The 111356-nt window shown below is 73.4% G+C and carries 109 protein-coding genes, 1 tRNA gene and 4 pseudogenes (2 of these 114 only partly in view); 78 read left to right on the top strand and 36 right to left on the bottom strand.

Annotation, left to right across the window (positions count from 1 at the left end; all coding sequences use genetic code 11):
• The 4 genes from FB476_RS09140 to FB476_RS09125 all read right to left on the bottom strand — a co-directional run.
• Nucleotides 1-178 carry the 5' end (the start) of an SDR family oxidoreductase gene (locus tag FB476_RS09140; RefSeq protein WP_141818485.1) on the bottom strand. It extends 590 nt beyond the left edge of the window, so only the first 178 of its 768 coding nucleotides appear in the window; its start codon is at nt 176-178; its stop codon lies off the left edge, out of view.
• A gap of 61 nt (nt 179-239) precedes the next feature.
• A complete protein-coding gene (locus FB476_RS09135; RefSeq protein ID WP_238329638.1) occupies nt 240-1022 on the bottom strand; it encodes an SURF1 family cytochrome oxidase biogenesis protein in 783 nt (260 codons plus the stop codon).
• A gap of 1 nt (nt 1023) precedes the next feature.
• On the bottom strand, nt 1024-1257 hold the full coding sequence (locus FB476_RS09130) for a hypothetical protein (protein ID WP_141818484.1): 234 nt from the start codon (nt 1255-1257) through the stop codon (nt 1024-1026).
• Nucleotides 1254-1697 (bottom strand): DUF3099 domain-containing protein, encoded by a 444-nt coding sequence (locus tag FB476_RS09125; protein ID WP_141818483.1) that lies wholly within the window; start codon nt 1695-1697, stop codon nt 1254-1256. Before FB476_RS09125 ends, FB476_RS09130 begins: the two co-directional genes overlap by 4 nt.
• Before the next feature lie 28 nt (nt 1698-1725).
• Between FB476_RS09125 and fabG the strand changes: the two genes are divergently transcribed.
• The 3 genes from fabG to FB476_RS09110 all read left to right on the top strand — a co-directional run bounded on the left by fabG (nt 1726) and on the right by FB476_RS09110 (nt 3899).
• Nucleotides 1726-2460 carry a beta-ketoacyl-ACP reductase gene (gene fabG / locus FB476_RS09120; protein WP_141818482.1) on the top strand — a complete coding sequence of 245 codons (735 nt, stop codon included), beginning with the start codon at nt 1726-1728 and terminating at the stop codon, nt 2458-2460.
• Between the two features lie 63 nt (nt 2461-2523).
• Nucleotides 2524-3279, top strand: a complete 756-nt coding sequence (fabI, locus tag FB476_RS09115) for an enoyl-ACP reductase FabI (protein ID WP_141818481.1) — start codon at nt 2524-2526, stop codon at nt 3277-3279.
• A gap of 110 nt (nt 3280-3389) precedes the next feature.
• Nucleotides 3390-3899, top strand: a complete 510-nt coding sequence (locus FB476_RS09110) for a DoxX family protein (RefSeq protein WP_141818480.1) — start codon at nt 3390-3392, stop codon at nt 3897-3899.
• A 60-nt stretch (nt 3900-3959) separates the two neighbouring features.
• Here FB476_RS09110 and FB476_RS09105 read toward each other — a convergent pair whose 3' ends face one another.
• Nucleotides 3960-4484, bottom strand: a complete 525-nt coding sequence (locus tag FB476_RS09105; RefSeq protein ID WP_141818479.1) for a cupin domain-containing protein — start codon at nt 4482-4484, stop codon at nt 3960-3962.
• A 198-nt stretch (nt 4485-4682) separates the two neighbouring features.
• Between FB476_RS09105 and FB476_RS09100 the strand changes: the two genes are divergently transcribed.
• Nucleotides 4683-6068 carry a short-chain fatty acid transporter gene (locus FB476_RS09100; protein WP_238329637.1) on the top strand — a complete coding sequence of 462 codons (1386 nt, stop codon included), beginning with the start codon at nt 4683-4685 and terminating at the stop codon, nt 6066-6068.
• A 104-nt stretch (nt 6069-6172) separates the two neighbouring features.
• Nucleotides 6173-6724 carry a P-loop NTPase family protein gene (locus tag FB476_RS09095; RefSeq protein WP_141818478.1) on the top strand — a complete coding sequence of 184 codons (552 nt, stop codon included), beginning with the start codon at nt 6173-6175 and terminating at the stop codon, nt 6722-6724.
• On the opposite strand, the gene glgC is transcribed toward FB476_RS09095, so the two are convergent.
• Nucleotides 6711-7961, bottom strand: coding sequence for a glucose-1-phosphate adenylyltransferase (gene glgC, locus FB476_RS09090; protein ID WP_141818477.1), 1251 nt, complete (start codon nt 7959-7961; stop codon nt 6711-6713). The genes FB476_RS09095 and glgC overlap by 14 nt on opposite strands.
• Before the next feature lie 66 nt (nt 7962-8027).
• Between glgC and glgA the strand changes: the two genes are divergently transcribed.
• Genes glgA through FB476_RS09070 form a run of 4 tightly spaced genes read left to right on the top strand, consistent with a single transcriptional unit; the run spans nt 8028 to nt 12712 of the window.
• Nucleotides 8028-9263, top strand: coding sequence for a glycogen synthase (glgA, locus tag FB476_RS09085; protein ID WP_141818476.1), 1236 nt, complete (start codon nt 8028-8030; stop codon nt 9261-9263).
• A 38-nt stretch (nt 9264-9301) separates the two neighbouring features.
• Nucleotides 9302-10849 carry a Re/Si-specific NAD(P)(+) transhydrogenase subunit alpha gene (locus FB476_RS09080; RefSeq protein WP_141818475.1) on the top strand — a complete coding sequence of 516 codons (1548 nt, stop codon included), beginning with the start codon at nt 9302-9304 and terminating at the stop codon, nt 10847-10849.
• Nucleotides 10846-12267: a Re/Si-specific NAD(P)(+) transhydrogenase subunit beta gene (gene pntB / locus FB476_RS09075; RefSeq protein ID WP_141818474.1), complete on the top strand. Its 1422-nt coding sequence runs from the start codon at nt 10846-10848 to the stop codon at nt 12265-12267. The genes FB476_RS09080 and pntB overlap by 4 nt, the downstream gene beginning before the upstream one ends.
• Before the next feature lie 10 nt (nt 12268-12277).
• Nucleotides 12278-12712 carry a VOC family protein gene (locus FB476_RS09070; RefSeq protein ID WP_141818473.1) on the top strand — a complete coding sequence of 145 codons (435 nt, stop codon included), beginning with the start codon at nt 12278-12280 and terminating at the stop codon, nt 12710-12712.
• 25 nt (nt 12713-12737) lie between these two features.
• Here the strand turns inward: FB476_RS09070 and FB476_RS09065 are convergent, their stop codons facing one another.
• A complete protein-coding gene (locus FB476_RS09065; protein ID WP_141818472.1) occupies nt 12738-13505 on the bottom strand; it encodes a hypothetical protein in 768 nt (255 codons plus the stop codon).
• 45 nt (nt 13506-13550) lie between these two features.
• Between FB476_RS09065 and FB476_RS09060 the strand changes: the two genes are divergently transcribed.
• From FB476_RS09060 to FB476_RS09050, 3 genes are read left to right on the top strand one after another with little or no spacing between them, the layout of a single operon-like run.
• Nucleotides 13551-14375 (top strand): ABC transporter ATP-binding protein, encoded by an 825-nt coding sequence (locus tag FB476_RS09060; RefSeq protein ID WP_141818471.1) that lies wholly within the window; start codon nt 13551-13553, stop codon nt 14373-14375.
• Nucleotides 14372-15139: a sulfite exporter TauE/SafE family protein gene (locus tag FB476_RS09055; protein WP_141818470.1), complete on the top strand. Its 768-nt coding sequence runs from the start codon at nt 14372-14374 to the stop codon at nt 15137-15139. Before FB476_RS09060 ends, FB476_RS09055 begins: the two co-directional genes overlap by 4 nt.
• The gene (locus FB476_RS09050) at nt 15136-15987 is read left to right on the top strand and encodes a TrmH family RNA methyltransferase (RefSeq protein WP_141818469.1); all 852 of its coding nucleotides are present in this window, start codon (nt 15136-15138) and stop codon (nt 15985-15987) included. Before FB476_RS09055 ends, FB476_RS09050 begins: the two co-directional genes overlap by 4 nt.
• On the opposite strand, the gene FB476_RS09045 is transcribed toward FB476_RS09050, so the two are convergent.
• Genes FB476_RS09045 through FB476_RS09035 form a run of 3 tightly spaced genes read right to left on the bottom strand, consistent with a single transcriptional unit; the run spans nt 15920 to nt 17971 of the window.
• The gene (locus FB476_RS09045; protein ID WP_141818468.1) at nt 15920-16840 is read right to left on the bottom strand and encodes a hypothetical protein; all 921 of its coding nucleotides are present in this window, start codon (nt 16838-16840) and stop codon (nt 15920-15922) included. The genes FB476_RS09050 and FB476_RS09045 overlap by 68 nt on opposite strands.
• Before the next feature lie 58 nt (nt 16841-16898).
• Nucleotides 16899-17444, bottom strand: coding sequence for a YbaK/EbsC family protein (locus FB476_RS09040; RefSeq protein WP_141818467.1), 546 nt, complete (start codon nt 17442-17444; stop codon nt 16899-16901).
• The gene (locus FB476_RS09035) at nt 17441-17971 is read right to left on the bottom strand and encodes a YbhB/YbcL family Raf kinase inhibitor-like protein (RefSeq protein WP_141818466.1); all 531 of its coding nucleotides are present in this window, start codon (nt 17969-17971) and stop codon (nt 17441-17443) included. Before FB476_RS09035 ends, FB476_RS09040 begins: the two co-directional genes overlap by 4 nt.
• Nucleotides 17972-18116: 145 nt before the next feature.
• Between FB476_RS09035 and FB476_RS09030 the strand changes: the two genes are divergently transcribed.
• Complete coding sequence (locus FB476_RS09030; RefSeq protein ID WP_141818465.1) at nt 18117-19502, top strand: DNA polymerase IV; 1386 nt, start codon at nt 18117-18119, stop codon at nt 19500-19502.
• A gap of 83 nt (nt 19503-19585) precedes the next feature.
• Nucleotides 19586-19669 (top strand) — tRNA-Leu (locus FB476_RS09025).
• A 74-nt stretch (nt 19670-19743) separates the two neighbouring features.
• Here the strand turns inward: FB476_RS09025 and FB476_RS09020 are convergent.
• The gene (locus FB476_RS09020; protein ID WP_420359356.1) at nt 19744-21039 is read right to left on the bottom strand and encodes an Nramp family divalent metal transporter; all 1296 of its coding nucleotides are present in this window, start codon (nt 21037-21039) and stop codon (nt 19744-19746) included.
• Between the two features lie 249 nt (nt 21040-21288).
• Here FB476_RS09020 and FB476_RS09015 point away from each other — a divergent pair, with 249 nt between their 5' ends.
• From FB476_RS09015 to FB476_RS08995, 5 genes are read left to right on the top strand one after another with little or no spacing between them, the layout of a single operon-like run.
• Nucleotides 21289-22836 carry a hypothetical protein gene (locus FB476_RS09015; protein ID WP_141818464.1) on the top strand — a complete coding sequence of 516 codons (1548 nt, stop codon included), beginning with the start codon at nt 21289-21291 and terminating at the stop codon, nt 22834-22836.
• Between the two features lie 2 nt (nt 22837-22838).
• On the top strand, nt 22839-26099 hold the full coding sequence (locus FB476_RS09010; protein ID WP_141818463.1) for an ATP-binding protein: 3261 nt from the start codon (nt 22839-22841) through the stop codon (nt 26097-26099).
• Between the two features lies 1 nt (nt 26100).
• Nucleotides 26101-28167, top strand: a complete 2067-nt coding sequence (locus FB476_RS09005; protein ID WP_202876943.1) for an FAD-dependent oxidoreductase — start codon at nt 26101-26103, stop codon at nt 28165-28167.
• Nucleotides 28164-28724, top strand: a complete 561-nt coding sequence (locus tag FB476_RS09000; RefSeq protein ID WP_141818461.1) for a hypothetical protein — start codon at nt 28164-28166, stop codon at nt 28722-28724. The genes FB476_RS09005 and FB476_RS09000 overlap by 4 nt, the downstream gene beginning before the upstream one ends.
• Nucleotides 28721-29752, top strand: coding sequence for a polyprenyl synthetase family protein (locus FB476_RS08995; protein ID WP_141818460.1), 1032 nt, complete (start codon nt 28721-28723; stop codon nt 29750-29752). Before FB476_RS09000 ends, FB476_RS08995 begins: the two co-directional genes overlap by 4 nt.
• Nucleotides 29753-29756: 4 nt before the next feature.
• Here the strand turns inward: FB476_RS08995 and FB476_RS08990 are convergent, their stop codons facing one another.
• Nucleotides 29757-30365, bottom strand: a complete 609-nt coding sequence (locus tag FB476_RS08990; RefSeq protein WP_141818459.1) for a CueP family metal-binding protein — start codon at nt 30363-30365, stop codon at nt 29757-29759.
• Between the two features lie 152 nt (nt 30366-30517).
• Here FB476_RS08990 and FB476_RS08985 point away from each other — a divergent pair, with 152 nt between their 5' ends.
• Nucleotides 30518-30730, top strand: coding sequence for a hypothetical protein (locus tag FB476_RS08985; RefSeq protein ID WP_141818458.1), 213 nt, complete (start codon nt 30518-30520; stop codon nt 30728-30730).
• A gap of 13 nt (nt 30731-30743) precedes the next feature.
• Here FB476_RS08985 and FB476_RS08980 read toward each other — a convergent pair whose 3' ends face one another.
• A complete protein-coding gene (locus tag FB476_RS08980; RefSeq protein WP_141818457.1) occupies nt 30744-31070 on the bottom strand; it encodes a pyridoxamine 5'-phosphate oxidase family protein in 327 nt (108 codons plus the stop codon).
• Between the two features lie 29 nt (nt 31071-31099).
• Here FB476_RS08980 and FB476_RS08975 point away from each other — a divergent pair, with 29 nt between their 5' ends.
• The 10 genes from FB476_RS08975 to FB476_RS08930 all read left to right on the top strand — a co-directional run bounded on the left by FB476_RS08975 (nt 31100) and on the right by FB476_RS08930 (nt 41081).
• Nucleotides 31100-31690, top strand: coding sequence for a nucleotidyltransferase family protein (locus tag FB476_RS08975; RefSeq protein ID WP_141818456.1), 591 nt, complete (start codon nt 31100-31102; stop codon nt 31688-31690).
• Nucleotides 31691-31734: 44 nt separating this feature from the next.
• Entirely contained in the window at nt 31735-32640 is a 906-nt protein-coding gene (locus FB476_RS08970; RefSeq protein WP_141818455.1) for an AAA family ATPase, read from the top strand.
• Between the two features lie 10 nt (nt 32641-32650).
• Nucleotides 32651-33820: a vWA domain-containing protein gene (locus FB476_RS08965; RefSeq protein ID WP_141818454.1), complete on the top strand. Its 1170-nt coding sequence runs from the start codon at nt 32651-32653 to the stop codon at nt 33818-33820.
• Nucleotides 33813-34949, top strand: coding sequence for an XdhC family protein (locus tag FB476_RS08960; protein ID WP_141818453.1), 1137 nt, complete (start codon nt 33813-33815; stop codon nt 34947-34949). The genes FB476_RS08965 and FB476_RS08960 overlap by 8 nt, the downstream gene beginning before the upstream one ends.
• 100 nt (nt 34950-35049) lie before the next feature.
• Entirely contained in the window at nt 35050-35529 is a 480-nt protein-coding gene (locus tag FB476_RS08955) for a (2Fe-2S)-binding protein (RefSeq protein WP_141818452.1), read from the top strand.
• Nucleotides 35526-38024, top strand: coding sequence for a xanthine dehydrogenase family protein molybdopterin-binding subunit (locus FB476_RS08950; RefSeq protein WP_141818451.1), 2499 nt, complete (start codon nt 35526-35528; stop codon nt 38022-38024). The genes FB476_RS08955 and FB476_RS08950 overlap by 4 nt, the downstream gene beginning before the upstream one ends.
• Nucleotides 38025-38885, top strand: coding sequence for an FAD binding domain-containing protein (locus FB476_RS08945; RefSeq protein WP_141818450.1), 861 nt, complete (start codon nt 38025-38027; stop codon nt 38883-38885).
• Nucleotides 38885-39346 carry an SRPBCC family protein gene (locus FB476_RS08940; RefSeq protein ID WP_238329636.1) on the top strand — a complete coding sequence of 154 codons (462 nt, stop codon included), beginning with the start codon at nt 38885-38887 and terminating at the stop codon, nt 39344-39346. Before FB476_RS08945 ends, FB476_RS08940 begins: the two co-directional genes overlap by 1 nt.
• The gene (locus FB476_RS16670) at nt 39343-39669 is read left to right on the top strand and encodes a hypothetical protein (RefSeq protein ID WP_202876942.1); all 327 of its coding nucleotides are present in this window, start codon (nt 39343-39345) and stop codon (nt 39667-39669) included. Before FB476_RS08940 ends, FB476_RS16670 begins: the two co-directional genes overlap by 4 nt.
• A 68-nt stretch (nt 39670-39737) precedes the next feature.
• Nucleotides 39738-41081, top strand: a complete 1344-nt coding sequence (locus tag FB476_RS08930) for a M20/M25/M40 family metallo-hydrolase (RefSeq protein ID WP_141818449.1) — start codon at nt 39738-39740, stop codon at nt 41079-41081.
• Nucleotides 41082-41107: 26 nt separating this feature from the next.
• Here the strand turns inward: FB476_RS08930 and FB476_RS08925 are convergent, their stop codons facing one another.
• Entirely contained in the window at nt 41108-41308 is a 201-nt protein-coding gene (locus FB476_RS08925; RefSeq protein ID WP_238329635.1) for a DUF5703 family protein, read from the bottom strand.
• A gap of 68 nt (nt 41309-41376) precedes the next feature.
• On the opposite strand from FB476_RS08925, the gene FB476_RS16665 reads away from it, so the two are divergent.
• From FB476_RS16665 to mshC, 6 genes are read left to right on the top strand one after another with little or no spacing between them, the layout of a single operon-like run.
• A complete protein-coding gene (locus FB476_RS16665; protein ID WP_202876941.1) occupies nt 41377-41790 on the top strand; it encodes a hypothetical protein in 414 nt (137 codons plus the stop codon).
• 3 nt (nt 41791-41793) lie between these two features.
• Nucleotides 41794-42867, top strand: coding sequence for an LLM class F420-dependent oxidoreductase (locus tag FB476_RS08915; RefSeq protein WP_141818448.1), 1074 nt, complete (start codon nt 41794-41796; stop codon nt 42865-42867).
• Nucleotides 42867-43616 carry an MSMEG_4193 family putative phosphomutase gene (locus FB476_RS08910; RefSeq protein ID WP_141818447.1) on the top strand — a complete coding sequence of 250 codons (750 nt, stop codon included), beginning with the start codon at nt 42867-42869 and terminating at the stop codon, nt 43614-43616. The genes FB476_RS08915 and FB476_RS08910 overlap by 1 nt, the downstream gene beginning before the upstream one ends.
• A 9-nt stretch (nt 43617-43625) precedes the next feature.
• The gene (locus tag FB476_RS08905) at nt 43626-44177 is read left to right on the top strand and encodes a DUF3090 family protein (protein WP_141818446.1); all 552 of its coding nucleotides are present in this window, start codon (nt 43626-43628) and stop codon (nt 44175-44177) included.
• A 13-nt stretch (nt 44178-44190) separates the two neighbouring features.
• The gene (locus tag FB476_RS08900; protein ID WP_141818445.1) at nt 44191-45036 is read left to right on the top strand and encodes an SCO1664 family protein; all 846 of its coding nucleotides are present in this window, start codon (nt 44191-44193) and stop codon (nt 45034-45036) included.
• Nucleotides 45037-45085: 49 nt separating this feature from the next.
• Entirely contained in the window at nt 45086-46363 is a 1278-nt protein-coding gene (gene mshC, locus FB476_RS08895; RefSeq protein ID WP_141818444.1) for a cysteine--1-D-myo-inosityl 2-amino-2-deoxy-alpha-D-glucopyranoside ligase, read from the top strand.
• On the opposite strand, the gene FB476_RS08890 is transcribed toward mshC, so the two are convergent.
• Nucleotides 46353-47057, bottom strand: coding sequence for an HAD family hydrolase (locus FB476_RS08890; RefSeq protein WP_272949395.1), 705 nt, complete (start codon nt 47055-47057; stop codon nt 46353-46355). The two genes, mshC and FB476_RS08890, sit on opposite strands and share 11 nt — an antisense overlap.
• 82 nt (nt 47058-47139) lie before the next feature.
• Between FB476_RS08890 and FB476_RS08885 the strand changes: the two genes are divergently transcribed.
• Entirely contained in the window at nt 47140-47997 is an 858-nt protein-coding gene (locus tag FB476_RS08885) for a PAC2 family protein (RefSeq protein WP_141818442.1), read from the top strand.
• 53 nt (nt 47998-48050) lie between these two features.
• Here the strand turns inward: FB476_RS08885 and FB476_RS08880 are convergent, their stop codons facing one another.
• Nucleotides 48051-48911, bottom strand: coding sequence for a RecB family exonuclease (locus FB476_RS08880; RefSeq protein ID WP_141818441.1), 861 nt, complete (start codon nt 48909-48911; stop codon nt 48051-48053).
• 58 nt (nt 48912-48969) lie between these two features.
• On the opposite strand from FB476_RS08880, the gene FB476_RS08875 reads away from it, so the two are divergent.
• The 3 genes from FB476_RS08875 to FB476_RS08865 all read left to right on the top strand — a co-directional run bounded on the left by FB476_RS08875 (nt 48970) and on the right by FB476_RS08865 (nt 54229).
• The gene (locus FB476_RS08875) at nt 48970-50082 is read left to right on the top strand and encodes a site-2 protease family protein (RefSeq protein ID WP_141818440.1); all 1113 of its coding nucleotides are present in this window, start codon (nt 48970-48972) and stop codon (nt 50080-50082) included.
• 9 nt (nt 50083-50091) lie between these two features.
• The gene (locus FB476_RS08870) at nt 50092-51120 is read left to right on the top strand and encodes a tRNA (adenine-N1)-methyltransferase (RefSeq protein ID WP_238329634.1); all 1029 of its coding nucleotides are present in this window, start codon (nt 50092-50094) and stop codon (nt 51118-51120) included.
• Between the two features lie 319 nt (nt 51121-51439).
• Nucleotides 51440-54229 (top strand): M36 family metallopeptidase, encoded by a 2790-nt coding sequence (locus FB476_RS08865; protein ID WP_141818439.1) that lies wholly within the window; start codon nt 51440-51442, stop codon nt 54227-54229.
• A 79-nt stretch (nt 54230-54308) separates the two neighbouring features.
• On the opposite strand, the gene FB476_RS08860 is transcribed toward FB476_RS08865, so the two are convergent.
• The gene (locus FB476_RS08860) at nt 54309-54824 is read right to left on the bottom strand and encodes a hypothetical protein (RefSeq protein ID WP_141818438.1); all 516 of its coding nucleotides are present in this window, start codon (nt 54822-54824) and stop codon (nt 54309-54311) included.
• A gap of 38 nt (nt 54825-54862) precedes the next feature.
• On the opposite strand from FB476_RS08860, the gene arc reads away from it, so the two are divergent.
• Nucleotides 54863-56536: a proteasome ATPase gene (gene arc, locus FB476_RS08855; RefSeq protein ID WP_420359355.1), complete on the top strand. Its 1674-nt coding sequence runs from the start codon at nt 54863-54865 to the stop codon at nt 56534-56536.
• Here arc and FB476_RS08850 read toward each other — a convergent pair.
• Both FB476_RS08850 and FB476_RS08845 read right to left on the bottom strand, forming a co-directional pair.
• Nucleotides 56527-56835, bottom strand: a complete 309-nt coding sequence (locus tag FB476_RS08850) for a hypothetical protein (protein ID WP_141818436.1) — start codon at nt 56833-56835, stop codon at nt 56527-56529. The two genes, arc and FB476_RS08850, sit on opposite strands and share 10 nt — an antisense overlap.
• Entirely contained in the window at nt 56832-58679 is a 1848-nt protein-coding gene (locus FB476_RS08845) for an MFS transporter (RefSeq protein WP_202876939.1), read from the bottom strand. The genes FB476_RS08850 and FB476_RS08845 overlap by 4 nt, the downstream gene beginning before the upstream one ends.
• A gap of 153 nt (nt 58680-58832) precedes the next feature.
• Between FB476_RS08845 and FB476_RS08840 the strand changes: the two genes are divergently transcribed.
• Nucleotides 58833-59513 carry a TetR/AcrR family transcriptional regulator gene (locus tag FB476_RS08840; protein WP_202876938.1) on the top strand — a complete coding sequence of 227 codons (681 nt, stop codon included), beginning with the start codon at nt 58833-58835 and terminating at the stop codon, nt 59511-59513.
• On the opposite strand, the gene FB476_RS08835 is transcribed toward FB476_RS08840, so the two are convergent.
• Nucleotides 59488-59850 (bottom strand): DUF3054 domain-containing protein, encoded by a 363-nt coding sequence (locus FB476_RS08835; protein ID WP_141818433.1) that lies wholly within the window; start codon nt 59848-59850, stop codon nt 59488-59490. The two genes, FB476_RS08840 and FB476_RS08835, sit on opposite strands and share 26 nt — an antisense overlap.
• A gap of 33 nt (nt 59851-59883) precedes the next feature.
• On the opposite strand from FB476_RS08835, the gene FB476_RS08830 reads away from it, so the two are divergent.
• The 9 genes from FB476_RS08830 (at nt 59884) to FB476_RS08790 (ending at nt 68767) form a co-directional block, all read left to right on the top strand.
• On the top strand, nt 59884-61917 hold the full coding sequence (locus tag FB476_RS08830; RefSeq protein WP_141818432.1) for an MFS transporter: 2034 nt from the start codon (nt 59884-59886) through the stop codon (nt 61915-61917).
• Nucleotides 61914-62483, top strand: coding sequence for a TetR/AcrR family transcriptional regulator (locus FB476_RS08825; protein ID WP_141818431.1), 570 nt, complete (start codon nt 61914-61916; stop codon nt 62481-62483). Before FB476_RS08830 ends, FB476_RS08825 begins: the two co-directional genes overlap by 4 nt.
• Before the next feature lie 4 nt (nt 62484-62487).
• A complete protein-coding gene (gene dop, locus FB476_RS08820) occupies nt 62488-64029 on the top strand; it encodes a depupylase/deamidase Dop (RefSeq protein WP_141818430.1) in 1542 nt (513 codons plus the stop codon).
• A 12-nt stretch (nt 64030-64041) separates the two neighbouring features.
• Nucleotides 64042-64248 carry a ubiquitin-like protein Pup gene (locus FB476_RS08815; RefSeq protein WP_141818429.1) on the top strand — a complete coding sequence of 69 codons (207 nt, stop codon included), beginning with the start codon at nt 64042-64044 and terminating at the stop codon, nt 64246-64248.
• Between the two features lie 26 nt (nt 64249-64274).
• Entirely contained in the window at nt 64275-65090 is an 816-nt protein-coding gene (gene prcB / locus FB476_RS08810) for a proteasome subunit beta (RefSeq protein WP_141820088.1), read from the top strand.
• Nucleotides 65087-65809 carry a proteasome subunit alpha gene (gene prcA, locus FB476_RS08805; protein ID WP_141818428.1) on the top strand — a complete coding sequence of 241 codons (723 nt, stop codon included), beginning with the start codon at nt 65087-65089 and terminating at the stop codon, nt 65807-65809. The genes prcB and prcA overlap by 4 nt, the downstream gene beginning before the upstream one ends.
• 4 nt (nt 65810-65813) lie before the next feature.
• The gene (gene pafA, locus FB476_RS08800) at nt 65814-67193 is read left to right on the top strand and encodes a Pup--protein ligase (protein WP_141818427.1); all 1380 of its coding nucleotides are present in this window, start codon (nt 65814-65816) and stop codon (nt 67191-67193) included.
• A gap of 109 nt (nt 67194-67302) precedes the next feature.
• Nucleotides 67303-68340, top strand: coding sequence for an FKBP-type peptidyl-prolyl cis-trans isomerase (locus FB476_RS08795; RefSeq protein WP_141818426.1), 1038 nt, complete (start codon nt 67303-67305; stop codon nt 68338-68340).
• Nucleotides 68341-68368: 28 nt separating this feature from the next.
• Entirely contained in the window at nt 68369-68767 is a 399-nt protein-coding gene (locus tag FB476_RS08790; protein WP_141818425.1) for an FKBP-type peptidyl-prolyl cis-trans isomerase, read from the top strand.
• A 33-nt stretch (nt 68768-68800) separates the two neighbouring features.
• On the opposite strand, the gene glsA is transcribed toward FB476_RS08790, so the two are convergent.
• Together glsA and FB476_RS08780 are read right to left on the bottom strand one after the other, a co-directional pair.
• On the bottom strand, nt 68801-69745 hold the full coding sequence (gene glsA / locus FB476_RS08785) for a glutaminase A (RefSeq protein WP_141818424.1): 945 nt from the start codon (nt 69743-69745) through the stop codon (nt 68801-68803).
• 62 nt (nt 69746-69807) lie between these two features.
• Nucleotides 69808-70917, bottom strand: coding sequence for a DUF3866 family protein (locus FB476_RS08780; RefSeq protein WP_238329633.1), 1110 nt, complete (start codon nt 70915-70917; stop codon nt 69808-69810).
• 79 nt (nt 70918-70996) lie between these two features.
• Between FB476_RS08780 and FB476_RS08775 the strand changes: the two genes are divergently transcribed.
• The 6 genes from FB476_RS08775 to FB476_RS08750 all read left to right on the top strand — a co-directional run bounded on the left by FB476_RS08775 (nt 70997) and on the right by FB476_RS08750 (nt 77989).
• Nucleotides 70997-72010, top strand: a complete 1014-nt coding sequence (locus FB476_RS08775) for a helix-turn-helix transcriptional regulator (RefSeq protein ID WP_141818422.1) — start codon at nt 70997-70999, stop codon at nt 72008-72010.
• Nucleotides 72007-72993 (top strand): helix-turn-helix transcriptional regulator, encoded by a 987-nt coding sequence (locus FB476_RS08770; protein WP_141818421.1) that lies wholly within the window; start codon nt 72007-72009, stop codon nt 72991-72993. Before FB476_RS08775 ends, FB476_RS08770 begins: the two co-directional genes overlap by 4 nt.
• A gap of 65 nt (nt 72994-73058) precedes the next feature.
• Nucleotides 73059-73334 (top strand): Sec-independent protein translocase subunit TatA, encoded by a 276-nt coding sequence (gene tatA / locus FB476_RS08765; RefSeq protein ID WP_141818420.1) that lies wholly within the window; start codon nt 73059-73061, stop codon nt 73332-73334.
• 18 nt (nt 73335-73352) lie between these two features.
• Nucleotides 73353-74177, top strand: a complete 825-nt coding sequence (tatC, locus tag FB476_RS08760) for a twin-arginine translocase subunit TatC (protein WP_238329632.1) — start codon at nt 73353-73355, stop codon at nt 74175-74177.
• Nucleotides 74174-75067 carry a diacylglycerol/lipid kinase family protein gene (locus FB476_RS08755; protein ID WP_141818419.1) on the top strand — a complete coding sequence of 298 codons (894 nt, stop codon included), beginning with the start codon at nt 74174-74176 and terminating at the stop codon, nt 75065-75067. Before tatC ends, FB476_RS08755 begins: the two co-directional genes overlap by 4 nt.
• Nucleotides 75068-75076: 9 nt before the next feature.
• Nucleotides 75077-77989, top strand: coding sequence for a DEAD/DEAH box helicase (locus tag FB476_RS08750; protein WP_141818418.1), 2913 nt, complete (start codon nt 75077-75079; stop codon nt 77987-77989).
• A gap of 7 nt (nt 77990-77996) precedes the next feature.
• Here FB476_RS08750 and FB476_RS08745 read toward each other — a convergent pair whose 3' ends face one another.
• Nucleotides 77997-80357, bottom strand: a complete 2361-nt coding sequence (locus FB476_RS08745) for a cell wall-binding repeat-containing protein (RefSeq protein WP_170233583.1) — start codon at nt 80355-80357, stop codon at nt 77997-77999.
• 179 nt (nt 80358-80536) lie between these two features.
• Here FB476_RS08745 and FB476_RS08740 point away from each other — a divergent pair, with 179 nt between their 5' ends.
• The gene (locus FB476_RS08740; RefSeq protein ID WP_141818416.1) at nt 80537-81742 is read left to right on the top strand and encodes an acetyl-CoA C-acetyltransferase; all 1206 of its coding nucleotides are present in this window, start codon (nt 80537-80539) and stop codon (nt 81740-81742) included.
• A 4-nt stretch (nt 81743-81746) separates the two neighbouring features.
• Nucleotides 81747-82289 (top strand): PH domain-containing protein, encoded by a 543-nt coding sequence (locus FB476_RS08735; RefSeq protein WP_141818415.1) that lies wholly within the window; start codon nt 81747-81749, stop codon nt 82287-82289.
• Nucleotides 82290-82296: 7 nt separating this feature from the next.
• Here the strand turns inward: FB476_RS08735 and FB476_RS08730 are convergent, their stop codons facing one another.
• Nucleotides 82297-82845, bottom strand: coding sequence for an SdpI family protein (locus FB476_RS08730; RefSeq protein ID WP_141818414.1), 549 nt, complete (start codon nt 82843-82845; stop codon nt 82297-82299).
• A complete protein-coding gene (locus FB476_RS08725; protein WP_141818413.1) occupies nt 82842-83798 on the bottom strand; it encodes a 5'-3' exonuclease in 957 nt (318 codons plus the stop codon). The genes FB476_RS08730 and FB476_RS08725 overlap by 4 nt, the downstream gene beginning before the upstream one ends.
• Before the next feature lie 34 nt (nt 83799-83832).
• Here FB476_RS08725 and FB476_RS08720 point away from each other — a divergent pair, with 34 nt between their 5' ends.
• The 3 genes from FB476_RS08720 to ybaK are packed head-to-tail and all read left to right on the top strand — an operon-like array spanning nt 83833 to nt 85259.
• On the top strand, nt 83833-84225 hold the full coding sequence (locus FB476_RS08720; protein ID WP_141818412.1) for a hypothetical protein: 393 nt from the start codon (nt 83833-83835) through the stop codon (nt 84223-84225).
• A gap of 40 nt (nt 84226-84265) precedes the next feature.
• Nucleotides 84266-84727 (top strand): Lrp/AsnC family transcriptional regulator, encoded by a 462-nt coding sequence (locus FB476_RS08715; RefSeq protein ID WP_141818411.1) that lies wholly within the window; start codon nt 84266-84268, stop codon nt 84725-84727.
• 37 nt (nt 84728-84764) lie between these two features.
• Nucleotides 84765-85259 (top strand): Cys-tRNA(Pro) deacylase, encoded by a 495-nt coding sequence (gene ybaK, locus FB476_RS08710; protein WP_141818410.1) that lies wholly within the window; start codon nt 84765-84767, stop codon nt 85257-85259.
• A gap of 17 nt (nt 85260-85276) precedes the next feature.
• Here ybaK and FB476_RS08705 read toward each other — a convergent pair.
• A pseudogene (locus tag FB476_RS08705) lies at nt 85277-87653 on the bottom strand (ATP-binding cassette domain-containing protein).
• 116 nt (nt 87654-87769) lie between these two features.
• Nucleotides 87770-89230 (bottom strand): KamA family radical SAM protein, encoded by a 1461-nt coding sequence (locus FB476_RS08700; RefSeq protein ID WP_141818409.1) that lies wholly within the window; start codon nt 89228-89230, stop codon nt 87770-87772.
• Nucleotides 89231-89312: 82 nt separating this feature from the next.
• Here FB476_RS08700 and kdd point away from each other — a divergent pair, with 82 nt between their 5' ends.
• The 9 genes from kdd to FB476_RS08655 all read left to right on the top strand — a co-directional run bounded on the left by kdd (nt 89313) and on the right by FB476_RS08655 (nt 98704).
• Nucleotides 89313-90404, top strand: coding sequence for an L-erythro-3,5-diaminohexanoate dehydrogenase (kdd, locus tag FB476_RS08695; protein ID WP_141818408.1), 1092 nt, complete (start codon nt 89313-89315; stop codon nt 90402-90404).
• Nucleotides 90401-91993, top strand: coding sequence for an amidohydrolase (locus FB476_RS08690; RefSeq protein ID WP_202876937.1), 1593 nt, complete (start codon nt 90401-90403; stop codon nt 91991-91993). The genes kdd and FB476_RS08690 overlap by 4 nt, the downstream gene beginning before the upstream one ends.
• Nucleotides 91994-93601 (top strand): lysine 5,6-aminomutase subunit alpha, encoded by a 1608-nt coding sequence (kamD, locus tag FB476_RS08685; RefSeq protein ID WP_141818407.1) that lies wholly within the window; start codon nt 91994-91996, stop codon nt 93599-93601. It abuts the gene before it with no gap.
• Nucleotides 93598-94362 (top strand): lysine 5,6-aminomutase subunit beta, encoded by a 765-nt coding sequence (kamE, locus tag FB476_RS08680; RefSeq protein WP_141818406.1) that lies wholly within the window; start codon nt 93598-93600, stop codon nt 94360-94362. The genes kamD and kamE overlap by 4 nt, the downstream gene beginning before the upstream one ends.
• Nucleotides 94359-94805 (top strand): 3-aminobutyryl-CoA ammonia lyase, encoded by a 447-nt coding sequence (kal, locus tag FB476_RS08675; RefSeq protein ID WP_238329631.1) that lies wholly within the window; start codon nt 94359-94361, stop codon nt 94803-94805. Before kamE ends, kal begins: the two co-directional genes overlap by 4 nt.
• Before the next feature lie 380 nt (nt 94806-95185).
• Entirely contained in the window at nt 95186-96715 is a 1530-nt protein-coding gene (gene lnt / locus FB476_RS08670; protein ID WP_238329630.1) for an apolipoprotein N-acyltransferase, read from the top strand.
• Nucleotides 96712-97509 (top strand): polyprenol monophosphomannose synthase, encoded by a 798-nt coding sequence (locus FB476_RS08665; protein WP_238329629.1) that lies wholly within the window; start codon nt 96712-96714, stop codon nt 97507-97509. Before lnt ends, FB476_RS08665 begins: the two co-directional genes overlap by 4 nt.
• Entirely contained in the window at nt 97506-98048 is a 543-nt protein-coding gene (locus tag FB476_RS08660) for an FxsA family protein (RefSeq protein WP_238329628.1), read from the top strand. Before FB476_RS08665 ends, FB476_RS08660 begins: the two co-directional genes overlap by 4 nt.
• 296 nt (nt 98049-98344) lie before the next feature.
• Nucleotides 98345-98704, top strand: a complete 360-nt coding sequence (locus FB476_RS08655; protein ID WP_141818405.1) for an RNA polymerase-binding protein RbpA — start codon at nt 98345-98347, stop codon at nt 98702-98704.
• Between the two features lie 83 nt (nt 98705-98787).
• On the opposite strand, the gene FB476_RS08650 is transcribed toward FB476_RS08655, so the two are convergent.
• Nucleotides 98788-100179: an MFS transporter gene (locus FB476_RS08650; RefSeq protein WP_141818404.1), complete on the bottom strand. Its 1392-nt coding sequence runs from the start codon at nt 100177-100179 to the stop codon at nt 98788-98790.
• Between the two features lie 95 nt (nt 100180-100274).
• Between FB476_RS08650 and FB476_RS08645 the strand changes: the two genes are divergently transcribed.
• Nucleotides 100275-100460, top strand: coding sequence for a CsbD family protein (locus tag FB476_RS08645; protein WP_141818403.1), 186 nt, complete (start codon nt 100275-100277; stop codon nt 100458-100460).
• 104 nt (nt 100461-100564) lie between these two features.
• On the opposite strand, the gene FB476_RS08640 is transcribed toward FB476_RS08645, so the two are convergent.
• Both FB476_RS08640 and FB476_RS08635 read right to left on the bottom strand, forming a co-directional pair.
• On the bottom strand, nt 100565-102058 hold the full coding sequence (locus FB476_RS08640) for an AI-2E family transporter (protein ID WP_238329627.1): 1494 nt from the start codon (nt 102056-102058) through the stop codon (nt 100565-100567).
• A 13-nt stretch (nt 102059-102071) separates the two neighbouring features.
• A complete protein-coding gene (locus FB476_RS08635; RefSeq protein WP_141818402.1) occupies nt 102072-102938 on the bottom strand; it encodes a D-hexose-6-phosphate mutarotase in 867 nt (288 codons plus the stop codon).
• Nucleotides 102939-102975: 37 nt separating this feature from the next.
• On the opposite strand from FB476_RS08635, the gene FB476_RS08630 reads away from it, so the two are divergent.
• A complete protein-coding gene (locus FB476_RS08630; RefSeq protein WP_141818401.1) occupies nt 102976-104040 on the top strand; it encodes an acyltransferase in 1065 nt (354 codons plus the stop codon).
• A gap of 4 nt (nt 104041-104044) precedes the next feature.
• Here FB476_RS08630 and FB476_RS08625 read toward each other — a convergent pair whose 3' ends face one another.
• Nucleotides 104045-104386 carry a single-stranded DNA-binding protein gene (locus tag FB476_RS08625; protein ID WP_141818400.1) on the bottom strand — a complete coding sequence of 114 codons (342 nt, stop codon included), beginning with the start codon at nt 104384-104386 and terminating at the stop codon, nt 104045-104047.
• Between the two features lie 335 nt (nt 104387-104721).
• Between FB476_RS08625 and FB476_RS16455 the strand changes: the two are divergent.
• From FB476_RS16455 to FB476_RS08605, 4 genes and pseudogenes are all read left to right on the top strand, one after another.
• Nucleotides 104722-105048 (top strand): annotated as a pseudogene (locus FB476_RS16455) (DNA glycosylase AlkZ-like family protein); the annotation flags it as partial.
• Between the two features lie 34 nt (nt 105049-105082).
• Nucleotides 105083-105331: pseudogene (locus FB476_RS08615) on the top strand (LLM class flavin-dependent oxidoreductase); the annotation flags it as partial.
• A 755-nt stretch (nt 105332-106086) separates the two neighbouring features.
• Nucleotides 106087-106866: pseudogene (locus tag FB476_RS08610) on the top strand (LLM class flavin-dependent oxidoreductase); the annotation flags it as partial.
• A gap of 37 nt (nt 106867-106903) precedes the next feature.
• Nucleotides 106904-107296, top strand: coding sequence for an MmcQ/YjbR family DNA-binding protein (locus tag FB476_RS08605; protein ID WP_141818399.1), 393 nt, complete (start codon nt 106904-106906; stop codon nt 107294-107296).
• 172 nt (nt 107297-107468) lie between these two features.
• Here the strand turns inward: FB476_RS08605 and FB476_RS08600 are convergent, their stop codons facing one another.
• The 3 genes from FB476_RS08600 to FB476_RS08590 form a co-directional block, all read right to left on the bottom strand.
• Complete coding sequence (locus tag FB476_RS08600; RefSeq protein ID WP_202876936.1) at nt 107469-107900, bottom strand: GNAT family N-acetyltransferase; 432 nt, start codon at nt 107898-107900, stop codon at nt 107469-107471.
• A 120-nt stretch (nt 107901-108020) separates the two neighbouring features.
• Nucleotides 108021-108617 (bottom strand): SH3 domain-containing protein, encoded by a 597-nt coding sequence (locus FB476_RS08595; RefSeq protein WP_141818398.1) that lies wholly within the window; start codon nt 108615-108617, stop codon nt 108021-108023.
• Nucleotides 108618-108748: 131 nt separating this feature from the next.
• The gene (locus tag FB476_RS08590; RefSeq protein WP_202876935.1) at nt 108749-109510 is read right to left on the bottom strand and encodes an alpha/beta fold hydrolase; all 762 of its coding nucleotides are present in this window, start codon (nt 109508-109510) and stop codon (nt 108749-108751) included.
• 99 nt (nt 109511-109609) lie between these two features.
• Between FB476_RS08590 and FB476_RS08585 the strand changes: the two genes are divergently transcribed.
• Nucleotides 109610-109879, top strand: a complete 270-nt coding sequence (locus FB476_RS08585; RefSeq protein ID WP_141818396.1) for a hypothetical protein — start codon at nt 109610-109612, stop codon at nt 109877-109879.
• A gap of 30 nt (nt 109880-109909) precedes the next feature.
• Here FB476_RS08585 and FB476_RS08580 read toward each other — a convergent pair whose 3' ends face one another.
• On the bottom strand, nt 109910-111220 hold the full coding sequence (locus FB476_RS08580) for a biliverdin-producing heme oxygenase (protein WP_141818395.1): 1311 nt from the start codon (nt 111218-111220) through the stop codon (nt 109910-109912).
• Nucleotides 111221-111343: 123 nt separating this feature from the next.
• Nucleotides 111344-111356, bottom strand: the final stretch of a protein-coding gene (locus tag FB476_RS08575; protein WP_141818394.1) for a DUF6226 family protein. It continues 671 nt past the right edge of the window; only the last 13 of its 684 coding nucleotides appear in the window; its start codon lies beyond the right edge, outside the window — the gene reads right to left on this strand; its stop codon occupies nt 111344-111346.

Raw genomic sequence — 111356 nt, 5'->3', positions numbered from 1 at the left:
CGGCCGTCCCCGGGCCGATCTCGCCCAGCTCGCGCGACGCCGCCTCGACGTCCTCAGCCGAGCGGGCGGCCAGGAGCACGTCGGCGCCGTCGCGCACGAGGGCCTCGGCGGTGGCCCGGCCCAGCCCGCGGGAGGCTCCGGTGACGAGATAGGCGCGTCCTGCGAGTCCGAGGTCCATGGGCCCATCGTGCCAGCAGCGGTCAGGGCGCCCGCAGGCCCCCGCACGGCGGAGCAGGTGCCTACTCGTCCTCCTCGTCCCAGATGCGCACCTTGCGCGGGCGGGGTTCCCGGCGCGGCTTCCCGGCGTCGTCGAGGGCCTGCTGACGGGCCATGACGAGGACGAGGACCACGCCGGCCGGGACGGTGAGCCACCACTGGATGGCGTAGGCGAAGTGGGACCCGAGCCGCACGTCGGGCTCCGGCAGCGGCTCCGGGCGCGGCACCTCCGGGTCCTCGCCCTGCAGCAGGACGTAGGCCCCGACGAGGTCGAGGCCGGTCGCCGCACCCAGGGCGGGCAGGTCGATGGACGCCAGCTGCCCGGCGGGCAGGTCGCGGCCCAGGTCGGGCTCGGAGGGGCGCAGCCATCCGGTCACCGTCACCTCGCCGGTCGGCGGGGGCGGCACCTCGGGGCGCGTCGCGGCGGTGCGTCCGGAGGGCACCCACCCGCGGTCGACCGTGACCGCGCTGCCGTCGGCGAGCACCAGGGGTACGAGCACCTCGTAGCCGAAGACGCCCTCGCGCGGACGGTTGCGGACGAGGTGCTCGGCGCCGGCGGCGTAGGTGCCGGTGACCTCGATCCTGCGCCACTGGTCGTCGTGGGCCAGCGGGGCCCCAGGACCGGTCAGGACGTCCGACAGGGGCACCGGCGGGGCGGAGTAGTTGGTCGCGATCAGGTGCCGGCGCTCGGCCTTCTCCTGGTAGCGGCCGTACTGCCACAGACCGAGCCCGGCCGTGATCGTGCCGAACAGCACGGCGAGCAGCAGGTAGGCGATCCAGCGCGGACGCCTCAGGACCCCCAGCACCTCAGCCGTCAGCCTCCGTCAGGTCCCCCGCGGGGATCACCTCGAGGAGGAAGCCCCGGGCGCGGACGAAGCTGCTCAGGGAGTCGCGGTGCTCGTCGCAGGCGAGCCAGACCTTGCGCCGCCCGGGAGCGTGCAGGGTGGGGTTGCGCCAGACGACCGCGTGCGGGGCCTCCGCCCGGCACGCCTTGGCGCTGCAGACCAGCCGCCGGTCGGCCGGCGGCGTCGCACCGGTCACGAGCCCTCCCGTCCTGCCTCGTCGTCGGTGTCCGGGGCGGGCCGGGTCGAGCTCGACACCACGGTGCCGACGATCGGCGCCGCGGGGACCGGCGCCGAGGGCTCGGCCGGCGCGGGGTCGGCCGCCGCGAGCCCGCGCACCGGCGAGGCGGGGGTGGAGTCCTGGACCGTCGCCCCGCGCCGGTCGACGGCGTTGGCGACGACGACGGCGATGGAGGGCACGACGGTGGCGAAGACCGCCAGGGACACGCCGAGCACGAGGTGGCCGTGCAGGAGCAGCCAGACGGACGTGGGGAAACCGGCGATGCGCAGGCCCATGGCGACCAGGTAGGTGCGCATCCGGCGCCGCCGGTCGTCCTCGACCCCCACCCGCGCCGTCGTCACGGCCTGGACCGGACGACGGCCCGGCCCGCTGGTCCGACGCGATGCGGTGGTGGGCACCTGTCCACGATACGACTACGGTGTTCCCGTGAACGACTCGACCAGCACCACGTCCTCGCCCTCGGCCGTCCTGGTCACCGGCGGCAACCGCGGCATCGGCCTGGCCATCGCCCGCTCCTTCGCCGAGGCCGGCCACGACGTCGTCGTCACCCACCGCAGCGGGGAGCCCCCGGAGGGCCTGCGCGGGGTGCTGTGCGACGTGACGGACACCGAGGCCGTCGACCGCGCGTTCACAGAGGCCGAGGAGATCCTGGGCCGCCCGATCGACGTGCTGGTCGCCAACGCGGGCATCACCAAGGACGGCCTGCTCATGCGGATGAGCGACGAGGACTTCGACGCGGTCCTCGACACCAACCTCACCGGGGCCTTCCGCTGCGCCCGACGGGCCGTCAAGGGCATGATCCGGGCCCGGCACGGGCGGATCATCCTCATCTCCTCGGTGGTGGGCCTGTTCGGCGGGGCCGGCCAGACCAACTACTCCGCGTCCAAGGCGGGCCTGGTCGGTCTCGCCCGTTCCATCACGCGTGAGCTGGGCGGACGCGGCATCACCGCCAACGTCGTCGCGCCGGGCTTCATCGAGACCGAGATGACCGAGCAGCTGCCCGAGGACCGGCAGAAGGCCTACCTGGCCAGCATCCCCGCCGGGCGCTTCGCCTCCGCCGACGAGGTCGCGCGCGTCGTCCGCTGGCTGGCCGGCCCGGACGCGGGCTACATCTCCGGCGCCGTCATCCCGGTCGACGGCGGCCTCGGCATGGGGCACTGACACGTCGCTGACGCGCCCGCGGGGGTGCCCGTCGCCCTGCCCGGGACGGGCTAGAGTCTGCCCATGCTCATGGACGGCAAGAAGCTGCTGATCACCGGTGTCCTCATGGACAGCTCCATCGCGTTCCACGTCGCGAGGCTCGCGCAGGAGCAGGGCGCGGAGGTGGTGCTGACCTCCTTCGGCCGCACCTTCAGGATCACCCAGACCATCGCCAAGCGGCTGCCGCGCCCGGCGCCGGTCATCGAGCTCGACGTCACCGACCAGGAGCACCTGGACACCCTCGCGGAGCGGCTCGGCGAGCACGTCGACTCCCTCGACGGGGTGCTGCACTCGATCGGCTACGCCCCGCAGGGCGCCTTCGACTTCATGAACGCCAGGTGGGAGGACGTCGCCACCGCGATGCAGGTCAGCGCCTACTCGTTGAAGTCGCTGACGACCGCCTGCCTGCCGCGCATGGGCGCCGGCGGCAGCGTCGTCGGCCTGACCTTCGACGCGCAGTACGCCTGGCCGGTCTACGACTGGATGGGCGTGGCCAAGGCCGCCTTCGAGGCCACCAGCCGTTACCTGGCGCGCGACCTCGGCCCGATGGGCATCCGCTCCAACCTGGTCTCGGCAGGGCCCATCGCCACCACCGCAGCCAAGTCGATCCCGGACTTCGACCAGTTCGCGAAGTGGGGCGAGCACGCGCCGCTGGGCTGGGACGTCAAGGACCCGGTGCCGGCCGCCCAGGCCTGCCTCGCGCTGCTGTCCGACTGGTTCCCGGCGACCACCGGCGAGATCGTGCACGTCGACGGCGGCTACCACGCCACCGGCTTCTAGCGCCGCCGGGCCGACGTCCTAGGACGTCTCGCCGTGCCGGCGGTGTATCCCGGGTGCCCCCTGCGCGCTCCACATCCCGTCAGGATCGTTGCCACGCAGGGGGAGGCACCATGTCCAGCACCGTCTACCGTCCGACCGCCAGCGCAGCAGGGGTGCGCGCTGCGGTCCACACCGGCCTCGAGAGACTCACGGAGGTGCTCGCGGCGCACAGCGTCGACGCCCTCCGGGTCAGCCTGGGGCTGGTCTTCCTGGCGTTCGCCTCGGTGAAGTACGTCGCGGGGCTCAGCCCCGCGGAGGACCTCGCCGTGGCGACCGTCTCCCAGCTCACGTTCGGGGTCGTCACCGGCTCGTCCGCGCTGCTCCTCACCGCGGTGACCGAGACCGTCATCGGGCTGACGCTGCTCACCGGGCGCCTGGTCCGGCTGGGCCTGGTCGTCATGGCCGGGGCGATGGTCGGCATCATGTCGCCGCTCGTCCTCTTTCCGGACCAGATGTGGGTCGACGGTGGGCCGACCCTCGTCGGCCAGTACGTCTTCAAGGACGTCGTGCTCGTGGCGGGGGCGCTGGTCGTCGCCGCGCACGCACTCGGCGCCCGGATGCGCACCGACGCCGAGGACTGAGCCGTCGGAGCGGGGCGCGGGCCGGTCACCGGTCCGCGCCCCTGCCGTGCCCGGGCCACCTCAGCCGTCGCAGAGCGCGAGGTCGGTCTGGGCGAGCGGCATACCCTCCTCGATGACGTAGGTGACGAGCAGCACGACGTCCTCGTCGCCCTCGTTGACGCCCTCGTGCACGTAGCCGGCCCCTTCGACGAGGCTGTCGCCGGCGGAGTAGACGTGCATGCCGCCGGGGTAGACCGGGGCGTGGTGGGTCAGCTCACCCTGCTCGACGATGGCCAGCAGCTGGCCGTGGTGGCAGTGCAGGCCGGTCCCAGCGCCGGGCGGGATGGTGATCCGCCGGTAGGTCATCGTGACCGGGCCGTCCACGTCGACCTCGACGGCCTCGCCGCGCTCGCCGGCGCCGAGCTCCTCGACCGAGACGGCCGCGGCGGTCTCCGTGGCCGGTTCCTCCTCCGGTGCGACCGGGCCGGCCGCCGCCTCCTCCGTGGAGGGCAGGACGACGCAGCCGGCGAGCAGCGCGCAGGGGAGCAGCCCCAGGGCGACGGCGCGGCGGGCACGGCGTGACGGGGACCGGTGCGCACGGCTCATGGGCCGACTGTAGGGGTTCCGGGGTGCATCTGGACAGGGCTCGAGACGACCGTGATGCCCACGCCCGACCCGACGTCCGTCGAGCCTCCCGCACGCGGTGCACCGCGACCGGTATCTTTCCCGGCGACCCGCGGCCCGGCGGGCGGCGAGGCAGCCGACCCGACCCGGCACCGCTCGCTCGTGACAAGGAGGACTCGCATGTCCGCTGCAGTACCTGATACCAAGGGGAAGAAGACCGCCCCGCTCGCCCGGGTGATGCGCCCGGTCAACTCCCTGGTGGAGCGCTTCATCCCCAGCGCCTTCGTCTTCGCCGTCGTCCTGACGTTCGTCGTGGCCCTCGCAGCCCTGGTGCTCACCGAGTCCGGCCCGGTCGAGGTCCTCGAGGGCTGGGGCCAGGGGCTGTCCGGGCTGCTGGCCTTCATGACCCAGATGGCGCTCATCCTGCTGCTCGGCCACACCCTGGCCAACACCGGCCCGGTCCGTCGCCTGCTCGCGCGCCTCGGCGGCGTGCCGAAGACCGTCCTGCAGGCCTACCTCTTCGTCTTCGTCATCGCCTCCCTGGCCTCGCTCATCACCTGGGGTCTGGGCCTGGTGGTCGGTGTGCTGCTGGCCAAGGAGGTCGCCGCCCAGGGCCGCGAGCGCGGTCTGCGCCTGCACTTCCCGATGCTCGTGGCCGCGGGCTACTCCGGCTACGTCATCTGGCACATGGGCTACTCGGCCTCGGGCCCGCTGACCGCGGCCACCGAGGGGTCCTTCATCGCCGAGCAGCTGGGCCGCACCATCCCCGTGGGCGAGACCATCTTCACGTGGTGGAACATCGCCGCGGCGATCGCGACGATCGTCGTCGTCGGCATCGCGCTGGCGCTCGTCGCCCCGCGCGAGGGCGAGGACGTCATCGAGCTGGGCTTCGACGCCCGCGACATGGACGACGTGGACCTGGACGACGAGGTCGTCACCCCGGCCGACCGGGTCGACGCCAGCCGCATCGTCACCCTGCTCGTCGGCCTCGCGCTGGCGGGCTACCTCGTCCTGCACTTCAGCAACGGTGGGACGCTGACCCTCGACGTCGTCAACTGGACCTTCCTGGCGCTGATCCTGCTGCTCGTCCGCAACACCTTCGAACTCATCGCGCTCGTGAAGAACGCCGCCTCCAACGTCGGCGAGATCCTGCTCCAGTTCCCGCTCTACGCCGGGATCATGGGGATCATGACCGCGACCGGTCTGATCAAGGTGTTCTCCGACTGGGTGGTCGGCATCGCCACCCCGACGACCTTCGGCCTGCTCGCCTTCCTCTCGGCGGGCGTGGTGAACTTCTTCGTCCCCTCCGGAGGCGGGCAGTTCGCCGTGCAGGGCCCGGTCATGCTGGACGCCGCGGAGCGCCTCGGTGTCGACCCGTCGGTCGCGATCATGGCGATCGCCTACGGCGACCAGTGGACCAACATGATCCAGCCGTTCTGGGCGTTGCCGGTCCTCGCCATCGCCTCGCTCAAGATGCGCGACCTGCTCGGCTACACCACGGTCACGCTCATCGCGTCGGGGCTGGTCTTCGGCGCCACGATGCTGCTCGTGGGGTTCGTCCTGTAGCCGCTCGTCGCCATCGGTGAGCCGGCCCGAGGGGCCCGTGCGGGTGCCGCACGGGCCCCTCGGCACGTCATACCCCCGGTGAGTCCGCAGGATAGGTTGACGCGGTGGAACCCGTCCGCCGCGTCCTGATCCACGGCGTCACCGGCTCCGGCAAGACCACCCTGGCGCGGGAACTCGCCGGGGCAGCCGGGCTGCCGTGGCACTCGGCCGACGACGAGATCGGCTGGCTCCCGGGATGGCAAGAACGCCCAGTCGAGGAGCAGCGCGAGCTGGCTCGGGGCGTCGCCGAGCGGCCCGACTGGATCCTCGACACCGCCTACGGGAAGTGGCGTGACGTCGTCCTGCCGCGCGCGCAGCTGGTCGTGGCCCTGGACTACCCGCGCCGGGTGTCGCTCGCCCGGCTGCTGCGACGCACCGCGACCCGCATGGTGACGCGGGAGCCGGTCTGCAACGGCAACGTCGAGTCGCTCCGCGCCGTCCTGTCCCGCGACTCGATCATCTGGTGGCACGTGCGGTCGTTCGCGCGCAAGCGCGCCCAGATCGAGGCCTTCGTCGCGGATCCCGACGGCCCGCCCGTGGTGCGGCTGACGTCGCCCGCGCTGACCGCGGCCTGGCTCGAGGAGGTCCGCCGCGCCGGGCTGCTCAGCCCTGGATGATCGTGCCCTTGCCGACGACCGTGATGCCCGAGTCGGTCACCGTGAAGCCGCGGGCGAGGTCCTCGTCGCGGTCGAGCCCGATGTGCACGCCCGCGGGCACGAAGACGCCCTTGTCGATGATGGCCCGGTGGATCTGGCAGGAGCGGCCGATCTCCACCTTGTCCATGAGCACCGAGCGCGTCACGTGGCTGAAGCTGTGCACCTTGACGCGCGGGGAGAGCACGGAGTCGCTGACGGTCGACCCGGAGATGACGCAGCCGGGGGAGATCGCCGAGCTCACGGCGTGGCCCACGCGGTCGCGGGAGCCGTGCACGAACTTCGCCGGCGGCTGGGGACCGTAGTTGGTGTAGATCGGCCAGGCCTCGTTGTAGAGGTTGAAGACCGGGTGGACCGAGATGAGGTCCATGTGGGCGTCGTAGTAGGAGTCGATCGTCCCGACGTCGCGCCAGTAGGCGTGGTCGCGCTCGGTCGAGCCGGGGATGTCGTTGTCCTTGAAGTCGTAGACCCACGCGTCGCCGTGCTGGACGAACGCGGGCACGATGTTGCCGCCCATGTCGTGCTTGGAGTCCTCGTCGAGCGCGTCGGCTCGGACGGCCGCCTCGAGCGCGTCGGCGGTGAAGACGTAGTTGCCCATCGAGGCGAAGACCTCTTCGGGGCTGTCCGGCAGGCCCTGGGGCGACTCGGGCTTCTCCAGGAACTCGCGGATGCGGCGCGGGTCCTGCGGGTCGACGTCGATGACGCCGAACTGGTTGGCCAGCCCGATCGGCTGGCGGATGCCGGCGACCGTGCACGCCGCGCCGGTCTCCAGGTGCTGCTGCACCATCTGGGAGAAGTCCATCCGGTAGACGTGGTCGGCCCCGACGACCACGACGATGTCGGGTCGCTCGTCGTGGATGAGGTTGAGGCTCTGGTAGATGGCGTCGGCCGACCCGGAGAACCAGTGCTTGCCGACCCGCTGCTGCGCGGGGACGGGGGCCACGTAGTTGCCGAGCAGCGTCGACATGCGCCAGGTCTTGGTGATGTGCGCGTCGAGGGAGTGCGACTTGTACTGCGTCAGCACGACGATCTTGAGGTAGCCGGAGTTGGCGATGTTGGACAGCGCGAAGTCGATGAGCCGGTAGATGCCGCCGAAGGGCACCGCGGGCTTGGCGCGGTCCGCGGTCAGCGGCATCAGGCGCTTCCCCTCCCCACCCGCGAGGACGATCGCCAGGACCTTCTGCCGAGGTTGGAGAGCCATGGCCCCAACCTAGAGGCATTCTTCCCGCTGTGGCGAGGGGGGATGCCACGTGACTAGGTTGGGGCCGTGCGCATCGACATCCTCAGCCGCGAGTACCCGCCGAACGTCTACGGAGGCGCCGGCGTGCACGTCGCCGAGCTGACGCGCGCCCTGCGAGAGCTCGACGGCGTCGAGGTGCGCGTGCGCGCCTTCGACGACCCGGTCGAGGAGCCCGGCACCCGGGGGTATGCCGTGCCCGCGGGCCTGGAGGAGGCCAACGGGGCGCTGCGCACCCTGGGGGTCGACCTGCTCATGGCCCGCGACGTCGCGGCCGAGGGCGCCGACCTCGTGCACAGCCACACCTGGTACGCCAACCTCGGCGGCCACCTCGGCTCGCTGCTCGCCGGCGTGCCCCACGTCATCAGCGCCCACTCCCTGGAGCCGCTGCGCCCGTGGAAGGCCGAGCAGCTGGGCGGCGGCTACGCGATCTCCTCGATGGCCGAGAAGGTGTCCTACGAGGGTGCGGCCGCGATCATCGCGGTCTCGGCCGGCATGCGCCGGGACATCCTCGCGGCGTATCCGTCCGTGGACCCGGACACGGTCCACGTCGTGCACAACGGCATCGACTCCGAGCGCTGGCGGCGTGACACCTCCGAGGCGGCACGGGAGACGGTCCGCGGCCACGGCCTGGACCCGGACGCCCCCACCGTGGTCTTCCTCGGCCGCATCACCCGCCAGAAGGGCCTGCCCTACCTGCTGCGCGCGCTACGCCGGCTCGACGACGACGTGCAGGTCGTCCTCCTCGCCGGGGCCCCGGACACCCCGGAGATCGAGCGCGAGGTCATCGGCCTCGTCGACACCCTCCGCACCGACCGCGGCCGCGACGCCGCCCCCGTCGTCTGGATCGGCGAGATGCTCCCGCGCGACCAGGTGATCGCGGTGCTCTCGCACTCCAGCGTCTTCGTCTGCCCCTCCGTCTACGAGCCGCTCGGCATCGTCAACCTCGAGGCGATGGCCTGCGGCCTGCCCGTGGTCGCGACGGCCACCGGGGGCATCCCCGAGGTGGTCGTCGACGGCGAGACCGGGTGGCTGGTCCCGATCGAGCAGGTCGGCGACGGCACCGGCACGCCCGTCGACGAGGAACGCTTCGTCGACGACCTCGGCGCGGCCCTGGTGGCCGCCCTGGGCGACCTCGACGAGGCACGCCGCCGGGGCGAGGCCGGCCGCCGCCGTGCCGTCGAGTCCTTCTCCTGGACCTCCATCGCCGAGCGGACGCTGGAGGTCTACCGCTCCACCCTGGAGGGGCGCACGCCACCTCCCTGACCCGTCCCCTCCGCGAACACGCAGGCAAAGGAGCCCACGTGCTGATCGGTGTACCCACGGAGACCCTCCCGGGCGAGACCCGGGTGGCGGCCACGCCCGAGACCGTCGGGCGCCTGGTCGCGCTCGGCCACGACGTCGTCGTCCAGGCCGGCGCCGGCGAGAGTGCCAGCTTTCCCGACGAGAGCTACGTGGCCGCCGGTGCCGCGGTCGGCACCCGCGAGCAGGTGTGGGCCGCCGACGTGGTGGTCCGCGTCGACGCCCCCACCGTCGAGGAGGTCGAGCTGCTGCGGCCCGGCGCCCTGCTCGCCTCGCAGCTGAGCCCCGGCCAGCGGCCCGAGCTGCTGGCCTCCCTGGCCGAGCGCAGCGTCACCGCGCTCGCCCTCGACGCGGTGCCCCGCATCTCCCGGGCGCAGTCCCTCGACGTGCTGTCCTCGATGACCAACATCGGCGGCTACCGGGCCGTGGTCGAGGCGGCCTACGAGTACGGCTCGGTCTTCACCGGCCAGGTCACCGCGGCCGGGACCGTGCCGCCGGCCACGGTGTTCGTCCTCGGGGCCGGGGTGGCGGGGCTGGCGGCGGTCGGCACCGCCGCGAGCCTGGGAGCCGTCGTGCGCGCCTCCGACATCCGGCCCGAGGTGGGCGAGCAGGTGGAGTCGCTGGGGGCGGAGTTCGTCCCGGTGGGGGTGTCCGGGGGCGGGGCCGACGGCTACGCCCGCGAGCTGGGCGAGGACCTGCAGGCCCGCGCGATGGAGGTCTACGCCCGCGAGTGCGCCGACGCCGACATCGTCATCACCACCGCGCTCATCCCCGGGCGGCCCGCGCCGGTCCTGCTGACCGCCGAGACCGTGGCGCGGATGCGGCCCGGCAGCGTCGTCGTCGACATGGCGGCCCGCAACGGCGGCAACTGCGAGCTGACCCGCCCCGGCGAGGTGACCACCACCTCCAACGGCGTGCGGATCGTGGGCTACACCGACCTGCCGGCCCGGCTGCCGACCCAGGCCTCGCAGCTCTACGGCACCAACGTCGCCAACCTGCTGGCCCTCCTGACGCCCGGGCGCGACGGCACCCTGGTCCTCGACCTTGACGACGAGGTGCAGCGGGGCATGACGGTGGCCCACGGCGGCCGGGTGACGTGGCCGCCCCCGCCGGTGAGCGTGACCGCAGCCCCGGCCCCCGCCGAGGCCGCGTCGTCCGAGACGACCCCGGATCCCGCACCGCCACCACGGCCGGCCCGCCCCGACCGCGTCCCGGTGCTGCTCGGGGCCGGCGGCCTGCTGCTCGCGCTCGTCGCCGCGACCTCCCCGCCGGCCTTCGTCGCGCACCTGACGATCTTCGTGCTCGCCGTCGTCGTGGGCTTCTACGTCATCCGCAGCGTCACCCACGCCCTGCACACCCCGCTGCTCGCGGAGACCAACGCCATCAGCGGGATCATCCTCGTCGGGGCCCTCCTCCAGGTGGGCAGCGAGAACGTGCTGGTCCGCAGCCTGGCGCTCGGCGCCACCGTCGTCGCGAGCATCAACGTCTTCGGCGGCTTCGCCGTCACCGGGCGCATGCTGCGCATGTTCCGAAAGGAGGAGCCGACATGAGCCTCGACCCGGTCCAGGGCGCCTACCTCGTCGCCGCCGTCCTGTTCATCCTCTCCCTGGCGGGGCTGTCCCGGCACGAGACGGCCCGGCGCGGCAACGCGCTGGGCATCGTCGGCATGACCGCGGCGCTCGCCGCCACGATCTGGCTCGCCGCCGAGCGTGCCGCCCGCCCCGGCCTGACCCTGGTGCTCATCGCGGCAGCCATGGCGGTCGGCGCCGTGATCGGCCTGTGGCGGGCCAGGGTCGTCGAGATGACAGCGATGCCCCAGCTCATCGCCAGCCTGCACAGCTTCGTCGGCGTGGCCGCCGTGCTCATCGGCTACAACGCCTTCCTCGACGCGCCGGTCGCGAGCGGGGCCGAGGAGGTCGTCCACCGGGTCGAGATCTTCCTCGGGGTCCTCATCGGCGCGGTGACCTTCACCGGCTCGGTGGTCGCCGCCCTCAAGCTCAGCGCGCGCATCTCCGCCAACCCGCTCGTACTGCCCCGCCGGCACCTGCTCAACCTCCTGGCGCTGGTCGCCTCGACGGTGCTGCTCGGCTGGTTCGTCGCCTCCGGGTCCCTGGTTCCCCTGGTCGCCATGACCGCGATCGCGCTCGCCCTCGGCTGGCACCTCGTCGCGGCCATCGGCGGCGGCGACATGCCGATCGTCGTCTCGATGCTCAACAGCTACTCCGGGTGGGCGGCCGCGGCCGCGGGGTTCATGCTCGGCAACGACCTGCTCATCATCACCGGCGCGCTGGTCGGCTCCTCGGGCGCCATCCTCAGCTACCTGATGTGCAAGGGCATGAACCGCTCGTTCGTCTCGGTCATCGCCGGCGGCTTCGGCACCGAAGGCGTGGTGCCCGCACCCGGTGGCGAGGAGGGCGAGCACCGCGAGAGCAGCGCCGAGGAGGTGGCCGCCCTGCTGCAGGGGGCCGGGACGGTGGTGATCGTCCCGGGCTTCGGCATGGCCGTGGCCCGGGCGCAGTACTCCGTCGCCGAGCTGACCGCGCGCCTGCGCGCGGCGGGCACCGACGTCCGCTTCGGCATCCACCCGGTGGCCGGCCGGCTCCCCGGCCACATGAACGTCCTGCTCGCCGAGGCCCGGGTGCCCTACGACCTGGTCCTCGACCTGGAGCAGACCAACGCGATGCTGCCCGGCACCGACGTTGTGCTGGTCATCGGGGCCAACGACACCGTCAACCCCGCCGCCGTGGACGAGCCGGGCTCGCCCATCGCGGGTATGCCGGTGCTCCAGGTCTGGGAGGCCCGCGAGGTCGTGGTGCTCAAGCGGTCGATGGCCAGCGGCTACGCCGGGGTGCAGAACCCGCTCTTCTTCCGGCCCAACACCCGGATGCTCTTCGGCGACGCCAAGGACGCCGTCGACGCCGTGGCCCGCTCCCTCGCGACGGAGGCGGACCGGGCGGGACGGCGCTAGGGTCGGGACCGTGATCACCGCCGTCCACAGCATGATCTACAGCGACGACCCGACGGCGACGCGGGCCTTCCTCAAGGACGTCCTGCGCTGGCCCTCCGTCTCCGAGGGCGAGCGCGGTGACGCGGGGACCGGCACGGGCACCGGCGGGACCGACCCGGCCGAGTGGCTCATCTTCCGCACCGGGCCGGGGGCGCTGGGCGTGCACCCCACGTGGTGGGAGCGCGACGGTCGGCGCGAGGTCACGCCGACGCACCACTCCCTGGCACTCATGTGCGACGACCTCGAGGCCACGACCGCCGAGCTGGCGTCCCGGGGCGCGCAGTTCCGGGACGAGCCTCGGGAGATGGGCTTCGGCCGCGGCGTGCTGCTCGTCGTGCCGGGGGCCGACGACCTGCTGCTCTACCAGCCGCACCACGCCACGGCCTACGACCTCGAGACCTCCTGAGGCCTTGCCGGGCCGAAGCCGTGGCTCAGCTGCGGTAGGCCAGGTGGAGGGCCGCGGCGTTGGTCGCGTCGGCCAGGGCCCGGGCCGCGGTCGACTGCAGCTGCCGCAGCACGGTGCCGCGGCGGGTGACGGAGGTGGCGTCCACGGACGCGGTCGCGGTGTCGAGCCCCGCGTCGGCGATCGCGAGCACGGTGCCGGCCAGCTGCAGCACCCGCAGCGCCCGGGGCGGCAGGCCGTCCGGCAGGCCCCACAGGCCCGCGGTGCCGGCGGCCGCGCGGGCACGGGCCGCACCGCGCTCGGCGACGTCCCCGAAGGGCGGCGCGCCGGCGCGGTCGAGCTCCTCGGTGAGGGCGGCCAGCTGCTGGCGCAGGGCGAGCTCGGTGTGGCCCAGGTCGAGCGCCTCGAGCCGGTGGGTGGCGACCGGCTCGGCGTCGTAGCGGGTCCACCGTGACAACCAGCCCTGGTCGCCGACCGGGCCGAAGACCTCCAGGTCCGGCACGAGGGCCCCGCCGAGAGCGGGCACGAAGACGCACTCCTCCGACCGCGTGGCGTGCGCGACGAGATCGGCCGAGCCCCGCGGCATACCGGTCACGTCGCCGGGGCGGGGGAGGGCGACGAGGACCGTGCGCTCGCCCAGCTCGCCCCAGACGCGCACGGTCTCGACGAGGCCCAGGCACTCGTCGATGTCGGGCAGCGCGCGGCGGGGGAGGTCCGGCAGGGGCAGCCGGCCGGTCAGCGCGGCGGTGCCCCACAGAGCGACGCGGACGCCGGCGGGCAGCTCCTGGTGTGGCATGTCGACGATGGTAGGCAACGGCGCCGTGACTAGAGTGGGCCCATCATGAGCGACGTCCTGGAATTCGCCGGAGTCGGCGTGCGCCGCGGCAGCGCCGACCTCCTGCGCGACATCACCTGGTCGGTCGAGGAGGGGGAGCGCTGGGTCGTGATCGGCCCCAACGGCGCCGGCAAGACCACGCTGCTCCAGCTCGCGGCCGCCCGGATGCACCCCACCACCGGCGTCGCCGGCGTGCTCGGCGAGGTGCTGGGCGCCGTCGACGTCTTCGACCTGCGTCCCCGCATCGGCGTCTCGAGCGCGGCCGTGGCCGACCGGATCCCCGACGAGGAGCGCGTCAGCGACGTGGTCGTCACCGCCGCCTACGGCGTGCTCGGCCGCTGGCGGGAGCAGTACGACGAGACCGACGAGCGCCGGGCCGCCGAGCTGCTCGAGGCGCTCGGCGTGGCCCACCTGGCCCAGCGCCGCTTCGGCACGCTGTCGGAGGGGGAGCGCAAGAGGGTGCAGATCGCGCGCGCCCTGATGACCGACCCCGAGCTGATGCTGCTCGACGAGCCGGCCGCCGGGCTCGACCTGCGCGGTCGCGAGGACCTCGTGTCCCGGCTGAGCCTGCTCGCGCAGGACCTGGAGGCCCCGGCCATGGTGCTGGTGACCCACCACGTCGAGGAGATCCCGCCGGGCTTCACCGACATCCTCATGCTGCGCGACGGCCAGGTCGTCGCCGCCGGGCCCATCGAGGTCACGCTGACGGCGGAGAACCTCTCGCGCACCTTCGGCATACCCCTCGTGGTCGACCGCCACGGCGACCGCTACGCGGCGCGGGCCGTGCAGCCCACCGACCCGGAGTCGAGCACCGGCGACGTGACCGGGTGAGCGCCTGGGAGTTCGGCGCCATCGCGCTCGCCGGGCTGTGGGCAGGCATGATCAACACAATCGTCGGCTCCGGCACCCTCGTCACCTTCCCGACGCTGCTCTTCTTCGGCTACCCGGCCGTGACGGCCAACGTCTCCAACTCCCTGGGTCTGGTCGCCGGCGGCGTCACCGGCGCGTGGGGCTACCGCCGCGAGATCCGCGGCCTCGGCGGCATGCTGGCGCGCCTGGCGCCCGTGTCGCTGCTCGGCTCGGTCATCGGGGCGCTGCTGCTGCTCGTGCTGCCGCCCGAGGCCTTCGAGGCGATCGTGCCCGCGCTCATCCTCGTCGGCATCCTGCTGGTCATCTTCGGCCCGCGCATCAACGTCTGGGCCCGGAGGCACTCCACCAGCCACGTCCTCACCCCCGGCCGCTGGATCGCCCTCGTGGCCGGCATCCTGGCCGCCGGCGTCTACGGCGGCTACTTCGGTGCCGCCCAGGGCGTCATCCTCGTCGGGGCCATGAGCGTGCTCCTGCCGCTGCACGTCCAGTCCATCAACGGCATCAAGAACGTGCTCGGCCTCGTCGTCAACCTCGTCGCGGCCGTCGTCTTCCTCATCGTCGAGCCGTCCGTCATCGACTGGTGGGTGGTCCTCGCCGTCGGCCTCGGGGCGCTGGTGGGCGGCTCGCTGGGGGCCCGCATCGGGCGGGCCCTGCCCCCCTGGCTGCTGCGCACCGTCATCGTCGTCATCGGCCTCGTCGCCATGGCCTTCCTGCTGCTGACATGACCCGGCCCGCCGACCTGCCCCCGTCCTGCACCTGGGTCGAGGATGCGCGCGACGAGCGCCTGCGCGACTACTTCTCCCTCACCGACGTCGCGCTCCGCCGCGTCGTCGAGCCCGAGCGCGGCCTCTACATGGCCGAGTCCGAGAAGGTCATCCGTCGTGCCCTCGCGGCCGGGCACCGGTTCCGCTCGCTCCTGATGACGCCGCGCTGGGTGGACGAGTGGCCCGACCTGCTCCGCACGGCCGAGGAGCAGGACGCCCCCGTCTACGTCGCCGCCCCGGCGGTGGCGCAGGAGATGACGGGCTTCCACCTGCACCGCGGCGTGCTCGCGGCGATGCACCGGCCCGAGCTGCCGGAGCTGGTCGAGGTGCTGCGCGGGGCCCGACGGGTCGCGGTCTTGGAGGACGTCGTCGACCACACCAACGTCGGTGCGGCCTTCCGGTCCGCCGCAGCCCTGGGCGTCGACGCCGTCCTCGTCACCCCGCGGTGCGCCGACCCGCTCTACCGGCGCAGCGTCCGCGTCTCGATGGGCACGGTCTTCCAGGTGCCGTGGACCCGGATCGACCCCTGGCCGGAGGGCGTGGACAGCCTGCGCGAGCTGGGCTTCACCGTGGCGGCGCTGGCCCTCTCGGACGACTCCGTCAGCCTGGACGATCTCGAGCGCGACCCGCCGAGGCGGCTCGCGCTGGTCCTCGGCACCGAGGGCGACGGGCTCTCGCCGCGCACCGTGGCGGCGGCCGACCTGGTCGTGCGCATCCCCATGGGTGGCGGGGTCGACTCGCTCAACGTGGCCGCGGCCTCCGCCGTCGCGTTCTGGGCCGTGCGGCCGCGCGGGGACGGCTCAGCCTGAGGCGTCGCCCGATCCGGCGGAGTGGGCCTCGGCGAGGGCACGCAGGGCGTCGGTGTCGAGCTCCTCGACGGGCACCCGCACGACCCTCCTCGCCCTGCGTCACCAGCCGGGCGCCCTCCGGGACCCGCTCGACCTCCGAGCGGGCACCACTGCGCATGATCGTCATCGACAGCGCCCGCTCCGCCCCGGACTCGGCCGCCACGGTGAGGGCGGGGGAGTCCTGGTCGCCCCACGGGGTGCGGGGCCCGAAGCTCTCGTCGAGCAACTCCTTGAGCCGGGTGAGCGCCGACTTGAGCACGAGCCGGCCGTCGCTGTCGTAGACCCAGTGGCGCGGGAAGGCCGAGGCGCCCGCGAGCTCCACCGCCCGCTCCCCGTCGCGCGTCAGCGTGAGGCGGAGCGTGGTCCACACGATCGGCGCGTGGTAGCGGACGAACGGCGGTCGGGACACCGGCCGGGGGAGCGGGACGCCGGTCCGCCCGCCCACCGTCTGCACGAGGACGACCCGGTCGTGCTCGACGACCGGGTCGGCGCGCAGCACCGGCAGCGAGTAGCCGAGGAAGGTGGCCGTGCCGGCGACCAGCCGCACCCGGGTGCTGCCCATGACGAGGTCGGAGTCGGGGCCGTAGCCGCCCGTGGCCCCGTCGGGCCCGAACTCCGCCCACCCGCTGAGGTGGTTGGCGAAGCGGAACCGGTCGTCGTCGCGGAGGGCGACCAGATCGTCCAGCCCCCGGACCTCGTCGCGGGGCGGCTCGTCGTAGTGGGACAGGCCCAGGTCGAACCCGCCCTTGAGCCACCCCTCCACCGAGTCCGAGGGGATCCAGGACACCGACGTCGCACGGCCCTCAACACGCATGGTCCAGTGAAGCACCGGCGCGACCCCGCCGACACGGAGTGTCGGCGCGCCCGGGGTCCTAGACGGGCAGCCCGAGCCCCGGGACGACCTCGGCACCGGGCAGCCTCGCCGCCACCGTGCCGGCCAGGCGCAGCTTGGAGCGACGCAGACCCGAGCCGACGATGATCGACCCTCGGGCGGGGACGGCCTCGTCGACCAGGACCCGCCAGCCCGCGGGCAGGCCGAGCGGGGTGATGCCGCCGTACTCCATACCCGTGCGGCCGACGGCCTCGTCCATGGCGAGGAAGGAGCACTTGCGCACGTCCAGCGCCTTGCGGACGGTCCGGTTGACGTCGGCCCGGGTCGTGCCCAGCACCAGGGCGGCGCAGACCCGCTCCTCACCGCCACGCTGCCCGGCGATCACGATGCAGTTGGCCATGTCGTCCATCGGCAGGCCGCTGGCCTCGACCAGCTCCGCGGTGTCGGCCAGGTCGGGGTCGATCTCGGCGACCTCGACGTCGGGGGGCTCCAGGACGCCCTCGGCGAGCAGCCGCTCGAGGGCGACGCGCACGGGTTCGGCCAGCAGGTCGGGGCGGTCTGTCGCGGGGACCCAGTCGAGCCTCACAGCTGGTAGCTCCCGGTGATCGAGCCGCGGGCCAGCACGTTGCCGAGCGTCGTGAACTGCATCGCCGCCACCGAGGCCGACCCGTCGAGGCCGGTGCTGTCCGTGTCGAGGGCCCACACCGTGAAGACGTAGCGGTGCGGCCGGTCGCCCGCGGGCGGGGCGGCGCCGCCGAAGTCGCGGGTGCCGTAGTCGTTGATCAGCGTGACGGCACCGTCGGCCACCTGCGCGTCGGCCGCCCCCGCGCCTCGCGGGAGCGAGGTCACGTCGGCGGGGATGTCGAGGACGGCCCAGTGCGAGAAGCCGCCGATGACGGGGGCGTCGGGGTCGTGGCAGAGCAGCAGGTAGGAGCGGGTGCCCTCGGGGGCGCCGCTCCACGACAGCTGCGGCGAGGTGTTGCCGGCCTCGAGGCCGGCCCACTCCGGGAGCGGGCCGCCGTCCTCGAAGTCCTCGCTGGAGACCGTGAGCTCGGCCGGCGCGGCGGGCAGGTGCTCGTGCGGGTGCGGTGCGACAGGTCGGTCGAGATCCATGCGCCCGACCCTAACCAGCGGTCCTCGAGGACGCGCACCGGGGCGGTCGTCCCGCGTCCGTCCCGGGGACACGCCCGGCAGGACCGGCTCCAGCGAGCACGTGCGCGCTCGGGCCGACGGGGGCGGGCGTGGCACAGTGGAGGGTATGGCGTCTGACCCGGGGCGGTGCATCCTCCACCTCGACCTCGACGCCTTCTTCGCCGCGGTCGAGCAGCGCGACAAGCCCTCGCTGCGCGGTCGTCCGGTGGTGGTGGGCGGCCTGGGCGCCCGCGGCGTGGTCTCGACCGCCTCCTACGAGGCACGTGTCTTCGGGGCCCGCTCCGCGATGCCGATGTCCGAGGCCCGCCGCCGCTGCCCGGCCGGCACCGCCTTCCTCTCCGGTCGCTACGAGGCCTACCGGACCACCTCCCGGGTGGTCATGGAGATCCTGCGCTCCCGCTCGCCGCTGGTCGAGCAGGTCTCCGTGGACGAGGCCTACGTCGACCTGGCGGCGGCGGAGGACCCGCCCGGCTGGGAGGAGGGCCGCCTGGAGGCCTGGTGCTCCGACCTGCTCGCGCAGATCCAGGACGCCACGGGCGGCCTGACGGCCTCGGTGGGCGTGGCCACCTCCAAGATGATGGCCAAGCTCGCCAGCGAGATGGACAAGCCCGCCGGGACCACCGTCGTGCGCCCGGGGGAGGAGCTGGGGGTCCTGCACCCGCTCCCGGTGCGGGCCGTGGCCGGTGTCGGTCCGGCCACCGCGGCCCGGCTGCGCACCTTCGGGGTGGAGACCGTGGGTGACCTCGCCCGGGTGAGCGAGAGCGACCTCGTCGCGATCTTCGGCACCGCCCAGGGCACGTCCCTGCACCGCCTGGCGCGGGCGCAGGACGAGCGTCCGGTCGTCGTCGAGCGGGAGGCCAAGAGCATCTCCTCGGAGGAGACCTTCGAGACCGACGTCACCGACCGTGCGGTGCTGGAGTCCGAGCTGGCCCGGTTGGCCGAGGGGCTCTCGCGCCGCCTGACGGGTGCCTCCCTCTTCGCGCGGACGATCACGGTCAAGGCGCGCCACCACGACTTCAGCACGGTCACCCGGTCGGCGTCCCTGCCCTTCGCCACCGGCGACCCCGCCGTCATCCTCCGCGAGGGTCTGCACCTGCTGGGCGGTCTCGACGTCAGCCAGGGGCTGCGTCTCCTGGGCCTGGGCGTCTCCGGCCTCACCGCGCACGCCCAGGAGGAGCTCGCCCTCGACGGTGTCCTGCTCCACCCCGAGGTGCTGCCCGAGCTGCCGGACGTCGTCTCCGTCGGCCCCGGGACGGGCTCGGTGCCGGGTCTCCTCGAGCGCCGGGAACCGGCGCTCGCGGGTCGCCGGCCCGGCGGCTGGTCGACCGGCCAGGACGTCGCGCACGAGCAGCACGGGGCGGGCTGGGTCTGGGGCAGCGGCCGGGGCCGGGTGACCGTCCGCTTCGAGGGGCCGGGCACGCCGCCGGGACCGGTGCGCACCTTCGCGGCCGACGACCCCGAGCTCTCGCCCGCGCCCCCGCCGGCCTGGTGAGGGGGGTGTCAGGAACACCCCTCCTGGGGTGGTAACGTATTCCGTCGTTGCCCCCGCTCGCACGGAGCGAGGCAGCACCACCTGTCCGGGTGGCGGAATGGCAGACGCGCTAGCTTGAGGTGCTAGTGCCCGTATAGGGCGTGGGGGTTCAAGTCCCCCTCCGGACACAGAGAAGGAGCCCCGCGGCCGAGAGGCCGCGGGGCTCCTTTCGTCGTTCAGGGGTGCGGGGGCCGGGCGAGGGTCAGAGGACCTTCGCCACGGCCTCCCACAGCTGGTTGGCGCCGAGCACCACGAAGATCAGCGTGGTGATCCCGAGGGCGGCGTTGAGGTACCACTTGTTGGCCCACTCCCGGGGGATCCGGCGCCCGTTGTTGAGCCCGATGAGCGTGAGGGCCAGGAACGGCATGAAGAGCGAGCCGAGGACGCCGTAGGCGAGGATCAGCCCGATCGGGCGGCCGAGCAGGAGCAGCAGCATCGGCGGGAAGGTGAGCCAGATCAGGTAGAACTTGAAGTACTTCCCACCGACGCGGGTGTCCGGATGGCCCGAGCCCACACCGCGCATGTTGCCCCAGAAGTCGGCGAACATCAGCGAGACGCCGTTCCACACGCCGATGATCGAGGAGAAGGCGGCGGCCCAGAAACCGACGAGGAACCAGGTGCCGATGACGTCGCCGTAGCGCGCCTTGAGCACGTCGTAGAGATCGAGAAGGCCCTCGTCGCCCGCGCTGACGGCCGCACCCGCGGCGCGCACGACCTCCGCGCCCACGACGAGCATCGAGATGACGAAGACCCCGGTGAGGACGTAGGCCATGGTGTTGTCGATGCGCATGACGCGCATCCACTTGGGGGTGTACCAGCCCTTCTCCCGCAGCCAGTAGCCGTAGGCGGCCAGGGTGATGGTGCCGCCCACGCCACCGGCGAGGGCCATCGTGTAGATCAGGCCGCCCTCCGGGATGCGGGGGACCAGGCCGGTGAGCATCTCCGGCACGTTGGGCAGCGCGATGACCGCGAGCCCCACGACGGTGAAGAACATGATGCCGACCAGGGCGGCCGTGATCTTCTCGAAGACGGCGTAGCGGTTGAACCAGACCATGACGAAGCCGAGCAGACCCATGACGATCGCCCAGACGGTCAGCGGGACCTGGGGGAAGATGGCCGCGAGCGGCAAGGCCGTCGAGGACATGGCCGAGGCGCCGTAGACGAAGCCCCAGATCATGATGTAGGGCCCGAAGTACCAGGTCGTCCACCGACCGAGGCTCTTCCAGCCCTCGAAGATCGTGTAGCCGGTGGCCAGCGTGTAGCGGCCGGCCCCCTCGACGAGCACGATCTTGAGGATCACGCCGACGATCACCGCCCAGAGCAGGGTGTAGCCGTAGCGGGAGCCCGCCGCCAGCGTGGCGACCATGTCGGCCGCCCCCACGCCGGTGGCGGCGACCACGAGTCCGGGCCCCACCACCTTCCAGCGGGCCCGTGCCCCCTGGTCGTCGTCCACCAGATCTGCGTGTCCGTGCTTGCGCCCCGAGTCGTCGCTGGTCACAAGGGTCCTTCCGGGGTTGGGTCCGTGCGGTCCGTGGTGCGCGGGGGAGTCTACGCAGCGATCCGTCCATGGGCCCGCCGAAAACTCTCGACGCGGCGGCCCCGGCGTCGCTACTCTGCGAGAGATCGGCATGATCCTGTGCAGGGGACCAAGCCTCGTCGGCGTGAGGACAAGGTGGGTTCAACGATGACCGAGCACCCTGTGGGCGATTCCGGCTGGGCGGACGTGGAGCCGCACCAGAACGCCCTGATGAGTCTGCATGCGCGCGAGGAGGACGGCGCGGGTTTCGTGCCCGGCGTGCGGCGCATGGGCACCGGTCAGGCCCTGCATACGCTGGCCGAGGCCTCGCTCGACGACGTGCCCGTGTCGGCCCGCATCGGCACCCTCGGGGAGCTGGCCCGTGCCGGCTTCCCGGAGCTGGAGACGGCGGAGGCGCAGTACGTCGCCCTGGCCGAGTCGGTCGCGCAGGCGCGGACGGGCATCGACGCCCAGCAGCTGCTCGACGACGTCAAGGAGGCCGCGGGCGACGGCGTCCCCTTCTCCGCGCTGACCTCGGGCCGCTCGCTCGAGCACCACGAGGCCGCCTTCGTCGGCCAGGACGTCTGCAGCGTGCGCCGCGTGGTGACCGGCGGCCTGGCGGCGACGTGGGTGTTCTCGGAGTTCGAGACGAACGCGCCCTTCGAGAAGGTCGCCGACTGGGTCGACCCGCGCAGCTGGCCCCGGCGCGGTCCGATGCTGTTCAGGGGGATGGACCTCGTCGGCAGCGGGCGACCGGTCAGCCTGCCGGGGCCGCCGCGCTCGGAGGAGCACTGGCACGGGATCTTCCACGAGAAGGTGCAGATCGTGGGGCCGGTGAACACGCTGCTCCACTGCGACTTCTGGCGGGACGCCCGCGCCGCCGGCATGACCTACGACCTGGCCCTGAGTCTCGACGACCTGATCGAGGTCGATCGTGGCTTCCTCACGGTCAACGACCTGGGGCCGGTGCGCCGGGTCAAGGCCCTGAAGATCGTCGGCTTCCGGCAGAAGATCTGGGACCAGGTCACCACGCTGGTGCGCCCGTTCTGGACCGAATGGGTCCGGCGGGCGGTCGAGGGCGGCTCGAGCAGCCGCCCCGTGGAGACCCCCGGCCCGGGGCCGGCCGGGCCCGACCTGGACCCGGGCCGAGCCCCCGGCCACGACCGGCCCTCCGGCGGCCGCAACCTGTCCTGGCTGGAGCCGGCCGAGGACTGGATCCAGTTCGCCGCGGAGTCGAGCCGCACCTACGTGGACCTGCTGGACGACATGGCCGGCGCGGCCATGCAGCCCGACGTCCGCCCCGCCGACCTCCTCGGCCACCAGCGACGCATCTTCAACCAGCTGGCGCGCGACTGGTCCCAGGCCTGGGTGCACGGGATGGGCCTGCTCGGGCAGATCGCCGACGAGGGTCTGGAGCACGGCGTCGCCCCGCCCGACCGGTCCGGCGCGACCTTCACCGCCGCGGCGAGCGGCGTCCCCGGCCGGACGGTGCCCGCGGACCAGGCTGGGGCGGAGGGGACCACCGTGCCGCTGCTGGACCTGCGCCCGGACGACGCCCCCGCCGTCTCCGACCTGGTCTCGATCGAGGCGGGAGGCGCCCGCATCCCGGCCGCGAGCATCGCCGCCACGGTGACGCCGCTGGGGGAGGGGCACGCCGTGCGCCTGCGCGTCGACGGCACGTCCTGGTCGCCCGGGCTCTACGTCGGTGAGGTCGTGGCGCGGCCCGGTGCCGCGCCGGCCCCCGTGCAGCTCTACATCTCCCGGACCACCGAGGTCTGAGCGTGGTCGAGCTCGGCACGTCTGCGGAGTCCAGGCTGGACAGCCTGCTCGACCGCCTGCTCGGCTGGGCCGAGGTGTCCCTGCGCGCCGGCGACCTGGAGCAGGCGAGGGCCACCGCCGAGGAGGTGCGCGCCGTCGACCCCGGCAACGAGCGTGCCGTCGCGATCCTCCAACGGATCGCCGCGCGCCAGAGCGGACCGTGGGGGGAACGGGCCCTGATGACCCTGCTCTTCTCGGACCTCGTCGGCTCCACCCAGCTCTCCGAGCAGGTCGAGCCGGAGCAGTTGCGCGACCTGTTCGCGTTCTACCGGTCCGCCGTCGGAGACGCCGTCACCCGCTACGGCGGCTCGCTGGTGCAGTTCTACGGCGACGGCGTGCTGGCCGGATTCGGTTATCCCGAGGTGCACGAGGACGACGCCCGCCGGGCGGTCCTGGCCGGCCTCGACATGATCACGGCGATGCGTGATGCCCGGAGCGAGCTGGAGCGCCGGGTCGGGGCCTCGGCGGAGCTGCGTGTGGGCATCCACACCGGACGGGTCGTCATCACCGGCACCGGGGCGGACACCGACCTGCTCTCCCGCGACTCCATCCTCGGGGTCACACCCAACCTCGCGGCGCGGGTCCAGGGCGAGGGAGAGCCCGGGATGGTCGTGGTCAGCGACGTCACGCTCCAGCTCGTGGACGCCGACTTCTTCACCCGATCCCTCGGCGTGCGGCGGCTCAAGGGCATCACCCGCCCCGTGGAGATCTTCGCCGTCGAGCGTCCGCGCTACGCCGCGGCCCGGTTCACGGCCGACCGCTACCGGCAGTCGGGGCTCGTCGGCCGGGACGAGCCCGCCGCCCGGCTGCTGGTGGCCTGGGACGCCGTCCTCGCCCGCCCCGAGGACCAGGGTCGGGTGCTGGTCGTCGCGGGGGAGGCCGGGATCGGCAAGTCGCGGCTCGTCGTCGAGCTGCTCGACAAGGTCCAGACGACCGGAGGCACCGTGCTCGGCGCCGGCTGCCTGCCCTACTACTCCAACGTGCCGCTCTGGCCGGTGGCGCGCATGCTCGCCCGCACCGTCGCCGCGGAGCAGGGGACCTCGGACACCGCGCTGACGATCGAGGCGCTGGAGCGCCACCTCGGAGCGGCCGGGCTGGAGCCTGCAGCCTTCGTGCCCGTCCTCGGCCCGCTCCTCCAGCTGCCGCCGACGGCGTCCTACCCCGCCCTGGAGCTGGAGCCCAGCGCCCTGCTGGCTCTGACCCTGGAGCGTCTCGGCGACTGGTTGTCCGCGCTGGCCGGCCGGGCACCGTCCCTGCTCGTCGTCGAGGACCTGCACTGGGCCGACCCCTCCACGCTGGAGCTGCTGCACCTGCTCACCACCCGAGCGCCCGCCTCCCTGCTCACCGTCGCCACCACCCGCGACAGCGCCGTCGTGCCCGACCCCGAAGGGGCGGACCTGATCGAGCTCGGGCGGCTCGACGACGAGGCGGCCCTCCGCATCGTGGACAACCTCACCAGCGGTCAGGAGCTGCCGGCCGAGAGCCGCGAGGAGATCGTCGAGCAGGCCCAGGGCAACCCCCTCTTCGTCGAGGAGCTCACCCGTGCCTGCGTCACCGAGAACCGCACCGAGCCGATGCCGCTGCGCCTGCAGGAGCTCTTCACCTGGCGTCTCAAGGCCCCCGGCGTCGACCAGCGCGTCGTGCAGGTGGCCGCCACCGTCGGCCCGCTCTTCCGCGCCTCGGTCGTGTCGGCGGTGATCGGCGACGAGCAGGCCGTCGACGAGCAGCTCGGCTTCCTCGTGGACCAGGGGATCCTGGAGCCGACCCCGGCCGCGGGCGCCTACCGGTTCCGGCACGCCCTCATGCGCGACGCCGCCTACGAGATGCAGGTCCTGGACGTGCGCCAGCAGACGCACGCCGCCGTGGCAGACGTGATGGCCGGGATGGGCACCGAGCCAGCCATCGTCGCGACCCACCTCGACCTCGCGGGTCAGGAGGCGCGGGCGGCCCAGCTCTACATGGTCGCCGCCCAGGGCTCGCAGGCCGGCGGTGCCCACCAGGAGGCCACCCGCCTGGCCACCCGGGCGCTGGAGCTCTACGACCAGATGGAGCCCTCGGCCGAGCGGGACCTCGGCGAGCTCGGGGCCCGGATGCTGCGCATCCTCAGCGTCACCTCCCTGCGCGGCTACGCCGCTCCGGAGGTGCGCGCCGACCACGACCGGGCCGAGCTGCTGGCCTCCGAGCTCGGCGAGCGCCCCGAGGTGCTCGCCTCGATGTTCGCCATGTTCTCCTACCGGCTGACCAACGGGGACGCACGCACCGCCCTGGCCCTGGCGGACCGGATGCAGACGATGATCCGGTCGGCGGCGCTGGCCCCGATGTGGCCGGAGGTGGACGGCTGCTCGGGCTTCGCGCACCTCTACCTGGGGCACCTCGAGGACGCGAAGCGCTACTTCGTCCGGTCCGTGGACGGGCTGCGCGGCCGGCCTCCGGAGGAGGCGCTCGCCGCCGCCCTGTGGCCGCTGCCGAACGACCCGCTGGCGGCGGCCGAGGTCGGCCTCGCCTGCGTCGCGGCGCTGCAGGGCGACACCGCGGCGGTGGCGCGGCACGCCCGGCTCGCCGTCGACCACGCGGAGTCGCTGGGCTTCCCGCGCGGCCCCTTCACGGAGGGCTTCGTCAAGACCTACGTCGCGTGGACCCACCAGTTCCTGGGCGACCAGGAGGGCGCGGGCGCGGTGGCCCTCGAGGTGGTCGAGGTCGGCCGTCGGCACGGCTCGGCCTACTGGCAGGTCCTCGGCTCGGCCTACCTCCAGGGGCCGGCCGGCAGCGCCCCCGACCCCTCGCTGCTCACCGGGGTGGTCGAGAACCTGCGCCTGATGGGTCACGAGGCGTTCCTGGCGTCCATGCTCTCCTCGCTCGCCCGCACGGTGGCACGCAGCGGCGACGAGGCCGCGGCGTGCGAGCACCTCACGGAGGCGCTGCGCGTGGCCCACCGCACCGGCGAGCTCATCCACGTGCCCGAGCTGCTGAGGCACCGGGCCGCGCTGCTCGTCCGCGCCGGCGACCACGCAGCCGCCGCCGACGACCTGCGCGAGGCGCTGGCGCTCGCGTCCGAGCAGGCGGCCTGGGTGTCCCGGCTGCGCGCGGCGGTCGACCTCGCGGGGCTGCCCGAGCAGCACCGGCCCCCGGAGTGGCGCAGCCTGCTGGCCGATGCCAGGGCCGGCGTCCCGTCCACCTACGCGGCGCCCGAGACCGAGGGCGCGGACGAGCTGCTCGGCAGGTGACATGGGCCTGCCGCGTGTCGTCGTCCTCGGTGGCGGGATGGCGGGACTCACCACCGCCTGGGAGCTGAGCGCGGGCGACTGGCGCGAGCGCTACGCCTCGATCACCGTGCACCAGCGCGGCTGGCGCCTGGGCGGCAAGGGAGCGAGCAGCCGGGGCGAGCACGGGCGGATCGAGGAGCACGGGCTGCACGTCCTGCTCGGCTACTACGACGCGACCTTCCGCGTGCTGCGCGAGGTCTACGCCGAGCTGGACCGCGCCCGCACCGACCCCGGGTGCCCCCTCCTCGACTGGACGGACGCCCTCGTCCCCTCCGGGGACGTCGGCCTGGTGGACGTCTCCGGGCCCACGGCGCCCGAGCCCTTCGTCACCCGCTTCAGCCGCGACGGTCGGCTCCCCGGCGAGCCGGGCTCCGAGGACCGCCCGTTGCGCCCCGTCGACGTCGTGGTGCGCGGCCTGCGGCTGCTGGCGGACTTCCACGGGGCCGGGGTCGCCGACGGTCCCGTGGAGGTCTACCTCAGCACCTCGCCGCGGCCCCGGCCCGCCGGCGGTGCCGACCCCGCCGCCGCCCTGCGTGCGGGGCTGCTGACCACCCTGGCCGGGGCCGCGGTCACCCTGGAGCGCGTCACCGACGCCCTCGGGGCTCTGCCGTCCGCCTCCCTGCTCGGACCGGTGCGGGAGGTGCTCGAACTGGTGCGCGAGCAGCTGCGGGCCGCGACCCGTTCGAGCCCCGAGGCCTGGCGCACCACCGAGCTCGTCGACCTGGTCGCCACCGTCGTGCTGGGGCTGATCACCGACGGCCTGGTCGCGGAGGCCGACCTGTCGCGCATCGACCACCTGGACATGCGGGAGTGGCTGGCCCGGCACGGCGCGGCGGCAGCGACGCTGGACTCCCCGGTCGTGCGCGGAATGTACGACCTGGCGCTCGCCTACGAGGACGGCGACCGGACCCGTCCGCGCTTCGCCGCCGGGCTCGGCCTGCAGCTGGCGGCGCGGATGCTCCTGGACGCCAAGGGCGGGATCTTCTGGCGCATGCAGGCCGGGATGGGGGAGGTGGTCTTCGCCCCGCTCTACCAGGCGCTGGTCCGTCGGGGTGTGAGCTTCCGCTTCTTCTCCCGGCTCGACGAGGTCGCCCTCGACCCGGGCGGGCGCCGGATCGGCGAGATCCGCCTGACCCGGCAGGCGGACCTGGCGCCCGGCGTGGGGGACTACCAGCCGCTGGAGCGGCACGGCGGCCTGCCGTGCTGGCCCGCCCGTCCGCTCCTCGAGCAGCTCGACGGGGACCCCGGCCCCGATCTCGAGACGCTCCCGCTCTCCGGGCCGCCCCCGCCGGGGCGTGGCGTCACGGTCCTGCGCGACGGGGTTGACTTCGACGTGGCGGTCCTCGCCGTCTCGCTGGGCATGGTGCCGCACGTGGCGCCGGAGCTGGTCGAGCGCCTGCCCGCGTGGGGCCGGATGTGCCGCGAGGTGCGAACCGTGGCCACGATGTCGGCCCAGCTGTGGCTGGACGTCCCGGAGAGGGAGCTGGGCTGGCGCGGCCCGGACGGGGTGACCCTGAGCGGCTTCGGGGACACCTTCGACACCTGGGCCTCGATGAACCACCTGCTGCCCCGCGAGGAGTGGGCCGCCCCGGCGCCCCGCTCCCTGGCCTACCTGTGCGGCACCCTGCCCGACCAGCCCGACCACGAGACCGGGCTGCGGACCGTCCGGGAGACGCTCACCGGCTTCCTCGACAACGACGTGGGCACCCTGTGGCCGGCCGCGACGGGCCCGGACGGCTTCCGGTGGGACCTGCTGCACGACGACCTGGGACGGACCGGCCCGGACCGGATGGCGGCGCAGTACGTCCGCGCCAACCTCGATCCTTCCGACCGCTACGTCCTCTCCGTCCCGGGCAGCGGCGCCGCCCGCCTCGCTCCGGGCGGCACGGGCGTCGACAACCTCGTCGTCGCCGGCGACTGGACGGCCTGCGGGCTGGACGCCGGGTGCCTCGAGGCAGCGGTGCGCTCGGGAGTGCTGGCGGCGCGGGCCGTCGCGGAGCGCCCGGTCGGCCGAGGAGGAGACCGGTGAACGGGACCGCGGCCGACGTCTCCCGGCTGGCCCGGTCGGCGCTCGGCATGGCCGGGCAGGTCCAGGCCCTCGGTCTCGCCACGGCGGCCGCGGTCGCCGACCGCTGGCTCGGCGCGCTCGACCCGGCCCCCGGTCCGACCACCCACGCGGGACCGGCCGACCGCTGGGGAGACCTCCTCGGCGCGGTCGCCACCACCCCGACCGCCGACCGCCTCGTCCTCCCCGCCGCGGCCCCGGGGAACATCACCGGCGCCGAGCTCTGGGTGCACAACCCGACCGCCCGCCCCGTCGAGGTCGAGGTGCACGTGGGCCCGCTGACCTCGTCCACCGGAGGGACGCTGCCCACCGGGGCGGCCCGGGCGATGCCCGTCGGGGTCGCGCCCCGTGCCCCCCTCGTCGTGGCACCGGGCGGTGCCGCCCGGGTGCGTCTCGAGGTGGCGGTCCCCGAGGGCACGCCCGCGGGTCACCTGCACGGTGTGGTCACCTGCTCCGCCACGCCCCGGCAGGCCCTGCCCGTCGTGCTCGAGGTGCGTGCCGCGGGGGAGGCCGGCCCATGACCGCGACGACCGACCCGACCCCGCGCCTCGCCGCCTACGGCGAGACCGCCCGCCGCGCCGCCGCGGACTACCTGGCGCGCACGGACGCCAGCCCCTACCTGCTCGAACCCGCCGGCGACTACCTCGCCCGCAGCGGCAAGGGGCTCCGGCCGGCCCTGTGCCTGGCCACGAGCGAGGCCTTCGGCGGGTCGTCGACCGCGGCGCTGCCGTCCGCCGCGGCGATCGAGCTGCTCCACACCGCGATGCTCGTCCACGACGACGTGGAGGACGAGAGCGAGCTGCGCCGGGGATCGCCCACGCTGCACCTGCGCTACGGGCGCGCGAGCGCCATCAACGCCGGGGACGGTCTGGCCGTCGTCGCCCTGGGGGCCCTGCGCGACAACCAGGCGCTGTTCGGCAGCGACCTCGCGGGCCGGGTCTGGTCCGAGTTCGAGCTCATGGGACGCCGCACCGTGGAGGGCCAGGCCCGCGAGCTCGGGTGGCAGCGCGACAACGTCGTCGACCTGGGCCCGGAGGACTACCTCGACCTGATCCTGCAGAAGACCTGCTGGTACACCACCCTGCTGCCGCTCCGGGTGGGGGCCCTCGTCGGGTCCCAGGGCCGCGCCGACCTGTCGGCGCTCACCCGCTTCGGCTTCTACCTCGGCGCGGCCTTCCAGATCCGCGACGACGTCCTCAACCTCGTGGGGTCGACCGAGCACTACGGCAAGGAGGTCGCGGGGGACCTGCGCGAGGGCAAGCGCACGCTGATGCTCCTCCACCTGCTGGCCGCGGCGGCCCCCGCCGAGCGCGACCGGGTGGTCGGCCTCCTCGCCCTGCCGCAGGCCCGGCGCACGTCGGATCAGGTGGCCGACGTCCTGGACCTGATGCGCCGGCACGGGAGCATCGAGTTCGCGGAGGAGTTCGGACGGGGGATCGCACGGGCGGCGGCGGCCAGCTTCGAGGAGGCCTTCGGCCGCCTGCCTGACAGCTCCGCCAAGGACTTCGTGCGCGACCTCGTGCCCTACATGGTGCGACGCGACCGCTGAGCGGTCAGTCGCCCGCCGGGCCCAGCTGGAGCGTGGTGACGCAGGTGGGGCTTCCCGCCGTCGTGGACAGCGGCACCTCGCCGGTGCGCCCGTCCGTCGTGACCGCGAGCGTACCGCCGGCGATGCCGCGGGGCAGCCACAGCCCGGCGAAGCCGTTCGCCCCCGTGGCGCGCACGTCCTCCAGGACCACCTGCCCCGAGGCGTCCGTCACGGTGATCTCGAGCTCGTGGTCGACCAGCTCGCCCCGGCAGGTCGCCAGCGAGTGGTGGAAGCAGTCGTGCGTCCGCTCGGCGTAGGGCGCGACCGAGACGTAGAAGAGGTCCTCGGGCAACGGCACCGCCGTCTCACCGGTGTCGTCGCCGACCAGCACGACGTCCTCGCGCACGGAGGCCGTCATGGGCAGGGGCCGCTCGTCGGGGCGTGCCTCCAGCAGGTCGACGATCTCCCGGCCGCTCAGGCCGTCGAGGCCCAGCCCCTCGAGCAGCTCGTGGTCGACGCCGTTCTCCGCAGCGGCGGTCTGGGTCGCGGCCGGAGCGGGTGGGTCGGTCACCGCGCAGCCGGCACCCGGCATCACGAGGAGCAGGGACAGGACGGCTGCGGTGCGCGCGTGCACGGGGACGACCCTTCGTCGGCGGGGCGGACCCGTCCATACTACGCATCGTAGGAATAAGAGGTGGGCCCGCCCTCCCACGTGCCCCCGGGCGCCGGACGGGCCACACTGGGGGAGCAGGACACCGAGCACGCCAGCGAGAGGAGAGGGATCCCATGACCGGATCGCCGCAGCAGGACGGGTATGACGTGGTCGACCCCCGGGAGCTCGTCCCGGAGGACGACCGCGCGGACGAGCTCGAGGCGCCGCACGAGGTCCTTCCCGACGACGAGCGCGACGTCGACGACGCGGTGGAGAGCGAGGACGAGCGCCTCCTGCCCGACGACGAGCGCCCCGTGCCGGGCGGACCGGCGGACGACGCGGTCTGAGGCGAAGGCCCCGTCAGCGGCCCACGAAGGCCGCGCGGTGCAGCACCGCGTGCGAGGGCGTGATCCGCAGCGCGCCGTCGTCGTCGAGCTCGCCCGTGCCGTCGACCAGGAGGGTGTGACCGTCCGGCTCGCGGGGCGGCAGCAGCAGCGTGACCGCGGGCCGCTCGCCGACGACCCGACGGGCCGTGCGTCCGGGCTCGGCGACCACGACCGCGCCGGCGTCGAGGTGGAGCTCCACCTGGGCGACGTGGGGGCGCACGTCGCCCGACGTCAGCAGGTAGGCCACGTCGTGGCGCCCGAGCGCCTCCCCGAGGGCGGCCAGGTCGACCGGGATGCTCATGAGGCCATTCTGCCCGGCAGACTGGCCCCATGACCGCTGCCACCACCGGCCTGCTCCTCGCCGCCGGCGCCGGCCGCCGCTACGGCACGCCCAAGGCGCTCGTCGACACCGGTGACGGCCCGTGGGTGCTGCGGGCCGTCGAGACCCTGCTCGCGGGGGGCTGCACCGACGTCCTGGTCGTGACCGGGGCCGAGGCCGATCGGGTGGAGACGCTTCTGACGGACGGGGTCGACGACCGCGTCGCCGCCGTGCGGTGCGGCACGTGGGAGCAGGGGATGGGTGAGTCGCTGCGGTCCGGGCTGACCGCCCTCGCCACCCGGGGCCGCACGGTGCCGCACCGGGTGCTGGTCCACCTCGTGGACCTCCCGGACGTCGGGCCCGAGGTCGTGGCGCGCCTCCTGGCCGAGGCACCCGGGGCCGGGAGCGCGTTGGCACGGGCCGCCTACGAGGGGCGTCCCGGCCACCCGGTCCTGCTCGGCCGCGACCACTGGCAGGGTGTCCTGGACGCGTCGCGCGGGGACGCGGGGGCGCGTGCCTACCTGCGCCGTGCCACCCCGCTCCTCGTCGAGTGCGGCGACCTGGCCACCGGCGCCGACGTCGACGTGCCCGTCCGACCCTGACCCACCCTGCGCCGACCACGGGGCGGGGTGCCTAGACTCCGAGCATGAGCGCCGCCGACGTCCTCGCCGATCCCGCGTCCCTGAGCGCCGGGCTGGCCTCGACCGGCTACCTGGCCGACGAGGGCCTGGCCACGGTGGCGTGGCTGGCGCACGCGCTGCAGCGCCCGTTGCTCCTGGAGGGCGAGCCGGGCACGGGCAAGACCGCCCTGGCCGAGTCGCTGGCCTCGCTGCTCGACGTGCCGCTGGTGCGTCTGCAGTGCTACGAGGGGATCGAGGCGAGCCAGGCGCTCTACGACTGGGACTTCCCGCGCCAGATCCTGCACCTCCGCGCGGTCGAGACCGCCGCCGTCGCGGGTGGCGCGGCGCGCGCGCTGTCGGGCACGGACCTGGAGGCCGACCTCTTCGACGAGCGCTTCCTGCTCGCCCGCCCCGTGCTGCGGGCACTGCGCGAGGCGCCCTGCGTCCTGCTCGTCGACGAGGTGGACCGGGCCGACGACGAGTTCGAGGCCTTCCTGCTCGAGGTGCTCTCCACCTGGACCGTGACGATCCCCGAGCTGGGCACCGTCCGCGCGGGAACGCCGCCCTACGTCGTGCTCACGTCCAACCGCACCCGCGAGCTGCACGACGCGCTCAAGCGCCGCTGCCTCTACCACTGGATCGAGCACCCCGGCCTGGAGCGCGAGCTGGAGATCGTCCGGACCCGGCTGCCCGAGGTGGACGCGGCCCTCGCCGAGCAGGTCGTCGCCGTCGTGCACCGGCTGCGCGACGACGAGGGCCTGGTCAAGCCGCCCGGGGTGGCCGAGACGCTGGACTGGGCGCGTGCGCTGCACGCCCTCGGCGCCAGCCGGCTGGATCCCGAGACGGCCGCCCGCACGCTGGGCGCCGCGGTGAAGTACCGCGAGGACGCCGAGCGCGTGCGGGTGGCCCTGGACCGGGCGCTCACGCCCTGAGGGGTATGCCGTGAACACGGATCCACGGGTCGCGGAACCGCAGGCGGAGGGCTGGGAGATCGGCCAGTCGCTCGGCGGCTTCGCGCGCGCCTGCCGGGCTGCCGGGCTGCCCGTCACCGCCGACCGGGAGCGCACCTTCCTGTCGGCCTGCGCGGCGGTGGGGCTGCAGCGGCGCGAGGCCGTCTACTGGGCCGGGCGCGGGACGCTCTGCGCCTCGCCGGCGGACCTCGAGCCCTACGACCGTGTCTTCTCCGGCTGGTTCGGCGGCAGGCCGATGCACGGCGTCACCGCCCCGCCCGAGCAGCCGCGGGTGATCACGACCCAGGCCTCCCTCGACGAGCCCGGCGGCGGGGCGGGCGGGGAGGACGACGGCGAGATGGTCACCGCGGTGGCGTCCACGCAAGAGGTGCTGCGCCACCGTGACGTCGCCGGGCTGACGCCGGCCGAGAGGGCGGCGCTGCGCCGCCAGTTCGCCACGCTACGGCCGGCCACGCCCCTGCGTCGGGCTCGACGGCACACCCCCAGCGCGCACGGTGCGGTCGACGGACGCGCGACGGTCCGCACCCACCTGCGCAACCTCGGCGAGCCGTCCCGCATCCGCTTCCGGCGGCGCGCGACCCGCGCCCGGCGCGTGGTGCTGCTCGTCGACGTGAGCGGGTCGATGAGCGCCTACGCCGACTCGCTGCTGCGCCTGGCCCACCGCGTGGTCCAGTCGGCGCCCCGCACCACCGAGGTCTTCACGGTCGGGACGCGCCTCACGCACGTGACCCGGGCGTTGCGCGAGCGCGACGCGGACCGGGCGCTGCTGGCGGCGGGGGAGACGGTCCCCGACTGGTCCGGCGGCACCCGGCTCGGGCAGTCGCTGGCGGTCTTCCTGCAGCGCTGGGGGCGCCGCGGGATGGCGCGCGGTGCGGTCGTGGTGGTCTTCAGCGACGGCTGGGAGCGCGAGCACCCCGAGCTGCTCGGCGAGCAGATGCGCCGGCTGCGGGCGCTGGCGCACCGGGTGGTGTGGGTCAACCCGCACCGCGGCAAGGAGGGCTACCAGCCGGTGCAGGCGGGCATCGTGGCGTGCCTGCCGCACGTCGACGACTTCGTCGCCGGCCACTCGCTGGCGACCTTCCAGGAGGTACTCGACACGGTGGCGCGGGCCACCGGCACGGACGGGAGCGCACATGCGTGAGGTGCTGGACAAGCTGCTGGCGTGGTGGGACGAGGGTCACCCCGTCGCGATGGGGACCGTGGTCGGGACGTGGAAGTCGGCGCCCCGGCAGCCGGGGGCCGCCATGCTCGTCGGCCTCGACGGCGAGGCGGTGGGGTCGGTCTCCGGCGGCTGCGTGGAGGGCGCGGTCTATGAGCTGGGCCAGGAGGTCATCGCCTCCGGCACCCCCGTGCTGCAGCGCTACGGCGTCTCCGACGACGAGGCCATGGGCGTGGGACTGACCTGCGGCGGCATCCTCGACGTCTTCGTCGAGCGCGTCAGCCGCGAGGACTTCCCCGAGCTCGGGGAGGTCGCCGAGGACATCGCCGCTGGGCGGCCGGTCGCGGTCGTCACCGTGGTCGAGCACCCCGACCCGGCACTGCTCGGGCGGCACCTCGTGCTGCGCCCCGAGGGTGAGCCGACCGCGGGCAGCCTGGGCTCGGAGCGCCTGGACGCGGCCGTCTCCGACGACGCGCGCGGCATGCTGGCGCAGGGCCGCACGGCGACGCTCGAGTACGGCCCCGAGGGGGAGAGACGCGGCGAGGGCCTTCGGGTGTTCGTGGCCTCCTACGCGCCCCGGCCGCGCATGCTCGTCTTCGGCGCGATCGACTTCGCCGCCGCCGTGGCGCGCGTCGGATCCTTCCTGGGCTACCGCGTGACGGTGTGCGACGCCCGGCCCGTCTTCGCCACGCGGTCGCGCTTCCCGGAGGCCGACGAGGTCGTGGTCAGCTGGCCGCACCGCTACGTCGAGCAGGAGATCGCGGCCGGCCGCCTCGACGCGCGCACCGTCGCCTGCGTGCTGACCCACGACCCGAAGTTCGACGTGCCGCTGCTCGAGGTGCTCCTCGGCGAGGGCGCGCCGGACCTCGCCTACGTCGGGGCCATGGGGTCGCGGCGAACCCACGAGAACCGTCTGGAGCGGCTGCGCGAGGCCGGTCTGACCGACGAGCAGCTGGCGCGGCTGCGCAGCCCCATCGGGCTCGACCTGGGCGCCCGGACACCGGAGGAGACGGCGATCAGCATCGCCGCGGAGATCATCGCCGACCGGTGGGGCGGGGAGGGCGAGCCGCTGAGCCGGACCTCGGGCGCCATCCACCGGCACGGGGACTGAGACCCAGCACAAAACGCCTCGTCAACCCCTTGATCCGGGGGCGTCGACAGGCCAGGATGCGTAGGGACAACGACGTCCCTTTCCCGCTGGGAGGAACCAGATGACCCGTATCTCCGTGAAGGTCGACGGTGTGACCTACGAGGACGAGGTGGAACCCCGCACGCTCCTCGTGCACTACCTGAGAGAGACCCTGGGCAAGACCGGCACCGTGATCGGGTGCGACACCAGCAACTGCGGGGCGTGCACCGTCCACCTCGACGGCCGCAGCGTGAAGTCCTGCAACGTGCTGGCCGTCCAGGCGAACGGTTCGGAGGTGACCACCATCGAGGGTCTGGCCGTGGGCGAGACCCTCACCCCGGTGCAGGAGGCCTTCCGCGACTGCCACGCGCTGCAGTGCGGTTTCTGCACCCCGGGGATGATCATGCAGGCCACCGACCTGCTCAACGAGAACCCCTCGCCCGACGAGGACTACGTCCGTCAGCACATGGAGGGCAACCTCTGCCGCTGCACCGGCTACCACAACATCGTCAAGGCCGTCCTCCAGGCGGCCGGCGCCACCACGGGAGGGGAGCAGGCATGACCATCACCGAGGAGCCCGCCGTCACGCGCGAGGTCGGCCGCGACCGGCGTCGCAAGGAGGACCAGCGCCTCATCACCGGGCGCACCCGCTGGACCGACAACCTGCAGCTGCAGGGGATGCTGCACGTGGCCATGGTTCGCAGCCCCTACGCCCACGCCCGCATCACGCAGATCGACACGAGCGCAGCCCGGGAGTCGGCCGGCGTGATCGCCGTGCTGACCGGCCAGGACCTCAAGGACCACCAGGGTTCGCTGCCCTGCGCGTGGCCGATCACCGACGACCAGAAGTCCGCCCCGCACCCGGCCGTCGCCGTCGACCGCGTCGCCTTCGCCGGCGAGGTGGTCGCGGTCGTGGCGGCCCGCACCGCCGCGCAGGCCCGTGACGCCGCCGAGCTCGTCGACGTCGACTACGAGGAGCTGCCCGCGGTCGTCGACCTCAAGCAGGCCGCCGCCGACGAGGTGCTGGCGCACCCCGACCTCGGCACCAACGTCTCCGCGCGGTGGATCTTCGACTCCTCCGAGGCGGGCACCGGCGGTGACGTCGAGGAGGCGATCCGCGGCGCGGAGGTCCTCATCGAGCGCGAGTACCGCCAGCAGCGCCTCATCCCGTCGTTCATGGAGCCGCGCTCGGTCGTCGTGGACCCCACCGGCGAGCAGTTCGTCATGTGGTCGGCCACCCAGGTCCCGCACATCCTGCGGCTCATGCTCGCCCTCACCCTCGGCGTCCCCGAGTCCAAGGTGCGTGTCATCGCTCCGGACGTGGGCGGCGGCTTCGGGGGCAAGCTGCAGGTCACCCCCGAGGAGATCCTCACCTTCCTCGTGGCGCGCCACACGGGCCGTCCGTGCAAGTGGACCGAGACCCGCAGCGAGTCGCTGCTGGCTGCCCACCACGGCCGCGACCAGTGGCAGAAGCTCACCCTGGCGGCCCGGCGCGACGGCACCGTGACCGGTCTCAAGGTGGAGCTCCTCGCCGACATGGGCGCCTACCTGGGTCTGGTCACGCCCGGCGTGCCCATCCTCGGCGCGTTCATGTTCAACGCGATCTACAAGTTCCCGAGCTACCGCTTCGACTGCACCAACGTCTTCACCAACAAGACGTGGACCGACGCCTACCGCGGGGCCGGCCGACCGGAGGCCACCTTCGCGATCGAGCGCCTCATGGACGAGCTGGCGGCCGAGCTGGGCCGCGACCCGCTCGAGGTGCGCGAGCAGAACTGGATCAAGCACGAGGAGTTCCCGTTCACCACCGTGTGCGGTCTCGAGTACGACTCCGGCAACTACGAGGCCGCGACCGCGCGGGCCAAGGAGCTCTTCGGGTATGACGAGCTGCGGGCCGAGCAGGCCCGTCGCCGGGCCAACGGCGACCGGGTGCAGCTGGGCATCGGCATCTCGACCTTCACCGAGATGTGCGGCCTCGCGCCCAGCCGGGTGCTCGGCTCGCTCAACTACGGCGCGGGCGGCTGGGAGCACGCCTCGGTGCGGATGCTCCCCAGCGGCAAGGTCGAGGTCATCACCGGCTCCTCGGCCCACGGGCAGGGCCACGAGACCGCGTGGAGCCAGATCGTCGCCGACCAGCTCGGGGTGCCCTTCGAGGACGTCGAGGTGCTGCACGGCGACACCCAGATCAGCCACCGCGGTCTGGACACCTACGGCTCCCGCTCGCTCGTCGTCGGCGGCCAGGCCGTCATCGACGCGGCCAAGAAGGTCATCGAGAAGGCCAAGCCCCTCGCGGCCCACGTCCTCGAGGCCAACGTGGACGACCTGGAGTTCTCCGACGGCCGCTTCACGGTCCGGGGTGCGGGCTCCGGGCAGGAGGGCCTCAGGCTCACCGACCTGGCCCTCAGGGTCTTCGCCGCCCACGACCTGCCGGACGGCATGGAGCCCAGCCTCGACGCCGACGCGACCTTCGACCCGGTCAACTTCTCCTTCCCGCACGGCACCCACCTGTGCGCGATGGAGGTCGACACCGAGACCGGGCAGAGCACGATGCGGAAGTACGTCTGCGTCGACGACATCGGCAACGTCGTCAACCCGCTCATCGTCGACGGCCAGGTGCACGGCGGCCTCGTCCAGGGCATCGCGCAGGCGCTCTGGGAGGAGGCGGTCTACGACGACCAGGGCACCCTGGTGACCGGGTCGTTCGTCGACTACACGCTGCCGACCTCGGCCGACACGATCAGCTTCATCACCGACCGCACCGTCTCGCCGTCGACGACCAACGACCTGGGCGCCAAGGGCGTGGGCGAGGCGGGCTGCATCGCCTCCACCCCCGCCGTGGTCAACGCGATCGTCGACGCGGTCCGGCCGATGGGCGTCGACGACATCACCATGCCGTGCACCCCGGAGCGGGTGTGGCGCGCGATCCACCGGGGCGGCTCCGGGGGCGCGACCGAGGAGGCGGCGGCGCCGCACTTCGAGGCCGGCGAGCCCAACGCCGACCTGCCCGCCGACGACGGTGGCGATACCGACCCGATGCGCACGGAAGGAAGCCTGTAGATGATCCCCGCACAGTTCGACTACGTCGCGCCGGCGACGGTCCAGGAGGCGCTGGCCCTGCTGGCCGAGCACGGCGACGACGCCAAGGTGCTGGCGGGCGGGCAGTCCCTGCTCCCGGTCCTGCGGATGCGGCTCAACGCCCCCGGCGTGATCGTCGACATCTCGGGCATCTCCGAGCTGCGCTCGATCACCGACGAGGGCGACGCCATCCGCATCGGCGCCGCGTCCACCTACCAGGACGTGCTCGACTCGGCCCTCGTCAAGGAGCACCTGACGCTCCTGCACCAGGCCGTCTCCGAGGTCGCCGACCCGCAGATCCGCCACCGCGGGACCGTCTGCGGCGCGCTGGCGCACGCCGACCCCGCGGGCGACGTCGGTGCTCCCGTGCTGGCGCTCGACGCCCGCATGGTCATCTCGGGACCGGGCGGGGAGCGGACGGTGCCCGCCGCCGAGTTCTTCGTCGACATCTTCGAGACCGCGATCGGTGACGGCGAGCTGCTCACCTCGGTGGTGATCCCCAAGCACACCGGCTGGGGCAGCCACTACGAGAAGTTCGTCCGGGTCTCCCACCAGTGGGCCATCGTCGGCGTGGCCGCCGCGGTCCGCTCCGAGGGCGGCACGATCGCCGAGGCCCGGGTGGGGCTCACCAACATGGGATCCCGGCCGCTGCGGGCCAGCGCCGTCGAGCAGGCCCTGACCGGCCAGCCGGCGACGGAGGCGGCCGTCGCCGCGATCTGCGCCCGCGCCGGCGAGGGCACCGACCCGCCGTCCGACCTCAACGGCCAGGCCGACTACCGCCGTCACGTCGCCGGGGTGCTCACCCGCCGGGCCGTGCTGGCGGCCGCCGGTGGGGCGGGCTGATGGCGCTGCAGCTGGAGCACAGCTTCACCGTCGCGGCCCCTCCGGAGGAGACGTGGGCTCTGCTCACCGATCTCAAGACGGTCGGCGGGTGCTTCCCCGGCGCGACTGTGACGGAGGCCGACGCGCAGACGTTCGCGGGCAACGTCAAGGTCAAGCTCGGTCCCATCGCCGTCACCTACGACGGCAAGGGGAGCTTCGTCGAGCGCGACGACGAGGCGCACCGGGCCGTCATCGAGGGCACCGGCAAGGGTCTGCGCGGCCTGGGCAACGCCGGCGCGAAGGTGACGGTCCAGCTGGCCCCGGACGGCACCGGCACCCGCGCCGACGTGCTCACCGAGCTCAACATCACGGGCAAGCCCGCGCAGTTCGGCCGGGGCGTCATGCAGTCGGTCTCCGACAAGCTCCTCGCCCAGTTCGTCGCCTGCGTGGAGTCCAAGCTCACCGGAGAGCCCGACCGGTGACCGAGCAGCCACCTCCGGGCCTGGGCGAACCGCCCGGAGGTGGCGCCGCCGGCAGCCCGCCGCCCCTCGGGGCGGCGGGCGCGTCCGGCTGGGAGCGCGCCCGCTCCCGCTGCACGGCGTGCGGCAGCCAGGGGCTGCTCGACGAGGGCTACCTCTCGGACACCGGTGACGGGTCCAAGGGCTACGTCCGGTGGGTGGCGGGCGCCCGGGACACCAGCCTGTTCGGCGGTTTCGCCTCCGTGGGGGCGGCCAGGGTGCTCGTGCGGGCCTTCCGGTGCCGCGAGTGCAACCACCTGGAGCTCTTCGCCGAGGAGCGCGCCTGAGCGTGCGCCGACCCGGCCCCACGGCATACCCCGCGCCGGGCGCGCGCGGGATGTCTAGGCTGGCGGGCATGACTTCCACGCCGAGCGAGGACCTGACCACCACGGCCGAGGACGAGGCCGTCCGGATCTGCCGGGAGCTCATCCGGATCGACACGAGCAACTACGGCGACGGCAGCGGGCCGGGGGAACGGGCCGCGGCGGAGTACGTCATGGGCCTGCTCCAGGAGGTCGGGCTCGACCCGCAGCTCACCGAGTCCGAGCCGGGCCGCGCCAGCGTCGTGGTCCGCACCGAGGGGCGCGACCCGGGCCGCGGCGGCCTGGTGCTGCACGGGCACCTCGACGTCGTGCCGGCGGAGGCGTCCGACTGGTCCGTCGACCCGTTCGCCGCCGAGGAGCGCGACGGGATGATCTGGGGCCGCGGCGCGGTCGACATGAAGGACATGGACGCGATGCTCATCGCGACCCTGCGCCAGCTGGCCCGCTCCGGCGAGAAGCCGCCGCGCGACATCGTCTGGGCGTTCTTCGCCGACGAGGAGGCCGGTGGCGTCAAGGGCGCCGGGCACGTCGTCGCCGAGCACCCGGAGTGGTTCGAGGGCTGCACCGAGGCCATCTCCGAGGTCGGCGGCTTCTCCGTGACGCTGCCCGACGTGGCGACTGGTGCCCCCACCCGCGCCTACCTGCTGCAGACCGCCGAGAAGGGCATCGCCTGGCTCCGGCTGCACGCGCACGGGCGCGCGGGACACGGTTCGGTGCCCAACGACGAGAACGCCATCGTGCGCCTGGCCGAGGCCATCGCGCGCATCGACGCCCACCCGTGGCCGCGCACCTACATCGCCTCGGTCCGCGAGCTCTTCGACGGGGTGGCGCAGATCGTGGGCGATACCTGGTCGGAGGACTCCCCGGCCGACCTGCTGCAGCGCCTCGGCGGCGCCCGTCGCTTCGTCGAGGGCACGCTGCGCGACACCGCCAACTTCTCGATGCTGACCTCGGGCTACAAGCACAACGTCATCCCGCAGACCGCGAGCGCCTCGCTGGACTGCCGCTTCCTGCCCGGGCACGAGGACGAGCTGCTCGACACGATCCGCGAGCTGGCCGGCGAGCACGTCGAGGTCGAGATCGTCCACAAGGACGTCGCCCTCGAGGCCCCCTCCTCGGGCGAGCTGGTCGAGTCGATGAAGCGGGCGCTCCTCAAGGAGGACCCGGGCGCGCACGTGCTGCCCTACTGCCTCTCGGGCGGCACGGACAACAAGCACCTGTCGCGGCTGGGCATCACCGGCTACGGTTTCGCGCCGCTGCGGCTGCCCGAGGACCTCGACTTCGTCGGGATGTTCCACGGCGTCGACGAGCGGGTGCCGGTCGACTCCATCCGGTTCGGCACGCGCGTGCTGGGTCAGCTCGTCGCCGACTGCTGAGAGCGGGCCGCGGTCTGCCGCGCGGCTCAGGCCGTGCGGCGGACGCGGATGATCTTGCGGCGGAGGGTGGCCCGGCGGACCCCGCCCCAGAAGAGGGTCACCCGCACCAGCTCCCAGTGGCCGTACTCCGCGGCCTCGGTCAGGGCTGCGCGCACCTCGGCACGGCTGGCGTCGCGGGGGAAGCGCAGCTCCCGGAACTCGTACTCCACCATGGTGACGGACAGCATAGGCAACCTAGGCGTCGCGGGCACCGCCCCCGTGCCGCGCGCCGGGCTTTCACGCTAACGTCAGGGGCATGACCTCCGACCCCCGCGCTGCCCTGTCAGCCCTCGTCGCAGCCCTCGAGACGCACCTGGAGACCGCCGCGGTCCGGCGGGGTGAGGACGACCCCGCGGTCGTGGAGGCCTACGAGCGCGTCGCGGAGGCGTTCACCGCCTACGACGACGCCCTCCTGGACGCCTACGGCGAGGTCACGCCCCTCGAGGTCTACGACGAGGACCTGGTCGACGAGATCGACGACGAGGACGACGACGAGGACGACTTCGAGGAGGAGTTCGAGGACGACGAGGACTCCGACGACGTCGACGACGACCTTGAAGACGACGACGACACCGACGACCTCGAGGACGACGACGAGGACGAGACGGACGACCCATACCTCGGGCTGGACGACGAGGAGTTCGACGTCGACGAGAGCCCGAGGGGCTGACACGTGCGACTGGGTCTGTACTGCGGCTTCTGGGGCCAGGGCCGCGACGAGGAGAACCTTGCCCTCGCGCTGCGCGCCGACGCGCTCGGCGTGGACGTCGTCTGGGCGGCGGAGGCCTACGGGCCCGACGTCGTCAGCGTGCTCGCGTGGATCGGCGCGAAGACGGAGCAGATCGGTCTGGGTGCCGGCGTCATGCAGATCCCGGCTCGCACACCGGCGGCGACCGCGATGGCCGCGGCCGGGCTCGACAGCCTCTCCGGCGGTCGCTTCCGCCTGGGCCTGGGCGTCAGCGGTCCCCAGGTCTCGGAGGGCTGGCACGGGGTGCGCTTCGAGAAGCCGCTCGCGCGGACCCGGGAGTATACCGACGTCGTGCGGATGGCGCTCTCGCACCAGCCCGTCTCCTACCAGGGGGAGCACTTCACGCTCCCGCTGCCCGACGGGCCGGGCAAGGCCCTGCGGCTGACGTCGACCCACCGACGCCGCATCCCGATCTACCTCGCGGCGGTCGGGCCCAGGAACCTCGAGCTCGCCGGGGAGATCGCCGACGGCTGGCTGGGCGTCTTCGTGGCCCCGGACTACTTCGCCGAGCAGCGTGAGCACCTCGAGGCAGGCCTGGCGCGGCGCCCGGAGGCTCCGCCGGAGGCCTTCGACACCGCTGCCACCGTCGCGCTGGCCGTCGGGGACGACCTCGAGGAGTGCGCGCGCGTGGTCAGCCCCTATCCAACGCTCTACGTCGGCGGCATGGGCAGCCGCAAGCAGAACTTCTACAACCAGCTCGCGGTGCGGATGGGTTACGCCGAGGAGGCGGCCCGGGTGCAGGAGCTCTACCTCGACCGGCGGTGGGCGGAGGCTGCCGCGGCCCTGCCGCCGCAGTTCGTCGACGACACCTCCCTGCTGGGGGACGTCGACCGCGTCACCGAGCGCATGCGCCGCTACGCCGAGGCCGGCATCACCACCCTCACGGTCGCGCCGTGGGGCAAGGACGCCGCGTCCCGGATGGAGGCGCTCGAGGTGGCGGTCGAGGCGCACCGGCGGCTGGTCGCCGAGGGCGTCGTCGCCACCGGGCCCTCGGCCTGATGGCCGTCTGCGTCCTGCTGCGTCACGGCAGGACCAGCGCCAACGCCTCCGGCGTGCTCGCCGGCTGGGCCGAGGGCGTCGGCCTGGACGACACGGGCAAAGACCAGGCGGGTCGGGTCGGCAGGCGGCTCGCCCCCAGCGGCGTCGTCGCGGTCGTCACCAGCCCCCTGCAGCGCTGCCGCGAGACGTCGGCGGCCGTCCTCGCCCACCTGCCCGCCGACCGCGAGGTGCCGCTCCACGTGGAGGACGGCCTGGGGGAGGCGCGCTACGGCGCCTGGACCGGTCGGCCGCTGGCCGAGCTGGCCCAGGAGCCGCTGTGGCGCCGGGTGCAGGACGCCCCCTCGACCGTCACCTTTCCGGCGTCCGACGAGCACGAGCACGAGTCCATGACGGCGATGCAGCAGCGCGCGGTGGCCGCGGTGCGGGCATGGGACGAGCGGATGGAGCGCGAGCACGGTCCGGGGGCGGTGTGGGTGGCCGTCAGCCACGGCGACGTCATCAAGGCGGTCCTCGCGGACGCCCTGGCCGTGCCGCTCGACGAGTTCCAGCGGATCGTCGTCGACCCGGCGTCCCTGAGCATCGTCCACCGCACGCCGGCCAGGTCCTTCGTGCTGCGCACCAACGACACGGGGTCGGACCCCGTCGACCTCGCCCCGCTCGCCGCCCGGCTGGCCGCCGGGGGCGCCAATGGCGACGCGGAGGTCGGCGGGGGAGCGGGCACCCCCGGGCCGGCGTCCGGCGCGCCGTAGGGTTGACCCATGCCGCAGTCCGTCTTCGACCCGCCCGAGCGCTTCGTCGCCGGGAGCGTCGGCCCTCCCGGCCAGCGCACCTTCTTCCTCCAGGCGAGCGAGGGCGAGCGCCGCACCACCGTCTCGCTCGAGAAGGAGCAGGTCCGCCTGCTGGGGACCTCCCTCGAGGAGCTGCTCGACCAGGTCTCCCCGGTCGAGGGGTCGGCGCAGGCCGCCGAGCAGTTCGTGGACACGGCCCCGCTCGACACCCCCTTCGACGACGACTTCCGGGTGCAGCGGCTCTCCGTCGCCTGGGAGCCGACCAGGCAGCGGGTGGTGCTGGAGGCGCACGACCGCCCTGACACCGAGGAGCTCCTCGACCTGGACCCGGAGCAGGACTGGCCCTGGACCGGGCTGCCGCCGCAGTCGCTGGTGGTCGTCCTGGAGCCGGCCCGGGCGCGGGCCTTCGCGATCCGGTGCGCCGCCTCGCTCGAGGGCGGTCGCCCCTCCTGCCCGTTCTGCGGCCAGCCGCTGGACCCGCGCGGGCACATCTGCCCGCGGGCCAACGGCTACCGGCGCTGACCCGGGCGCGGCCGTGACCGGGCTCCTGGACGACGACGGGGCGCTGGAGGTCCTGCGCACCGCCCGGATCGAGCCGGTCGGGGTGCTCACCGAAGCCTCCAACCTCACGCTGCTCGTCGACCTGCACGACGCCGACGACCGCCCGACCGGCCACCGCGCCGTCTACAAGCCGGTGCGGGGCGAGCGTCCCCTGCGCGACTTCCCGCCCGGCACCCTCGCCGCCCGGGAGGTCGCGGCCTACCTCGTGTCGCGCGCCGGCGGCTGGGACCTGGTCCCGCCGACCGTGCTGCGCGAGGACGCCCCGCTCGGCCGGGGGTCGCTGCAGTGGTGGGTGACGCAGCCCGAGGAGCGGCTGGCCGACCCCTCCGCCGACCTCGTCGAGGTGCTCGCGCCCGAGACCGTGACCGACCGCTGGCTCGCGGTCGTCTCCGGCACCGGACCGGAGGGCGAGGACGTCGTCGTCGCGCACGCGGACGACCCGCAGCTGCGTTCCCTCGCCGTGCTCGACGCGGTGCTCAACAACGCCGACCGCAAGGCGGCCCACCTCGCCCTCGACGTCGCCGGGCGCCTCCGTGGCTTCGACCACGGCCTGTGCCTCCACGTCGAGGACAAGCTGCGCACCGTGCTCTGGGGATGGGCGGGGGCCCCGCTGCGCCCGGAGGACGCCCGCGCCCTCGAGGCCCTGCTCACCGCCCTCGAGGACGGTGGTGGAGCGGAGGCGGGCGGTGGTCTCCTCGCGGGGTTGGTGGAGCCCGGGGAGCTGGAGGCCCTGCGGGCGCGTGCCCACGGGCTGCTCGCCGCAGGAGCCATGCCGCTGCCTCCGGTCGACCGCTACCCGCTGCCCTGGCCGCTCTGGTAGCGGGACGCGGGTCGGGAGGATGCCGACGCGGCGTCTAGGCTGGTCCGTCGTGAAGACCTGGTCCCCTGTCGAGATCCCCACCCTTCCCCTCGAGCAGCGCGGCGGGCCCCTGACCGTCCACGACACCGCCACCGGTGCGCGGGTGCGCACCCGCGCCAGCGACGGCACGGCGCGCCTCTACGTGTGCGGCATCACCCCCTACGACGCGACCCACATGGGGCACGCGGCCACCTACGTGACCTTCGACCTGCTCCAGCGGGTGTGGCGCGACAGCGGCCTCCGGGTCCGCTACGTCCAGAACGTCACCGACGTCGACGAGCCCCTGCTCGAGCGCGCCGAGCGTGACGGCGTCGACTGGCGCGAGCTGGCCACGAGCCAGATCGACCTCTTCTTCTCCGACATGGAGGCGCTGCGCGTCATCCCTCCGGACCACTACGTGGGCGCCGTCGAGGGCATCCCGGACGACGTCGCCGCGGTCGAGCAGCTGCTGGCCGACGGCACCGCCTACCCCGTCCCGGTGCCCGAGGACGAGGAGACCGTCGAGGGAGCGGGCCGCGTCGACTACTACCTGGACCTCTCGGCCCAGCCCAGCTTCGGCTCGGTGTCCGGCTGGAGCCGACCGCAGATGATGGAGGTCTTCGCCGACCGGGGCGGCGACCCCGACCGCTCCGGCAAGCGCGACGAGCTGGACCCGCTGCTGTGGCGCGCGGGCCGGGTCGGCGAGCCCCACTGGGACGGCGGGTCCCTCGGCCGGGGCCGTCCGGGCTGGCACATCGAGTGCTCGACGATCGCGCAGCGCTACCTCGGCACCGGCTTCGACGTCCAGGGCGGCGGCTCGGACCTGATCTTCCCCCATCACGAGATGAGCGCGGTCCAGGCGGTCGCGCTCCAGGGTGGCTCGCCCTTCGCGCAGGCCTACGTGCACCAGGCGATGGTCGCCTACGAGGGCGAGAAGATGAGCAAGTCCAAGGGCAACCTGGTGCTCGTGTCGACGCTGCGCGCCGAGGGCGTCGACCCGATGGCGATCCGGCTCGTGCTGCTCGACCAGCACTACCGCACGGAGTGGGAGTGGACCGCCGACCTGCTCGAGCGGGCCCAGGAGCGCCTGCGGGTCTGGCGGGAGGCGGCCTCGCGGGCGACCGCCGCCTATCCCGCCGAGCTCGGCGCCCAGACGGTGGCCCGGATGCGGGCGGCGCTGGCCGACGACCTGGGCAGCCCGCGGGCGCTGGCCGAGGTCGACGCCTGGGCCGCCGCCGTGCTCGAGGGGCAGCAGGCCTCCACCCTCGTGCCGGACGCGGTCGACGCCCTCCTCGGCGTCAGGCTGTAGCGGAGGCGCTGCCGCCCGCCGACCGGGCGAGCGCGGTGAGCTGCTCGGGGTCGAGCCCCTGGAGCGTGGGCACCTGGACCGCGAGGTCCATCTCGGGCACCGGGACGATGTGCGGCACGACGACCGTCGGCACCCCGGCGGCGGTCGCGGACGCCGCGCCGGTGGGGGAGTCCTCGACGGCCAGGCAGTCGGCCGGGTCGACGCCCAGCCGGCGGGCCGCCTCGAGGTAGGGGTCCGGGTGCGGCTTGCCGCGCCCGACCTGGTCGCCCGTGACGACGGTGGTGAAGGTGCCCGCCGGAAGCCGGTCGACGAGCACCTGCGCCAGGTCCGTCCAGGACATCGTCACGAGGGCCGAGGGCACGCCGAGCCGTTCGAAGGCCGTGAGCAGCTCGGCCGCACCGGGCCGCCAGGGCAGCGCGTCGCGCATCCGCCGGATCACGCCGTCCAGCAGCTGCTGCACGACCTCCTCGGGGGTGCCCGTGACGGGGGTGCGCTCGAGGATGATCCGGGCCGAGACGAGCAGGTCGTTGCCGACCAGCTCCAGGGCGTCCTCGTGCCGCCAGACGCCGCCCGCGGCGGCCACCAGCGCCTCCTCCTCCGCCATCCAGTAGGGCTCGGAGTCGACGATGGTGCCGTCCATGTCCCAGAGGACGGCGGCGGGCAGGGACGGGCGGTCGGCGGGCTGGCTCGGCACGGCCCCACGGTAGCCGCCGGAGACGTAGGGTGAGCACGTGCGGTCCGCAGCAGCGGTCCGACGTCGCGGCAGGAAGGGAAGCATGATCGAGCTGCGTGAGACCGGTGAGCTGCGCGACCCCGTGGTGATCGCGGCCTTCGAGGGCTGGAACGACGCGGGGGAGAGCGCCTCGGCCCTGGTCGAGCACCTCGCCACGGTCTGGAACGCCGAGGTCGTCGCCGCTGTGGACCCGGAGGACTACTACGACTTCCAGGTCAACCGACCGCAGACGGTCCGCGTCGACGGGCGTCGCACGGTGCGCTGGCCCACGACCCGCATCCTCCTCGCGCAGGACACCCCGATGGGGCGCGACGTGCTGCTCGTCATGGGCATCGAGCCCTCCGTCCGCTGGCGCTCCTTCGCCGGCGACATCCTGGGGTATGCCGTGCACCAGGGTGCGCAGATGATGGTCCTCCTCGGAGCCCTCCTCGCCGACGTCCCCCACACCCGGCCCATCCCGGTGAGCGTGAGCTCGGACGACCCCGACCTGCTGGCCAGCCTCGAGGGCATCGAGCCCAGCACCTACGAGGGCCCGACCGGCATCGTGGGGGTGCTCGCCGACGAGGCCCAGCACGTCGACCTGCCCGTCCTCTCGTGCTGGGCGGCCGTGCCGCACTACGCCGGCGGCCCGCCGTCGCCGAAGGCCTCGCTGGCCCTGCTGGGCCGCGTCGAGGAGCTGCTCGACTGCGTCATCGACGACAGCGCCCTGGCCGAGGAGGCCCGGGCGTGGGAGCACGGCGTTGACGAGCTCGCCGCGACCGACGACGAGGTGGCGGAGTACGTCCGTCAGCTCGAGGACGCCCAGGACACCGTCGAGCTGCCCGAGGCCTCCGGCGACGCCATCGCCCGGGAGTTCGAGCGCTACCTGCGCCGCCGCAACGACGGCACCACCAGCAGCTGAGGCGGGCGGCGCCCGCGCGCCGACGAGGTCGGCCACGGCACCCCCGAGCTGGGTCAGTCGACGTCAGCGGTGCGGGGGTCGGGACGCCCGGTGGAGCGCGGGTCCAGCGCCCGCAGGGTCGCGTCCTCGGGCAGCGGGGGCGGCGTGCCGCCCCACGCCGGGCAGAGGGCCCGGTGCGCGCACCAGGAGCAGATCCGCCCGGGCCGGGCCCGCCAGTCGCCGGTCGTCGCGGCCTGCTCGATCGCGGCCCACAGCGCCCGGATCTTGCGCTCGGTCGCGAGCAGCTCGTCCTCGGTGGGGTCGATCCACAGCACCTGACCGTCGCTGAGGTAGACCAGCTGCAGCCGCGAGGGCATCACGCCGCGGCTGCGCCACAGCGCCAGCGCGTAGAACTTCAGCTGGAAGAGCGCCCGCGCCTCGAAGGTCTCCGACGGCGCCCGACCGGTCTTGTAGTCGACGACCCGCAGCCGTCCGTCGGGTGCCTCGTCGAGCCGGTCGACGTAGCCGCGGATCGTCAGCTCGCCCACCTGCGCCTCGACGTAGAGCTCGCGCTCGGCGGGCTCCAGCACGGTCGGGTCCTCGAGGGTGAACCACCGCTCGACGAAGGCCGCGGCCTGCTCGAACCAGTCCTCCACCGTGACGCTGCCGTCGTCGGCGTAGGGGAGGAGGTCGGCGAGCGAGGGCTCCTGCTCGACCATGCGGGCCCACGCCTCGGGCAGCAGCGCCGTGGCGTTGGCGGTGGTGCGCTCCGCCGCGGGCAGGTCGAAGAGCCGCTCGAGGACGGCGTGGACGAGGGACCCGCGCGCGGCGGCGGGGCTCGGGGGCTCGGGCAGCCGGTCGACGACCCGGAAGCGGTAGAGCATCGGGCACTGCAGGAAGTCGGCCGCCCGCGACGGTGAGAGGGCGGGCTGCATGAGCGGAACCCTACGTGGGGGCGCCGACAGCACCGTCACGGCATAGGCTCGGGGCACCATGACGACGAGCAACGGCTGGCGCATCGGGAGCCTCTCCGGCGTCCCCGTCTTCCTGGGGCGGAGCTGGGTCCTCGTCGCCGTGCTCATCGTGCTGCTCTTCGGGCCCACGGTCGAGGCGGTGCTGGGGCTGGGCGGCTTCTGGTCATCGGTCGTCGCGCTGATCTTCGCCGTCCTCCTGCTCGTCTCGGTCCTCACCCACGAGGCCGCCCACGCGCTCGTGGCCCAGCGGGTCGGCTTCGGGGTCTCCCGGGTGGTCGCCGACTTCTGGGGCGGGCACACCGCGCACGACGCGGCCGGCGTCACCCCGGGACGCAGTGCGGCGGTCGCGGCCGTCGGACCGCTCGCCAACGGGCTGCTGGCACTGGCGGGCTGGGGACTGATGGCGGTGCTCGACGGGGGAGTGCCGCTGCTGCTGGCCTACGCCTTCACCTGGGCGAACGCCTTCGTCGCACTGTTCAACCTGGTCCCGGGGCTGCCCCTCGACGGCGGCTTCCTCCTCGAGGCGGCGGTATGGCGTGCCACGGGCGACCGCAGCACCGCCACCTGGGCGGCCGGCTGGGCCGGGCGGGTGGTGGCCGTGCTCCTGGTGGCGTGGGCGGTCAGCCCGGTGCTGCTGGAGGGGCAGCGGATCGGGATCGGCCGCCTCGCCTGGGTGGTGGTGATCGCCTTCTTCCTGTGGCAGGGCGCCTCGTCGGCCATCACAGCCGGACGGCACGGTCGGGCCGCCTCGCGGCTGCGCGTCGGCGACGTCGCCCGGCCGGTCGGGGTGGTCCCCCCGGACGCACCCGTCGGATCCGTCCGCTGGGCCGACGCCGCGGTGTGGGTCGTCCGGCGACCGGGGGAGACCCCGGACGGGCTGGTCCACCCGGGCGCGCTGGAGAAGGTGCCCGCCGACGAGCGCGCCCACGCCCCGGTCTTCTCCGTCGCGGTGCGGATGCCGATCGGGTGGGCGCTGCCGCTCGGTCCGGACGCGTCGTTCGACCGGGTGCTGGAGGTCATGAGGACGACCGGTGCGGGCATCGTCTGCCTCCTCGACGAGGAGGGTGCTCCGTGGGGCGCGGTCGCCGCCACCGACCTGGACCGGGGAGGGCGCACCGCGTCACGCTCGTAGACTGACCCGGTGACTCCCCCCGCGACCGGCGCCGACCTGCGTCGAGGCCCCTTCCGCCCCGGCGACCGTGTGCAGCTGACCGACCCCAAGGGCCGGCTGCACACCATCACCCTCGAGCCGGGGAAGAACTTCCACACCCACCGGGGGCACGTCCGGCACGACGATCTCATCGGGGCTCCCGACGGCACCGTCGTCGCCCACTCCTCGGGCGTGGAGTACCTCGCCCTGCGCCCGCTGCTCTCGGACTACGTGCTCTCGATGCCGCGCGGCGCCCAGGTCGTCTACCCCAAGGACGCGGGGCAGATCGTCACCTACGCCGACATCTTCCCCGGCGCGACGGTCGTCGAGGCCGGCGTCGGGTCGGGCGCACTCTCCCTCTCGCTGCTGCGCGCCGTGGGCGACGAGGGCCGGCTGCTCAGCTTCGAGCGACGGGCCGACTTCGCCGAGATCGCGCAGGCCAACGCCCACGCCTTCTTCGGCCAGGAGCACCCGGCGTGGACGGTGACGGTCGGCGACCTCGTCCAGGAGCTGCCGCGCGCCGTCGAGCCCGGCACGGTCGACCGCGTCGTCCTCGACATGCTCGCGCCCTGGGAGTGCCTCGACGTCGTCGCAGACGCGCTGGTGCCCGGCGGCGTGCTGATCTGCTACGTCGCGACCACGACCCAGCTCTCCCGGGTGGCCGAGACGGCCCGTCGGGCCGGAGGCTGGACCGAGCCGCAGGCGTGGGAGTCGCTCGTGCGGGGCTGGCACCTGGAGGGACTGGCCGTGCGGCCGGAGCACCGGATGCACGGGCACACCGGCTTCCTGATCACCCTGCGCCGGCTGGCGCCGGGCGTCGACGCCCACCTCCGCAAGAAGCGGCCCGCCCCGGGGGCCTACGGCGAGGACTACACGCCGGTGGTCGAGGAGGAGTGGAGCCCCGAGGACCTGGGGGAGCGCCCGGTGTCCGACAAGCGTCTGCGTCGCACCGCCCGCGAGGCCCGGGCGACCGCGGACCGACGCGACGGTGGCCTGCCGGACGAGGGCGGGGCGTCCTAGTCCGCTGCTCCCGAGGCCTGACGCGGCAGACCCTTCTCGGACACCACCCTCCTGACGGCGCTCCGGCAGTCGGCTGCCCGGCGTGCACCCAGGGTGCCCAGGTGTGACGGACTTGACCTTTTCTTGACGTTTTCCTGACCAAAACCTGACCAGACAAAGACCCATTCCTGGGAGTTCCCTGCGTAGGTTCAGGATCGTCCCCGCGGTTCGATCCGCACCCGCGGGCGCGACGGACTCAAGGTCGAGGCCGTCGCCCCGTCCTGCCCCCCGGGCTCTCGGGTGCTGTTGTGCCGCATCGCATATCAAGGAGCAACACACGATGCGACGTACCCCTTTGCTGGGCGCCGGACTCGGCGTCCCGCTCACGCTCGCGCTGCTCGTCCCGGGAGGCGCCGTTGCCGTCCCGGAGGCGGCAGCGCCGGCCGAGCCCAGCAGCAGCTTCTGGTTGACCCAACCCAGCTCGGCCCCGGCCGAGCAGGTCGCGGTCGACTTCCTGCGCCTCAAGGCCGCGGACTACGGCGTGGCCGGAGCCGACCTGGCCGGTCTGGAGGTGCTGTCCCAGCACACCTCCGGTCACAACGGCGTGACCTACGTCAACCTGGTGCAGACCTACCAGGGCCGCCAGGTCCTCGGCGCCGTCGCCACGGTCAGCGTCACCAAGACCGGCGAGGTGCTGCACGTGGCGCAGTCCCTGGTCGGCGGTCTGCGCGAGGCCACGGGCAGCCGTGACCTCGACGCAGCGGGCGCCCTCGAGGCCGCCGCGGAGGAGCTCGACCTGAGCACCGCGGACGCGACCGTCGAGTCACGCCGCGCCGACGCCGAGCAGGCCACGGTGCTGTCCTCGCCGGCCGCCCGGGAGGACATCGACGCCCGCCTGGTCTGGCAGCCGACCGACGAGGGACTGCGCCTCGCCTGGGAGCTCGTCATCGACGACGCGGACTCGCCCTCCCTCTACCAGGTCACCGTCGACGCCGAGTCGGGGGAGGCCCTCCACGTCGAGGACTGGACCCACCAGCACACCGCCGGTGACTTCGCCCACCTCGCCCGTTCGCCGCAGGCGTTCGGCACCGGTGTCGCGGCCGCGGCCACGTCCACGACTCCCACGCTGAAGACCCCGACGCCCGCCGTCGACGGCTCCAGCTACCGCGTGGTGGCCTTCCCGAAGGAGAGCCCCAACGACGGCGACCGCGAGCTGGTCGAGAACCCCGCCGATGCCTACAGCTCGCCCTTCGGCTGGCACGACACCGACGGCGTCGCCGGCCCGGAGCACACGTCGACCCGGGGCAACAACGTGTGGGCCTACACCGACCAGGACGCCAACAACCAGCCCGACCCGGACGGGTCGCCCGACGGTGGCGCCGGTCTCGACTTCGACTTCGAGATGGACCTGGGTGAGCACGCCCAGGACTACCGCGACGCGGCCGTGACCAACCTGTTCTACGCGAACAACATGATCCACGACATCCTCTACCGCTACGGCTTCGACGAGGCGTCGGGCAACTTCCAGGCCATGAACTACACCGGCCAGGGCACGGGCGGCGACTACGTCCGGGCGGAGGCGGCAGACGGCGCCGGCACCAACAACGCCAACTTCTCCACCCCGGCCGCCGACGGCAGCCCGCCGCGGATGCAGATGTACCTGTGGCCCGGCACCCAGTTCGGCAGGCCCAGCGGGTTCACGCTCGGCACCGGCACGGACGCCGTGACCTACGAGGCGAACTACGCCCGCTTCACCCCGCCCGCGACCAACGCCGGACTCCCGGGCACAGCGGTCGTTGTCGACAACGCCTGCACCGCTTTCGCGGCTCCTGGCGCGATCGTCGTCACGGCCAACGGCGGCTCCTGCAACAACGCCGTCAAGGTCAGGAACGCCGAGGACGGTGGCGCCGTCGCGGTCGTCATCACGCACACCGGGACGGGGGCCGCCCCGATCCTCACCGCCACCATGGACCAGCAGGTCGGCATCCCGGCCGTCTCGGTCAGCCAGGCCGACGGCGACGCCATCCGTGCCCGGATCGCCGGCGGCACCACCGCCGCGTCGGTGCACAAGATCTCCTCGCACCCGGGCATCCGCGACGGTGACCTGGAGAACGGCATCATCATCCACGAGTACGGCCACGGCGTCTCCAACCGCCTGACCGGTGGTCTCAACATCAACTGCCTGGGTGGGCAGGAGCAGATGGGTGAGGGCTGGAGCGACTACCTGGCCATCACCATGCTCATGGACCCGGCGCTCGACAAGCCGGAGGAGGCGCGCGGCATGGGCCCGTACGCCCTCTTCCAGCCCGACCGCCACGGTGCCGGCATCCGTCCCGCGCCCTACTCGCGCAACATGGACATCCAGCCGTTCACCTACGACCGCATCAAGACCAACGGCTGGGTCACCGGCGGCTCGCTGGCCGCGCCGCACGGCATCGGTCACGCGTGGGCGTCGATCCTGTGGGACCTCAACTGGGACCTCATCGACAAGCACGGCTTCGAGGCGGACATCTACTCCCCGTGGAACACCGCCGGCAACACCCGCGCGCTGCAGTACGTCATGGACGGCATGAAGATGCAGGGCTGCAACCCTGGCTTCGTCGCCGGCCGCAACGGCATCATCGCCGCCTCCGAGGCCCTCGGTGGTGAGGACACCTGCAACATCTGGGCGACCTTCGCCCGCCGTGGTGTCGGCTACAGCGCCATCCAGGGCGGCACCGGCCGCGACGACAACTTCGAGGCCTTCGACGTGCCGCCGACCTGCAAGGCGCCGGGTGCCGGCGTCAAGGGCGGTGCCTTCTCGGCCGACAAGCTCAACACGGTCGTCGCGGGTGACACCGCGCCGATCAAGTTCTCCATCAACGGCAACAAGGGCCTGGACATCCTCCGTGGCGCCCACAGCCCCTCGAGCCAGGAGATCGACTGCGGCACCCTGGAGCCCGAGCAGTACGCCCTCACCTACCCGACGGACACGACGGGCAACCGTGGGCTGACCTACTCCAAGGGCAACGACCTCTACCACTACAACTGGAAGACGGACGCGTCCTGGGGTGGCACCTGCCGCCAGCTGATCATCACGCTGGAGGACGGCACGCAGCACCGGGCCAACTTCCAGTTCCTGGAGGGCTGACCCAGCACCACCTCGCACAGCAGGAGGGCCCCCGCCACGCACCGTGGCGGGGGCCCTCCCCGTTGTCGGCGGGCGGGGATCAGGGACCGGAGACCTCGACGAGGACGACGAGCACCGAGCCGTCGGTCGCCTCGGCGGTGAGGCTGGCGCGGCCGGGCGCGGACGCGCGGAGCTCCCACTCCGCATACCCCGGGTCGGCGAAGTGCTGGACCGGCACGAGCTCCAGGACGGCGGGGACGTCGACCTGCGGCTGGGCGTCCAGGAAGGGCGGGGAGAGGCGGAGCACGGCGTCCTCCCCGGTCCGCAGCCGCAGCAGAGAGCCGCTGGCGGACTCGGTGACGATCGCGCCGGCACCGAGGACCGGGGCGTCGGTGCCCCCGTTGGTCCCGGCACCGGTGCTCCCCGTGGCGTCGCCGGTCCCGATGGCCGTGCTTCCGGGGCTGTTCTCGGGGTCCATGGTGGCTCCGCTCGTCGGGGCTGCCGGTGCGCTCGTGGCGGGCGCGGCGGGGTCGTCGTCGACCTCGCAGCCGGTCAGCAGGATGCTGGTCAGGGCGGCGGGGAGCACCAGTGCGCCCCACGTCCGGGTACGTCTCATACGCTGGGAATGTAGCCGACCACAGGTCAGGAGGACCGGTGACGTCACAGACCCCCAGCACCAGCCCCGGTGAGCGCCCCTTCCGGGAGCGCCACCTCGAGGAGCAGGTGCGCACCCTGACCTCCCGGGTCGGTGAGCTCAAGGCGCACAACGACCAGCTCGCCGACACCCTGCGCACCGCCCGGTCCCAGATCATGGGGCTGCGCGAGGACCTCGACGCGATGGCCAGCCCGCCGCTGACCTTCGGACAGGTGATCCGGCTCGTGGGGGACGGGACCGTCGACCTGGCCGTCGCCGGGCGGCGGGTGCGCACGCACGTCTCCTCCGAGGTCGACACCGCAGAGCTGCTGCCGGGCCGCGAGGTCCTGCTCAACGAGGCCCAGGCGGTCGTGGCCGTGGCCGGCTACGAGCGCTCCGGCGACGTCGTGATCGCCAAGGAGGTCCTCGACCAGGACCGCGTCGTCGTCATCGTGCGGGGCGAGGACGAGCGGGTGTGCAAGGTCGCCGGCTCGCTGCGCGAGGAGAAGATCCGCCTGGGCGACGGGCTGCTCCTGGACACGCGCAGCGGCTTCGTCACCGAGCGCATCCCGCGCCCGGAGGTCTCCGAGCTCGTCCTGGAGGAGGTGCCCGACATCTCCTACGACGACATCGGCGGGCTCACCGGGCAGATCGAGCAGATCCGCGACGCCGTGGAGCTGCCCTTCCTGCACGCCGACCTCTACGCCGCGCACCAGCTCCGCGCGCCCAAAGGCGTGCTGCTCTACGGCCCGCCCGGCTGCGGCAAGACGCTCATCGCCAAGGCCGTGGCCGCGTCGCTGGCCCGGCAGACCGCGGAGAAGCTGGGGCGGGAGCACGAGGCGAGCTACTTCCTCAACATCAAGGGTCCGGAGCTGCTCAACAAGTACGTCGGGGAGACCGAGCGGCACATCCGCTCGATCTTCCAGCGAGCGCGCGAGAAGTCCGCCGACGGGCGCCCGGTCGTCGTCTTCTTCGACGAGATGGAGTCGCTCTTCCGCACCCGCGGCTCGGGCGTCTCCTCCGACGTCGAGACCACGATCGTGCCGCAGCTGCTGGCGGAGATCGACGGCGTCGAGCGGCTCGACAACGTCATCGTCATCGGCGCCTCCAACCGCGAGGACATGATCGACCCGGCGATCCTGCGCCCGGGCCGGCTCGACGTGAAGATCAAGATCGAGCGCCCCGATGCCGAGGGCGCCCGTGACATCTTCACCAAGTACCTCACGCCCGAGGTGCCGTTGCACGCGTCCGAGGTCGAGGCCCGCGGCGGCGACCGCCGGGCGACCGTCGACGCCCTCATCGACGCCGTGGTCGCCCGGATGTACGCCGTGCGCCCGGAGAACGCCTTCCTCGAGGTGACCTACGCCGGCGGCGACCACGAGGTCCTCTACTTCAAGGACTTCGCCTCCGGCGCGATGATCCACAACATCGTCGACCGGGCCAAGAAGCTCGCGATCAAGGACCTCCTGACCCAGGGCGAGGAGGGGCTGCGGCTGGCCCACCTGGAGCGGGCCTACCTCGACGAGTTCAAGGAGAACGAGGACCTGCCCAACACGACCAACCCCGACGACTGGGCGCGGATCTCCGGCAAGAAGGGGGAGCGGATCGTCTACATCCGCACCCTCGTCGGCGACGCCAGCGGCACGACGCCGGGGCGGTCGGTGGAGCAGGGCACCCCCGGCCACTACCTGTAGGGGAGCAGCGCGAAGACCGGGTGATCCCGGGCGACGGCGGCATAGGCCTGCTCCGGCAGCCCGGGCGGCACGCGCACGTGGGCGCGGGCACCCGGTGCGAGGGGTATGCGGCGGACCGCCCCGGTGCGCCGGCCCACCACCTCCAGCACGGCGGCCGGACGAGGTGCGAGGCCCAGCCCGTAGAGGGCCGCGTCGAGCCGGTTGAGGATCCTCATGACCCTGCCGGGCCGCGCACCGCGGTAGAGCCGCCGGCGCAGGGCGGCGCCCGCGGCGCGCGGCCGCACCAGGAGGGGCCTCATGCCGGCTGCCGCGCCGGCTCCTGTCGGCCGGTCCCGACCTGGCGCCACACCAGGACCAGGGCCACGAGGCCGACGGCCGACGGCAGCAGCCCGGCCGCGCCGACGGCCTGCGGCAACCCGGTGTCGCCCGAGGTGTCCCGCACCGTGGCGAGGTAGGCCGCCAGCCCGGTCCCGACGACGAACAGGCCGGCGACCCACCAGGGTGCCCGCGGGGAGCCGCGCCGGGTCGTCCAGATGGCCAGCAGCCAGCCGACGAGCCCCAGGGCGCCGGTGATGGTCAGCACCGTCATCCAGGCGCCGACCGTACGGTCCACGCTCGCGGAGTCGTAGGCGGGATAGGCGAGCCGCACGTGCGCGGCCAGCCGGTCGGGCACCGCCGCGACCGTGTGGAGGACGACCAGCGCGGCACAGGTGATCCCGAAGCCGGTCCAGAGGGCGGCCAGCGCGGCCCGAGGGGTGTGCTTCTGCACGGGAGTGCTCCCTTCGTCGGAGGTGTCGCCGGCAGGTGTGCCGGCGCGGGGCAGGACGAGCGCCGCGACCAGCACGGCGAGGCCGAGCAGCAGGGCGCAGAGGGTGAGGCCGAGGGCGAGACCCGCGGCGAGGGACGTGGGGTCCGGCGAGGCGCCGGCGCGGGTCGCGGCCACGGAGCCGAGGCCCGCCAGGCCGACGCTGGCGCCCAGCTGGCGGGAGGTGCTGAGCAGGCCGGAGGCGGCTCCGCTGTGGCGGGCCGCCACACCGACGGTCGCCGTGGACACGACGGGCCCGAGGCAGAGCCCGAAGCCCACGCTGGTGAGCACGGACGGACCGAGGACGTCGACGAGGAAGGTGCCGTCGGCGCCCACCCGACCGAACCAGAGGAAGCCGAGGGCGGTGGCGAGCCCGCCTGCCACGAGCAGGGTGCGCGAGCCGACGCGCGCACCGAGACGGCCCGCGACCGCGGCGCCTCCCACGACGCCGAGGGCGAAGGGCAGGAACATCAGCCCGGCACGCGTCGGCCCGTGGCCGAGCACGTCCTGGAGGTAGAGCGAGAGGAAGTAGAAGGCCGAGGCCATCGCGGCGCCCAGGAAGAGGTTGAAGGCGTTGGCGCCGACCACCGTCCGCAGCCGGAGGAGGGCCGGCGGGACGAGCGGGTCGCGGGCGGTCGTGCGCTCGATGACGGTGAAGAGCGTCAGCAGGACCGCGGCCAGCGCCAGCAGGCCGAAGGTCGCGGTGGACGACCGCTGGGCCGCGCCCACGACGGCCAGGACGAGCGACGTGACACCCGCGGTGCCCAGCAGCGCGCCGGCGACGTCCGGGCGGCCGCCGGCGGGGTCCGGCCGGTCCCGCCGGACGCCGCGGGCCGCGAGCAGCAGCGCGCCGAGGGCGAGGGGCACGTTGACCCACATCACCCAGCGCCAGCCGGCGTGTTCCGTCAGGACCCCGCCGACCAGGACGCCGAGGGCCCCGCCGGCGGCGTTCATCGCGCTCCACACGCCGAAGGCCCGCACGCGGGCGGGGCCGGTCGGGAAGGTGACGGTCAGCACGGCGAGCGCGGCGGGCGCGAGGGCCGCGGCGCCGACGCCCTGGGCGGCCCGGGCCGCGACCAGGTGCCAGGGCGCGGTGGCCAGGCCGCCCGCCAGCGAGGCCAGGGCGAACAAGGCCAGCCCGCCGAGCAGGAGACGTCGGCGACCGAGCCGGTCGGCCAGCTTGCCGCCGAGGAGGAGCAGCCCGCCGAAGGCCAGGGCGTAGGCGTGCACGACCCAGGTGAGGCCCGGGCCGACGAAGCCCAGCCCGTCGGCGATCCGCGGCAGGCCGAGGTTGACCACCGAGAGGTCCAGCGAGACGAGGAGCTGGACCAGCCCCACGGTCGCCAGGGTGAGTCCGGCGCGGGGTGTCGTCGAGGTGCCCGTCCGGGAGGGGGACGATCGCGTCTGCGTGTTTCCGAACATGTACGAAAAAGTAACCGGGGCAGGAGGGTCGCGTCAACAGGTCTGCACGGGACCGGCACAATGGGGCCCGTGACCGACGAGACCGCCCCGCGCCGGGGACGCCCGCCCGTGACGTCGCGGGCCGCCATCCTGGCCGCCGCCCGCCGGGTGGTGGACGCCGAGGGTTGGGACCGGCTCACGCTGCGGCGCCTGGCGGCCGAGCTCGGGGTGGGGACGACGACGCTCTACCACCACGTCCGCGACCGCGAGGACCTGCTGCTGCAGCTCCTCGACGAGCACGTCGAGCGGGCGCTCGGCGCGGTGGAGCTGCCGGAGGACCCGAGGGAGCGGATCCTCGTCGCGCTGGTCGCCATCCACGACGCGCTGGACGACTGGCCCCGGGCGGCCGAGGTCCTCACGGTGGACGGCTTCCTCGCGCGGGTCGGCGGACCGGCGCTGCGCATGGTGGAGGCCGTCGTGGGGGCGGCGGTGGACCTCGGCTGCACCCCGGAGCAGGCGGTCTCCCTCTTCCGGGCGTCGTGGTTCTACACCGTCGGCGAGCTGCTGGTGCGCACCCGGTCGCGGGAGCGCAGCGAGGCGCCCGAGCGGCGGGCCGAGCTCTTCGCCGAGGCCTTCGCCCGCCCCGAGACCCCGCACCTGGCGGCGGTCGGGCCACGCTGGCCGGAGATCGCCGGCCGGGACGGCTACCGGGCGGGCCTCGAGGCCCTCGTCGACGGCACGCTGCTCAGGCTGCCCGCCGCCGACGGCTGACGAGGTCCTCGACCAGGCGCCAGCCGAGCATCCCGGCGGTCAGGACGCCGGCCGCGACGAGGACGAACGGCAGCGCCGTCCCGCCGCCCGTGATCCACCGCAGGGCCATGCCGATGACGAAGGTGTCGCCGACGACGAAGAGCCCCTCGGCCCACCAGCGGCGCAGGGGGAGCGGCAGCAGCCGGACGACGGCCCAGCCGGACGCCATACCCACGAGGAAGGGCCAGGCGGTGGTCAGGACCCCGAGGACGTCGCCGTCGAGGTCGTGGCTGGCCCGCCCCGCCGCGGCGAAGGCGAGGACGACCAGGACGTCGAGGAGGTAGGCCTTTCGCGACACGACCGCATCCTCCCACGCCCTATCATGGTGAACATGCGTTCACCGAAGCCGGGGGCGGCGCCCCGGCGAGCACCCTCCACCACCCTCGTGATCGCCGTCCTCGCGCTCTGCGGCACCCTCGTCTCCCTCCAGCAGACCCTCGTGCTGCCGCTGCTGCCGGACTTCCCCGAGATCCTGGGCACGACCAGCGACAACGCGTCCTGGCTGGTGACGGTCACGCTGCTCACCGCCGCGGTGGGGACGCCGATCGTGTCGCGGCTGGCCGACATGTTCGGCAAGCGCCTCATGCTGGTCGTCTGCATGTGGGCGGTCATCGTCGGCTCGATCGTGGCGGCGCTGAGCACCGAGCTGGCGCTCGTCGTGCTCGGCCGCGGGCTGTCGGGCCTGGGGGCCTGCCTGGTGCCGGTCGGCATCAGCATCATGCGCGACCACCTCCCGGCCGAGCGGGTGGGCTCGGGCGTGGCGCTGATGTCGGCCACGCTGAGCATCGGTGGTGCGGTCGGTATGCCGCTCGCGGGCGTGATCTACGACCGCTGGGACTGGCACACGCTCTTCTACGTCTCCGGCGGCTTCGCGGTGGTCATGCTGATCGCGGTGCTGCGGGTCGTGCCCGAGTCGGAGGTCCGCACCCGCGGCCGCTTCGACTACGTCGGCGCGCTGCTGCTCTCGATCGCGCTCACGTGCTTCCTGCTGGCGGTGAGCAAGGCCGGCACGTGGGGCTTCCTCTCGCCCCTGACGCTCACCCTGCTGGCCACCGCGGCGATCGTGCTGGCGGCCTGGGTCCCCTGGGAGCTGCGTGCCGGGCAGCCGCTCGTCGACATCCGCACCTCGACGCGGCGGACCGTGCTGCTCACCAACGCCGCCTCGGTGCTCGTCGGCTTCGCGATGTTCGCCAACTTCCTCACCTCGGTGCAGCAGGTGCAGATGCCCGAGGAGACGGGCTACGGCTTCGGCCTCTCGGTGGTCGCCACCGGTTTGTGGATGCTGCCGGCGAGCATCCTCATGGTGGTCATGTCCCCGGTGGCCGCCGCGCTCATCCGGCGCCACGGCCCCCGGCTCATCCTCATCCTGGGGTCCTTGGTCCTGGCCGTCGGCTTCGTCGCCCGTGCGTTGCTGCACGGCTCGGTGCTGGAGGTCATGGTCACCTCGGGCGTGGCCTCGCTCGGGACGGCGCTGGCGTTCGCCGCGATGCCGACCCTCATCATGCGGGCCGTGCCGATCACCGAGACGGCCTCGGCCAACGGCCTCAACACCCTGCTCCGCTCCATCGGCACCTCGTCGGCCTCGGCGATGGTGGCCGCCGTCTTCGCCGCCTGGACGATGACCACCGCCAGCGGCGCGCAGGTGCCCACGCTCGGGGCCTACCAGACCGTCTTCTGGGCGGGCACCGCCGCCGCCCTGGGCGGTGCCTTCATCGCCGCCTTCATCCGTCGGCCGCAGCGGGTCCCCGAGGTGGTCGCGGACCGGGCGGGCGCGCCCGCGCCGGCGGGGGAGCGGACCCACGTCAAGGTGGAGGGCGAGCGGCCCGAGGTGCTCGTGCGCGGCCAGGTGCTCTCGCACGAGGGACGTCCGCTGCGCCAGGCGGTCGCGACCGTCCTGCACCCCGACGGCCGGCACGTCGACTGGGGCCGCACCGACAACGACGGTCGCTTCGCGCTGGCGCTGCCCGCCAGCGGGGAGTACCTTCTCGTGGTCTCCGCCGACGGCTGGGCCCCGCAGTCCAGCCTGGTGCACCTGGAGTCCGGCGAGGTGGCGCCGGTGACGATGACCCGGCGGCTGCTGCTCTCCGGCAACGTCACCGACTCCGGCCGGCCGCTGGGCTCGGCGATGATCTCCCTCATCCGGCACTCGGGCGAGTACGTCGGCACCACCACCGCCGACGAGCAGGGCGCCTACGAGATCGGGCTGCCCCCGCCGGGGCGCTACGTGCTCACGGCCGTGGACCACCCGAGCGGACGCACCCGCTCCCGTGCCCTCACCGTGCACTCGACCTCGGCGACGCTCGACATCGACCTTGAGACCGGCACACCCCGGGAGCCGGCGGTGCTGGCCGGGGAGTCCCGGTGAGCGGGTCCTCCTGCGGGGAGGACCGCGAGGCCCGGGGCCGCCAGACCCGCGAGGAGGTCCTCCAGGTCGCCCGCCGCCTCTTCGGGGAGCGGGGGTATGCCGCGGTGACGATCCGCGAGGTCGCCGCCCAGGCCGGGGTCTCGCCCGCCATGGTCATGAAGATCGCCGGCTCCAAGGAGCAGCTCCACGCCCTCGCGACGCCCGCCGAGCCGTCGCCGCTGCTGCCCGACACCCCCATCGAGGGGATGGGCGAGCTGCTCGTGCGCCGCATGCTGACGCGCCGCGACAAGGACGCCGCCGAGCCCTGGCTGCGGGCGATGTACCTCCTGCAGGACGCGCCCGACCGGGCCGCCGCGCTGGCCGACTTCCGCGAGCGCTTCCTCGGGCGCTTCCCGCTCGACGAGCACAACGTCCGGCACGCCGAGCAGCTGGCCTGCCTCATGATCGGCCTCGCCGCGGGCGTGCGGACCTTCCGGCTGCTCGACCGCGGGCCCGAGGAGGAGGAGGCCGTCGTGCGCGAGTACGGCGCCCTGGTCCAGACGGTGCTCTCCCGCCTCGTAGGGTGAGGTCATGAGCGTCCGCCGCGTCATGGGGATCGAGACCGAGCTGGGCATCACCAGCACCCAGGTCGACCAGCGCGGCGAGCCGCTGACGCCGATGGTCCTCTCGGGCCAGGTGGTGCGCGCCTACGCCGCGGGGGCCGGCCCGACCGCAGCCCTGCCGACCGGCTCCGGCTGGGACTACGCCGACGAGACGCCGCTGCGCGACGCCCGTGGCTACGAGATGGCCCGAGCCCTGGCGCACGTCTCCCAGCTGACCGACACCTTCGACCCGACGATCGCCAACTCGGTGCTCTCCAACGGGGCGCGCTTCTACGTCGACCACGCCCACCCCGAGTACTCCTCGCCAGAGGTCACCTCGCCCCGCGAGGCGGTCCGCTACGACCGGGCGGGGGAGCTGGTCGGTCTCGCGGCGGTCCGCACCCTGGCCGAGCAGGGCCGCGCGGTCTCGCTCTACAAGAACAACGTCGACGGCAAGGGCGCCTCCTACGGCACGCACGAGAACTACCTCGTGCCCCGCACCGTCCCCTTCGACCGGCTGGCGGCCCAGCTCATCCCGTTCCTCGTGGCCCGGCCGGTCATCGCTGGCGCTGGACGCGTGGGGCTGGGGCAGGTCAGCGAGCGGTCCGGCTTCCAGCTGAGCCAGCGGGCCGACTACCTCGAGGCCGAGGTGGGGCTGGAGACCACGCTGCGCCGGCCCATCGTCAACACGCGCGACGAGCCGCACGCGACGCCGCACGTCCACCGCCGGCTGCACGTCATCGTCGGCGACGCCACGATGGCCGACGTCACCACGCTGCTGGCGCTCGGCTCCCTCAGCGCCGTGCTGCGGCTGGTCGAGACGCACCCCGGCTGGGTCCCGGACGTGCGGCTGGCCGACCCCGTCACGGCGGTGAAGCAGATCTCCCACGACCCGAGCCTGCGGACCACGGTGCCGCTGACCGACGGGCGCGATCTCACCGGTCCCGACCTGCTTGAGTCCTACCTCGAGGCGGTCGAGCGGGCCGCGGCCTCGGGCCACGAGGCCTGGGAGCCGGACGCCGACACCACCGAGGTCCTGACCCGCTGGCGGTCGGTGCTCGACGCCCTGCGTCGCGACCCGGCAGAGTGCGCGGCCCAGGTCGAGTGGGTCGCCAAGCTCGTGCTGCTCGAGCGCTTCCGCGAGCGCACCGGGGCCGGCTGGGACGACCCACGGCTGGCCGCGATGGACATCCAGTGGCACGACCTCGACCCGGCCCGCGGGCTCGCGCAGAAGCTGCGGGCCGCCGGCCGGCTCGAGCGCCTGGTCCCCGTGGATGAGGTCGCCAGCGCGGTCACCGATCCGCCGGAGGACACCCGCGCCTGGTTCCGCGGCGAGTGCGTGCGTCGCTTCGGCGGCGACGTCCGGGCCGCCTCCTGGGACTCCGTCGTGCTGCTCGACGAGCGTGGAAAGCTCCGCCGGGTCCAGGTGCCCGAGCCCACCGCCGCGACCCGGGAGCGGATCTCGGGCCTGCTGGCACGGCACACCACCACCGCCTCCCTCCTCACCGAGCTGGCGAGCGAGGACGTCTGAGAGGATCCCGTCATGGCAGGTTCGCAGCAGTTCCACTCCCGGCGCCGCGACGACGACGCGCCCGGCCCGGAGGCGCCGGAGCCCGCTCCGGCCGCTCCGCAGGCCAGCAGCACCGAGCGGGACGACGCGCTCGACTCGCTCCTGGACGAGATCGACGGCGTGCTCGAGAAGAACGCCACCGACTTCGTGCACGGCTTCGTGCAGAAGGGCGGCCAGTGAGCCGCGAGCCCGGGTCGCCGGGAGGGATGGGCGACCTGCGCTCCCTGACCCACGGGGCCGGTGGCTCCTCCTTCACCGAGCTGCTGCGCCAGCAGGCACCGCACCTGCTGCCGGGAGCGGCCCTGGGGGAGTCGGCCGTCGCCGGCGCGCCCGAGCTGCCGCACGGCACCACGATCGTGGCCCTGACCTGCGCCGACGGCGTCGTCATGGCCGGTGACCGGCGGGCGACGATGGGCAACGTCATCGCCAGCCGTGACATGGAGAAGGTCTACGCCGCCGACGACTACTCGGTGGTCGGCATCGCCGGCACGGCCGGCATCGCCGTCGAGCTGGTGCGGCTGCTCCAGGTCGAGCTCGAGCACTACGAGAAGATCGAGGGCACGCTGCTGTCGCTGGAGGGCAAGGCCAACCGGCTCTCCGCGATGATCCGCGGCAACCTCGGCAACGCCTTCCGCGGGCTGTCGGTGCTCCCGGTGCTGGCGGGCTACGACCTGACCGCCCGGCAGGGCCGCGTGTTCTCCTACGACCTCGCGGGAGGCTGCTACGAGGAGGCGGCCCACCACAGCATCGGCTCGGGCGCCTTCTTCGCCCGCGGCGCGCTGAAGAAGCTCTGGCGTCCCGCGCTGGCGCCCGAGGACGCGGTCCGCGTGGCCGTCGAGGCGCTCTACGACGCGGCCGACGACGACTCCGCGACCGGAGGCCCCGACCTGGGCCGGCAGATCTGGCCGACCTGCGCCGTGGTCACCGCGGACTGCACCCGCTTCGTCCCCGCCCCCGACCTTGAGCGGATCGTGACGGACCTCGTCGCCGCCCGGCGCGACAACCCGGGAGGTGCCCGATGACGATCCCGATGTACGTCTCGCCCGAGCAGTTCATGAAGGACCGGGCCGACTACGCCCGCAAGGGCATCGCCCGCGGCCGCTCCGTCGTCGTCCTCAGCTGCCGGGAGGGCATCCTCTTCGTCGCCGAGAACCCGTCCAGCTCGCTGCACAAGGTCTCCGAGATCTACGACCGCATCGGCTTCGCCGCCGTGGGCAAGTACACCGAGTTCGAGCACCTCCGGGTGGCCGGGATCCGGTATGCCGACCTGCGCGGCTACTCCTACGACCGCAGCGACGTCACGGCCCGGGCGCTGGCCAACGCCTACGCCCAGACCCTCGGCCAGGTCTTCACCACCGAGAGCAAGCCCTACGAGGTGGAGATCACCGTCGCGCAGGTGGGGCCCGACCCGGCCGCCGACCAGCTCTACCGGCTGACCTACGACGGGTCAGTGTCGGACGAGCCCGGGCTGGTGGCGATGGGCGGTGCCGCCGAGGGTGTCGCGGCCGCGCTGGCCGACGGCTTCGACCCGACGGCCCCGCTGGACGTCGCGCTGCGCCGCGCCGTCGCGGGACTGGCGCGCGCCGGTGGTCGGGAGCTGGGCGCTGCCGACCTCGAGGTGGCCCTGCTCGACCGGGCGCGCCCGCGTCGGGCCTTCCGCCGCATACCCGGGCCCGAGGTGGAGACCCACCTCGCCGCTGCCGACGGGTCCGGCACCACCCCGACCGACCAGGAGGGCTGAGCGCGTGGACCGCCGGATCATGGGCATCGAGACCGAGTTCGGCGTCAACGCCACGTTCCGGGGGACCTCACGGCTGTCCCCGGAGGAGGTCGCCCGCTACCTCTTCCGCAAGGTCGTCGCCTGGGGCCGCTCGAGCAACGTCTTCCTCGTCAACGGTTCCCGGCTCTACCTCGACGTGGGCTCCCACCCGGAGTACGCCACCGCCGAGTGCACCGACCTGCTCGACCTGGTCGCGCACGACAAGGCCGGCGAGCTGGTCGTGCAGGACCTCGCCGACGACGCCGAGCAGCGGCTCGCCGAGGAGGGCTTCGACGCCACCGTCTACGTGCTCAAGAACAACGTCGACTCGCGCGGCAACTCCTATGGCTCGCACGAGAACTACCTCATCGCCCGGACGCCGCGGCTGGAGCGGATCACCGACACGCTCGTGCCCTTCCTCGTCACCCGCCAGCTGGTGAGCGGCGCGGGCCGGCTGCACGTGGTGGGGGAGAGGGCCACCTACCTCGTCTCGCAGCGGGCCGACCACATGTGGGAGGGGCTGTCGTCGGCGACGACCCGGTCGCGGCCGATCATCAACACCCGCGACGAGCCGCACGCCGACCCCGAGCGCTACCGCAGGCTGCACGTCATCGTTGGCGACTCGACGATGAGCCAGACCACGACCCTGATGCGCGTGGGCACGACCGACCTGGTCCTGCAGATGCTCGAGGCCGGCACCGTCGTGCCCGACCTCGGCCTGGCCAACCCGGTGCAGGCGATCCGGGACGTCAGCCGCGACCCGAGCGGGCGGCGCCCGCTGGCGCTGGCCAGCGGCGGCACGATCACGGCCCTGGAGCTGCAGCGCACGCTCCTCGAGCTCGCGTCGCGGCACGCAGAGCGCAGCGGGCTGGCGCGCACCGCGCCCTACGACCAGGTGCTGGAGCTGTGGGAGCGGACCCTGCACGCCGTCGAGACCGGCAACCTGGGCCTGGTCGACACCGAGATCGAGTGGGTGATGAAGAAGAAGCTGCTCGACTCCTACGCGGCGAAGCACGGGCTGGCCCCGCACGACGAGCGGCTGCAGCAGCTGGACCTGGCCTGGCACGACGTCCACCCGACGCGGGGGCTGCTGCCGATCCTGCAGCGCTCGGGGGCCGCGAGGACCCTCGTCGACGACGAGCGGGTGCGGGCCGCGATGCACACGCCGCCGGAGACGCGCGCCAGGCTGCGCGGTGACTTCGTGCGCGCCGCGCAGGAGCACCGGCGCGACTTCACCGTCGACTGGGTCCACCTCAAGCTCAACGACTCGGCCTCCCGCACGGTCGTGTGCAAGGACCCGTTCGCGAGCGTGGACGCCCGCGTCGACGAGCTCATCGCCTCGGTGCGCGGCGGCGGGGGTCGTTGAGGGCCGGTTCCCACCGGACGTCCAGCCAGGCATGGATAGTCTGTCCCGGTCGGTCGCACCGTATGCGGCGCGCTCCGGCTCAGACTTGACCTCGACGTAAGGATCGCGCGTGCGTTCTCCCCGACTGCGGCTGGCCGCCCTGGCTGCCGCTCCCCTTCTCCTCCTGTCCGCCTGCGCTACCGACGGCGACGCCGACCAGGCCGACCAGACCGCCACCTCCGACGACGCCGCGGCCACCTCGCTGGCTCCCACCGGTGACATCTCCGAGCTGTCCGTGGACACCAGCGGCGACGAGCCGGTCATCGAGCGCGACGGGTCGGCCTTCGCGGACAGCGACCTGCCCTTCGTCGTGGCGAGCACCGAGACCGAGACCGTCGAGGAGGGCGACGGTGACGCGGTCGAGGAGGGCCACGAGGTGCGCGTCCGCTACGTCGCGGTCAACGGTGCCACCGGCGAGCCGTTCGCGTCGACCTACCAGAACGACGAGACCGTCGTCATCGACCTGAGCAACGAGATGCTCTTCCCGGCGTTCCTGAACGAGCTGCCCGGCCGCTCCGTGGGCGAGACCTTCCTGCTGACGATCCCCGCCGAGGAGGGCTTCGGCTCCGCCGGCAACGACCAGCTGGGCGTCGGCCCGCAGGACACCCTGGTCTTCTTCATGGAGATCGTCGACTCGTCCGCGCCGCTGACCAAGGCGACCGGCGAGGAGGTCGAGCCGGAGGCCGGCCTGCCCGAGGTCGACGCCGACGGCGAGAACGCCGCCGACATCACCATCCCCGAGGGCGCCGACGAGCCGACCGACCTGGTCGCCCAGCAGCTCATCAAGGGCGAGGGCCCCGAGGTCCAGGCCGGCCAGACCATCAAGGTCCACTACACCGGCGTGAAGTGGTCCGACGGCGAGATCTTCGACGACTCCTACAGCGCCGGCCAGCCGGCCCAGTTCCCGATCGGCGTCGGCAGCGTCATCGAGGGCTGGGACTCCGGCCTCGTCGGCCAGCCCGTGGGCTCCCGCGTGCTGCTCGTCATCCCGGCCGACCAGGCCTACGGCGAGGCACCGGAGGACACCGACAGCGAGACCGCGCCGCCGGCCAGCCCGCTCGCCGGCGAGACGCTCGTCTTCGTCGTCGACATCCTCGGCGCCTACTGACCACCGCACGACCACCACAGGAGAACCCATGAGCGACTCACCGTTCGGCCAGGTCAAGAAGGCCAAGCCCGAGATCGACTTCCCCGGGGAGAACCCGCCCTCCGAGCTCGTCGTCGAGGACATCGAGGTCGGCAAGGGCGAGGAGGCGACCGCGGGCCGCACCATCTCCGCGCACTACGTCGGCGTCGCCTGGTCGACCGGCGAGGAGTTCGACGCCTCCTGGAACCGCGGCCAGCCGCTGACCTTCCAGGTCGGCGTCGGTCAGGTCATCCAGGGCTGGGACCAGGGCCTGCTCGGCATGAAGGTCGGTGGCCGTCGCAAGATCACGATCCCGCCGCACCTGGGCTACGGCGACCGGGGCGCCGGTGGCGCCATCAAGGGTGGCGAGACCCTGATCTTCGTCGTCGACCTCGTCGACGTGCGCTGATCCCCTCCCGCTGATCCGCAGCGAGCGCCCCCGTCACCCGTCGCGGTGACGGGGGCGCAGCACGTGCAGGTCGAGGTCGACGGTCATCTCCTCGAAGGCGAGGATCCCGCGCACCGAGCTGCCGTGACCGTCGAGCCGGGGCGAGTAGGTCGCGATGCCGAGGCGACCGGGGACCGCGCCCAGGATGCCGCCGCTGATCCCGCTCTTGGCCGGGATGCCGACCGTGGAGACCCAGTCGCCGGCGGAGTCGTACATGCCGCAGGTGAGCATCACCGACAGCACGTGCCGGGTCGCCTGCGGGCTGAGCACGCGCTCCTCGGTGCCCGGCAGGATCCCGTCGTTGGCCAGGGTGGCGCCGATGCGCGCCAGCTCGATCGTGCTCACCTCGAGCGCGCACTGGCGCGTGTAGCCTTCGACGACGTCGTGCGGCTCGTCAGGCAGCTCCGACAGGGCCTTGACGAGGTGGGCGATGCCCAGGTTGCGGTGCGCGTCGGCCATCTCCTGGAGGTAGCACTCCTCGAGCACCTCCAGCTCGCGCCCGGCCATCGCCGAGAGCAGTTCCTTGACGCGCTCGAACCGGTGCGGGGCGTCGTCACCCGCGACCAGGCCGTGGGCGGTCAGCGCACCGGCGTTGATCATCGGGTTGGCCGGGCGGTTGGACCCGTCGTCGAGGCTGATCCGGTTGAAGGCGTCGCCCGAGGGCTCGACGTCGATGTGGCGCAGCACCTCGTCCATCCCGACGCTGTCGATCGCCAGGCCGTAGACGACCGCCTTGCTCATCGACTGGATGGGGTAACGGTGCTCGGCGTCGCCGGCGCTCCATACCCGGCCGTCGACGTCGACCACGGCGACCGCCAGGCGGTCGAGGTCGGTCTCGGCATGCACCGGCAGCTCGTGCGGCTCGCCGTCGTCCTGGTCGCGGACCCGTTCCAGGAGCTCTTCGAGGTAGGCGGTGAGGTCGTCGTCGTCGCTCGGCACGGGATCACCCTAGGGGCGGGACGCGGCGGGGGAGAGGTGACGCGTCCCGGTGCGCGAGCCGCTCAGCCGAGCGCGGTCGCGGCGTGGACGCCCGCGGCCGCGACGGCCAGGAAGCCCGCCGCGTCGTCCTCGAGGCCGCGGCCCATGGTGCGCAGCGGGACGGGCGTCTGGGAGAGGGCCTCCAGCAGCCCGTCGACCGGCACGGGCAGCGGGCGCAGGTGCGGGGCGGAGGAGACCAGCGCCTCCACCTGGCGCGCGACGGCGACCAGGCACTCGTCGGTCGACGCCCGCCCGGTCGCGCCGGTCGGCACGGGCACGTCGGCCGGGTGGGCCAGCACCCGCCCGTAGGCCGTCGCGCTGTGGTGCGAGAGGCCCCGGTGACGCTCGCGGGGGTCTGCCTCGGACACCCGCAGCGCCGCGACCGGCAGACCGCCGAGCACGGCCGCGGCGTTGAGCGCCTCGCCGGCCGAGACGCCGGAGAAGCCCCACCGGGTGCCGGTGCCGAGGTTGCCCGGGCCCTGGGCGACGACCGTGACGTCGGCGCCCACGACGAGCCGGGCGGCCAGCAGCGCGCTGTGCACCGTCACGGCCTCGAGGTCGCCGCCGTAGGCCTGCCCGGCGGTCACGGTCGCGGCCAGCCAGCCCGCGACCCGCAGCTCGGCGCACGTCCGCGAGAAGGCCGCGGGCAACGCACCGCCGTCGGTCATGACGTAGACGACCCGCGCCGTCGGGCGGACCATCCGGATCCCCGCCAGCACCGCCGGCAGCGCCGAGTGCAGGTCGGCCGCGACGACGGGCATGCCCTCGACGTCGTCGGCGTCCTGCAGCCGGGCGTGGTGGGCGCCCTCGGGGTCGTCGGCGCCCAGCACCATCGTCTGCAGCGGGGTGTAGCGGGCCTTGACCAGGTGGCCGGCGTCGTCGTCCGCCCGGTCGGGCCAGGCCGCGGGGCGGTCGGGGACCGCCACGACCACGGCATACCCACCGGTGCCGAGCCCGCGCTCGAGCGCGGTGACGTTGAGGAGCACCCGGTCGCCGACGACCGGCGTGCCGACCACGTCGGGATAGGCCAGGGCGCGCACGGTGCCGAGGTCGGGCACCTCGACGGACACCGCCTCGACCCCCGGCCAGCCGGGGAGCACCTCGACGACGGTGCCTTCACGCCACTGGATCACGGGACGAGGGTAGGTCACCGCGGCGCGCAGCCGTGGGTTATCGCACAGGTGTCCAGCGCGTGTTGTAGCGTGCCTGCCTATGGCGAAGAGCGCGGCATCGAAGGGGCCCAGCCCCGCGGCGGCCAAGACCGAACGGCTGCTCAACCTCGTCATCGCGCTGCTCTCGACGCGGCAGCCGCTGTCGAAGGCGCGCATCCGCGAGGCCGTCCCGGCCTACAGCGACAACGACGAGGCTTTCGAGAGGATGTTCGAGCGCGACAAGGACGAGCTGCGCGCCCTCGGGATCCCGCTGCGGACCGAGCCGATCGACCCGTTCTTCGACGACGAGCTCGGCTACCGCATCGACCAGCGCGAGTACGCCCTGCCCGAGCTGGCCTTCGAGCCCGACGAGCTGGCGGTCATCGGCCTCGCCAGCCGCGCCTGGAGCCAGGCGAGCCTCGCCGGCCCCGCGGCCCAGGCGATGCGCAAGCTCGAGGCGGCGGGCGTGGTCCGTGACGAGTCCTCGGTCGCCGGCATCGAGCCGCTGCTGCGCACCAACGAGCCCGCCTTCGAGCCCGTCCGCGACGCCGTGCTCTCCCGCGCCCCGATCCGCTTCGACTACCGCGGCGGCAGCGGCGACCTCGCCGAGCGGCACGTGCAGCCGTGGTCGCTGACCAGCTGGCACGGCCGCTGGTACCTCACCGGCCACGACCTCGACCGCGACGCGCCACGCGTGTTCCGTCTCGACCGCGTCAGCGGGGTGCCACGGCGGGCCGGCCGGCCCGGGGGGTATGACGTGCCCTCCGACCACGACGCCCTCGCCATGATCCGTGCCTCCTCCGGCGAGGAGGCCCCGCCCGGCGGCACCGCCCGCCTGCTCGTCCGCGAAGGTGCCGCCTGGTCGCTGCGCCGGGGTGCCGAGGTCGTCGACGGCCCGGCCGCGCCCGAGGGCTGGGACGTGCTCGCGGTGACGATCCGCAGCCTGCGCGGGCTGGCCGAGGAGGTCGCCGCCGCGGGGCCGGAGGTCCGCGTGGTCGACCCGCCAGAGCTGGCCGCCCGCGTGACCGAGCTGCTGCAGGCCGTCGTCGCGGCCCACGAGGAGGAGGGCGCGTGAGCACCTTCGAGAGCGCGACCGCGCGCCTGTCCCGCCTGCTGACGATGGTGCCCTGGCTCCTCAACCGCCAGGGCATCGACCTGGCCAGCGCCGCCGCGGAGCTCGGCGTGAGCGAGCAGCAGGTCGTCGACGACCTGCAGGTCCTCTTCGTCTGCGGCACGCCCGGGCACTACCCGGACGACCTCATCGACGCCCAGTGGGAGGGCGGCAAGGTCTTCGTCTCCAACGCCGACACCATCGCCCGACCGCTGCGCCTGGGGCGTGACGAGGCGTTGGCGCTGGTCGTGGCGCTGCGGGCACTGGCCCACACGCCCGGTCTGGCACGCAGCGACGCCGTCGAGCGCGCGCTGGCCAAGCTCGAGCAGGCCGCGGGCGACGCCGCCGGCGCCGCCGGCCAGGTGAGCGTCGACCTCGAGCCGAGCCTGCCCGAGGAGCTCGTGGCCTCCGTGCGCCGGGCGCTGACCGAAGGTCGGCGCGTCCACCTGCGCTACCACGTGGCGAGCCGCGACGAGACGACCGAGCGCGACGTCGACCCGCTGCGGGTCGTGTCCGTGGACGGCCGCTGGTACCTCGAGGGCTGGTGCCACCGCGCCCGCGGGGTCCGCCTCTTCCGGCTCGACCGCGTCGAGGACCTGCAGGTGCTCGACGCGCCGTCCACCCCGCCGGCCGACCTCCCCGAGCGCGACCTGAGCCGGGGCGCCTTCCTCGGCTCGCCCGACGACCTCACGGTCACGCTGCACCTGGAGGCGTCCTCCGCGTGGGTCGCCGAGAGCTTCCCGGTCGAGTCGGTCACCGAGCTCGACGAGGGCCGCCTGGAGGTCGAGATGCGCGTCGGCGACCCCCGCTGGCTGCACCGCCTGGTGCGCCGCCAGGGCGGGGGCGTGCGCGTCGTCGGCCCGCCCGAGGTCGTCGCCGAGGTGGTGCGCCAGGCGCGCGCCGCGCTCGACGGTGCGTCGGCGGGAGACGACCCGGCGCCGGTCTAGACTGACGGGCGAATACGCGACCGCCCGCGGCCGCCACCGTCCTTCGCGAAGGGGAAACACCCACCATGCGCATCCAGATCTGGCACGTCGTCGTCCTGATCATCGCCTTCGTCCTGCTGTTCGGCTGGAAGAACCTGCCCAACATCGCGCGCTCGATGGGTGAGTCCATGCGGGTCTTCAAGTCCGAGGTCGACCAGATGAAGGACGACAACGAGGCCCGCAAGGACCGCAAGGCCGACGACGCGACGCCCGGCACCCTCGAGTCCGGCTCGCAGGACACCGCGCAGGAGGACTACCGCCGCCTCCAGGAGCGCGGCGACGACGGCACCCCGCGCGCCTGACCGCCGCCGCTGTCGTCCATGGCGCGCGCGAGGAAGAAGCAGAACCCCGAGGGCCGGATGTCCCTCGGGGAGCACTTCCGTGAGCTCCGCAACCGCCTGCTGATCTCCTGCATCGCGATCGCGGTGCTCTCGACGGTGGGCTGGTACTTCTACCAGGACATCGTCGACGTCATCGCGGCCCCGGTGCAGGCCGTCGCCGAGGAGCGGGGCGACGAGCTCGTCGCACTCCGCTTCCAGAACATCACCGAGCCGTTCGCGACCCAGCTCAAGGTGGCGATCTTCAGCGGCATCCTGCTGGCCAGCCCGATCTGGCTGTGGCAGATCTGGGCCTTCCTCCTGCCGGGCCTGAGGCCTAAGGAGAAGAAGGTCGCGCTGGCCTACTTCTTCGTCAGCATCCCCCTCTTCCTCGCCGGCGCCGGCCTCGCCTCCTACACCTTCCCGCGCCTGGTGGCGATCCTCCTCGGCTTCACGCCCGAGGGGGTCGGCAACCTGCCCGGCATGGCGGAGTTCCTCTCCCTGGTGCTCTTCTTCATGCTGGCCTTCGGGCTGGCGTTCCTGCTGCCCGTGGTGCTGGTCGCGCTCAACCAGATCGGTGTGCTGTCGGCACGCAACATGCTGCGCAGCTGGCGCATCACGCTCTTCCTCATCCTCGTCTTCTCCGCCTTCATGACACCCGACCCGTCGGCCTGGACGATGCTCGCGATGGCCGCGCCGGTGTTCTTCCTCTACTGGTGCGCGGTGGGCACGGCCTTCCTCCTGGAGCGGCGCCGCCGCGGTCGCGGCGACGACCCCGCCGACCGCTACGCCGGCCTCTCGCCGGACCAGGCCACCCCCCTGTCATGAGGTATGCCGTCGCGCACGGTCGGCGTGCGGGGCGCGGGGGAGCGGCAGAGCTGGGAGCCAGGGCGGTCACCCGACTGCGGGCCACCGGCCACGAGGTGGTCGAGGTCACCGCCGGCACGCTGGAGGAGGCCAGGGCTGCCTGCGGGGCGCTGGTCGCCGACGGCGTCGACGTGCTCGCGGTCGCCGGTGGTGACGGGATCGTCAGCCTGGCCACCGACCTGTGCGCCGGGACCGGCACCGCCGTCGCCGTCCTGCCCGCGGGCACGGGCAACGACGCGGCCCGCGCGCTCGGCATACCCCTGCGCCCGGAGGGCTCGCTCGAGGTGCTCCTCCACGGGGCACCGCGCACCCTCGACACGCTGCACGTCCCCGAGCTCGACCGCTCCGTGCTGACCAACGTCCTCGGGGCCCTCGACGCGCGCATCGCCCACCGCGCCACCCTGCTGCCCCGTCGGCTCGGACCCGCCACCTACACCGTGGCCACGCTGGTCGAGATCGCCCGGCTTCCGCGCCAGGAGCCCCTGCACTACCGCCTCGCCATCGACGGCGAGAGCCGCGACCTCGACGCCTACGTCGTGGTCGCCGCCAACCTCGCGTTCGTCGGCGGCGGCCTGCAGATCGCACCGGACGCCGACCCGGCCGACGGCCTGCTCGACCTCGTGGTGGTCCGGCCGGTCGGGCCCCTCGACGCACTGCGGGTGCTCGCGGCCGTGCGCGCCGGGCGCCACCCCGAGCTCCCCGAGGTCGACGTCGTGCGCGCCGCCTCCGTCCGGATCGAGGGGCCGGGCGACGTGCTCGCCCACGGGGACGGCGAGCCGCTGGGTCCGTTGCCGCTCACCGTCACGGTGCGCCCGTCGTCACTGCAGGTGATCGCGCCGCCCCTGGCATAGCCTGAAGGCATGTCCAGCCCCGCAGAGCGCTACGCCATGTCCCGCGCCCGAGCGGCCTGGGCCAGCACACCTGCGGGACGGTTCGCCGAGTCGCTGGGCTTCGAGCTCGACGACTTCCAGCTCGAGGCGATCAAGGCGGTGCAGGACGGCGCGGGGGTGCTCGTCGCGGCGCCCACCGGCGCGGGCAAGACGGTGGTGGGCGAGTTCGCGGTCGCGCTGGCCCTGGAGACGGGGCGCAAGGCGTTCTACACCACCCCGATCAAGGCGCTCTCCAACCAGAAGTACCACGACCTCGTCGAGCGGCACGGCACCTCCCGGGTCGGCCTGCTGACCGGCGACGCCTCGATCAACGGCGAGGCGCCGATCGTCGTCATGACGACCGAGGTGCTCCGCAACATGATGTATGCCGCCTCGCCCACCCTGCAGGGGCTCGGCTTCGTGGTCATGGACGAGGTCCACTACCTCGCCGACCGGTTCCGTGGCGCGGTGTGGGAGGAGGTCATCATCCACCTGCCCCCGTCGGTCCAGGTCATCTCGCTGTCGGCGACGGTGAGCAACGCCGAGGAGTTCGGCGACTGGCTGCGCTCGGTGCGCGGGCGCGGGGAGGACGACGAGGACTCGGTGGCGGTGATCGTGGCCGAGCACCGGCCGGTCCCGCTGTGGCAGCACATGATGGTCGGCACCCGGCTCTACGACCTCTTCGTCACCGAGGGCGGGCCCGCCGGTCGCGACGGCACGACGCGCGTCAACCCCGAGCTGCTCGACCGCATCGCCCAGGCGGAGCGTTCCTCGGGCTGGTCGCGCGAGGACGCCGGTGCGCCCCGGGGGCGGCGCGGCTCGGTGCGCGGACGCTACGCCAACCACGGTCCCGCGGGTCCCCGCCGCGGGGGCCGGGGCCGGGACGACCGCGGTCCGGTCTCCGACCGGGGGCCACGGGGCGACGACGCCGTCCCCTTCGGGGAGCGCGGCGCGCTGCCCGGCGGGGCGGCGAGCCGGGCCCAGGTCATCGACCGGCTGGACCGCGAGGGCCTGCTCCCGGCGATCACCTTCATCTTCAGCCGGGCCGGGTGCGACTCCGCGGTGCAGCAGCTGCTGGCGCGGGGCGTGCGCCTCGTCCCCGAGGAGGAGGGCCGCCGCATCCGCAACCTCGTGCAGGAGCGCACCGCCGAGGTGGACCCGGCCGACCTCGGGGTGCTCGGCTACCACGACTTCGTCGAGGGCCTCGCCCGCGGCTACGCCGCCCACCACGCCGGGATGCTCCCGCTCTTCCGGGAGATCGTCGAGGAGCTCTTCACCCACGGCCGGCTGCGCGCGGTCTTCGCCACCGAGACGCTCGCGCTGGGCATCAACATGCCCGCCCGCACCGTGGTGCTGGAGAAGCTGGTGAAGTTCAACGGCGAGACCCACGCGCCGGTCACGCCGGCCGAGTACACCCAGCTCACCGGCCGGGCGGGCCGGCGGGGCATCGACGTCGAGGGGCACGGCGTGGTGCTGTGGCGCCGCGGGGTGGACCCCATGGAGGTCGCCGGTCTGGCCTCGACCCGCACCTACCCGCTGCGCTCGTCCTTCCGGCCGAGCTCCAACATGGCGGTCAACCTCGTCGCGCAGTACGGCCGCGAGCGCGCCCACGAGCTGCTGCAGAGCAGCTTCGCCCAGTTCCAGGCCGACCGCTCCGTCGTCGGCCTCACCACCCGGGTGCGCGACAACCTGCGGGCCCTCGAGGGCTACGACGAGGCGATGCAGTGCGACCGCGGCGACTTCCGCGACTACGGCCGGATGCGGCACGAGCTGGCCGAGCTGGAGAAGAAGCAGGCCAGGCGCCGCCAGGCGCAGCGGCGCGCCGACATCGGCCAGGCGCTCGAGGAGCTCTCCGTCGGCGACGTCATCCAGCTCGAGGGCGGGCGCAAGGGCACGATGGCGGTCGTGCTGCCGACCCGCGGCAACCGGGCCTCCTTCGAGCGTTCCGTGCTCACCTCCAACGGCAGCCTGCAGCAGCTGACGATCGCCGGTTTCAAAGACGTGCCCGAGGTCATCGGCACGCTCAAGGTGCCCAGCCACTTCAACGCCCGCAGCCCGAAGGCACGCAAGGACCTGGCCGCCGCGATGCGGTCGACGGTGCGAGAGCCGCTGCCCGGCCGCGCCGGTGCACGAGGTCAGGACCGGGACGCGGGCTCCCTCGGGCCCGGCTCGGGGGAGGCGAAGGTGGAGGAGCTGCGGCGCCGCCTCGCCGCGCACCCGTGCCACGGCTGTCCCGACCGCGAGGAGCACGCCCGGTGGGCGGCCCGCTGGTGGCAGCTCCGCAAGGAGACCGACGACCTGCAGCGGCGCGTCGCCGAGCGCACCAACACCGTCGCCAAGACCTTCGAACGGATCTGCGACCTCCTCTCCGAGCTGGGCTACCTGGGCCCGGACGGCCGGTCCGTCACCCTGGAGGGGGAGCGGCTGCGCCGGATCTACACCGAGCTGGACCTCGTCGTCGCCGAGTCCCTGCGCCGGAGCACCTGGGCCCGCCTGGGGCCGGCGGACCTGGCGGCCGTCGTCTCCGCGCTCGTGCACGAGTCGCGGGGCGACGAGATCATCGACCCGCGCATGCCCACCGTCGACGTCGAGGAGGCGCTGGGCGAGATGGGGGCGATCTGGCGGGAGATCACCGCCCGCAAGAGCGCGCACCAGCTCGAGGGTGACCGTGAGCCCGACGCCGGCCTGGCCTGGATGGTCCACCGGTGGGCCTCCGGACGTGGCCTCGACGAGGTGCTGCGCGACGGAGGTATGTCGGCGGGCGACTTCGTGCGCCGGTGCAAGCAGGTGGTCGACCTGCTGGGCCAGATCGCCCAGGCCGGTGATCCGGCGATCACCAGGACCGCCCGCCGGGCCTCGGACGCCATCCTCCGTGGCGTGGTGGCGGCCGACCGGCTCGACTGAGCGCTCCTCAGGGCAGCTGGCGCACCCGCTGCAGGACGGTGCGGCCCACCGCCAGCTCGCCGCCGAGCACGACGACCCGACCCGGGTCGAGACGCCCGAGCGCCTGCGCCGTGGCGGACGGCAGCAGGTCCTGACGGGTGAGCAGCAACGGTGCCCCGGTCGCGCCGGCCAGGGCGGCCCCCGAGAGCGCGTCCGGGAAGGCCTGCCCCCCGGCCAGGACCAGGTCGGTCGAGGTGGTGCCCCGGTCCTCGGCCGCGGCGGCCGCGGTCGCGTAGCGGTCGCCGCCCGAGATGCGTCGCACCAGCGGTGCCGGGTCGAGCGACCGCAGCCGGGCGACCACGTCCTCGGACACCGCGCCCGGGCCGCCGAGCACGACGATCTCGGTGGGGGCCAGGCGCTCCAGCTGGGCGAGGGTGACCGCGGGCACGCCGGTGGGCCGGACGAGCAGCAGGGGGGAGCCGGTGTCGGCCGCGAGGGCGGCACCCGCGAGGGCGTCCGGATAGGTGGTGCCGCCGGCGACCACGACCCGGGTCGCGGTGGGCACGTCGGCGGCGATCGCGGCCGCCGTGGCGTAGCGGTCGACCCCCGCGCGGCGCACCACCTCGGCCGTCGGCAGCAGGGTGCGGACCTGCTGCTCCACGACGGTGGACAGCACGTCGGGGCTGCCGGCCAGCACGACCCGCGCAGGATCGAGCCGAGCCAGCTGCGTGGCGATCTCCGCCGGCAGCGAGCCGGGCCGTGACAGGAGCACGGGCCCTCCGGTGCCCCCGGCCCGCGCGGCGCCGGCCAGGGCGTCGGGGAAGTCGTGGCCGGCCGCGACCACGACCGTGTCGACCCCGGCGGGGAAGCGCGCGGCCACCGCGGCCGAGGTCCGGTAGCGGTCGGGCCCCGAGACCCGCAGCAGGTCGCGCCGTCCGACGCCCGCGGTCTGGAGCAGCGCGAGCGCGTCGAGCCGGCCCTCGCCGAAGACGTTGTTGTCGCCCGGCGTGCCCCCGCACTGCAGGTCGGGGCTGTCGACCGCCGACCCGTCGAGCAACCGCCGGGTGGCCTGGACGTCGCCGAGCAGCTCGGGCGCCGCCGACCACAGCAGGGCCACGGCCCCCGACACGTGCGGCGCGGCCATCGACGTGCCGCTGGAGGTGGCGTAGCCGTCGCCGGGGACGGAGGAGACGACCGCCACTCCGGGCGCCGCGATGTTGGGCTTGGTCTCGCCGCCCTCCCCGGCGCCGCGGGAGGACAGCAGCGAGATCGAGTGGTCCGCCCCGTAGGCGCCCACGGAGTAGTTGGCCCGCAGGCTGCCGGGGGAGGAGGATGTCTGGCAGCGGTTGCCGAAGTTGCCGTTGGAGAAGACCGCGAAGATCCCGGCCGCCTCCCAGGCCCGCGTGACGTCGACGAGGAACGGACTGGTCGAGGGGCCGGTCGTGCCCCAGGAGTTGTTCACGACGTGCGGGCGCAGGTCGGGGCGGGGCTGCGTGCCAGTCCGGGTCGTGGGCGCCAGCATCCACTGCGCCGAGGCAAGAAGGGTGACCTCGCTGGCGCAGCAGCCGTTGCTGGCGATCCACCGGGCGCCGGGGGCGACCCCGATCTGGGCCCCGGCCCCGTCGTCGCCCACCATGATGCCGGCGACGTGCGTGCCGTGGCCGTCACCGTCCCACGGGGACGTGGCCCGCGCCGTGCTGGTGTCGAACCAGGAGTAGTCGTGGGAGAACGAGCCGTCCGGCTGCGTGCCGCGATACTGCCGCCGCAGCGCCGGGTGGGTGTGCTCCACACCGGTGTCGATGCTGCCGACGACGATGCCCTCGCCCGTCACGCCGTGCTGGGCCCAGACGTCGTCGGCGTTGATGTCGGCCACGCCCCACGCGGCCGCGGCCGGAGCGAGGGCGGCCGGCTCGACCGTGGGCTCGGGAGCCTCGTAGGACGCCTGCAGATAGACGCCCTCGACCTCGGGGTCCCGGGCGATCTCCGTCAGGAGGTCGGGATCGCCGGGCACCGCGAGCGCATTGGTGATGAAGAAGCTCGTGTAGTCGAGCCCCTCCGCCTCGAGCAGCTCGCGCACCTCGGCCTGGCTCTCCTCGGCGGTGTCCACGAGTGCCCGGTGGACGGCCCTGCCGCGCTCGGCCCAGTCGTCGATCTCGGCGAGGGCGGTGAGGTCGGGGCGCTCGGCGAAGCGGACGAGCACGGTAGGTCGCTCACCGCCCTTCAGCTCGGCGGTGACGTCGGGGCGGATCTTCGCGCGGGCCTCGGCGGTGGGGTCCGCGAGGGGTGCGGCAGAGGCAGCCCCGGTGACCAGCGTGGCGGCGCACAGGACCGCCAGGGTGCGGCCGAGGACCGCGCCACGGCGCCTTCCGCCCGTGATGGGTCGCGTCATTGCCCTGCCCCTTCCGCGTGCCCGCCACGGCCCTGCTCCGTGGTCCCCACGCCCGGCCCGGGCGAGCCGGGCCGCACTGGTCGATGCTAGCGAGCCAGGCCCTGTCGGAACATGCTCCCACCGGAGTCTACCGAGGCCGGGGATAGGCTGGCCCCGGCCGACCCGAAGGAGCATGCACCGTGTCCGAGATCGTCATCTGCTCGCCCCTGCGCACCCCCGTCGGAGGCTTCCTCGGGAGCCTGGCCGACCTGTCCGCCGCGGACCTGGGCACGCAGCTGCTCACCGCCCTGCTGGAGCGGACCGGGCTGCAGGACGGCGACGTCGACGACGTGGTGGTCGGCAACGCCAACCCCAGCGGCGAGATCCCCGCCCTGGGGCGCATCCTCGCGCTCAACACCGGGCTGGACAAGGCCCCCGGCATGCAGCTGGACCGCCGCTGCGGCTCCGGGCTCCAGGCCGTGCTCACCGCCGCGGCGCAGGTCGCCAGCGGGGGAGCGGACCTCGTCATCGCGGGCGGGGCCGAGTCGATGAGCCAGGTCGAGCACTACGCGCTGCTGCGTCGCGGCGTGCGGGGCAACGTCGAGCTCGAGGACCGGCTCGCGCGGGCCCGGGCCACCGCGGGCGGCGACCGCCACCCGATCCCCGGCGGCATGATCGAGACGGCCGAGAACCTGCGCCGCGACTACGGCATCTCCCGCCAGGCGCAGGACGAGCTGGCGGTGCGCTCGCACCAGCGGGCCGCGGCCGCGCAGGCCGAGGGCCGGTATGCCGAGGAGCTGGCCCCCGTCACCGTCGCCACCCGCAAGGGTCCGGTCGTCGTCGACGCCGACGAGCACATCCGTCCCGACACCGACCTGGAGACCCTCGCCGGGCTCCGCCCGATCATGGGACGCCAGGACCCGGAGGCGACGGTCACGGCGGGCAACGCCAGCGGGCAGAACGACGCCGCCGCGCTGTGCGTGGTCACCACCCGCGAGACCGCCGAGGCCAAGGGGCTGACGCCGCTGGTCGCCCTGCGCTCGTGGGCCGTCGCGGGCGTCGCGCCCGAGACGATGGGGATCGGGCCGGTGCCGGCCTCCGCGCTGGCGCTGGAGCGCGCCGGCCTGACCATGGACGACCTCGACCTCGTCGAGCTCAACGAGGCCTTCGCCGCCCAGGCGCTGGCGGTGCTCACCGAGTGGGGCATGACCGACCCGGCGAGCTGGGACCGGCTCAACCCCAACGGCTCGGGCATCTCCCTGGGCCACCCGGTCGGGGCCACCGGCGCCCGCATGCTCGCCACCCTCTCCTACGAGCTGCACCGGCGCGAGGGCCGCTACGCTCTGGAGACCATGTGCATCGGAGGTGGCCAGGGGCTGGCCGCCGTCTTCGAGAGGGTGGTCTGACCAGATGGGACTCAAGGACGAGCACCTGACCGCGGGCGAGCAGGTGGTGATGCGCCTGCGCACCCACCCCAAGGCGCTCGTGGGGGCGGCCCTGTGGGCGCTGGTGCTGGTCCTCGTGCTGACCGTCCTGTGGTGGTTCCTGCGCGACAGCGACGCCTACGTGCTGACGATGTGGATCGCCGGGGCCGTCGCCCTCGTGCTGGCGGCCTGGCTCGTCGGCGTGCCCGTCCTGCGCTGGAGCACCGAGAGCTTCACCGTCACCACCCGCCGGGTCAGCCACCGCTACGGCGTCCTGACCCGTCGCGGGCGTGACATCCCGCTGCACCGCATCAACGACATCTCGCTGGAGAAGGATCTCCTCGACAGGCTGCTCGGCTGCGGCACCCTCGTGGTCTCGGACGCGACCGAGAAGGCCGGCATGGTGCTCCACGACGTCCCGCGCGTGGAGCAGGTGCACGTCCGCCTCCAGGAGCTGCTCTACTCCTACGACGACGGCTCCGACGACGGCGAGTGGCCGCCCAACGAGCCGCCCCGCCGCCGGGGCTGAGGGTCGGTCAGCGCCTCCGGCGGGTCGGGACGCGGGTGTCGTCCGCCGGCGGACGCGAGCGTCGCAGCAGCCACACCACCCAGCACACGCAGAAGAGGCCGTAGGCCACGAGCGTCGGCACCATCAGGCTGCGCGAGCCCGGGTCGTCGGTGACCCGCACGGCCTCGACGAGGACGACCACGAGCAGCAGCATCGTGGCCGCGAGGAAGACGTCGAACTCGCCGACGACCCGGCGGCGGAAGGCCTCGCGCCGCTCGGGAGCCAGCCAGTAGGTCTTGTGCGGGTAGTTCAGGCCGGTGCCGTCCCCCGACCGGACGATCGCCGCGACGAGCCAGTGCAGGCCGCAGACCACCACCGGCCCGAAGACCAGGAGCGGCCAGAGCAGGCCGCCCCGGCTCCCCGTCCGGTCGGGGCCGTCGGGCCCGATGTGCTGCACCACGCCGTCCGCGGGGAGCACCACCCACGCCCAGAGCCACGCCCCGAGGAAGAGCGCGGTCGACACCGCCAGGAGCAGGGCACCGGTGCGGCCCGTGCGGCCGGCGTCGTGGGCCGTCACGCCGGCCTCAGGTCGAGGGCCTTCATCAGCCGGGCGACCGGGTTGCCCAGGTCGTAGGTCTCGACCAGCTGCTGCAGCGTCTCGGGGTCGGCGATCTCGCTCGGCCGGGCGAGCGGGACGTCGGCCACGGGGGCGTCGGCGGCCACCAGGACCACCTCCGGTGCCACGTCGAGGTAGTCGGAGGCGGCGAGCAGGTTGGCCCGTCGGGCGCCCTTGAGCTTCGGGTCGCCGGAGGCGAGGGCCTCGCGCAGGCCCTCCAGCGTGCCGTAGCGGGCGATGAGCTGGGCGGCGGTCTTCTCGCCGATGCCCTTGACCCCGGGCAGCCCGTCGCTGGTGTCGCCGCGCAGCACGGCCATGTCGGCGTAGGCCCGGCCGCCCGCCACGCCGTAGCGCTCTCTCAGGTCCGACTCCCGCACCACCTCGGCGTCCCGCACGCCACCGCGGGCGGTGTAGACCACCGTCACGCCGGCCTCGTCGTCGACCAGCTGGAAGAGGTCGCGGTCGCCCGTGACCACGGCGACGGGCCCCCGGCCGCGGTGCCGGGCCGTCAGGGTGCCGATGACGTCGTCGGCCTCGTAGCCCGGCGCGCCGAGGACCGGGATGCCGAAAGACTCCAGCGCCCGCCGCAGGATCGGGACCTGCACCTCCAGCTCGGGCGGGGTCTGCTCGGAGTGCTCGGTGCCCTCGACCAGACGGTGGGCCTTGTAGGAAGGGATCGCGCGCACCCGGAACTCCGGCCGCCAGTCGTCGTCCCAGCAGGCGACCAGGTCGTCGGGGGAGAAGCGGGTCACCAGCGTGCTGATCATGTCGAGCAGGCCGCGCACGGCGTTGGTCGGTGTCCCGTCCGGCGCCTCGCGCAGGTCCTTCATGCCGAAGAAGGCCCGGAAGTAGAGGGAGGCGGTGTCGAGGAGGAGGAGCTTGCGGGGGCTGGCGAGGTCGTCCGGTGCGCTCATGAGGCCCCAGGGTAGGCCCTGCTAGCGTGACGACGTGCTGGGGAACCGACTCGCCGAGCGGCTCGCGTGGGCCGGGGCGCTGGCCGCGCTCGTCGCCGCCGCGCTGCTCCTCCTCGGCCCGCTCTGGGACAGCGCCGCAGGGGAGAACCCCCTCGAGCGCGACCCCGAGCCGGATCTCGGTGCGGTGGTCGCCCTCGGTATGCCGACGCTGGTGGTCCTCGCCGCCCTGGGCGTGGCGATCTGCACCGGGCGGTGGCACGTGCGCGCCGGGCTCCTCCTGCTCGCCCAGGCGGCGGCCGTCGTCCTCGCACCCGGCTCGCAGACCTGGTGGTTCGCGCCGGCCCTGCTGCTCTCCGTGCTCGGCTGGGGGCTCTCGCTGCGTCGCGGCAGCAACCCGCACGTGCCCGCCGCCCCCGACCGGTCCTGACCTGCACCGCTACGGTCCGAAGGCAACTACGCTGATCGCCATGGAGCCCCTCGACCGCCACATCGTGCAGATCCTGGCCCAGGACGGCCGGATCTCCTTCGCCGACCTCGGCCGGCAGGTGGGTCTGTCGACCTCGGCGGTGCACCAGCGGGTCAAGCGGCTCGAGGAGCGGGGGATCATCAAGGGCTACCGGGCCGTCGTCGACTACCCGGCCGTCGGGCTGCCCATGACGGCGCTGATGTCGGTCACCCCCTTCGACCCCTCGGCGCCCGACGACATCCCGGAGCGGCTGGCCGACATCGACGAGATCGTGGCCTGCTGGTCGGTCGCCGGCGACGAGTACTACATCCTGCTCATCCGCGTCGGGCGGCCCCAGGACCTGGAGGAGCTGCTGGCCCGCATCCGTCAGCAGGGCTCGTGCTCGACGACCACCACGATCGTGCTCTCCACGCCGTGGGAGGACCGGCTCGGCGCGCTGCCCGTCGACGACGGCACCCCCTGACGTCCGCGGCCGCGCGGCTGGCCCTACCCTCGTCCTCGTGGCCAAGAAGAGGACCTCGGGCGGGACCCCCGCGACCGTGACCCTGGACCGCGCCGGCATCGCCTACGAGGTGCGCGCCTACGAGCACGACCCTGCGGCGACGAGCTACGGGCTGGAGGCGGCGAGCGCGCTCGGCGTGCCACCGGAGCGGGTCTTCAAGACGCTGCTCGTCGACACCGACAAGGGCCTCGGCGTCGGCATCGTGCCCGTCGACCGGCTGCTGGACCTCAAGGCGGTCGCGGCCGCCCTCGGCGCCAAGAAGGCCACGATGGCCGATCCCGCGGTGGCCGAGCGCGTCACCGGCTACGTCGTCGGCGGGATCAGCCCGGTGGGCCAGAAGAAGGCCCTCCCGACCATCCTCGACGCCTCCGCCCTGCAGCACGCGACGATCCTGGTCAGCGGCGGCAAGCGCGGGCTCGACATCGAGCTCGCGCCCGGCGATCTCGTGAAGGTCACCCGGGGGAGCACCGCGCCGGTCGCGCGCGAGGCCTGAGCCGGGACGACCGGGCCTCAGGCCGGGCCGGTCGCGCCCACGTAGTCGGCCAGGTGCTGCCCGGTGAGCGTGGAACGGTCCGCGACCAGCTGGGCCGGTGTGCCCTCGAAGACCACCCGTCCCCCCTCGTGCCCGGCCCCGGGGCCGAGGTCGACGATCCAGTCGGCGTGCGCCATGACCGCCTGGTGGTGCTCGATGACGACCACGGAGCGCCCGGAGTCGACGAGCCGGTCGAGCATGCCGAGCAGGTTCTCGACGTCCGCCAGGTGCAGCCCGGTCGTCGGCTCGTCGAGGATGTAGGTCTCGGCCTTCTCGCCCCATCTGCGCGGCGAGCTTGAGGCGTTGGCGCTCCCCGCCGGAGAGGGTGGTGAGGGGCTGACCGAGGGTGACGTAGCCCAGGCCGACGTCGACGAGGCGCTGCAGGATCGTGTGCGCCGCGGGGATCCGGGCCTCGCCCTCGGAGAAGAAGGCCTCCGCCTCCTGGACCGGCATCTCCAGCACGTCGCCGATGCTGCGGCCCCCGAGCGTGTAGGACAGGACAGCGGCCTGGAAGCGGCGGCCCTCACACTCCTCGCAGGGGGTGGTGACGCCGGCCATCATCGCCAGGTCGGTGTAGACGACCCCGGCGCCGTTGCAGACCGGGCAGGCCCCCTCGGAGTTGGGGGAGAAGAGCGCCGGCTTGACGCCGTTGGCCCTGGCGAAGGCCTTGCGGATCGGCTCGAGCAGGCCGGTGTAGGTCGCCGGGTTGCTGCGGCGGCTGCCCTTGATCGCGGTCTGGTCGATGACGGCCACGCCCTCCCTGCGGGCCAGCGAGCCGTGGATCAGGGAGCTCTTGCCGCTGCCGGCGACACCGGTCACGACCACGAGGACCCCGGTCGGGACGTCGACGTCGACGTCCTGCAGGTTGTTGGTCGAGGCCCCGCGGATCTCCAGCGCAGCGGTGGGCTCGCGCACCGTGTCCTTGAGGCGGGCGCGGTCGTCCAGGTGGCGCCCGGTGAGGGTGCCGCTGGCGCGCAGCCCCTCGACCGTCCCCTCGTAGACCACCTGACCGCCGGCGGTGCCCGCCCCGGGACCGAGGTCCACGACGTGGTCGGCGACCGCGATCATCTCCGGCTTGTGCTCGACGACGAGCACGGTGTTGCCCTTGTCGCGCAGCCGGAGCAGCAGGTCGTTCATCCGTCGTATGTCGTGCGGGTGCAGGCCGATCGACGGCTCGTCGAAGACGTAGGTGATGTCGGTCAGCGAGGACCCCAGGTGGCGGATCATCTTGGTGCGCTGGGCCTCACCGCCGGAGAGCGTCCCCGTGGGGCGTTCCAGGGAGAGGTAGCCCAGGCCGATCTCGACGAAGCTGTCGAGGGTCTCGCGCAGCCCCGCGAGCAAGGGCGCGACCGACGGCTCGTCGAGCTCGCGCACCCAGACCGCCAGGTCGCTGATCTGCATGCGGCAGGCGTCGGCGATGCTGATGCCCCGGACCTTGGACGAACGCGCCCGCTCGTTGAGGCGGGTGCCGTCGCAGTCGGGGCAGGTCGTGAAGGTGACGGCCCGGTCGACGAAGGCCCGGATGTGCGGCTGCATCGCCTCCCGGTCCTTGGACAGGAAGGACTTGGTGATGCGCGGGATCAGCCCCTCGTAGGTGACGTTGATCCCCTCGACCTTGATCTTCGTCGCCTCCCGGTGCAGGAGGTCGTGAAGCTCGGTCTCGGTGAACTGCGCGATCGGCTTGTCGGGGTCGAAGTAGCCGGACGCCCGGTAGATGCGGCCGTACCACCCGTCCATGCTGTAGCCCGGGATCGTCAGTGCCCCCTCCGCGAGGCTCCTGGAGGCGTCGTAGAGGGCGGTGAGGTCGAAGTCGGTGACGTTGCCGGTGCCCTCGCAGCGGGGGCACATGCCGCCGGCGATGCTGAACTCCCGGCGCTCCTTGACCTTCTTGCCGGCCTTCTCGAGGGTGACGGCACCCGCGCCGGAGACCGAGGCGATGTTGAAGGAGAACGCCTTGGCGCTGCCGACGTGGGGCTCCCCGAGCCGGCTGAAGAGGATGCGCAGCATCGCGTTGACGTCGGTCGCGGTGCCGACGGTCGAGCGGATGTTGGCTCCCATCCGCTCCTGGTCGACGATGATCGCCGTCGTCAGGCCCTCCAGCACGTCGACGTCCGGGCGGGCGAGCGTGGGCATGAAGCCCTGCACGAACGTCGAGTAGGTCTCGTTGATCATCCGCTGCGACTCGGCGGCGATCGTCTCGAAGACCAGCGAGCTCTTGCCCGACCCGGACACGCCGGTGAAGGCCGTGAGCCGCCGCTTGGGCAGCTGGACGCTGACGTCCTGGAGGTTGTTCTCGCGAGCTCCCTGGACCGTGATGAGGTCGTGGCTGTCGGCGGGGTGGGTCGAGGTCGTCACGGTTCCCGAACCTACACGCGGGGTCCGACGGCGGGGGGGTGCCGAACGGCCCGCCGTCCCCGGGCAGGGGACGACGGGCCGCAGGTATGCCGTACGCGCCGCGGGGGCGGGGCGGCTCAGGCCAGCTGGTCCACCGAGGCGGCGTGCGAGGCGCGCGCCTGCTCGTAGGCGGCCTGGTCGGCGCCCGGCTGCTGCTCGGCGGCGTGCTGGCGCCACCACTCCTGGCCCGAGGGCGGCAGGGTGTCGATCGGGTCGTAGTAGACGTACTCGGCGCTCGTCACGTCGACGTCCTCGCCCTCGATCGAGGTGCGGTAGTTCTTGCGCCAGTAGGAGATGCCGCGCTCGGTGTCGTAGGTGTCGACCTGGTGCACCCAGCGCTTGCCGACGAACGGCACGTCGCAGACGATGCGCGGCGTGGCGAAGCCGGGCAGGTAGCCCAGGATCGAGTGCTGCAGGTGCTGCGCCTGGGAGAGCGAGACGCGCCAGTGCTCGCTGAACGGGATCATGTCGCACATGTAGAAGTAGTACGGCGTGATCATGGCCTCGTCGGAGAGCGCGAAGCACAGGTCGAGCAGCTGCTCGGTGGTGTCGTTGACGCCGCGCATGAGCACGCCCTGGTTGCGGACGTCGCGCAGGCCGGCCTCGAGCATCGCCTTCGAGGCCTCGGCCACCAGCGGCGTGACCGACTGGGCCGCGTTGACGTGGGTGTGCATGGCCAGGCCGACGCCGCGGGCCCGCGCCTTCTGCGCGACCCGGGCCACGCCCTCGACGGTCTCGGGGGCGAGCCAGTGCTGCGGCATACCCATGAGGGCCTTGGTGGCCAGGCGCACGTCGCGGATGGAGTCGATCTCGAGCAGCTGGTCGAGCCAGGCCTCGAGGTTCTTCCACGGCATGTTGGCCACGTCGCCTCCGGAGACGACGACGTCGCGCACGCCCGGGTTGGAGCGCAGGTAGTCGAGCATCGCCTGGTGGCGGTCGACCGGCTTGCCGGCGAGCTTGAGCTTGGTGATCGTCGGGGTGGAGTTGCCGACGAGGTCCATGCGGGTGCAGTGGCCGCAGTACTGCGGGCAGGTGGGCAGCATCTCCGCCAGCACCTTGGTGGGGTAGCGGTGGGTCAGGCCCTCGGCCACCCACATGTCGTGCTCGTGGAGCGAGTCGCGCGCCGCGTAGGGGTGGGAGGCCCAGTCGGTGCGGCGGTCGGAGAAGACCGGCAGCATGTAGCGGCGCACGGGGTCGGCGTAGAACGCGCGGGTGAACTCCTCGCCGGCGGCCGGCATCCGGCCCTCGGCCCAGGTCACCTCGCTGACCATGGTGTTGAGCATCTGCGGCGGGACGAGCATCGACATGGTCGCGCGCTCGGCCTGGTCGCGCTCGAGGTCGGCGTAGAACTCCTCGGTGAGGAGGTCGCCCATCACGGTGCGCAGCTGACGGATGTTCTTCACGCAGCTGACGCGCTGCCACTGGACGTCGCGCCACTGGTCCGCGGTGATCTCCCGCCAGCCGGGGAACCGGGTCCAGTCAGGCTCGACGATCTCGCGGCGCTGGTAGACGTAGGGCTGCTCGATCTCGACACTCATGCATGGCAGGATACGGACATCATCCCGGAAATGTGAAGTATCAACGGAAGATGTCCGGCGAAACCGGCGATCAGGAGGACAGATGCCCGCCACCACCCCCCATTCCCCGTTCGGCGTGCACCGCGTGCTCGAGCCCTCGGGGGAGCAGGTCACCCTGCCCCAGACGGCCCGCCGCCTCGACCCCTCGCCGGAGATCGGCCTGGACGAGGTGCGCATCGACGTCGAGGTGCTCAACCTCGACGCCGCCTCCTACCGCCAGCTGCGCGAGAAGCACACCGGCCCCGACGGGGTCGACGGCGCCGCGGTGCGCCAGGAGGTCCTGGACATCGTCGCCGAGCGCGGCAAGATGCAGAACCCGGTGACCGGCTCCGGCGGCATGCTCATCGGCACGGTCGCCGAGGTCGGCCCCGAGAGCACCCTGGGACTGCAGGTCGGTGACCGCGTCGCCACCCTCGTCTCCCTCTCGCTCACCCCGCTGGCCATCACCGACGGCCTCGCCTCCTGGGACGGGATGTCCGAGCGCGTGCCCGCGCAGGGGCACGCAATCCTCTTCGGCCGCTCCATCGCCGCCGTCCTGCCCGAGGACCTCGACCCCGAGCTCTCGCTCATGGTCATGGACGTCTGCGGCGCGCCGGCCCTGGTCCGCCGCGTCGTCGAGGGCTACCTCGCCCGGGGCCACGTGCCCTCGGTCGCCGTGCTCGGCGGTGCCGGCAAGTCCGGCTCGCTGTCGCTCGCGGCCGCGCGCGACGCCGGTGCCGGCCGCCGGGTCGCCGTCGTGCCCTTCGAGCGCGAGGCCGAGCTGCTCCGCGGCACCGGGCTCGCCGACGAGATCGTGCTGGCCGACGCCCGCTCGCCGCTGGGCCTGCAGGCCGCCGTCGAGTCGGCCGGGGGAGCGGTGGACGTCACCGTCGTGTGCGTGGACGTCCCCGGGTGCGAGCAGCCGGCGCTGCTGGTCACCGCGCAGGGCGGCACCGTCATCTACTTCTCGATGGCCACCAACTTCGCCGCCGCGGCGCTCGGGGCCGAGGGCCTGGCCGCCGACGTCACCATGCTCGTCGGCAACGGCTACACGCCCGGGCACGCCGACTACGCCCTGGAGCTGGTGCGCGGCGACGACACGCTGCGCGCCCTCTTCGAGTCGCGGCTCGCGGACGAGGACACTGGGCAGGCGTGAAGACCCTCCTGCGCGGCGGCGTCGTCCTGACGCCGTCGATCCTGTCCCCAGCCACCGCCGCCGACCCGGCCGCGCCGGTCGCCACCGCCCTGCTCGTCGACGACGACCGCGTCCTGGCCGTCGGTCCCGAGGCCGAGGCACGCGCCGACGACGCCGACGAGGTCGTCGAGCTCGACGGCGCGCTGGTCACCCCCGGCTTCAGCGACGCCCACGTGCACCTGACCATGACCGGGCAGGGCCTGGACGGGGTCGACCTGTCCGGCACGCGTTCGGTCGCCGAGGCGCTCTCGCTCGTCGAGCAGGCCGCCCGCCGCACCCGTGGCCGCCCGATCTACGCCCACTCCTGGGACGAGACCCGCTGGGTCGAGCAGCGGCCGGTGACCGCCGCCGAGCTCGACCGCGCCACCTACGGCGGCGTGGTCTACATGCCCCGGGTGGACGCCCACTCCGCCAGCGTCTCCAGCGCGATGGCCACGGTCGCGCGCGTCCGCGACCTCGACGGCTGGGACGGTGTCGGCGTCGTCCGCCGGGATGCCTTCGCCGCCGTCACCAACGCCTTCACCTCGGCGATCACCGACGTCGACCGCGAGCGCTACCTCGACCTCGCCCTGCGCTCGGCGGCGAGCCGCGGCCTGACCCTGCTCCACGAGACCGGCGCCTCCCACCTGACCAGCCACGACGACATCCGCCACGTGCTCGAGGTCGGCCGCCGGCCCGGCGTGCCCGACGTCGTCACCTACTGGGGCGAGCTCGCCGACGACCCGGCCACCGCCTCCGAGGTGGCGGAGTTCCTCGGCGTGCTCGGCCTGGCGGGCGACCTGTGCGCCGACGGATCCTTCGGCTCGTTCACCGCGCACCTGCAGGAGCACTACGCCGAGCAGCCGCACACCGGCTACGGCTATCTCACCGTCGAGCAGGTCCGCGACCACGCGATCGCCTGCACCCGCGCCGGCCTGCAGGCCGGGGGCCACGTCATCGGCGACGCCGCGCTGCGCACCATGGCCGAGGGCTTCCGCGCCGCGGCCGAGGTGGTCGGCGTCGAGGCGGTGCGTGCGTGCCGCCACCGCTGGGAGCACGTCGAGCTGCCCGACGCCGAGGTCGTCTCGGTCATGGCCGAGCTCGGCATCTGGGCCAGCGTGCAGCCGATGTTCGACGGGCTCTGGGGCGGCGAGGACGGGATGTATGCCGCCCGCCTGGGCATCGAGCGCGCCCTGCGGGCCGTGCCGCTGCGCACCCTGCTCGACGCGGGCGTGCCCCTGGCGCTCGGTTCCGACAGCCCGGTCACCCCGCTCGGCCCCTGGGCCGCGGTCCGTGCGGGGGTCTGGCACCACAACCCCGAGCAGCGGCTCACAGTCGCCGAGGCCGTGCACGCCCACACCCGCGCCGGCTACCAGCTCGCGGGCCTGGAGGGCGGCGAGCTCGTCGCCGGCGCTCCCGCCACCTACGTCGTCTGGGACGACGGCGCCGGGGGGCCGGTCGAGACCGGCCCCGACGGGCTGCCCGTCCTCGACGCCCCCGACCACCCCCTGCCCGTGGCGCGACGCACCGTCGTGTCGGGCCGCACCGCATACCAGCGAGAAGGAGCCTGAGTGAGCCCCACCACCGTCGCCCCGCCCCCGCGCCTGGAGCTGGACCCGCGAGTCGTGCGCAAGGCGCGCACGCTGGCCCGGCGTCTCGGCAAGCCGGTCGTGGACATCGCGCGCAGCCACACCACCGTCTCGGTCGAGCGCGCGACGCTGCGCCTGGCCGGCCTCACCGGCGCCGACCACGAGCGCGTGCCGTGGGTCAACCACCTCGTCGACGCGGTCCGCGACCAGGTCGGCCTGGAGCACGGCGTCACCACGCCGGTCTGGGACGCCCTGCGCCGCGAGGAGGCCCCCGACCTGCTGACCCTGGCCCAGAAGGCCTCGGCCGGCTCGGTCACCTTCCGCATGCCCGAGCGCCGTGGCGAGCTGTCCGCGGCCCGGCGCGCCTCCCGCGCCGCCGTCCGGGGCGGGCTGAAGCAGATCGACCGCCAGCGCGCCACCCGCGAGAAGCTCATCACCAGGCTGGGCGACCCGCCGCAGCGTCCCTGGGTCTACCTCATCGTCGCCACCGGCGACATCTACGAGGACATCCCGCAGGCGCAGGCCGCGGCCCGCGAGGGCGCCGACATCATCGCGGTGATCCGGTCCACCGGGCAGTCGCTGCTCGACTTCGTCCCCGAGGGCGCGACCCGGGAGGGCTTCGCGGGCACCTACGCCACGCAGGAGAACTTCCGGCTCATGCGGGCCGCGCTGGACGACGTGAGCAAGGAGCTCGGCCGCTACGTGCGGCTGACCAACTACGCGTCGGGCCTGTGCATGCCCGAGATCGCCACGCTGGCCGGTCTCGAGCGGCTCGACATGATGCTCAACGACTCGATGTACGGCATCCTCTTCCGCGACATCAACCCGATCCGCACCTTCGTCGACCAGCGCTTCTCGCGCCAGATCCACGCCCGCGCGGGGATCATCATCAACACCGGCGAGGACAACTACCTCACGACCGCCGACGCGGTCGAGGCGGCGCACACCGTGACCGTCTCGCAGCTGATGAACGAGTACTTCGGCCGCGAGGCTGGCCTCGAGGACTGGCAGCTGGGCCTGGGTCACGCCTTCGAGATCAACCCCGACCTGCCGGACTCCTTCCGGATGGAGCTGGCCCACGCGCTGCTGGCGCGCCAGCTCTTCCCGGACGCGCCGCTGAAGTGGATGCCGCCGACCAAGCACATGACCGGCGACATCTTCAAGGGCTACCTGCTCGACGGCTTCTTCAACCTCGCCGGCGCGATGACCGGCCAGTCGATCCTGCTCGTCGGGATGATGACCGAGGCCGTCGTCACGCCCTTCCTGTCCGACCGCGACCTGGCGCTGCAGAACGTGCGCTACGTGCAGCGGGCGGCCGGCGGGCTCACCGAGGACTTCCACCCGCCGCGCGACGGCTTCATCCAGACCCGCGCCCGCCAGGTGCTCTCCGAGGCCGTCGACCTGCTCGAGCGGATCACCGACGAGAAGGCGCCGAAGGGTTCGACCCCCCTGCTGGAGGCCATCGGTGACGGCACCTTCGGGCTCATGAAGCGGCCCAAGGACAAGGGCAAGGGCCTGGAGGGCGTCGCCCGCCGCGCCGACGACTACGACAACCCGGCGATCACGATGCTCGAGGAGGGTGCCCGATGAGCGAGCAGCCCACCGTCATCCGTCCCTACGGCGACATGACCGGCGACGGCATGGTGCAGGTGTCCTTCACGCTGCCCGTGCCGCACGACAAGCGTGCCGAGGGCGCCGCCCTGCAGCTCGCCGGCAAGATGGGCCTGTCGCCCGCGCTGCTGGTGCACGCCAAGGCGATGGGCCCGTCCCACACCTTCTTCGTGGTCTACGGCAGCGTCACCCACCTGGTGGACCTCTCGCAGGTGCAGGTCGTCGAGCGCGACTTCCCGCTGCTGTCGGCCAAGGAGGTCAACGCCGCGATCAAGAAGAAGCTGCGCCGCCCGCTGGTCGTGGTGGGCGCCTGCATCGGCACCGACGCGCACACCGTCGGCATCGACGCCATCCTCAACATCAAGGGCTTCGCCGGCGAGAAGGGCCTGGAGTACTACTCCGAGATCCACGTGGTCAACCTCGGCGCCCAGGTCCTCGTGCCCTACCTGGTCGAGCGTGCCCGCGAGGAGAAGGCCGACGCGGTGCTGGTGTCCCAGGTGGTCACCCAGCGCGACGCGCACATCCACAACGTGACGCAGATGTCGGCCGCCTTCCGCGAGGCCTATCCGGCCGGGAAGGTGCCGCTGCTCATCGCGGGCGGCCCGCGCTTCGAGGAGGGCTCCGCCGACGCCCTCGGCGTCGACCGCATCTTCGGCCGGGGGACCACCCCCGGAGAGGTCGCCTCCTACCTCGTCCACGCCCTGACCGGCCCTGCCCGCACCGAGAGGACCAGCGCATGAGCCCCGCCCCCGTCAGCCCCGGCCCGGCCCCGGAGCCGGCCGCCCGTCCCGCCGCCGTGGGCATGGGCGTGACACACGCCCGCTACGTGCCCTACTCGCACGCCCACTACGCCGGCAACCTCGTCGACGGCGCCTACAGCCTGGCGCTCTTCGGCGACGTCGCGACCGAGCTGTGCATCCGCACCGACGGCGACGAGGGCCTGTTCGCCTCCTACTCCGACGTGCAGTTCCTCGCGCCGGTGCGCGCGGGCGACTGCCTGGAGGTCCGTGCCCGGCTGGTGCGGGTCGGCTCGCGCAGCCGCGAGATGGAGTTCGAGGTGCTCGTCACCGCCCGGGGCGCCGACGACCCGGCCCGGGGCGCCTCGGCCGCCGACGTGCTCGACCCGCCCGTCGTCGCGACCCGGGCCCGCGGCACCGTCGTGGTGCCGCCGGCCGCCGGCTGACGCTCCGTCGCCGTCCCCGCGGCGTGTCGGGAGCGACACGCCGGGGGGCAGATGTGACTGATGGGTCACATCTGCCGATCCGGGCCCTGACCTGCGCATTTCCCCGTCCGTGCAGGTCAGGGGGCGGTTGACACGGGCCGCTCCGCGGCCATAGTTTCGGGGGCGTCCCCGTGACACGTCGAAGACGTACCAGGGGGTGCCAGGGCCCCGCGCACCGAGTAGACAACGGACCCGTGGGCGGCCTCCAGCCGCCGCGGACCGGCCCCAAAGGTGCAGCGGGGCCCGGCCGCCCCCTCCGCCGCCGCACCGGCCCCTCCCAGGCCCTGGATGCGGCCGCGGGATGCGTCGGGGAGGCCGCACCCACGCCGTAGGCTGGGCGCGTGCTGCCCCACCGCCTCATGCTCGCGCTGCTCGGGGGAGTGGCGCTCCTCCTCGCGTTCCCGGGGTATGACGTGTGGTGGCTCGCCCCGGTCGGGTGCGCGGCCCTCGGGCTGGCCACGGCCGGCGCCCGCTGGTGGGTCGGCGCGCTGTGCGGCCTGCTCCTCGGGCTGGCGTGGTTCGCCCCGATGTTCGTCTGGGCGAGCACCTACGCCGGCACCGCGCCGTGGCTGGCCATGAGCGTGGCCTCCGCCCTCTATCCGGCGGGGCTCGGGATCGTGCTCGCGCTCCTGCAGCGCGGCGGGGCCGTGCGTCCGTTCGTGGGCGCCGCCGCGTGGGTGCTCATGGAGTACGCCCGTGCGGTCACGCCCTTCGGCGGCTTCCCGTGGGCGCGGCTGGGCTTCAGCCAGGCCGACTCGCCGATGCTCGGCGTGGCCTCGCTCGCCGCGGTGACCGGTCTCGGCTTCCTCGTGGCCCTCGTCGGCGGCCTGCTGGCGGTCGCGGCCCAGCGCCTGCTGGACCCGCGCCGGGTCGCCGTGCCGCGCGCCGTGGGCGCCGTGCTCGCGGCGGTCGCGCTCACCCTCGCCCCGGCGCTGGTGCCCCGGCCCACTGACGGGGAGCCGCTGTCGGTCGCCGCCGTCCAGGGCGACCTGCCCGAGGGCTTCACCCGCACCCTGAGCGCCGAGCCGGGCGCGATGCTGCGCCGCTACACCGACCGCACCGCCGCACTGGCGCAGCAGGTGCGCGACGGCGAGGTCGAGCGCCCCGACGTCGTGCTCTGGCCCGAGGGCGCCAGCGACCTGGACCCCCTCCACCCCACGCGCGGCGAGGAGGTCGAGCGCCGCGTCATGGCCGCGGTCGACGACGTCGACGTGCCGGTGGTGCTCGGCGCCACCTCGCGCCGGGGAGGCGAGGCGCCCTTCAACATGCAGCTCAGCTACCTGCCGGGGGAGGGGCTGGACCAGACCTACGACAAGGTCTACCTCGCGCCCTTCGGCGAGGTGATGCCGCTGCGACCGCTCATGCGGCACCTGAGCCCCTGGGTCGACCGCATCACCGACTTCGTGCCCGGCACCGAGCCGGGTGTCATGGCCGTCCCGCTGCCGGACGGCGGCACCGTCACGCTCGGGCTGGCGATCTGCTTCGAGGTCGTCGTCGACCCCGCGATCCGCGACGCGGTGACCGGGGGAGCGGAGCTGCTCGTCGTGCCCACCAGCAACGCGTGGTTCGGCGAGGGCGACCAGTCGGTCCAGCACCTGGCCGCCTCGCGGGTGCGCGCGGTGGAGTACGGCCGGTCGGTCGTGCACATCAGCAACGTCGGCGTCTCCGGCCTCATCACCCCCGACGGCGAGGTGCACGAGCGGACCGGGCTCTACACCGAGGCGACGCTGCTGGGCGAGCTGCCGCTGCGCACCGCCGAGACCCTCGCCGTGCGCACCGGGCCGTGGGTCGTGCCGACCGCCCTGGCGGTCGTCCTGGTCGGGATGCTGCTGGGGGCCGGGCGGGGTCCGGCACATAGGCTGCCCCGGTGACCAGGAGCCGACCCGCGCTGGAGCGCGTGTGCGTCTGCGTGCCCACCTACAACGAGGTCGGCAACGTGGAGATGATCGTCCGCCGGCTGCGCGCCGCGGTGCCCACCGCCGACGTGCTCGTGCTCGACGACAACAGCCCCGACGGCACCGGCGAGGTCGCCGACCGGCTGGCCGCGGACGACCCGCAGGTCCACGTGCTGCACCGGGCGGGCAAGCAAGGCCTGGGCCCCGCCTACCTGGCGGGTTTCCGCTGGGCGCGCGAGCGCGGCTACGACGCCGTCGTGGAGATCGACGCGGACGGGTCGCACCAGCCCGAGCAGCTGCCCTCGCTGCTCGCCGCCGCCGCGGACGCCGACGTGGTCATCGGGTCGCGCTGGGTGCCGGGCGGGTCGGTGCACAACTGGCCAGCGCACCGTCGCGCGCTGAGCGTCGGCGCCAACACCTACGCCCGCTTCGCGCTCGGCATCCCGGTGCGCGACGCCACCGCCGGCTTCCGTGTCTACCGGCTGTCCGCGCTGGGGGAGATGGACACCGACGCGGTGGCCTCGCAGGGCTACTGCTTCCAGGTCGACCTGACGCTGCGCGCCCTCGACCGCGGCCTGACCGTGGTCGAGGTCCCGGTGGCGTTCGTCGAGCGGGAGGTCGGCACCTCCAAGATGGACGACTCGATCGTGCGCGAGGCCGCGGTCCGCGTCGGGGTATGGGGTGTGCAGCGCCGCTCCCGCCAGCTGCGGGAACGCCTGGGGCGGGTCGGACGTTCGACGGGGTGGCACCACCTTGAGGAGGACCTGTGACACCTGGACCCGCGCCCCGGCGCCGTGTCGGCATCCTGCGCTGGTTGCTCGCGGCCGTGATCCTGCTGCCCCTGGTGGAGATCGTCGTGCTGGTGGCCGTCGGCCGCTCCATCGGCGTGCTGTGGACCATCGGCCTGCTGGTGGCGATGGCGCTGCTGGGCACCTGGCTGTCCCGCCGCGAGGGCGGACGCACGGTGCGGGCGCTGCAGGAGGCGGTGCAGACGGGCCGGATGCCGGCGCGCGAGGCGACCGACGCCATCCTGGTCGCCCTCGGCGGCTTCCTGCTCATCCTGCCGGGCTTCCTCAGCGACGTCCTCGGGCTGCTGCTCGTCCTGCCCATCACCCGCCCGGCGGCGCGCAGGCTGCTGACCTGGGTCGTGTCGCGGCAGGCCGCCCGGCTCGGCGCCACGACCGCCGGTGCCAGCTACCGGCGCACCTCCGCCGGTGCGGAGGGCGTGGTGATCGAGGGCGAGATCATCGCCGAGGAGCCGGCGCCGGGAACCCGTCCCGAGGAGGGCCGGGGGCGCCTCGAGGCCTGACGCCCCGCGGCCACACCCCTTCGGGGGAAGTTCCCACCCGGTGTCCGCGGAGGTGGCGGGCGGCGCGCGCGGCGCCGTGCACGACATACCCGCCCCCACCTGCTCGACTGGCCCTTATCGTCGGACCTCGCTATCGTGGAGGTTCTCCCATTCTCTGCGCGCCGTCCGGTTCTCTCCGGTTCTGCTCGCGCGCACCGGACGGGAACATGGTGGCCACGGGGGGCGTTCTACCCCGTGACGTCACAGTTCGACCGACCACACGAAGTTTCCGTGTCCTGGACACGATTGGAGTGCACATGGCTGAGAGGTCCCTGCGCGGCACGAACCTGAGCTGGCTGTCTTTCGAGAGCGACGAGGGGGTCACGTTCAGCGAGCGCCAGATCACCCGTTACGTGTGCCCGGACGGCCACATCAGCGAGCTCCCGTTCTCGGTCGAGGCCGAGATCCCCTCGCTGTGGGAGTGCCGCTGCGGCAAGGACGCCAAGCTCGTCGACGGCCCCGAGCCGGAGGCCAAGGCGACCAAGCCCCAGCGCACCCACTGGGACATGCTCCTGGAGCGCCGCTCGATCCCCGAGCTCGAGGAGCTGCTGGAGGAGCGTCTGGAGCTGCTGCGCACGAGCCGTGGCGAGAAGCCCAGCCGCAAGCGCACCGCCTGACGGACGCACCCCCCGAACGCACCGACGGCCCCGGACCTGCCTGGCAGGACCGGGGTCGTCGTGCTGCCCGGGGCGCGCGGGGCCTAGACGATGCGGGGCTGCTCGTTGCCTGCCGCCGCGATGCCCTCGCGCATCCGCACCCGGGTGAGGATGAGCCCGCCGACGACGAAGAAGACGATCGTGACGAGGATCGCCGGCCGGTAGGAGCCGGTGAGCTGGTAGGTGAGGCCGAAGGCCAGGCTTCCGAACCAGCTCGTGCCGCGCTCCATCGCCTGGTAGAAGCTGAAGAACTCCGACTCCCGGCCCTTGGGCACGAGCTGGGAGTAGAGGGAGCGGGAGAGCGCCTGGGTGCCGCCCATGACGGTGCCGATGAGCACCGCGCAGATCAGCCAGATGGTGAAGGCCCCGCGGGGCACGAAGTAGGCGAAGGCCACGACCAGGGTCCACATGACGATGCCGCCGAGGACCGTCTTCTTGGCCCCGATCCGTCCTGCGACGAACCCGAAGAAGAGCGCGCCGAAGAAGGCGACGAACTGCACCACGAGGATGGTGATCGTCAGCTGGGCGGTGTCGAAGCCGAGTGCCTCGGTGCCGTAGAGGCTGGCCGAGGTGATGACCGTCTGGATTCCGTCGTTGAAGAACAGGTAGGCGAGCAGGAAGGTCAGCGTGTGGGGGTAGCGGCGCACCTCGCCGAAGGTGTCGCGCAGCTGGCTGATGGTGCCGCCGACGACGCCGGCGTCGCGCTCGACCGGGACGGCCGTGGTGCCGCGGATGCGGCGCAGGCCGATGACCGGGATGAGGGTGAAGACCGCCCACCACAGACCGGCCGAGAGCAGCGACAGGCGGATGGCCATGCCGTAGGACAGGCCGAGACTCTCGTAGGTCTGCAGCACGACGAGGTTGAGCACGAGCAGCAGGCCGCCGCCGAGGTAGCCCAGCGCCCAGGCCCGTGAGGAGACCTTGTCGCGGTCGTCGGGATGGGCGATGCGGTTGAGCAGCGCGTCGTAGACGACCGTCGAGGCACCCAGGCACAGGTTGGCGATGACGATGAGCAGCACGCCGAGCTGCCAGTTGGTGCCCTCGAGGAAGAACATCAGGGAGGCGGCGGCGGCACCGGTCCAGGCCAGACCGCCGAGCAGCCAGACGGGCCGTGGGTGGCGGTCGGCGATGGCGCCGACGAAGAGGAGCACGAGCGCCGAGACGATGGTCGCCACCGTGATCGTGTAGGGCGCGAGCGAGCCGACGGCGACCGGGACGCCGAGGATGGACAGCATCGCGTCGCAGGTCTCGCCGGCGGCGAGGTCGGGGCAGGCGTCGTTGCGCGCCAGGGAGGTCAGGTAGGGGCTGATGAGGACGGTGCCCGTCGTGGTGACGTAGGCGGAGTTCGCCCAGTCGTACCAGCCCCAGGCCCGCTGGTGGCCGCGGGTGCGCTCGACGGCGGGATCGGCCCGCAGCACCTGGCTCGTGGTCGTCATGGGGGAGAGCGTGCCACGGTCGGGCCGGTTCAGGTTGCAGCGACGGGCGGGTCGACCAAGAGTGGACAGTCCGCAACCCACCGACAGGAGTGATCATGGGACTGGGTGACAAGATCCGCAACGCCGCCGAGGGCGCCAAGGGTCAGGGCAAGGAACACCTCGGCGACGCCCTCGACAACGACCGCATGGAGGCCGAAGGCCGCTCCGAGCAGGTGCAGGCCGACGTCAAGCAGACGGGGGAGAAGGTCAAGGACGCCTGGAACGACGCGACGGGCGACTGACGCGGACCCGTCTCCCCCGGGGGTCCGCGACGGACGGTGAGCGCGGGCTGGGGAGACGCAGCGAGGCCGGTCGGGGCAGAACGCCCGACCGGCCTCTCGCGTGCTCAGGAGCGGTCGTCCTCCGGCGGGGAGCTCGCCTCGTGCGCCGTGGACGGTGTGACCGGCGTGTCGTCGGAGGGCACGTGCTGGGCCCGGCTGCGGAGCACCCGCTCGCGGAAGGCGGCGGCCAGCGAGCCGGCCCGTCGGACCCGGTCCTGCTTGGCGACGGTGCGCTCCTGCTCCACCCTCTCGTGGGCCTGGCGGGCCCGGAGCTGGAAGACGGGGGCGGCCTCCTCCGCGAGGACGGCGGCACGCTGCCCCTCGGGGGTGAGCTGCCGCAGCTCGTCGGCCCGGACGGTGCCGGTGCGCAGGTCGAGCTGCTCGCTGGCGTAGCGGATCACGCTGACCACGGTCGCCGTGACCGGCACGGCCAGGAAGGCCCCGACGATGCCCCACCGGGTGCCGCCGGCGGCGACCGCGAGCAGGATGATCACGGGGTGCAGGTCCATGGCCTTGCTCTGCAGGATCGGGGAGAGCACGTTGCCCTCGATCTGCTGCACGGCCAGGACGATGGCCAGGACCCACAGCGCCGTGACGAAGCCCTCGGAGACGAGGGCCACGAGGACCGCGAGGGCACCGGCGGTCACGGCACCGACGATGGGGATGAAGCCCGCGAAGAAGGTGATGAGCGCTAGGCCGAAGGCCAGCGGCACGCCGAGGATGAGCAGGCCGATGCCGATGAAGACGGCGTCCACGAGCGAGACGAGCGCCTGGGCGCGGATGAAGCCGCCCAGGGTGACCCACATCCGGGCCAGGGCCTCCGTCAGGTGCATCCCGGCGGTCGGTCCGGTGAAGCGGCGCACCCACGGCGCGAACCGCTCGCCGTCCTTGAGGAAGAAGAAGGTGAGCACCAGGACCATCGCCAGGGTGACCAGCAGCGAGCCGGCCGTCGTGACACCGGTGAGGACCCCGGAGGCGATGTTGGCCGACTGCTGCTGCAGCCAGTCGCTGGCCTGGTCGACGTATTCGCTGACCTGCTCGTTCTTGAGGTTCAGGGGCGGGCCCTCGACCCAGTCGAGGATCTGCTGCAGACCCTGGCTCGCCTGCTTCACGATGTCCTGGCCCTGGGCCACGATGCCCGGCGCGATGGCCGCGAGGCTGCCGACGAAGGCGCCGAGGCCGAGGAGGAGGACGAGGCCCGCGGCCAGTCCGGAGGGCCATCCGCGACGGGTGAGGAAGCGGACCGGCCCCCAGAGCACGGTGCTGACGATGAGGGCGAGCAGCAGCGGCAGGACGCCGACCCAGAGCTTGCCGAGCACGTAGAAGAGGACGGCCAGGGCGGCGGCCAGGAGGAGGAAGCGCCACGCCCAGGCGGCGGCGCCCTTGAGGCTCTCGAGGATGAGTGCGCCGCGGTCGACCCCGCCGACCTGGTCGGGGTGGGCGCCGGGGGTGGGCACCGTCTCGGCGCGCTCGACGTAGGTGCGGCCGGTCGCGTCACGGCCGACCACCAGCTCGGGGGACGCGTCGGCGTGCTCGGGATCGAAGGGTCTGTCAGTCACGTCGCTCACCTTTTCACGCGGTGGGGGAGAGGAGGGGCACCATCCGGCAGGAGACCTCCGTCGTGTCGCCCGCCCGGAGGGTGAGCGCCCGCTCGCCGCGCGCGACGGTCTCGACGCACACGAAGCGGGTCCACTCCTCGTCCCCGAGGTCGGCCAGTCGGACGGCCTGGTCGGCCCACGGGTTCCACACGACGGTCTGCGCGGCGCCGCCGGGTCGCAGCTCGAGGAGCGCCCGCCCGTCGGCGTCGGCCAGGGTCACCGGCCCGCTGCGCTCGTAGACGCGGTCCGTCTCACCCTCCATCGTGACCGGACCGTCCTGGACCTCGTGCTCGCCGGTCACCTTGTCGAGGTAGCCGGCGCCCTCGAGCCCGAGCACCCGGACCTGGCGGACGTCGTCGACGGCCAGGTAGGTGTGGAGGGCCGCCTCGGCGCGGTAGTCGTCGGGGCCGGTGTTGGTCAGCCGCAGGCGCAGGACGAGCGTCTCGGTGCCGTCCTCCTGCTCCAGGGCGACCGCGTAGCGGGCCCGGAAGGGTCCGGGAAGGTGCTCGGCGCCCGGAGCCTCGATCACGTCCGAGGAGTCGAGCTCCCAGGCCCAGACCTCGGCGCCGTCCGTCTCGGTCGGACGCCACGTCGCGGTGCGCACCACGCCGTGGGACGGCGTGAGGTCGTCCTGCGGACCGCCGGCGAACCACGGGAAGCAGATCGGCACGCCGCCGCGGATCGGCGCGGAGCCGTCGAGGACCGCCTCGTCGCTGACCCACACCACCCGCCGCCCGTCCACCGTCCACTCGACGAGGTGCGCGCCGTGGTCGTAGGCGACCAGGCGGGATCGGTCGGACTCGTGGACGTGGGGCACCAGCGTGGGCGCGGTCTCGCTCATCTCCCCAGGCTAGGCGTCGCGTGGCATCGTGGCCGCCATGTCCGCACCCCGACAGCCGCTGGCGTGGATCAGCTGGCTGCGCGTCGTCGCGATCGCGGGCGTCGTGCTCGTCCACGTCACCGGCGCCACGGCGAGCGGACCAGGGTCGACCACGACCGTCGACGGCTGGGTCGCCCGGGCGCTGGACCTGGCGTTCCTCTGGGCGGTGCCGGTCTTCGTCATGCTCGCGGGGACCGTCTCGCTCGACCCCGACCGTTACCGCGGCGACGGCCACTACCTCCGCCGCCGCGCCCTGCGGCTGCTGCCCGCGATCGTCGTCTGGAACGCCGTGTACGTCGCCTACCGGGCTTCCGCGGAGGAGGGCTGGTGGCGGGGCCCGCGGGCGGCGCTCGAGGACGTGCTGACCGGTTCGGTCGCACCCCACCTGTACTTCCTGTGGATCGTCCTCGGTCTCTCGCTGCTCACCCCGTTGCTGGTGCCGTGGGTCGCGCGCGCCTCCCGGACGGCGAGGGTGCTCGCGGCGGCCGGGCTCTGGATGGTGCCGGTCCTCTCGACCTGGCCCCTGGGCCCGGACGGGGAGCCGGTGGGGTTGGCGACGGTCGCCTGGACCTGGTGGCTGCCCTACCTCGGGGCCTACCTCATGGGTGAGGCGCTGCACGGCGTCGTGCTGCCCCGCCGGTGGGTCGCTCCGGCGGTCGCTGCGGTGCTGGGTCTGACGGGGCTGCTCGTCTGGCAGTGGCAGAACCCGAAGGCCCCTGCCTGGCTGGAGACCTGGGTGGGCGCGCACTACTACGGGCCCTCCGTCGCCGTGCTCTGCGTGCTCGTCCTGCTCCTGGCCCAGACGACGGTCCGGCCCGGTGGCGCGCTCGCGGTGCTCGCCGGTCCCGGGGTGGTGCGGGTGGTGCATCCCCTGGCGACGGCGACGATGGGGATCTTCGCGCTGCACTTCCTGGTGCTGATGGTCGGCCTGGACCTCGGGCTGCTCGGGGAGCCGGTCGCGACGTGGCCGGTCCTGCTCGGGCGTGCCCTGGTCGTGGGCGTCGTCACCACGGTCCTCGTGCTGCTCCTGCGACGGGCCCCCGTCGTGCGGCAGGTCCTGTAGCTGCTCACTCCAGCTCCACCCGCCGCACCTGCGTGGCCTCCACCTCGTAGCGCGACGCACGACCACCGCCGGCCGCGAAGAAGCGCCGTCGCAGCTGCCCGAGGACCTCGACCGCCTGACCGTCGGGCAGGCGGCCGGCCGTGCGGCGGACGCCGGCGGCCCAGCAGGCGATGTCAATGGTGTCGACGCGCGTGCGGCCCCCGTCCTCCCGACGCCCCTCCCGTGGCACGACCAGGCGGAACTGCACCAGCTCGTCGCCGCTGGGGAGCGTCCGCGCCGCCGGCTCGCCGCTGACGCGTCCGACCAGATGCACCTCGTTGGCCGGTGCCGCCGTCCGTGCTGCCATGACCCGACCCTGCCGGTCGGCGGCGGGGGAGGGGAGGGGTCCGTGACGGGCTGTGGACACCGGTGCGGGCGGCCGGGCCCGGTGTGGACGACCCCGCTGAGGACCGATCGTGTCCGGTGGCGGGTCTAGGGTCGGGAGCATGCTCGAGCTCAGCCGCAGGGACGCACGCCGCATCGCGGTGCGGGCGCAGCTGCTGTCCTCGCCAAGGCCCACCGACCTGCTGGAGATGCTCCGGCACCTGACGTCGATGCAGGTCGACCTGACCGACCGCGTCGCGCCCAACGTCGACCTGGTCTGCTGGAGCCGGCTCGGCACCGCATACCGTCCGGAGGACCTGCAGGGGGAGGGTCGCGCTGCTCTCGCCGCTGGACCGGCTGGTCTTCGACCGCCAGCGCATGACCGAGCTGTTCCAGTTCGACTACCAGCTGGAGATGTACAAGCCGGCGGCCAAGCGACGCTGGGGCTACTTCGCGCTGCCGGTGCTCGACGGCGGCCGGCTCGTGGGCAAGGTCGACTCGACCGCGGACCACCGCACCGGACGGTTCGTGGTGCACGCGGTCCACGAGGACGAGCCGTTCAGCCGCACCCGCAGCGAGGCGGTCGAGCGCGAGCTGCGCAGCCTGGCCGGGATGCTCGAGCTGGAGCTCGTCCGGGAGCGCTGAGGAATGCCCGGGCGTGCAGGGCGTTGACTCCGTCGTGAAGAAGATCGGGTTCCTCTCGTTCGGGCACTGGACGCCGCACGAGCAGTCGATGGTCCGCTCCGCCGCGGACGCGCTGCTGCAGTCGGTCGAGCTGGCCGTGGCGGCCGAGGAGGTCGGCGCCGACGGCGCCTACTTCCGGGTGCACCACTTCGCGCGGCAGCTCGCCTCGCCGTTCCCGCTCCTGGCCGCCGCCGCCGCCCGGACCAGCCGGATCGAGCTGGGCACGGGCGTGATCGACATGCGCTAGCGGAACCAGCCGGCGCTGAAGACGGGAGCCCGGCCTGAGGTAGCGGCATGGGCCCACTGTGCGATGGCCGCGCCTGTCTCTTCTGGAGACAGAGCCGATCCGTCGATGATTGACATGGCCCATCGCTCGGAAACGTCTGCCCCGACCCACCGATCCCACTGCATTCGGGGCCATGAGTCATTTGTGACCACCTCGGTGAGGTGCGTCGGGTCGACCGCGTGTCGACGCATCCACTCGGCGAACGCGAGGTGGAGATGTCGCATCTCCGGCGGGTCGTGGCGCGTATCAAGCCGAGCATTCTGCTCGGCCTCTGACACGTCGAGGAGGCAGACAGCGATATCGAGCCTGTCGGCGGAGGGAACTGCGAGAGCTTCTCCCGCAGGGATTGGATCGCCCGCGAGGAGAACGTGTCGGCCGACTGCGTCCAGCTCGATCGCGTGCTGGGCGATTCGTTCCACCGTCTCCTGCCGCCATGCCACTGTAGGAGTGGCTGGGACGGGGCCGAAGCATCCCAGCTCGACCGGCTCGAACTGCGGGCCGAGCAGCGGAGCGGCGTTCAGTCGGGCCGTGGTCTTACCCACTCCGGATGCGCCAGAAACTATAAGCAGCATAGGCAAGCCATTCTTTCACGTCACGCACTGACATGGCACCGCATATTCAGTCGGGGTAGCGCCGCTTGAGCATCGGCGACGACGCTGCACGCACGTCCCGGGCCTACAGGTCAACGTTTCGCCCGCCAACGTCACAACCGCGACATGCGCTACGAGAACCCTCTCTACATGGTCGAGGACGCCGGGGCTGCCGACCTGATCTCCGGAGGCCGGCTGCAGCTGGGCATCAGCCGTGGGTCGCCCGAGCAGGTCATCAAGGGCTACGAGTACTTCGGCCACGTGCCGGAGCCGGGGGAGACCGACGCCGACATGGCCCGTCGTCACACCGCGCGCTTCCTCGAGGTGCTGGAGGGGGAGGGCTTCGCCGAGCCCAACCCACGGCCGATGTTCCCCAACCCTCCAGGGCTGCTGCGGCTCGAGCCGCACTCGCCTGGGCTGCGCCGCCGGATCTGGTGGGGCGCCGGATCGCGCGCGACCGCGATCTGGACGGCCCAGCAGGGCATGAACCTCATGAGCTCGACCCTGCTCACCGAGGACACCGGCGTGCCGTTCCACCGGCTGCAGGCCGAGCAGATCCAGCTCTTCCGCGACGCCTGGGCCGAGGCGGGCCACGGCTGGGAGCCGCGGGTGTCGGTCAGCCGCAGCATCTTCCCGATCGTGAACGACCTCGACCGACGGTTGTTCGGTCTGGAGACCCGCAGCCAGGACCAGGTCGGCTTCCTGGACGGCGGGAAGGCCCGCTTCGGCAAGACCTATGCGGGGGAGCCGGACCAGCTCGTGGAGCAGCTGGCCGAGGACGAGGCGATCGCCGCGGCAGACACGTTGCTGCTCACGATCCCGAACCAGCTCGGCGTCGACTACAACGCCCACCTGCTGCGGTCAGTGGTCGAGCACGTCGCTCCGGGGCTCGGCTGGCGCTGAGTCCTGCGTTGTCGGCGCGGCGTGCTAGGACGGTGCCATGGCGGAACGACCCCCGGTGCCCGACGAGTGGGTGCAGCGTTGCGACCGGATCCTGTCCGCCCTGCCGCAGTGCACGGGCGAGGACGCCTGGGTCGGTGTCCGCTGGCGGGTGCGGAACGCTACCGTCGCACACCTGTTCGGAGGCGAGGACCAGCAGTTCCGACTCGTCGTCCGGGCCGAGCCCGACGAGGTGCGAGCCTTCGAGGCGATGGGCGATCCATACTTCCGTGCCGGCTGGGGCACGAATGCCGTCGGCCTCATCATCGACCACGCCACGGACTGGGACGAGGTCGAGGAGCTGCTCGTGGCGTCGTACTGCGTGCAGGCTCCGCAGAAGCTCGCCGACGAGGTGCTGGCGACCTGGGGATCGCGTCCGGGCGGCTCTGTCTAGGGATCTCCGTAGACGGGATTGGTAGACGTGGTCGCACGGGGCTTTCCAGGTTCTCAGCCCTCCTGTGTAGAACGCCGATAAGTCACATTATGTAAAGTAACCCCGACTGGCCGCTGAGCGCCGCCCTCCGTGGAGGCCTCCCCTGACCGTGTCGCAGTCGCGGCGCTGGCGGTCAGAGGTCCGCGCTGAAGTGATGCGAGCTGATGCGGTAGCCCGAGTTGAAGTAGAGACGGTGGGCGGAGACGCGATCCGGTCCGACGCCCGAGTCCAGGTGCACCTGACTGCACCCCAGCCGGTACGCCTCGTCGTGGATCCAGGCCAAGAGGGCTCGTGCGTGTCCCTGCCCGCGTGCTGACGGCACCGTGGACAGGTCGTCGATGTAGAGATGGCGGCCCCAGGCCAGGTTCTCCCCGAGGCGGAAACCAGCAACGGCAAGCGCGGAAGCCCTGCCGTCCGGGACGGAGCAGACCAGTCGGTACCCGTCAGGTCGCTGCCCCTGATCCACGCGTCGGACGAACTCCTCCTCGGATGCGAGATGCGGCCGGAGCTCACGCATCGCCTCGAAGGCACGTCCGGTGTGGGGCGGCAGCAGTTCGACGATCACGACGAGCCATCATGCCAGCGGCGGGGGCCTCCCGGACCGTCCGTGGGCGGTCGGCACGCTGACCGACCGCCCACGGTTCCGGTGGAGCTCCTCCCCCGGTGATGCGTGTCCCAGACAGACTCAGAGCACGTAGTGGTAGCGGACCGAGAAGATGCTGGACGGGACGTCGACCCACGCGGCCGCCCCGATGTGCCCGGTTGCCAGGGACGAGCGCTCCCACCCCTTGCCGTTGTCCTGGATGAGCCTCGACTGCTTCCCCACCCCCGTGAAGGTCAGCTCGACGTCCTCTTGGCCGATGATCTCGAAGGTCTCGGGGTCGTACACGTCCAGAGCCCCGGACACGCTCACGGCGTTGAGCGCGTTGTCGGCGGTGACCGTCATGTCATAGCCGTTCCGGTTTGTCCACGAGCGGAACTCGCAGGCCAGGTCGCCGTACTCGGTCCCCTCCGGGCACGCGTAGACGGTCGATCCCATCAGCATCGTCCCGGCGGCCTCGTCGCTGCGCTGGTAGACGGAAACCAGGACCTCCTCCCAGAGGACCAGGTCACCCTCGCTCCCGATCACCTGGATCGACTCGGCATCTGCCCCGACCATCGAGAACTGGATCACCTCGCGTCCTTGAGCCGCGGTGTCGTCCGGAGCAGCGGTCGAGACCGCGGCCGCCGTCGGGAGCGAAGCGGCGAGCGCGAGAGCCAGGCTGGCAATGCTGATCATCATGGATCCCCTGTCCTGAGTGGGCTCCGGTCGTCGGTGCCCGTGTGCTGTTCATGACGCCGCTCAGGCCGACAGGGTTGGAAAGTTCTGAGGATCGACCGGGGAGGGCGGCCGCCGGCCGCCGAACGTCGTGCCTAGCGGGGTGCCGCCTCCGCTAGGAAATCGTCGACCAGGCGGTGGTACTCCCCCGGCTGGTCCCGCCGGACGCAATGCCCCGCGTCTGCGACGACGGCCGTCCGGACGAGGGGGTTGTGGACGGCCTCCGCACGTGGCGCCATGGGTGCGTCGGGCGGCAGGACGAGCAGGGTGGGCACCATGAGCGCGTTGAAGAGCCCCTCCCAGACTGGGTCACCCAGGTGGAGGCCGCGGCGGATGTAGTCACGGTCGACCAGCGGTTTGCAGGCCGCCCACGCCTCGATCTCCGAGCGGCTCCAGATCGTCTCGACCGCCATGCGCCGAATCTCCTTCTCAGGATCGGCGTCCACGCTCTCGAGGAACTCCTCGTTGTGGGCCAGGAAGTCCGGGTCGGGCTGCGCCCCGGTCGGCCTGGCCGGGTCCTCCAGGACCAGCGCCCATACCCGGTCCGGACGGGCGAGGGTGGCGCGCAACGAGAGAAGACCCCCGAGCGAGTGCCCGACCAGTGCAGCAGGTTCGGGCAGGTCGTCGATGACCGCGACGAGGTCGGCGAGCATCACCGCCGGAGCGTCCGCAAGCTCGGCGTCGGTGAAGCGGGGAGACTCGCCGTGTCCACGAAGGTCGACGGCGTGCACGTCCCACCGGTCACCCCAGTGCTGCACGAGGTCCGGCCACGCCGTGCCCGCGTCGGTCAGGCCGTGCACGAGCACGACGGCGCGGGAGTCAGGGTTCCCGTAGCGGTGGACCTTGCACGGTTGCACCCGATGGAGCATAGGTGTCACCGGCGCTTGGTCCTGGTAGCGCGGCGCGCCTGGCTGCTCCTCCCCCACCGGCGTCGCGTTTCCCAGTAACGTCCGGCCATGGCGGAGACGCGGAGCGGACACACGGGCAGGCCCTTCGCCGTCGCCCTGTCGTGGGGCGTGGCCCTGTGCGTGGCCGGCATCTTCATGGTGCTCGTCGGAATGGCCCAACCGACGACCGAAGAGTTCGGCAACGCGACGACCAACGGCTGGCTGTGGGCCGGCGGGGTCGCCGAGGTCGTCGGGCTGCTGCTGCTCCTGACCGGGCTCTACGAGTTCCTGAGCAGCGTCCAGGAGCACTTCGCCCTGGCACGGCGACGGGTCAGCTGACGCCGCGGCACGCTTGGCTCCGGCTCCGGCTCAGGCGCCGGAGCCGGTGCTCAGTCCCGGACGTGCCGCATCCACCAGCTCCCAGGCCTGGTCCAGCGTCTGCCGCACAGCCGTCGCCCACGCCGGGGGGAACCTGCCCGGGTCGGTGAGCCAGCCCTCCAGGCTGGACACCGCGTGCCGCACGCCGAGGGCCTCGTCGGCGACCGCGGCCACGAGGAGGCCGCCGATCCCCGGCAGCTGCCGGGCCCACCGGCTCCCGACGGCGGCGTCGAAGGACGCGCCGATCTCACCCCATACCCGCTCCTCGAGGACCGAGTGGCGCTGGTCGCGCAGGTGCCGGGCAGCCGACAGCAGGGGCGCGTAGGCGTCCCCGGCCTCGGGGACGGACAGGACGAGCTCCTCGTGCAGGACCTCGAGGTGCAGCTCGAGCATCCAGCGCGGCATGCCCCGTGCCGCGAGCACCTGCCCGAGCCAGCGGATCTGGCGGTCGACCTCGCTCTGCGGCAGGCTCGCCAGCGTGACCAGCCACGCGCTGTCGCTGCGGGTGAACCGGCGTCCCCGCCGACCGTAGCGCCGCTCGTAGTAGGGAAACCGCTCCCACGAGCGCACACCGGCCCGCAGCGCGGCACGCAGCTCGCGTGGGTCTTCGGCGACGACGTGCCGCCCAGCCCCCGGGTTGAGCACATGCCCCAGGGTGTCGGGGTCGTCCTCCAGGACGAGCGGGTGCAGCTGCTCCGCGATGCGCTCGAGGCCCTCCACCGCCTCCAGGGCCGCGTCCACTGCGCGCGCCTGGCCGTCGCGGTCGAGCGTGGACGCCTGCAACGCCTCGGCGAACGGACCCCAGGCCTGCTGTGCAGGGGCGCTGCCCTGGACGAACGCGAGGCCCTCCGTGCCCGGCAGCCCGTAGGGCTGGCTGAGCAGGGGTGCGAGAAGGCTGTCTCCCAACGGAGAGGTATGCAGCACGTACAGGAAGCCCGCCAGCGAGGCCGGGTCCCGCCGGCCGCGGAGAACGGTCTCCTCGGAGAGCATGATGGCGTGGAGCAGGGACTCCGTCGTCCTGCCCGGGCGGTCGCGCTGAAGGTAGGTCAGGTCCTCCTCGAGCAGCGGAATCCGCGCGGCCATGGCGTCCCAGAACGCGGTGACCCTCGGGTCCGGCTGGCCACCGAGAGGTTCGCGGAGCGGCTCGTGCACCGCATGCATCGCCTCGAGGAAGAGCACGTAGGACTCCCGCGGCAGGGTCCCGTCCTTCAGCGCGGCCCAGAGAGGCAGCCCCTCGAGGTGGACGAGCGCCTCCCGCGTGTCGTCACGCAGGCGCTCCAGCAACGGCGTGGTGGGGATCATGGTGTACCTCGGCTGTGCTCGCTCGTGGGACGGGGCGTCGGGGCGTTCGGTGCAACAGGCCACGCTAGGCCATCGCCGGCCCGGCCCGCGACGCCGACGCGCAGAACCGAGCCCGCGCGGTGCTCAGTCGAGCCAC

Source organism: Ornithinimicrobium humiphilum (genome assembly GCF_006716885.1).
GTDB classification, from domain to species: domain Bacteria; phylum Actinomycetota; class Actinomycetes; order Actinomycetales; family Dermatophilaceae; genus Ornithinicoccus; species Ornithinicoccus humiphilus.
Note: the sequence above shows the minus strand (reverse complement) of the source record. Positions and strands in the feature narration are given on the sequence as shown.

What these genes read in the sequence shown, in the direction of transcription:
- FB476_RS08860 (WP_141818438.1), bottom strand. Translation starts at nt 54,824, where the DNA reads ATGAGACGTACCCGGACGTGGGGCGCACTGGTGCTCCCCGCCGCCCTG.
- FB476_RS09110 (WP_141818480.1), top strand. Translation starts at nt 3,390, where the DNA reads ATGTCCAGCACCGTCTACCGTCCGACCGCCAGCGCAGCAGGGGTGCGC.
- FB476_RS08630 (WP_141818401.1), top strand. Translation starts at nt 102,976, where the DNA reads ATGTCCGCACCCCGACAGCCGCTGGCGTGGATCAGCTGGCTGCGCGTC.
- FB476_RS08850 (WP_141818436.1), bottom strand. Translation starts at nt 56,835, where the DNA reads ATGAGGCCCCTCCTGGTGCGGCCGCGCGCCGCGGGCGCCGCCCTGCGC.
- FB476_RS08925 (WP_238329635.1), bottom strand. Translation starts at nt 41,308, where the DNA reads ATGCTGTCCGTCACCATGGTGGAGTACGAGTTCCGGGAGCTGCGCTTC.
- FB476_RS08775 (WP_141818422.1), top strand. Translation starts at nt 70,997, where the DNA reads ATGGCGAAGAGCGCGGCATCGAAGGGGCCCAGCCCCGCGGCGGCCAAG.
- prcA (WP_141818428.1), top strand. Translation starts at nt 65,087, where the DNA reads ATGACGATCCCGATGTACGTCTCGCCCGAGCAGTTCATGAAGGACCGG.
- FB476_RS08585 (WP_141818396.1), top strand. Translation starts at nt 109,610, where the DNA reads ATGGCGGAGACGCGGAGCGGACACACGGGCAGGCCCTTCGCCGTCGCC.
- kdd (WP_141818408.1), top strand. Translation starts at nt 89,313, where the DNA reads ATGCCCGCCACCACCCCCCATTCCCCGTTCGGCGTGCACCGCGTGCTC.
- FB476_RS08955 (WP_141818452.1), top strand. Translation starts at nt 35,050, where the DNA reads ATGACCCGTATCTCCGTGAAGGTCGACGGTGTGACCTACGAGGACGAG.
- FB476_RS08940 (WP_238329636.1), top strand. Translation starts at nt 38,885, where the DNA reads ATGGCGCTGCAGCTGGAGCACAGCTTCACCGTCGCGGCCCCTCCGGAG.
- FB476_RS08830 (WP_141818432.1), top strand. Translation starts at nt 59,884, where the DNA reads ATGCGTTCACCGAAGCCGGGGGCGGCGCCCCGGCGAGCACCCTCCACC.
- FB476_RS08625 (WP_141818400.1), bottom strand. Translation starts at nt 104,386, where the DNA reads ATGGCAGCACGGACGGCGGCACCGGCCAACGAGGTGCATCTGGTCGGA.
- FB476_RS09045 (WP_141818468.1), bottom strand. Translation starts at nt 16,840, where the DNA reads ATGCGTGTTGAGGGCCGTGCGACGTCGGTGTCCTGGATCCCCTCGGAC.
- FB476_RS16665 (WP_202876941.1), top strand. Translation starts at nt 41,377, where the DNA reads ATGACCTCCGACCCCCGCGCTGCCCTGTCAGCCCTCGTCGCAGCCCTC.
- FB476_RS08995 (WP_141818460.1), top strand. Translation starts at nt 28,721, where the DNA reads ATGACCGCGACGACCGACCCGACCCCGCGCCTCGCCGCCTACGGCGAG.
- dop (WP_141818430.1), top strand. Translation starts at nt 62,488, where the DNA reads ATGAGCGTCCGCCGCGTCATGGGGATCGAGACCGAGCTGGGCATCACC.
- FB476_RS08950 (WP_141818451.1), top strand. Translation starts at nt 35,526, where the DNA reads ATGACCATCACCGAGGAGCCCGCCGTCACGCGCGAGGTCGGCCGCGAC.
- FB476_RS08745 (WP_170233583.1), bottom strand. Translation starts at nt 80,357, where the DNA reads ATGACGCGACCCATCACGGGCGGAAGGCGCCGTGGCGCGGTCCTCGGC.
- glgC (WP_141818477.1), bottom strand. Translation starts at nt 7,961, where the DNA reads ATGGCTCTCCAACCTCGGCAGAAGGTCCTGGCGATCGTCCTCGCGGGT.
- FB476_RS08980 (WP_141818457.1), bottom strand. Translation starts at nt 31,070, where the DNA reads ATGAGCATCCCGGTCGACCTGGCCGCCCTCGGGGAGGCGCTCGGGCGC.
- FB476_RS08750 (WP_141818418.1), top strand. Translation starts at nt 75,077, where the DNA reads ATGTCCAGCCCCGCAGAGCGCTACGCCATGTCCCGCGCCCGAGCGGCC.
- FB476_RS09005 (WP_202876943.1), top strand. Translation starts at nt 26,101, where the DNA reads ATGGGCCTGCCGCGTGTCGTCGTCCTCGGTGGCGGGATGGCGGGACTC.
- FB476_RS08885 (WP_141818442.1), top strand. Translation starts at nt 47,140, where the DNA reads ATGATCGAGCTGCGTGAGACCGGTGAGCTGCGCGACCCCGTGGTGATC.
- prcB (WP_141820088.1), top strand. Translation starts at nt 64,275, where the DNA reads ATGGGCGACCTGCGCTCCCTGACCCACGGGGCCGGTGGCTCCTCCTTC.
- tatA (WP_141818420.1), top strand. Translation starts at nt 73,059, where the DNA reads ATGCGCATCCAGATCTGGCACGTCGTCGTCCTGATCATCGCCTTCGTC.
- tatC (WP_238329632.1), top strand. Translation starts at nt 73,353, where the DNA reads ATGGCGCGCGCGAGGAAGAAGCAGAACCCCGAGGGCCGGATGTCCCTC.
- FB476_RS08970 (WP_141818455.1), top strand. Translation starts at nt 31,735, where the DNA reads ATGAGCGCCGCCGACGTCCTCGCCGATCCCGCGTCCCTGAGCGCCGGG.
- FB476_RS08975 (WP_141818456.1), top strand. Translation starts at nt 31,100, where the DNA reads ATGACCGCTGCCACCACCGGCCTGCTCCTCGCCGCCGGCGCCGGCCGC.
- FB476_RS09050 (WP_141818469.1), top strand. Translation starts at nt 15,136, where the DNA reads ATGACCCGGCCCGCCGACCTGCCCCCGTCCTGCACCTGGGTCGAGGAT.
- FB476_RS09035 (WP_141818466.1), bottom strand. Translation starts at nt 17,971, where the DNA reads ATGGATCTCGACCGACCTGTCGCACCGCACCCGCACGAGCACCTGCCC.
- FB476_RS08910 (WP_141818447.1), top strand. Translation starts at nt 42,867, where the DNA reads ATGGCCGTCTGCGTCCTGCTGCGTCACGGCAGGACCAGCGCCAACGCC.
- FB476_RS08875 (WP_141818440.1), top strand. Translation starts at nt 48,970, where the DNA reads ATGACGACGAGCAACGGCTGGCGCATCGGGAGCCTCTCCGGCGTCCCC.
- fabI (WP_141818481.1), top strand. Translation starts at nt 2,524, where the DNA reads ATGCTCATGGACGGCAAGAAGCTGCTGATCACCGGTGTCCTCATGGAC.
- FB476_RS08735 (WP_141818415.1), top strand. Translation starts at nt 81,747, where the DNA reads ATGGGACTCAAGGACGAGCACCTGACCGCGGGCGAGCAGGTGGTGATG.
- FB476_RS08880 (WP_141818441.1), bottom strand. Translation starts at nt 48,911, where the DNA reads ATGCAGCCCGCCCTCTCACCGTCGCGGGCGGCCGACTTCCTGCAGTGC.
- FB476_RS08960 (WP_141818453.1), top strand. Translation starts at nt 33,813, where the DNA reads ATGCGTGAGGTGCTGGACAAGCTGCTGGCGTGGTGGGACGAGGGTCAC.
- FB476_RS08905 (WP_141818446.1), top strand. Translation starts at nt 43,626, where the DNA reads ATGCCGCAGTCCGTCTTCGACCCGCCCGAGCGCTTCGTCGCCGGGAGC.
- FB476_RS08815 (WP_141818429.1), top strand. Translation starts at nt 64,042, where the DNA reads ATGGCAGGTTCGCAGCAGTTCCACTCCCGGCGCCGCGACGACGACGCG.
- FB476_RS09065 (WP_141818472.1), bottom strand. Translation starts at nt 13,505, where the DNA reads ATGCCACACCAGGAGCTGCCCGCCGGCGTCCGCGTCGCTCTGTGGGGC.
- FB476_RS08635 (WP_141818402.1), bottom strand. Translation starts at nt 102,938, where the DNA reads ATGAGCGAGACCGCGCCCACGCTGGTGCCCCACGTCCACGAGTCCGAC.
- FB476_RS08580 (WP_141818395.1), bottom strand. Translation starts at nt 111,220, where the DNA reads ATGATCCCCACCACGCCGTTGCTGGAGCGCCTGCGTGACGACACGCGG.
- FB476_RS08650 (WP_141818404.1), bottom strand. Translation starts at nt 100,179, where the DNA reads ATGACGACCACGAGCCAGGTGCTGCGGGCCGATCCCGCCGTCGAGCGC.
- kal (WP_238329631.1), top strand. Translation starts at nt 94,359, where the DNA reads ATGAGCCCCGCCCCCGTCAGCCCCGGCCCGGCCCCGGAGCCGGCCGCC.
- FB476_RS08755 (WP_141818419.1), top strand. Translation starts at nt 74,174, where the DNA reads ATGAGGTATGCCGTCGCGCACGGTCGGCGTGCGGGGCGCGGGGGAGCG.
- FB476_RS09100 (WP_238329637.1), top strand. Translation starts at nt 4,683, where the DNA reads ATGTCCGCTGCAGTACCTGATACCAAGGGGAAGAAGACCGCCCCGCTC.
- FB476_RS09015 (WP_141818464.1), top strand. Translation starts at nt 21,289, where the DNA reads ATGAGTCTGCATGCGCGCGAGGAGGACGGCGCGGGTTTCGTGCCCGGC.
- FB476_RS09030 (WP_141818465.1), top strand. Translation starts at nt 18,117, where the DNA reads ATGGCGTCTGACCCGGGGCGGTGCATCCTCCACCTCGACCTCGACGCC.
- FB476_RS08595 (WP_141818398.1), bottom strand. Translation starts at nt 108,617, where the DNA reads ATGATGATCAGCATTGCCAGCCTGGCTCTCGCGCTCGCCGCTTCGCTC.
- FB476_RS08930 (WP_141818449.1), top strand. Translation starts at nt 39,738, where the DNA reads ATGACTTCCACGCCGAGCGAGGACCTGACCACCACGGCCGAGGACGAG.
- FB476_RS08715 (WP_141818411.1), top strand. Translation starts at nt 84,266, where the DNA reads ATGGAGCCCCTCGACCGCCACATCGTGCAGATCCTGGCCCAGGACGGC.
- kamE (WP_141818406.1), top strand. Translation starts at nt 93,598, where the DNA reads ATGAGCGAGCAGCCCACCGTCATCCGTCCCTACGGCGACATGACCGGC.
- FB476_RS08725 (WP_141818413.1), bottom strand. Translation starts at nt 83,798, where the DNA reads ATGAGCGCACCGGACGACCTCGCCAGCCCCCGCAAGCTCCTCCTCCTC.
- FB476_RS08865 (WP_141818439.1), top strand. Translation starts at nt 51,440, where the DNA reads ATGCGACGTACCCCTTTGCTGGGCGCCGGACTCGGCGTCCCGCTCACG.
- FB476_RS08945 (WP_141818450.1), top strand. Translation starts at nt 38,025, where the DNA reads ATGATCCCCGCACAGTTCGACTACGTCGCGCCGGCGACGGTCCAGGAG.
- FB476_RS08605 (WP_141818399.1), top strand. Translation starts at nt 106,904, where the DNA reads ATGGCGGAACGACCCCCGGTGCCCGACGAGTGGGTGCAGCGTTGCGAC.
- FB476_RS08645 (WP_141818403.1), top strand. Translation starts at nt 100,275, where the DNA reads ATGGGACTGGGTGACAAGATCCGCAACGCCGCCGAGGGCGCCAAGGGT.
- FB476_RS09105 (WP_141818479.1), bottom strand. Translation starts at nt 4,484, where the DNA reads ATGAGCCGTGCGCACCGGTCCCCGTCACGCCGTGCCCGCCGCGCCGTC.
- FB476_RS08985 (WP_141818458.1), top strand. Translation starts at nt 30,518, where the DNA reads ATGACCGGATCGCCGCAGCAGGACGGGTATGACGTGGTCGACCCCCGG.
- FB476_RS08700 (WP_141818409.1), bottom strand. Translation starts at nt 89,230, where the DNA reads ATGAGTGTCGAGATCGAGCAGCCCTACGTCTACCAGCGCCGCGAGATC.
- pntB (WP_141818474.1), top strand. Translation starts at nt 10,846, where the DNA reads ATGAGCCTCGACCCGGTCCAGGGCGCCTACCTCGTCGCCGCCGTCCTG.
- FB476_RS08790 (WP_141818425.1), top strand. Translation starts at nt 68,369, where the DNA reads ATGAGCGACTCACCGTTCGGCCAGGTCAAGAAGGCCAAGCCCGAGATC.
- FB476_RS08655 (WP_141818405.1), top strand. Translation starts at nt 98,345, where the DNA reads ATGGCTGAGAGGTCCCTGCGCGGCACGAACCTGAGCTGGCTGTCTTTC.
- FB476_RS09060 (WP_141818471.1), top strand. Translation starts at nt 13,551, where the DNA reads ATGAGCGACGTCCTGGAATTCGCCGGAGTCGGCGTGCGCCGCGGCAGC.